Origin of the sequence: Bacteroides cellulosilyticus (genome assembly GCF_020091405.1) — a bacterium.
GTDB lineage: Bacteria > Bacteroidota > Bacteroidia > Bacteroidales > Bacteroidaceae > Bacteroides.
In genome coordinates, this window is the sequence record NZ_CP081903.1 from 4,673,367 (window position 1) to 4,788,709 (window position 115,343).

A 115,343-nucleotide genomic window follows, 5' to 3' on the forward strand; every position below is an offset into this window, starting at 1 on the left:
GATTATGCTATGGCTCAAAAGATAAGTCCTCTTTCTTTCAATGATCATACATTGTTGAGTATCGGCATTAAGAAAGCATTGCCTGAGACAGAAGAACAAGCATTGGTTTATCTCTACATGGCTTCTTCACAGCTTGCGCCGGAGAAATACGCCGGATTGCTGAATGATTTTATAGCTCAGTATCCCAACAGTGCTGACGGTTATCTTCGTCGTGCAAATAATCAAATCTTCCAGTCAAAGGAGGAAAGTTCAATGGATAAGGTAGCAGCTGATATGGATAAGGCACTTGAAGTGGCACAAAAGAAAGATGATGCATACTTCAATCGTGCCAAACTGATTTATGGTTATCAGTTGGATAAACCTGAAAAAACCTATAAAGATTGGACATATGACAGGGCTTTGGATGAGGTTCGTAAAGCGATTGCAATCGAAGCTCTTCCGGTTTATGTTCAGTTGGAAGGCGATATCCAGTTTGCTAAGAAGGACTATGCTGCTGCTTTTGCCAGTTATGAGAAGGTGAATGGTTCCAATATTGCCTCTCCGGCTACATTCTTTAGTGCCGCTAAGACGAAAGAATTGATGGAAGCAGCTCCGGAAGAAGTGTTGGCTTTGATGGATAGTTGTATGGCGCGTTTCGTGCAACCGTACAGTGAAGAAGCAGCTCCTTATCTGCTGGAACGTGCTCAGATGCGCCTGAATGCCGGACAAGGACGCGGTGCGATGCTTGATTATGATGAATACTATAAAGCGGTTCGTGGTAATGTGAATGATGTGTTCTATTATTATCGCGAACAGGCGGCCGTTCAGGCAAAGCAGTTTCAGCGTGCGTTGGATGATTTGGCAAAAGCTATTGAGCTTAATCCGAAAGAGCTGACTTATTTTTCGGAACTTGCGGTGGTGAACATTCGCGTGGGTAGAAATGAGGAAGCAATCAAGGTGCTGAAAGATGCTTTGGAAATTGATCCTAAATATGGTGAAGCCTATCGCCTGATAGGAGTGGCACAACTACAGTTAAAGCAAAACAAAGAGGCTTGTGCTAGCTTCGCGAAAGCCAAGGAACTGGGTGATCCGAATGTTGATGCTTTAATAGAAAAACACTGTAAGTGATAGTATTGCAGATGATATCTTTATAAAAAAGGCTCTGCTTTCACAAGCCGAGCCTTTATCGGGAAACTCCCGTGTCAAAAAAGAATTAGCTAAGTCTAGGTTTTTAAAACAGGTATAAGTGAATTTTTCTTTTGTGTATAATCCTATTAAGTAAATGCATGAAGTTGCAGAATACTGCATAAGATACCAATTTTTTTTCTTGAATGAATCATAAATTGTTGAATACTAAAATAATATTAGAATGAAAAAAGTAATTTGCAGTCAGAAAGCTCCGGGAGCTATTGGTCCTTACAGCCAGGCTATCGAAGCGAATGGAATGATATTTGTATCTGGTCAATTACCTATTGATGCGACTACCGGACAGATGGCAGAAGGTGCTGAAGCACAGGCACGTCAGTCATTGGAGAACATCAAGCATATCCTTGGAGAAGCAGGTTTGACGATGGCAAATATTGTCAAGACTACTGTTTTCCTACAGGATATGTCATTGTTTGCAGATATGAATAAAGTATATGCTACTTATTTTGATGGTGATTTCCCTGCCCGTTCGGCTGTTGCAGTGAAAGCCCTGCCGAAAGATGCTTTAGTGGAGATTGAGTGCATCGCGGTTCGCTAACAAATCGGCAACAATAAAGCTACTGCCTCCCACGAAGATAAAGTCTTCCGGGAGGCTTTTTTCTTGTGCAGCCCGCACGGCAGAGGGAACATCCGGATAGCAATTTCCTTGCAATCCGGCCTCAGAGGCAAGTTGGGCAAGTTCGCTTTCAGGTAATGCACGCCTTACGCTGGCTTTTGTGAAGTAATATTCGGCTTCTTGGGGTAATAATGCTAATACACCGCGTATGTCTTTGTCGTTTACCATACCTATAATCATATGTAGTTTCCGGTAAGATTGCTGTTTCAACTGCTCTGTGATATAGGTGATGCCACCTACATTGTGTCCGGTATCGCATATCAGGGTAGGGGCATCCTGCAATTTTTGCCAGCGTCCCATCAGTCCGGTCAGTTCACAAACATGGGAGAAGCCACTTCGGACAGCCTGCTCACTCAGGTTGTATCCGGCTTTTCGTAGTTCTGGGATGGCTGTGAGTAACGTGCGGGTGTTCTTAGTTTGATATAACCCTTTCAGTTCACATTCCAATCCGGGGTAATCATCCTTTTCATCTTCTTCTGCAAAGAGAATGGGAGCACCTACTTCGCGAGCTTTTTTTGTAAATACAGGTTTTGTTTCAGGAGTCGTTTCTCCGATTACGACAGGTATTCCACTTTTAATGATCCCGGCTTTTTCTCCCGCTATCTTTTCTAATGTATTACCCAGAAATTGGGTATGGTCAAAACTAATATTGGTGATGATACATAGGTCCGGGTGTACGATATTGGTGCAATCTAGTCTTCCGCCAAGTCCTACTTCGATAACCGCTACATCTACATGTTCGTCAGCGAAATAGCGGAATGCCATAGCGGTAGTCAATTCAAAGAAAGAAGGATGCAGAGGCTCAAAAAAATCACGTTCTTTTTCTACAAACCGGACTACATATTCTTCCGGGATAGGCTGTCCGTTTATTCGGATACGTTCGCGGAAATCTACGAGGTGCGGAGATGTGTAGAGGCCTACCCGGTACCCCGCTTCCTGCAAGATAGCAGCAAGAGTGTGCGAGCATGAACCTTTGCCATTCGTACCTCCTACATGGATACTGTGGAAGTTCTGGTGCGGGTGTCCGAAGTGTTCATCCAGTGCCAATGTATTCTCCAAACCTTCCTTGTATGCCGAACTTCCCACCTGTTGAAACATAGGGACACTGTTATATAAGTATAATAAAGTGTTCTGATAATCCATCTTTTAAAATATTTAACGAGAAAGCAAACTATTCTCTCTTTTTAATTCCTATCTTAGAAGCTGCAAATATATCAACAATTTAAATTTAAAAGAGTATGGGAGCAAAGAAAAATTTTGTGATTGATACGAACGTAATCCTTCACGACTATAACTGTCTTAAGAATTTCCAAGAGAACGACATTTATCTTCCCATCGTGGTTCTTGAAGAATTGGACAAATTCAAGAAAGGGAATGAACAGATAAACTTCAATGCCCGTGAATTTCTCCGCGAGCTCGATTTAGTTACCGATGACAATCTTTTTAATAAGGGCGCTTCTCTGGGCGAAGGCTTGGGAAGTTTGTTTGTAATAGCCGGTTCGGTGGATGCTCCGGATGTGTTCGACTCATTCCCCGAGCGTATTCCCGATCATAAGATTCTGGCTGTAGTGGACTGGTTGACGCGCCAAAAGAAGGATATGAAAACCATCCTGGTGACAAAAGACGTGAACCTCCGGATGAAAGCACGTTCCATAGGCTTACTTTGCGAAGATTATATCAACGACAAGGTGATAAATGTGGATATATTTGAAAAGTCAAATGAAGTGTTTGAGGGAATTGATCCTGCTTTGATAGACCGGATTTATTCTTCCAGAGAAGGACTGGATATCAGTGAGTTTGATTTCAAAGATATCATCCATCCGAATGAATGTTTTATCTTGAAAAGTGACAGGAACAGTGTACTTGCCCGTTACAATCCTTTTACACATTCCATTTGTCGGGTGAATAAAACAAAGAACTATGGCATTGAACCCCGGAATGCCGAACAAAGTTTTGCTTTTGAAGTGTTGACCGATCCAAACATCAAATTGGTTGCTTTGACAGGTAAAGCCGGTACAGGAAAAACATTGTTGGCTCTGGCAGCTGCCCTTAGTCAAATGAATGACTATAAGCAGATTTTGCTGGCGCGTCCGATTGTTGCTTTATCCAATAAAGACATCGGTTTCCTGCCGGGTGATGCCAAAGAAAAGGTAGCTCCTTACATGCAACCCTTGTTTGATAATCTGAATGTGATCAAACGTCAGTTTGCTTCTAACTCAACAGAGGTAAAACGTTTGGAAGATATGCAGAAAAGTGAGCAACTGGTTATTGAAGCATTAGCTTTCATCCGTGGACGTAGTTTGAGTGAAACTTATTGCATTATTGATGAAGCACAAAACTTGACTCCGCATGAGATAAAAACTATCATAACCCGTGCGGGCGAAGGTACGAAAATGGTGTTTACCGGCGATATCCAACAGATAGACCAACCTTATCTAGACAGTCAGTCCAATGGCTTGGTTTACATGATTGATCGTATGAAAGATCAGAACCTTTTTGCTCACGTAAATTTGTTAAAAGGAGAACGTAGCCAATTAAGCGAATTAGCCAGTAATTTGATGTAACAGAGCTTTATAGGTCGTAAATATGGTGGCAAAGTTATACCCGTAACTTTGCCACCATTTAATTTTATCACACATTTTTATCTTTTTCTTGTCCTATTTGATAAAAAATAATGTATCTTTGCCTCGCCTAAAACAAAACTGTCAAACGAAATGAAACATAAAATTTTTCATCGGTACCTTTCAGCAAAGGTATTGCCGATTTGGACTATTCTGTTGATCGATGTACTGATAATCGTCGTATCCAGCTTATTGGCTTATGCGCTTCGATATGATTTCCGGAGTATTTTCCTGGAATCCTCTACCATTGACAAAACGATTGTATGGACGGTCATTGTCAACTTAGTCTTCTTTAGGGTGTTCCGCACCTATTCCAACGTATTGCGCTTTTCTTCGTTTATAGACATTATGCGCATTTTTGTTTCATTGACGGTGTCTTATGCACTGTTAATGATTTCGAGTGTGCTTTTGGCAAGTTATCTGGATATTCGTCTGGCACCTGTGAGTGTGCTGTTTATGGCGTATATCATTAGCTTTGCCATTATGTCTTGCTCACGTATAGTTGTGAAGATGTTCTATGAACTTCTGAATTTTGATGGAAGTCATAGTGCCAACGTCTTTATATATGGTGCTAAGGAAGCGGGAGTGAACATTGCGAAAGCGTTGCGCGTCAACCTGCGTAACCACTATCGTCTGCGTGGTTTCATAGCGGATGAGCCGGAACTGATTAATAAGGTGATGATGGGCGTAAAGGTATTCCCGAATGACGAGTCTCTGATTGATGTATTGAATGACCGCGATGTGCATACAATTATTATTTCGCCGGCCAAAATGGAAGAACTGAAGAAGTCTGATATGGCCGACCGTCTTCTGGCACACAACATCAAGCTTATGACTGCACCTCCTTTGAGCGAGTGGAGCGGACAGACTTTGAACCGTACTCAGTTGAAAGAAATTCAGATTGAAGATCTTCTGCAACGCGATCCTATTGAAATAGATATTCATAAGGTAGCTTCCCATCTTGAAGGAAAGCGCGTAATGATTACCGGTGCTGCCGGTTCTATCGGTAGCGAAATAATGCGTCAGGTAGCTTCCTTCAATCCTTATAAGCTAATTCTGGTAGATCAGGCGGAGACTCCGTTGCATGATATTCGTCTGGAATTGCAGGATCGTTGGCGTGACATTGATGCAGAGACTATTATTGCGGATATTTCCAATGCTACGCGTATGGAAGATATCTTCAAGGAATACCAACCGCAATACATTTTCCATGCAGCGGCTTATAAGCATGTGCCGATGATGGAAGATAATGTTTCCGAGTCCATTCAGATCAATGTGTTCGGTACGCGTACACTGGCTGATCTGGCTGTAAAATACGGTGCTGAGAAGTTTGTAATGATCTCTACGGATAAGGCTGTAAATCCGACCAATGTAATGGGATGCTCCAAGCGTATCTGTGAGATTTATGTGCAGTCTTTAGCTAAGAAACTTCAGGAGAAAGGTGGGCATGTGACGCAATTCATTACAACACGTTTCGGTAATGTGTTAGGTTCTAATGGCTCGGTAATTCCACGTTTTCGCGATCAGATTCAACGTGGTGGTCCTGTAACTGTGACACATCCTGAAATTATCCGTTATTTTATGACTATTCCCGAAGCTTGCCGTCTGGTACTTGAAGCCGGTAGCATGGGTAATGGCGGTGAGATTTATATCTTTGATATGGGTAAACCGGTGAAGATTGTGGATCTTGCCAAGCGTATGATCAGTCTTTCCGGACGTACGGATGTGAAGATTGAGTTCACTGGATTGCGTCATGGTGAAAAACTGTATGAAGAGTTGCTGAATGTGAAAGAGCTGACAAAGCCGACTTATCATGAGAAGATTATGATTGCTACAGTTCGCGAATATGATTATGATGAGGTGAAGCAACGCATTCAGAAGTTGATAGAGGTTAGTTACACGTATGATCAGATGCAGATTGTAGCTGCTATGAAGGATATTGTTCCTGAGTTTATCAGCAAGAATTCATGCTTTGAAGCCTTGGATAAGAAACCCGAATAAAGAAAAAGTTCCTCTGTAAAGGAAACGCCAATATATGTAATGCCCCGTAACGATATATGTTAGATATGCTAACAATATATGTTACGGGGCATTACTTATAATGATATGTTGTGCGGTTCCTGTTTATTTTTTGCTGGAGAAATATTTCATGAACTGAGTACGTTCGAAGGTATTTACTCCATTCAAGTCGCTAACATTCAGCATTCCCTTGAATTGAGGAATGTTTTCCATGCCTTTGCGATCCATCCATAAGTTCAGGAAGTGGATATATTCTCCTACAAGGGCATAACTGTTCTGATAGAATGCACTACAAATCTCTACAGCTGAAGCTCCTGCCAAAATTGCTTTTACAATGCCTTCGGGAGAGTGAATACCGCCTGATGCTGCATAATCCAACTTATTCACAGCTGCGGAAGCGATACCGATCCAACGTAAGGCTTTAACCAGGTCAGCTCCTGTGCTGAATACATTTCCTGAGATTTGCTTCATCTTTTCGATATCAATATCCGGTTGATAGAAGCGGTTGAACAATACCACGGCAGCTGCTCCGTTGGCATATAACTGATCTATCAGAGCTATCGGATTAGTTAGGTTATCACCCAGCTTCATGATGATCGGAATACGTACCGTCTTTTTGATGTGGCTGAGAATATCAATATGGCGTTGTTCGAATGAACCGTAATTGTATAGCATATCTGTCTGGAGAGCCAGGATATTGATTTCTATAGCATCAGCTCCTGCCGCTTCCATTTGTTGCGCAAATCCTACCCATTCAGCATCCTGATAGCAGTTTATGCTGGCAATAACAGGAATGGGGCATACTTTTTTAGTATCCTTGATCAGTTCCAGATACTCTGACAGTTTATGTTGGCGGACGTATTCTACCAAGTAATCACTGCCTTCAGGATACATATTCGGATCTCCCAGCCAGTCAGCTTCCAACATGATCTGCTCTTCAAAAAGAGATTTCAGAACAATGGCACCGACACCGGCTTCATAGAATTTCTGATTTTTTTCAGCACTATCAGTTAAACCTGAGCTGCTGACGATAATCGGGTTTCTTAATTCTAACCCGGCAAAAGTAGTTTTTAATGTTGCCATGGTAATAATGTTTAATGAATAATGATTAATACGTTCTGTCTCCAAAGATTTTGCTTCCTACGCGTATCAGAGTACTTCCAGCAGCAATAGCTTGGTGATAATCGTGGGACATTCCCATGGACAACTCCCGAAAAGCCTCCGTGTCGGCAAACCATGAGTCTTTCACTTCTTTGAAGAAGCTACTTAATGAACAAAATTCCTTCTCTATTTGTTCATTGTCGTCTGTATTTGTTGCCATACCCATCAGACCGCATAATTGTATGTTACTGAGAGTTTTCCATTCACCGGCTGCTAACATTTCCCGACATTCGCCAAAACTAAAACCAAATTTAGTTTCTTCTTCTGCAATGTGCAGTTGCAACAGGCAGTTGACTACTTTTCCGGCTTTTGCAGCTTGCTTATTGACTTCTACAAGGAGTTTGTATGAGTCAATTCCGTGGATCAGAGCCACGTAGGGCACGATAAACTTGATTTTATTGGTTTGCAGATGCCCGATAAAGTGCCATTCAATGTCTTTGGGAAGACTTTCGTACTTGGCAGTCATTTCCTGTACTTTGCTTTCTCCGAATATTCGTTGTCCGGTGCGATAGGCTTCTTCTATCGCTTCATTGGGGTGAAATTTGGAGACAGCTACCAGTCGCACCTCATCAGGCAGTTCGCTTAGCACTTGTTGAAGATTCTCTGCAATATTCATGATTAGAAAATTGAAATATGAAATTCAAAAGTTGAAGATCAAAGCGTTCTGTGTTTACGCTAATCACTTCAACTTTCAATTCTCAAAAGATTAAACTTCCGGTTTGTCATTGGGTTCCGCGCTATACGGATATACATCCATAAGGGGTGTTTCGGATACTAAAGCAATCTGGTAATCCGCCATCGTACCCTTCATGCCTTCATCCAGTTTCTTAACAGCATCGCGCAGGTCGGCAGCTTGTACCAATACCTGAGTGGATGTTTTCTTTTCAGCTCCACTCTTTTCGTCCAGAGTAATAAAGATCAGTTTACACTTGAACCAGCGGTCGGCGGCCTCTTCTTCGCTGGGGAATAATTCACTATAGTTGGCACGTTTGATGTCTGATACTGTAAATTCGCCTGAAATAAACGGCGTCATTTCTTCAATGATGCGTGCTTCCGCTTCCGTAAAGCTGAGTGCGTCCACTAAATAAGGTTCTGTAACTTTCTTGTTCATACCGTTTTCCATCACTTTTTCGTAACGGATCTTGCACTCAAACCATGTATGCATTGCCATAATTCCTTTGTTTTTTTAATTATGAATTTATATTCTTGTTATAAAACTGACTACAAAGATAATGCAATTTGAGTGCATAACTTTCATGCTCGCATGAAAAAGTTATGCTGAAATGCAGCTTATCTTCTCTAAAGATAAACGAAAAAAGGAGAATTTGTTCGATAGAAAAGAAAGAAGTTTTTTTATTGTTTCTTTTTATGACTAGCTTTTCATCCTTGAAAATGTACTTCTACATAATTTGTCTCATAGTATCAGAAATATGTGTTGTCAAATAAAAGAGCCTAAATAGAGGCAATCGCCTGTATATCATTGATTGGAGGTAGTGTGATTTCTCGCTGTTATTGCTGTTCTTTGGCGCGTTAAACCTATAAAAACAACAAAATTATGGTAGTAGCTTATTTAAGAGTAAGTACAGAAAAACAATTTCTGGCTAATCAACGTGAAGAACTTCTGCGTTTTGCAGAGAAGAATGGATTGCAGATTGACAAGTGGTACACCGAAACGGTGAGTGGTAGTGTGAGAAGCAAAGACCGGAAGTTATCGGGGGTGTTGAACCGAATGCAAAGAGGTGACTCGCTGATTGTGACGGAAATTTCAAGATTAAGTCGTACAATGTTGGAAATCATGACGATTCTTAATTCTTGTATCAAGAAAGAAATTGTTCTGTACAGCACAAAAGAGGGGTATGTATTTCAAAATGACATGAACAGCAAGGTATTGGGGTTCGCATTCGGATTAATGGCAGAGATAGAACGTAATCTGATTTCCATGCGAACAAAAGAAGCATTGGCAAGGCGCAGGCAAGAGGGGGTAAAACTGGGACGAAAGAAAGGAACCTGTCCTGCTATGAGGGTACTTCGTGAGAACAAAAGGCGTTTGATAAAAGATGCTCAACGAGGTGTTTCCTGTTCGGAGTTGGCTCGCCAGATGGGAGTATCCCGAACTACTATGCATCGTTTCCTGAAGTGTAACTAATGAGAAAACGAGTTGACAAGTTCCTGTTTCCAGGCACTTTAGTCAACTCGTTTCTCCGGGCAGTGGAATTCTTAACTATCCTACGGGAATTTCTTTATCTTCGTTTTTCTCTTTCATGCTTTTTCCACGTTTATGCAAACTCTTCAGTTCAAATGACAACATGATGCGGAAGAATCCGATAATCAGGAATGCGAATGAAATCATGTAAACTGCATAGAGAGCGCCTATTGCCGGTTGCCATAAGATGATGAGCGAACAAATTACGGCTAATATGCCGAAAGCAATATACCAGCCCCAGTCTCTTGTACCATATCTTTTCAGATCCATGGCATAGCCGACGGATGAGAAGCCCCGGAACATCAGCCAGAATGCAATAATGAAAGGAATAACTTCCATACTTAGTAATGGATAAGCTATCAGGTAGAAACCGAATATCATGTCGATGATACCTCCGGCCAGATACCAGCCCCAACTGGATACATTTTTCCGGTTGCTTACAGCAAAAGAAATCTCCAGCAAACCGCTGAATAACATGGATATACTGAACAGGATACTCAAAACAGCGTAGCCGCTTAACGGTGCGAACATCAGGCTGACGGCAACTACTACGTAGAGTATGCCAAGCAAGAGAGAGATCCACCAGTTTTTTACTTCGCATTGAAGTTCGTCAAATAAAGTTTTCATGCAAATCGAATTTTAAATGGTTATTGTAATCATGTTTGTGAGAGTAACAATTTACAGTTGGAAAAGTTTTGAGCGAACTTTTCTAACAGTTCTTTTGTTATATAAACATATAAAAAAAGAAAACTATGGCTACAACAAAATTTAAGGGACAACCGGTTAAGATTATCGGTGAGTTTATAAAAACAGGAACAGTTGCTCCTGATTTCGAGTTAGTAAAGACTGACCTTTCTTCTTTTTCTTTGAAAGATATGAAAGGAAAGAATGTGATATTGAATATCTTCCCGAGTTTGGACACTAGTGTTTGTGCAACGTCTGTGCGCAAGTTCAATAAGTTGGCAGCAAGTCTGCCTGACAGCGTGGTATTGGCGATTTCCAAAGACTTACCTTTTGCTCACGCTCGTTTCTGTACGACGGAAGGTATTGAAAATGTAATTCCTTTGTCTGATTTCCGTTTTTCGGATTTCGATGAAAGCTATGGCGTGCGTATGGCAGATGGACCATTGGGCGGTTTGCTGGCACGTGCAGTAGTTATCATTGGTAAAGATGGAAAAGTGATGTATACTGAACTGGTACCCGAAATCACTCAGGAGCCGGATTATGACAAAGCAATAGAGGCTGTGAAGAAATAGTAAATTCAGATTTTTAAATAGCAATAAAAAAGATAAGGTGCACAAGGGTCGTGAGGCTATTGTGCACCTTATCTTTTTTATATAGTGAGTTGGCGTGTGAATTGATTGTGGATTATCTTTTGTGTATTTTATTTGCTTTATGGTGAGTAACTGACTTTTTTTGTTTTACTTTGTACCATGAAATCAAGTATTAATAGATAACAAAGAAAAATGGAACGAGGTTTAAAAGACTACGCCTTACTCATGCTGAAAGGTGTGGGAATGGGAGCAGCCGATGTGGTTCCCGGAGTATCGGGAGGAACAATTGCTTTTATTGTGGGAATTTATGATGAACTGATAGATTCGATAAAAAGCATCAACGGAAAAAGTTTAAAGTTGTTTTTTACAGGAAAATGGGGGGCGTTCTGGAAAGCCATTAATGGTAATTTTTTAATTTCCATTGTAGCTGGAATCGCTGTCAGTGTATTTTCGTTGGCTAAGATTATTACATGGTTGCTTACGGATCATCCGGTAATGGTTTGGGCTTTCTTTTTCGGACTGGTGCTGGCTTCCACCTGGTTTGTGGGGAAAGATATAAAGGAGTGGAATAAGAAAACAATTCCGGCTTTTATCATAGGAGTGGCAGTTGCTTATTACATTACAGTGGCAACTCCTGCTGAAACGCCATCCAATCTGTTTTTCATTTTCCTTTGTGGTGCGATTGCTATTTGTGCAATGATCTTGCCGGGGATATCGGGTAGTTTTATTTTGGTACTGTTAGGCAAATACTTCTATATAATGGAAGCGGTCAAGACGTTTGATATAGCGACTTTATTAGTATTCTTGGCAGGCGCCTGTATAGGTATAACTACTTTTTCACGAGTTCTTTCATATGCGCTAAAGAACTTTCGTAATATTACGTTGGCGGTATTGACCGGCTTTATGCTGGGTTCTCTTAATAAGGTATGGCCATGGAAAAAAACGATTGAAACGTTCACGGACAGTCATGGAGTAGTGAAGCCACTGGTTGAAGCGAATATCCTTCCTAATCAATATATTGTTGAAGCTGTAGTATTGATGATTGTTGGTTTCTTCCTGGTATATTTTTTGGAGAAGCTTTCTACACGTAGCGCTAAATAAGGATACCCCTTACAATATAAAAAAACAGAGAGTAAAGCGATCAGCTTTACTCTCTGTTTTTTTATTGCAATGCTTTTATGATATTTTGCATATAAACAGCCAGATCTTCCCGGTCTTCATTTTCCATCATAGCCTGCATCTTCTCCAGTTCTTTCAGATCAAAGGGGCGGGTGCACTTCTGATTGTACTTTATGAAGTTTTCCTTATCATGCAGCGTCATGTAGAGAACGGTCAACTTTTCATTGATACCTTCAAATTCCGGTTCTAACTCACAAACACGTTCAAAAGCTATTTTCGCATAATCCAGATACCCGATTTCCATGCTGTGCATACCTATTTCATTCCAGGTATCAGCGCTAGGAGCACAATTCAAGGCCTTTGCCCATTGCTTTATTCCCTTTTCGTAGTCACCTTCTTCGACGTACATGCGGCCTTCAATCAGGTAGGCTTCAGGATCTTTCGGTTCCAGCTTTTGGGCTTTCTTACAATACTGGTGCGCTTTGCGCTTCTTTTTCATTTTGGAAAGGCAAAGCCCTGCATTGGCATATAGGCTGGGTAGAGTAGGTGCGGGAGTTTCTTCCGCTTCGTTAGCCTGGATTGCTTTTTCCAGATTTTCGTATCCTTCTTCCCATTCGCCTTTGGACACCTTGCATAAACCGATATAGGTATAGACAAACTCAGGAGCCAGCCCATGCATCTGCTCAGCTTTCTGATAACATTCCAGCGCTGCATCCTCATTACCCAACTGGTAAAAACAATGCCCTTTCATTACATAGGCGTCTGTAAATTCGTCATCACCTACCAATGCATAGTCGCAGGCATCAATTGCCTGGTCGAAGTTCAGATCTTCAAAATGGCATCTTGCCAGCCCGAACCAGTAGGGAGCCGAATATGGATTCTGATCTATCAGCTGGTTATATAGAGGAATTGCTTCTTCTATCATACCTTTCCCATAGTAACAGTCTGCAACTGCGGCAATGTAAGCTTCTTCATCGGCATATTCTTCCTTTACCGGGTTGAGCCATGCCAGAGCCTTGTCCGGATAGCCCATATCGAGGTACATATAAGATACATCAACTACATTTGCCAGGTCCTCTTTATCTTCAATCGTATCGAGTAGCTGTTCGGCATCATCCAGCTTACCTTCACTCAGCAGCAAGTGGGCGCGTACCACTTTGGCTTCCGGCGAATAGGTATCGGGAAGGTTTTCGATGATTTCACGTGCCTTTGCTCTTTTTCCGCTATCCAGATGCAGGTAAGCATATTCTATCATTAATGCCGTACTGTCGGGATGTAGCTTTAGGCCATATTCTGCAATTTCTAAAGCCTTATCATAATTCTTTTTGGTGCCATACCAGTCGGCAAGGTCAGCCAAATCGTCTGCGTCCAGATAAAATGGTTGTTTCGCGGACATTGCCGATTCATATTGTTCGGCAAGTTCCTGAAGTTCTTTATCTCTGCCGGACAGCAGGTTTTTATTGCTCATTAATAGTTTACTCCTATAATCCTTACTTTATTTGTTAATCTTGCCCCAGGTATCTTTCAACCCTACAGTACGGTTGAATACCATCTTTTCCGGTGTGGAGTCCGGATCTACATTGAAGTAACCGATGCGCTGGAACTGCAAGTAAGTAAGCGGTTTCATGCCTGCGGCATATTTCTCAATGTAGCAATGGGGCAGTATATGCAATGAATCCGGGTTGATGATTTCTTTCATCGCTTCCAGGGCATCGCAGTTTTTAGCTTCGCGAATAGCGGCAAGCTCGTCGCGTGGGTTCTCCACTTTCCACAGGCGGTCGTAGAGGCGTACTTCGGCTTCGAGACAATGGTCGCAGCTAACCCAATGCAGGGTACCTTTCACCTTACGGTTTGCTTCGGGCATACCGCTCTTGGTGTTCGGGTCGTATTCGCAATATACTTCAACTACTTCTCCGGCTTCATTTTTCTTGCAACCGGTACATTTTACGATATAAGCACTCTTCAGGCGCACTTCCTGTCCCGGAGTCATACGGAAATATTTTTTTGGAGCATCCTCCATGAAGTCTTCACGTTCCATCCACAGTTCACGGCTGAATTCGATGAAGTGACTGCCTTCTTCCGGTTTTTCCGGATTATTGATAGCTTCCAGTTCTTCCACTTGTCCTTCGGGGTAGTTGGTAATTACCAGCTTCACCGGGTTCACAACGGCAGATACACGAATTGCGCGGGAATTAAGGTCTTCGCGCAGGGCGCTTTCCAGCAAGGCAAATTCATTGAGCGCATCATAAGTGGTATATCCGATTTTATCGATAAACTTGTGGATAGACTCAGGAGAATATCCGCGACGGCGGAAACCACAGATAGTCGGCATACGGGGATCATCCCATCCGTTCACCAGTTTCTCTTTTACCAGAGTCAACAGATTACGTTTGCTCATCAGCGTATAGCTGAGGTTCAGTTTATTGAACTCATACTGGTGAGGACGGTTATCATTCAAATCCTGTCCTTCTTTCACCCAGTCTACAAAAAGATCGTAGAGCGGACGGTGAGGAACGAATTCCAACGTACAGAGAGAATGGGTTACGCCTTCGAAGTAGTCGCTTTGTCCATGTGCGAAGTCATACATCGGATAAGCTTTCCAAGTGGTGCCCGTGCGATGGTGCGGATGGTTCACTACACGGTAAATGATGGGATCGCGGAAGTGCATGTTCGGATTCGCCATGTCAATCTTGGCACGGAGCACCATGGCACCTTCTGCTATTTCACCTGTATTCATCTTCTTGAACAAGGAGAGGCTTTCTTCTATCGGGCGGTTGCGGTAGGGACTTTCCACACCCGGTTGGGTAGGAGTACCTTTCTGTTGTGCTATTTGCTCGGATGTCTGTTCGTCAATATATGCTTTACCTTCTTCAATGAGGCGGATGGCAAAGTCCCACAATTGCTGGAAGTAATCGGACGCATAGTATTCATTACCCCATTGGTAACCCAACCATTGAATATCTTCCTTGATGGCTTCTACATATTCCACATCTTCCTTGGTAGGATTGGTATCATCGAAACGCAGATTGCAGATGCCATTGTGGTCGGCTGCAATACCAAAATCAAGGCAAATAGCCTTGGCGTGACCGATGTGGAGGTATCCGTTGGGCTCGGGCGGGAAACGCGTTTGCACCTTACCACCGTTTTTACCCTCTTTTAAATCTTTCTCAACAATTTGTTCAATGAAGTTGAGGCTCTTTTTTTCGCCTACTTCTTCGCTCTTAATATCTGCCATAATGGTATGTATATATTCTAAAAATCAAGCTACAAAAGTAAGACATTTTTTTCGTTTATCCTTATTTCACGGGAATATATCCACTCTTTTTAATGATTTCCTGACCGGCAGGTGACAGGATGAAACTGATGAGTGGGTTTACTTGTCCGGTGTTTTCCGTATTATAGTAATAATACAGAGGTCGTACGATGGGGTAACTCTTGTCTGTGGCACTTTCCATTGTGGGCGGCGCAAAGTGTTTGCCGTCATAAGATACGGAAAGTGACTTGACGCGAGGGGAGAGATAAGCCAGTCCTACGTACCCTATTGCTCCCTTCGTCTGACTGACGGATTGGATAATGGCTCCGGTGGCGGGCATGGAAAGGCTACTACTCATATAATTTTTATTTTTGAGAACGCTTTCCTTGAAAAACTCATAGGTGCCCGAAGATGTTTCACGGGAATATACTACGATTTTACGATCATCTCCGCCCACTTGTTTCCAATTCGTGATTTTTCCCCGGAAGATATCTTCCAGCTGTTGGCGTGTCAGCTGTTTCACGGGGTTGGAAGGATGTACCACGACGGCGAGGGCATCGTAGGCGACGATTACTTCTTCTACTTCCTTGCCTGCGGACTTTACTTTCATTTTCTCGCTGAACTTGATGGGGCGGGATGCCATGGCAATATCCGTCGTTCCGTCCATTAAAGCGGAAATGCCCACGCCGGTGCCGCCACCCGTGACGGTAACCCGGGCATCGGGATTGAGTGCCATAAACCTTTCAGCGGTCTGTTGTGCTACGGGGAGTACGGTGTCACTGCCTTTAATACGCTGTGCTTGCATGCTGCTTGCAGCTAATGTCAGGAGTAGGATAATACTTATTCTTTTCATAATAGGTATTGTTTATAATTACTTTAATGTAGTAAACTAACGATAGTATAACAACCTTCATACTACTCTTTTTGTTTATTGTCTGCAAATAAAGCAATCGTGTATTACGATGCTATTACAAAGCTTGTGTTTTTGCGGGTTGTAACGCTTTTGTAATATGTTTGAAACATTTCTTTCAAATGTTAGTCACACTCTCTTAACATCAGCCCCGTTTCTTTGCATGCAGGATATCAACAGGTATTTATGAAGAAACTTTTTGAAAAAATAGTAGAAGGTATATTGGCTTGCAGTGGTTTCGTAACAAGCATTACCATTGTGCTTATCATCCTGTTTCTCTTTTCCGAGGCGTTGGGGTTGTTCAACAGCCGGGTGATTGAAGAGGGATATGTATTGGCATTGAATAAAGATAATAAGGTTACTGAGCTGACACCGGCTCAGATAAAAGATGTTTTCGACGAGGAAATAACAAACTGGAATGAGGTCGGAGGGCAGGATATGCCTATCCGGCTTTTCCGTTTGGAGGATATCACCCAGTATTATACCGAAGAAGAACTGGGTCCTTCTTATGAACACGCCGGAGCAAGGATTACCGAGTTGGTGGAGCGTACACCGGGCATCATTGCTTTTGTGCCGCAACAGTTTATTGTCCGGCAAGACTCTGTACACTTGTTACGCGATAATACGATTTCAGTGAAAGACGTCTTTGCCGGTGCCGAATGGTTTCCTACGGCTACACCTGCCGCGCAATTTGGCTTTTTGCCACTGATAACGGGTACATTATGGGTGAGTCTTTTTGCCATTCTAATTGCTCTTCCGTTTGGCCTTTCGGTAGCTATCTATATGTCCGAAGTGGCAAATCCTAAGGTACGTAATTTGTTGAAGCCGATAATTGAGTTACTGAGTGGTATTCCGTCAGTGGTATATGGCTTCTTCGGATTGATAGTCATTGTGCCGCTCATACAGAAAGTGTTCGACTTGCCGGTTGGCGAAAGCGGTCTGGCGGGAAGTATCGTATTGGCAATAATGGCATTGCCCACGATTATCACTGTGACAGAAGATGCCATGCGCAACTGTCCCCGTGCCATGCGTGAAGCCAGTCTGGCATTGGGAGCTTCGCAATGGCAAACTATATATAAGGTGGTGATACCCTATTCTGTATCGGGCATCACTTCCGGAGTAGTGCTGGGCATCGGACGCGCCATCGGAGAAACGATGGCGGTATTGATGGTGACAGGCAATGCGGCCGTTATACCGCATACCATTCTGGAGCCGTTGCGCACCATTCCTGCTACGATTGCAGCGGAACTAGGAGAAGCACCTGCCGGAGGAGCTCATTATGAAGCTTTATTCCTTTTGGGAGTAGTATTGTTCTTTATCAGTTTGCTGATCAACTTCACGGTGGAAGCTGTATCGGCCCGGAAAAGATAGTGTTTTACAGAGAAAAGTAAAATGAGTATGATAGATAGGAAACATCTTTCGCAACGCATTGCATTCGGTACATTCCGTTTGCTGAGTCTGACGGTGGTAGGGATACTCTTTGCCATTCTCGGCTTTATTATATATAAAGGTATAGGAGTTATCAGTTGGGAGTTTCTGACTACCGCGCCGAAGGACGGCATGACGGCAGGTGGTATTTGGCCTGCCATCGTCGGAACATTCTATCTGATGATAGGCAGTGCCCTGTTTGCCTTTCCGGTGGGAGTAATGAGTGGTATTTATATGAATGAATACGCTCCGAAGGGCTGGATCGTTCGTCTTATCCGCATGATGACGAATAATCTGAGCGGGATACCTTCCATTGTCTTTGGTCTTTTCGGTATGGCTCTGTTCGTTAACTATATGGGGTTTGGCGACAGTATCCTTGCCGGCTCTCTTACATTGGGATTGCTCTGCGTGCCTTTGGTGATCCGTACTACCGAAGAAGCGCTGAAAGCTATTCCCGATACCCTGCGTGAAGGAAGCCGGGCTTTGGGAGCTACGAAATTGCAAACCATCTGGCATGTGATTCTGCCAATGGCCATGCCGAATGTGATAACAGGGCTTATTCTTGCTTTGGGACGTGTTTCCGGTGAGACCGCACCCATCCTGTTTACTTGTGCCGCTTATTTTCTTCCTCAGTTGCCCACAAGTATCCTCGATCAGTGCATGGCATTGCCTTATCATCTATATGTTATTTCTACCAGTGGTACGGATATGGAAGCTCAGCTTCCGCTGGCTTATGGCACTGCTTTGGTTTTAATAATAATCATTCTCTTTGTCAATCTTCTGGCAAATGCCTTACGGAAGTATTTTGAGAAAAAAGTAAAGATGAACTAACGGGAATAATAAACAGTAAATGAAATGATTGGTAAAATAGAAGCAAATAATGTAAACTTCTGGTATGGTGACTTTCATGCTCTGAAAGGTATCAGTATGTCGATAGAAGAACGTTCGGTGGTAGCCTTTATCGGTCCTTCGGGATGCGGCAAGTCCACTTTCCTGCGGTTATTCAACCGTATGAACGATCTGATTCCCAATACCCGCCTGACAGGTGAAATCCATATTGACGGAAAGGATATCTACGGAAAAGATGTCCAGGTGGATGAGCTCCGTAAAAAAGTAGGTATGGTGTTCCAGCGTCCTAATCCTTTTCCAAAAAGTATTTTCGAGAATGTGGCCTATGGTCTTCGGGTGAACGGGGTGACGGACAATAGTTTTATCCGTCAGCGTGTGGAAGAGTCCTTGAGGGGGGCCGCCTTGTGGGAAGAAGTAAAGGATAAGCTGAAGGTTTCCGCTTATGCACTTTCCGGCGGACAACAGCAACGCCTTTGCATAGCCCGCGCCATGGCTGTGTCTCCCTCCGTATTGCTGATGGACGAGCCGGCCTCTGCGCTCGATCCTATTTCTACGGCTAAAGTAGAAGAGCTTATTCACGAGTTGAAAGAACAGTATACAATTGTTATCGTTACACACAATATGCAGCAGGCTGCACGCGTTAGTGATAAAACAGCATTCTTCTATTTGGGGCAAATGGTGGAATTTGACGATACTAAGAAGATATTTACGAACCCCGAGAAAGTGGAGACTCAGAACTATATTACGGGACGTTTTGGGTAAGCATTTGTTTCATTGCTTTCCTCTAATTAATCATACAAGTAATCTTAAAATAGAAATTTATGGTAAAGTTTATCGAATCGGAACTCGTCTTACTTAAAAAGGAAATAGACGAAATGTGGACCTTAGTGTATAACCAGCTCGACCGGGCAGGGGAGGCAGTCCTGACCTTCGACCGCGAACTGGCGCAGCAAGTGTTGGTGCGCGAACGTCGCGTGAATGCCTTGGAATTGAAAATAGACAGTGACGTAGAAGATATTATTGCCCTGTACAATCCCGTAGCTATTGATCTGCGTTTTGTGCTTGCCATGCTGAAGATCAATACAAACCTGGAACGGTTGGGGGACTTTGCCGAAGGTATAGCCCGCTTCGTGCTGAACTGTAAAGAGCCTGTCCTCGATCCGGACCTTTTGAAACAATTACGTCTGGAAGAAATGCAGGCGCAAGTACTTGCCATGCTGGAACTTGCCAAAAAGGCTCTTCAGGAAGAGAGTCAGGATTTGGCAACTTCAGTCTTTGCTAAAGACAATTTGCTGGATGAAATAAACGCTGAAGCCACTACCATTCTGGCAGGTTATATTGCTAAACATCCGGACAGTGTTCTTCCTTGCCTGAACCTGGTAAGTGTCTTCCGTAAGTTGGAGCGTTCCGGCGACCATATTACCAACATTGCCGAAGAAATAGTCTTCTTTATCGATGCAAAAGTGTTAAAACATAGCGGAAAAACGGACGAACATTATCCTTTAAGCAAGAAATAAGCTCTTTTTTAGGTAAAATTTAGCGTTTGTTAGAAAAATGCTATATATTTGTCCATTGAAAACGATTGCGGATGTAGAAAGGCTGCATAATTGGTAATAAAACCAAAGAAATTTCAAAAAGATGTTATAAGACATGTTTTTTAATTTGGTAAGTAACCTGAAAAGCCGCTATATTTGCACCGTTATCCTGAAAACAATCTTTTTACCTTAAAAAAAAACTAATACCTATTGAAAACTGAAAGATGGGGCTTTGTGAAAAGCTCCATTTTTTTGTACCTATATTCCCCTTTATTTCGTATCTTTGGAGAAGATTAGCTGCATCCCGGCAGAACTTTTTCATGCAAGCATGAAAGTTGTGCGCTCAATTTGCATTATCTTTGTGTTCTCCAAATAAGGAATTATAAATCATTAAATCGTAAACTGAATTATGTTTTCCGGAATAGTAGAAGAATGTGCCATTCTCGTGGCATTGGTAAAAGAACAAGAGAACGTACACTTCACGTTCAAGTGCTCATTTGTAAATGAATTGAAGATAGACCAGAGTGTATCTCATAACGGCGTATGCCTTACGGTAGTCAGCATGACAGAGGATACCTATACGGTTACAGCCATGAAGGAAACATTGGAGCGCTCCAACCTCGGGCTGCTGAACGTAGGAGACAAGGTGAATGTAGAGCGCAGTATGATGATGAACGGTCGCCTCGACGGACATATTGTACAGGGACATGTAGATCAAACCGCCACCTGTATCAGTGTAGAAGATGCCGAAGGAAGTTATTACTTCACTTTCCGGTATGCTTTCGATAAGGAGATGGCAAAGCGGGGATACATTACTGTGGACAAAGGCTCTGTAACGGTGAATGGTGTTAGTCTGACGGTGTGTAATCCAACGGACGATACTTTCCAGGTAGCTATCATTCCTTATACTTTCGAATATACCAATTTTCACGATATCAAAGTTGATAGCGTAGTGAACATTGAATTTGACATTATCGGCAAATATATTAGCCGGATGCTCCAGTTTAAATAATAGTTCACCACAGATTACACAAATAGCACAGAAATATTATCCTTTTATAATCAGTGTTTATCCGTGCAATCTGTGGTGCAATAAAAACATATATCAAATGGACTTTTTACAATTAGTAGCCTCCCGTCAGAGTGACCGCGCTTATGATATGACACGTCCTGTAGAGCCCGAGAAACTGGAACGGATACTGGAAGCTGCCCGTCTGGCACCATCGGCTTGTAATGCGCAACCGTGGAAGTTTGTCGTAATCAATGATCCGGAACTTTCCGTTAAGGTAGGCAAAGCTACTGCCGGACTGGGGATGAATAAATTTGCTAAGGATGCCCCCGTTCATATCCTGGTTGTGGAAGAATCGATGAATGTCACTTCATTTCTGGGTGCAAAGATTAAGGATAAGTATTTTCCCTTGATAGATATAGGCATTGCCACAGCTCATATCACTTTAGCTGCCGAGAGTGAGGGATTAGGTTCTTGTATTCTTGGCTGGTTTGATGAGAAAGAGATTAAGAAGCTGGCCGGTATTCCATCTTCTAAGCGCTTGCTATTGGTTATCACCATCGGCTACTCTGTAAAAGAGAAGAGAAAGAAGGCGAGGAAACCGAAGGAAAAGGTGGTTTCTTACAATAAATACTGATTCATTGATAAAGGGTTAGTGATAAGTGATTAACAGACTGCGCTATGACACCGCATGGTACTAATCACTTATCACTAACCCTCTAAATTAAAGATCTTTCAGTAGCACATGGCTTGCACTCTTATAATATTCTTCCCGTGCATTCATTAATACTTCCCATTGTTCGCTGAACTCCTTGTCCTTATCTATTTTGAAATCCTCCGAACCATGCGTGTCCAGTCTGTCTAACAACAGTGCGACGTTCATCTTATTGATATCCATGGAGGGTTGATAGCCGATATCTTCATTGTTTTCGTCCACTACTTCATGCAATAGATTTATTTCTTGTAACTCATATAGAATCTGGTGTGTCAACCGGATCGGTATCTGACACTCTTCGGATATTTCTTCTGCTGTATATGGTTTTGCATTCTCCTCAAATCTTTTGGCAATGAGGGACATGATAAGGATAGCCACGAAATCCCGATATCTCCGGCTGATATTTTTGGTGTCTTTGTCAAAACTGAAGTTTCGTATGTTTTGTCCCGCATACGTCAGTTCTGCACCAAACAGGCAGATTGTCCACGATATTTGTAACCATAGCAGGAATAGGGGAAGGGCGGCGAAACTACCATAAATAGCATTGTAACGCGATACCCACAACTGACCACTGATGTATAGAAACTGGAATGCCTGGTGTGCCGTTCCTGCAAGAACCCCTGCAATGAGCGCATGCTTGAACTTCACTTTAGTGTTCGGCATATAGATGTACAGTCCTGTGAACATGAACCAGGTCAGGGCAAAAGGTATGAGGCGGATCAGGAATTTCAGGATAGGGGCAAGCAGTACAAAGTCTTCAATGTACTTCAGCGTTGTGCTCATGAAGATGGAGAGACCACCCGAAATTACAATCAGGATAGGCATCAGCAGGAACATGGAGAAGTAGTCCGTAATTTTACGGTACATACTTCGTGCCTTTTTTATTTGCCAGATGCGGTTGAAGGTGATTTCAATATTGGTAATCAGATTGATAACCGTCCATAGCAACATGATTAAACCTACTCCGATAAATATGCCGCTTTTAGTTTCGGAAAGATAAGAGTCTACGAATTGGAGGATGACTTCTGTGGTCTGGTTATGCCCTCCGAATCCCATTCGCACCTGATTCTCCATCAGATTGGAGAAGCCGAACCCACGTGCTATGGCAAATAAGATGGCAAGTATAGGGACAATGGCAAGCAAAGTGCTATAAGTCAGTGCAGAGGCATTGTTTACCAGTCTGTCCTTGGTGAAGCGGTTGATACATAGATAAATGGTTTTGATTATATTGTAGAGGGAAAAAGTCGTTTTGGTGACTTCATCCTCTGTAATACGCCAGATGTCGTATGTAAGGAATTTCCAAAGAGCAGTAATACGTTTATTCATAATCAATGAAGAATTAGGAATGAAGAATTATGAATATAGAACGGAGAACTCTATCAAATTGTTGTATCATGCAGAAATTCTTCATTCCTCATTCTCAGTTCTTAAATTAAAAAAAGCAGTCGGTCTGTAAGCCGGGTTCTGTTCTCTGTTTTCAGGAAGAATGCTTCATTATTCATTCAGCATTCTTCATTCAGCAAAGTGTCTGTCATTTATCTGAGCCGCATGTCACCATACAGGCTTTAGCGGTCTACCCTCCGACATGGAGCGAGCAGCTCTCATAGCGTCGGTTTACATGACCTTACAACTCCCAAGACGCACAGCCCTTGTGTCACCACAAGACTGGTAGGCTCTTACCCTACCTTCTCACCCTTACCCATGCCCAAGGACACCGGCGGTTATTTTCTTCTACGTTACTCTACCCTCGCGGACAGCTTTCTGTTAGGAAGTAGGATGCTCTATGTTGCCCGGACTTTCCTCATACGCCGAAGCGCAAGCGACAGACCGACCAACTGCTTTTGTCCGGCAAAGATACGATTTTTATGCCAGCGGACACAGAAACTTGTAGAGTTTTTGTGTAAGGGAGGGCTTTTTCCGTATCTTCTCCGTACGATCTCCGTATCCGGTCCGTATCTTCTCCGTAGTTTCTCCGTACCTTCTCCATAGTTATAGATACGGACTTGATACGGACCTGGTACGGACCTGATACGGACCTGATACGGGGTAGATAACCTTCGGGGAGCTTCCATTTTTAAGCACTTTCTTAATATTCCTGAAAATATATAACCAAAATAGAAATAATTTCTAACTTTGCTAACACTTAATAACCCCCAAATCATTTTAGCTAATGAAGAAACTTATTCCTATCGTATCCCTGTTCCTTTTTGCTTCGTTGTATTCGGTAGCTTCGGAAATCGGAGACAGGACTATTCCTGCGGATGTTGCACAGTTGTCCGACAGCTTGAAGCGTCAGTATGCTCCTGATAAACGGGTAGCACTCTTTGATGTAGATTATTCCTTTTCCGGTAAAAATGTGATGTTACGTGGTGTGACTACTTCGGCCGAGGCGAAAGCTGCATTACTGAACGGGCTGTCGAAAGCTGACTATCAAGTAATGGACTGCTTACAGGTATTGCCGGATGAGGCTGCACTGGAAGGAAAAACTTATGGTATCATAAATGTATCGGTGTCCAATCTTAGGGTTGATCCTGACTTCTCATCCGAAATGATGACTCAGGGATTGATGGGAATGCCTGTCCGCGTATTACAGCACGACGGTTGGTATCGCATTCAGACACCGGATAATTATATCGCTTGGGTACATCGTGTAGGTATCCATCCGGTAACGAAAGAAGAACTTCATGTCTGGAACACAGCGGAGAAGATTGTGGTGACTTCTCATTATGGGTTTGTGTATTCTGAGCCAAATCAGGCTTCGCAGACTGTTTCGGATGTAGTTGCAGGCAATCGCTTGAAGTGGGAGGGAACGAAAGGTGCATTCTATAAGGTTGCATATCCCGACGGGCGGACCGGTTATATTTCCAAATCTATCTCCATGCCGGAAAAGAAATGGCGTGCCGCTTTGAAACAGGATGCTGCCAGCATTATCCGCACAGCACATACGCTGATGGGAGTTCCGTATCTTTGGGCGGGCACTTCTTCCAAAGGGATAGATTGCAGTGGTTTTATGCGCACTATTCTTTTTATTCATGATATCATCATTCCCCGGGATGCTTCACAGCAAGCGTATGTAGGCGAGCATATTGATATCACTCCTGATTTCAGCAACCTGCAACCGGGCGACTTGATCTTCTTCGGACGTAAAGCTACAGCAGATCGTAAAGAACGTGTAGTGCATGTAGGAATGTATATTGGTAACAAACGTTTCATTCACTCGCAAGGTGATGTACATGTCAGCAGTTTTGATTCTGCCGATGAACTTTTTGATGAATATAATCTCGGACGCCTTCTGTTTGCTACGCGCGTGTTACCTTATATAAATAAGGAAGCATCCTTGAATACTACGGAAACGAATCCTTACTATAAATAATAAAGTTACGAACTACAAGCTACAAGCTACAAGTAGCAATGCTTTCATTCTGCAAAGCTCTTGTAGCCTGTAGCTCCGTAGCTCGTAGCTTCTAACTTAAAAACAAATATTATGCAAAACAGAAGAGATTTCCTGAAAACAGCTGCTTTTGCCGCATTGGGTTCCGGTGTGGTTATCCATGATGTGTTTGGAGGAGAAAGTGCTCCAAAACTGTTCAATATCAATAAAAGTGGTGTGAATGCCAGGATGAAATTGCGCTTCTTTCCATATGAGTTGAAGTTACGTCATGTTTTTACAGTGGCTACTTACTCACGCACTACCACTCCTGATGTGCAAGTAGAGATTGAATATGATGGTGTTATCGGTTATGGTGAAGCTTCCATGCCGCCTTATTTACAGAAAGAACTGGGTACGATGGAAAGTGTACTGGCTTTCCTGAAAAAAGTTCAGGATATCATCGGACAGTTTCCTGATCCTTTCCAATTGGAGGATATTCTCGCTTATGTAGATAAGCTTTCACCGGGAGATGCCGCCGCTAAAGCTGCTGTAGATATTGCTTTGCACGATCTTGTGGGCAAATTGCTGAGAGCTCCGTGGTATAAGATATGGGGATTGGATAAGGAAAAAGCTCCTTCGACCACTTTTACCATTGGTATCGATACACCGGATGTGGTACGAGAAAAAACAAGAGAATGTGCCGGGCAATTCAATATTCTCAAAGTAAAGCTGGGGCGTGAAAATGATAAAGAAATGATCGAAACAATCCGTTCGGCGACCGACCTGCCTATTGCTGTCGATGCTAATCAGGGTTGGACGGACAAGCATTATGCCATTGATATGATACATTGGCTGAAAGAAAAAGGGATTGTCATGATTGAGCAGCCGATGCCTAAAACCCAGTTGGATGATATTGCCTGGGTGACACAACAAAGTCCGTTGCCTATCTTTGCTGATGAATCTTTGCAACGTTTGAGTGATGTAGCCGGTCTGAAGGGTGCATTTCATGGCATCAATATCAAGTTGATGAAATGTACCGGTATGCGTGAAGGCTGGAAGATGGTGACATTAGCACGTGCTTTGGGTATGAAAGTGATGGTGGGCTGTATGACGGAAACATCCTGTGCTTGCTCTGCTGCTGCCCAGTTTTCTCCTGCGGTTGACTTTGCTGACCTGGATGGCAATCTGCTTATCGCCAACGACCGTTTCAAGGGAATGGAGGTCGTAAAGGGCAAGATCACGTTACCTGATTTGCCTGGTATCGGGGTTGTGAAACTGTAAGCATCCTGAATCGTAATTCAATTTCCGTTCTCAATTATCATCTATAAATTAGCTTATTATGAAAAAAGTATTGTATGCTGCTGCCTTGCTTTTCCTTGTAACTGCCTGTACCCCAAAAACGGAAAGCAAGCCCTATGTCTGGGAAGACGACCTGCACCAACGCCTCCTCACGGATTTCTCTCGTACGGAAGATGAAGTGAAAGATTACATTCGTAAGTATATCCCTGATGTTTCCGATGAGCAAATGCGCCAATGGGAAGCCTCCAAAGCCTTAGAGTGTATGACTCTGGATGGTGAGAAGCGTTATTTCCGTAATGCCGCACCTAATTTATTTCGTGTAGACTCTGCCTGTTACAAGATAAAGGCTGCCAAAGATGGCGTCTCCCTCAGTGGCAGTGAAAAAGTGAATATGGAGAATCTGCCCGAAGTCATTGCAAGTGTGAAAAAGAGTGGTAATCCTATCACTGCTCCCAAACGAATGCGAGTCATCTATATGCTCACGGTAGACAGTAATGCCGTTCCTGCCGGAGAGCTTATCCGCTGCTGGCTTCCTTACCCACGTACCGACCAGTCGCGTCAGCAAGATGTAAAATTCATCTCTGCTAGCGAATCCAAGTATACTTTTTCTCCACAGGATTGCCTTCATAGCACTCTCTATATGGAAAAGCGTGCAGTGCAAGATCAGCCAACCGTATTCTCTGAAAGTTTCGAGTATACAGCTAATGCTGAATGGCATAATCTGAAACCGGAAGATATTCAGCCTTATGATACAGCTTCTTCTATATATAAGGAATATACCGCTGAACGTGAGAAGCATATCATTTTCTCACCACGTATGCGTGAACTTGCTGCCAAATTGACAGCTGGGGAAACTAATCCTTTGTTGAAAGCTAAACGTATCTTCCGTTGGGTGAATGATAACTTCCCCTGGGCTTCTGCCCGGGAATACTCTACTATAGAGAATATTCCCGAATACGTATTAGATAACCATAAGGGTGATTGCGGTCAGGTTAGTCTGCTGTTTATTACACTTTGTCGTATCAGTGGTATTCCTGCCCATTTTCAGAGTGGTTTTATGATGCATCCTAAGGCATGGAACTTGCACGACTGGGCGGAAATCTATTTTGAAGGCATTGGCTGGGTTCCTGTAGACCAATCATTTGGCGTCCCTGCTTTTGCCCGTAATGCAGATGAAGAATATTTCTTCCTGGGTGGTATCGACTCTTGGCGTATGATAGTGAATAGTGATTACGGTATGCCGCTGGTGCCCGAGAAGAAATATCCTCGTAGTGAAACAGTGGATTTCCAGCGTGGTGAAGTGGAATGGGAGGGAGGTAACCTTTATTTTCCGAAGTGGGATTATCACATGGATATAGAATACCTTGATAATTAAGTAAATATCACCTCCTGAAAACAGATGATCTGTTTGCCTCTGACAGATCATCTGTTTTTATTGAATAGACGGTCTGTTTCTTATTAACACCTATCTGCCTTATTTTCACGTCAGTAAACGTGCATAAATGTAAAATTGTCAGGCTCTGCCGTTAACCGCTGTTAAGCCCTAAAAGTTCACTGTTAAAAGAGAACAAAAAAGAGTGACAAGCGGAATAAGTGAACGATTTTTGTCGTTATTTTAACGTCGAAATGTTAAACGAAACTTGAATATTAACAATTAAAAGAATAGAAAATTAGTATGAAACAGACAACAAAAAACATTCTCGGGGTTGCAGCTATCGTACTTCTCAGCGCAGGAGTAGCAGGTTTAACCACCTATAAGATGCTGCAAAAAAATATGCCTGCTGATAGTACCAGTGCATTCAATGAAATGTTCCAGCAAAATCCGAACGTACGTTTGGCTTCTTATAATGCCGTTGATGCGCAACCTGTAGATTTGACGCAAGCAGCAGAAAATTCAGTTCACGCTGTGGTGCATATTCGTTCTACTCAGACTTCCAAAGTTCAGGAAGTAGAAGTTAGAGATCCGTTCTCTGATTTCTTCGGTGAATTTTTCGGTGGTCGGGGCGGTACGCAAAGACGTCAGGTACAGACCCCTGAACGTACAGGTTTTGGTTCCGGCGTTATCATCTCTAAAGATGGATATATCGTAACGAACAATCACGTAATTGCAGGTGCAGATGAAATCAGTGTGACGCTGAATGACAATCGTCAGCTTAAAGGACGTATTATTGGTACGGATGAAGTCACAGACCTTGCCTTGATCAAAATAGAGGGAGATGATTTTCCAACTATTCCGGTAGGTGACTCTGATGCATTGAAAGTTGGTGAATGGGTGCTTGCTGTAGGTAATCCGTTTAATCTTACCTCTACGGTGACTGCGGGGATTGTCAGTGCTAAAGCGCGTTCTTTAGGAATGGGGCAGCAGACTGGTACGGAAAGCATTGAGTCGTACATTCAGACTGATGCCGCGATTAATCAAGGTAATAGTGGTGGTGCTTTAGTAAATGCGCGTGGTGAATTAATTGGTATCAATGCTGCTCTTTTCTCCCCGACGGGATCAAATACAGGTTATGGTTTTGCCATTCCTACCAGTATTATGAAGAAAGTTGTTGCTGATTTGAAGCAATTCGGTACAGTTCAACGTGTGAAACTGGGTGTTGCTGTTACTCCGCTTGTAGAAGAACCGGGTGATACTCAACGTGCGATAGATAAGAGTGGTAAGAAACTGAGTGAATTTAAAAAGGAAGCTCGTGAAAAATCAGGTGTTGTTGATGGCCTTTTAGTAGGAGAAATTGTTGAAGGTAGTTCTGCTGCAGGTGCTGATATCAAGGTTGATGATGTTCTTATTGGTATTGACGATAAACCTATTCATAAATTTGCCGATTTGCAGGAAGCTTTGGCTAAACATCGCCCTGGTGATAAGGTAAAAGTGAAATTGATACGTGATAAGAAGGAAAAGACCGTTGAAGTGACGCTGAAGAATGAGCAAGGTACTACGAAAGTTGTAAAAGATGCCGGAATGGATATTCTTGGCGCAGCCTTCCGTCCTATACCCGATGAATTGAAGAAGCAATTGAATCTTGGTTATGGCCTTGAAGTGACAGGTGTAAACAGCGGTAAAATGGGAGCCGCAGGTATTCGTAAAGGTTTCATTATCTTGAAAGCCAATGGCGTGCAGATGAGAACTGTAGAAGACTTGGAAAAAGTAATGAAGGAAGCTACGAAATCTCCGGATCAAGTACTCTTTATTACAGGTATGTTCCCGTCAGGTAAGCGTGCTAACTATGCGGTAGATTTGACTCAAGAATAATAAGGTATGATTTTTAGGTAAGAAGATTGTAATATTAGCTAACAAAGAAGAAAAAGGGTGTCGACAACTAACTTGTCGGCATTCTTTTTGTTTATATTGTATAGTGAATAAGATAAAAAAGTTAGGGCAAGTTTGCTTGTAACAAAATAATTTGTCGTAACTTTGCAACCCAAATCTGTTTTAGAAGAATGAGACAACTTAAGATTACAAAAAGTATCACTAACAGAGAGAGCGCTTCTCTTGACAAGTATTTGCAGGAAATCGGTCGCGAAGACCTCATAACTGTCGAAGAGGAGGTAGAGCTCGCTCAACGCATCCGCAAGGGTGACCGTATCGCACTGGAGAAGTTGACACGTGCCAATCTGCGTTTCGTTGTATCTGTGGCCAAGCAGTACCAGAACCAAGGTTTGAGTTTGCCCGACTTGATTAACGAGGGTAATTTAGGACTGATCAAGGCCGCCGAAAAGTTCGATGAAACACGTGGTTTCAAATTCATCAGTTATGCAGTATGGTGGATACGTCAGTCCATTTTGCAGGCTTTGGCAGAGCAGTCGCGTATCGTGCGTCTTCCGTTGAATCAGGTAGGCTCGCTGAATAAAATCAGCAAAGCATTCTCCAAGTTCGAACAGGAAAATGAACGTCGCCCGTCTCCCGAAGAGTTGGCAGATGAACTGGAAATCCCTGTTGATAAGATCTCTGATACGCTGAAGGTATCCGGACGCCACATTTCGGTGGACGCACCTTTTGTAGAAGGAGAAGACAACAGCTTGCTGGATGTGTTGGTAAACGACGACTCTCCTATGGCGGATCGCTCTTTGGTGAACGAGTCTCTTGCGAGGGAAATTGATAGAGCACTTTCTACGTTAACCGATAGGGAAAAAGAAATCATACAGATGTTTTTCGGTATCGGACAACAAGAAATGACATTAGAAGAAATCGGCGACAAATTCGGTTTGACCCGTGAGCGTGTACGCCAGATTAAGGAAAAAGCAATTAGAAGATTAAGACAAAGTAATCGTAGTAAATTGCTCAAGTCTTATTTAGGATAAGTAAGAAATATCAATTTCCGACAAATAGAAGGAATTAAAAACCGGTAGATCATGATCTGATCACCGGTTTTTTTGTTATCCTTATTATAAAAGTGAAGATAAGCTGTATCTCAGCATAAAAAAATGAATGAATTCTTTTTATTTTGCTCTCGGTTTGCATTATCTTTGTCGCCAACATATATAATAAAAAACAGATTATGAAATACGTTCGTATACTTTTTGCTGTAGCTTTAGTTTTTATGGTGTGCTCGGCGTTCTCATTCAAGAAGGGTAAAGGAGAAAAAGCTGTGTATGCATTTGGTGTTGCTGCCTCTTTCAATGACACAGTGGTGTATTTTACCGATATTCAGGTATTGGATAGTGTGAAGTTGGATAAGGGTGGATTCTTGCCTAAACGTGATCTTTATACGTATCAGTTGAAGAATTATTTGGAATATGATTTGAAATCTCTTGACTATACTTGCATGATCTATTTCTCTGAAAACAAGAAGAAGTTAGAAAAGGAGGCAGCAAAAGTGAAGAGCAAGTATAAGAAGAATAAAACGATAGTATTGATGCCTATTGCTCCTGAAGCTTTCCGTTTCAAGAAGCCGGAAGAGTAATTTGCTTTATTTCCTTAAGAGGTTAAGGAATTTACTTAAAATAATAGACTGTAGTCATGAAAACGAAACTTTACTTCTTTTTGTGGATTTGTCTTTCTGCATTGCTAATTGCATGTGTTGACGATGATATAGAGCCGGATGTTATTCCTGTAACAGGTGTGTCATTGAATAAGACTACCCTTGCGTTAGAAATAGGAGGAAGTGGGAGTTTGATAGCTACTGTTACTCCGGATAATGCTACAAATAAAAAGGTTACCTGGAAATCTAGCGATACTAGTGTGGCTACGGTGAATGCAAATGGTGAAGTAACAGCCTTGGCAACCGGAACTGTAGTTGTAGTGGTGATTACGGAAGATGGTGCGGAGGTTGCGACATGTACTGTGACTTGTGGTGATGGGGCTGTGGAACCTGAGATACCTGTAACCGATGTTGCATTGAATAAAAGTACTCTTTCGCTAACAGAAGGGCAAAGTGAAAGCTTGCAAGTCGTCATCACGCCAGATGATGCTACAAACAAAAAAGTCGCTTGGGTTTCGAATGATGAAAGTGTGGCAATGGTTGATGTAAATGGTAAGGTTACGGCTTTAAAGGCCGGAAGTACTACCATTGTGGCTGTAACGGAGGATGGTGCGATGATGGCTTCCTGTAAAGTGACTGTCTTCAAAGGAACTCGTACGGTTCTTGCATATATTGCGGCGGATAATACCCTTGCTTCATTTGCTTCTTTGGATTTAGCGGAGATGAAAGCGGGTATGGCGAAAGTTCAAGATTCTAATGTGCATTTTCTGGTTTATATAGATGATGGTAAATCTCCTCGTCTGCTTGAGCTGAAGAATGAAAAGGGGGCAGTAGTGGAAACGGTAGTGGAAACTTATGGAAGTCGTAATTCTGTAGGTGTATCTGAAACGCAGGAAGTTTTTGCAAAAGTCTTTTCGAATTCCAAATATCAGGCTGACAGTTATGGATTGGTTTATTGGTCACATGGTGATGGATGGTTGCCTTATCCGTTGCGTGCCGGTACTCGTTGGGTAGGCCAGGATAAAGGTAATGGTGATAATAGAATGAATATCTCTGAATTTGTTGAGATATTAAAGTATGCTCCTCATTTTGATTTTATATTGTTCGATGCTTGTTTCATGCAGGCAGTAGAGGTTGCCTATGAGTTACGTGATTATACGGATTATTGTATAGGTTCTCCGACTGAAATTCCGGGTCCTGGTGCCTCGTATGATGTAGTTGTTCCTGCTATGTTTTCTGCTGAGGATGCGGCAGTGAATATTGCTAAGGCCTATTATGAACCTTATGCGGCTAAATATAATGAAGGTAAAGGTTTGTCAAATAGTAATTGGACAGCAGGTGCCTCTGTGTGTGCGCTGAGAACGGATAAATTGGTTGATCTGGCAAGAATAACGAAACAGGTTTTGCCTGGAGTAGTTGATAATGTGCAATTGCGCAGTTTGATTTTTGATTATGATAAACGTCGAGGTTCTGATGGATTTCAGGATGGTCATGTAGGTTATTATGATATGGCAAATATGATGAAAAAAATTACTGATAATGGTGGTTATCTAACGTGGAGGCAGGCTTTTGACGCAGCTGTAGTATATTGGGCGACTACTTCTATGAACTATTCTGCTTATATTGGTATGTTTTCTATGGAAGGCACTAATGGAGTGTCCTGCTATATTCCTTCAGTTTCTAATACTGTTACTGATAAAGCATATCGCTCTACTGAGTGGTATACATTCGCCGGCTTTGCTGCATTAGGCTGGTAATATTTTCTTTTTAATATATAAGTGTGGTGTTTGAGCCTGTAAATTAGCCTCAAACCGGATATCTGTGTCTCTTCTTATGCGTCTAAATTAAGGGTATATGAACTTTCTCTCTTTGAACATGTAACATGCTTCTAATGGACTTAATGTGTGCTATTATGTTGTTATGTTGCGGTTTAACATTATTTTCCATCGGAAATTATTTTCTTTAGGAAAATATTCTTTTCTTTGCACTATCAAAATTAAAATAAAGAAGTATGAAGTATATAATTATTGGAGGTGTTGCCGGGGGAGCTACGGCGGCGGCACGTTTAAGAAGAGTTGATGAGAAATCTGATATTCTTTTATTTGAGAAAGGGAAATACATTTCGTATGCAAATTGCGGCTTGCCTTATTATATAGGTGGTGTCATCGCAGAGCGTGAGAAATTGCTGGTGCAAACGCCGGCTTCTTTCGGCCAACGCTTTCGTATAGATGTACGTGTGGAGAATGAGGTTATTGCTATTCATCCTAAAGATAAAACGATTACTGTTCGCACTGTAGACGGTCGCGAATATGAAGAAACCTATGATAAACTTTTGTTGTCTCCGGGTGCTACACCTGTTCGACCACCACTGGAAGGCATCGATTCTGAAGGAATTTTCACTCTCCGTAATGTTGAAGATACCGATCATATAAAGTCTTATCTTACGGAAAACTCCGTAAAGCGCGCGGTTGTAGTAGGTGCGGGCTTTATTGGACTGGAGATGGCAGAAAATTTGCATCATGCCGGAGTTGCCGTATCAGTTGTGGAAATGGGTAATCAAGTGATGGCGCCCATTGATTTTTCGATGGCTGCACCTGTTCATCAACATTTGATACAGAAAGGTGTGTCGCTCTATCTGGAAGAAGGAGTGACTCATTTCCAGCGTACAGAACAAGGTATTACCGTCTTTTTGAAAAGTGGAAAAACGATTCCGGCAGATATGGTATTGCTTTCTATCGGAGTACGCCCGGCAACGGCTTTGGCTAAACAAGCCGGACTGAAGATAGGTGAAGCAGGTGGTATCTGGGTAAATGAATATCTGGAAACTTCTGCAAAGGATATTTATGCTGTAGGGGATGCCATTGAATATCCGCATCCATTGACCGGGAAACCGTGGTTGAATTATCTGGCAAATCCGGCTAATCGTCAGGGACGTATTGTGGCTGATAATATGGTATTTGGTAATAAGGTTGCTTACGAAGGTGCTATCGGTACTTCCATCGCAAAAGTATTTGATATGACGGTTGCTTCTACGGGACTTGCTGCTAAGCGTCTGAGGCAATGGGAGATGGAATATCAAAGTTCTGTTACTCATTCGTCTTCTCATGCCGGGTATTATCCGGATGCATTGCCCTTGACTTTAAAATTGACATTTCATCCTGTCACAGGAAAATTATATGGTGCGCAGGGTATTGGCTATGAGGGCGTGGACAAACGCATTGACCAGATTGCCGGCTTGATCAAACGTGGTGGAACGGTATATGACTTGATGAAAACGGAACATACTTACGCTCCTCCGTTTTCTTCTGCAAAAGATCCTATTGCTATTGCCGGATATGTTGCTTCTAATATTATCAGTGGTGCAATGCCTGTCGTAACTTGGCGAGAACTGGTACAGCATAAGAATGAAGTAATGTTAATAGATACCCGTACGGCTGAAGAATTTTCTTTTGGAACTATTCCGGGAGCAATTAATATTCCGTTGGATGATTTAAGAGAGCGTATGCTCGAAGTTCCTACTGACAAGCCGGTTGTATTGTTTTGTGCTGTGGGTTTGCGTGGATATCTGGCACAACGTATCCTGATGGGAAATGGATATAAGAATGTGCGTAATCTTTCGGGAGGATATAAACTGTATTCTGCTGCGGTTGCTCCGGTACCGGTACCTTCTATAGTGGATGCTTCAGTTGATGCTCGCGTAACTTTTGGCTCTACTGAAACTTCGGGAACTGTTGTGCAATCCGATTCTATATTATCAGCTGGAGGTTCATCTAAAGAACCATTGAAAATCAATGCCTGTGGTTTACAATGTCCGGGACCTATCATGCAAGTGAAGAAGGCAATGGATACTCTTGAACCGGGAGAACAGGTGGAGATTGTGGCAACTGATGCCGGATTTGCACGTGATGCTTCTGCCTGGTGTGATACGACGGGTAATCGTTTGGTGGGAAGCCATGAGGATAAAGGACGCTATACAGTAGTTATAGAAAAAGGTAATTTGAATATGGTCTGCCCTTCTTCCACCGGAACTGTAGCAGCGGGTAGGGGAAAAACATTGATCCTTTTTAGTGATGATTTGGATAAAGCTTTAGCTACTTTTGTATTGGCAAACGGGGCTGCGGCAACCGGACAAAAAGTTACGGTATTCTTCACTTTCTGGGGATTAAATGTTTTGAAAAAAATGCAGAAACCGAAAGTAAAGAAAGATATTTTCGGCAGGATGTTCGGTATGATGCTTCCTTCCAGTTCTTTGAAACTGAAATTGTCTCAAATGAATATGTTAGGTATGGGAAGTCGCATGATGCGCTTTTTAATGAAACGTAAAGGGGTAGATTCTTTGGAATCACTTCGTTCGCAGGCGCTTGCCCAAGGAGTCGAATTTATAGCCTGCCAGATGTCTATGGACATGATGGGAATCAGTCGCGAAGAGTTATTAGATGAGGTAACTATCGGTGGTGTTGCAACTTACATGGAACGCGCAGATAAAGCCAATGTCAACCTTTTTATATAGTTATTTGTTATTTAACAAATAAAGGAGAAAAATATATGGAAGACTTGTGTAAAATACGTGATGTTTACCGGGCGATAGCCGAGTTTGAAACCCAATTTATGCAGCAATACAATCTTTCGCTGAATGAAGGAATGTTGCTCTGTACACTTCTGAATACTCCCCGGCTTACTTCCGGGGAAATAGCAGAAGCCTTGGGATTAACTTGTTCTAATACTTCCAAGTTGATACGTTCTGTCGAAGAAAAGAAGTTAATAGCCCGTATTATTGGTAAAGTGGATAAGCGCCAAATGCATTTTTCATTGACTGCAGAAGGAAAAGAACAAATCACTGCAATCAAAAGTACTACTCATGAGATGCCTGAGCTCTTACAGCAAATAGTGGGTTTGCTGGAAAAATAGAAGATGGAGATATTTTTATCTCCATCTTCAAAATTATTGAAATTTTTCGTGGATTTTGCTTAAGATTGCTTTAATTTGCAGCTAATATATTAAGCATTATAGCAATTGGATATGCAAAAATTATTATCCTTGCCGCCTAATCTTGTGTCGGCATTCTATGAATTAGAAAATGTAGACCGTACGGAATGGTTTTGTACATCTGACCCTATAGGGATGAAACTGGGGTCGGGTGGAGGAACCACTTGGCTTCTGCGGGAATGGTATAGAAACCAACAAACAGAACACTCAACAGAGAAACGTATTCTGCTGCATGCCGGTGGACAAAGCCGCCGCCTCCCTGGATACGCTCCCTCTGGGAAAATATTAACTCCGATACCTGTATTTCGTTGGGCACGTGGACAGAAGTTGGGACAGAATTTATTGTCTTTGCAAGTTCCACTTTATGAGAAAATCATGGAACGGGCACCGGAAAAACTGCGTACTTTGATTGCGAGTGGAGATGTGTATATTCGTGCTGAGAAACCTTTACAGGACATACCGGATGCAGATGTGGTATGTTACGGACTTTGGGTAGATCCGGCATTAGCGACACATCATGGAGTGTTTGTTTCGGATCGGAAACAACCGGAAGCATTGGATTTTATGTTGCAGAAACCGTCATTGCAGGAACTGGAGAATCTTTCAAAGACCCATCTCTTCCTGATGGATATAGGAATCTGGTTACTGAGTGATCGGGCTGTAGAGCTATTGATGAAGCGTTCGCAGAAAGATGGTCCGGGTTCTGATTTAAAGTACTATGACTTGTATTCAGATTTCGGCTTATCCCTTGGTAATCATCCACGCATTACTGATGATGAGTTGAATAGGCTGTCTGTAGCTATATTGCCATTACCCGGTGGAGAATTCTACCACTACGGCACAAGCCGTGAACTACTTTCCTCAACTGTTACTTTACAAAATAGGGTGTACGATCAGCGTCAGATCATGCACCGGAAAGTAAAGCCCAATCCTGCAATATTTGTACAGAATGCAGAAGTCGGTATCTCTCTTTCTTCCAATAATGATAACCTTTGGATTGAAAATAGCTTTGTCGGTGCATCATGGAAGATAGGTTCCCGGCAAATCATTACGGGAGTACCGGAAAATGACTGGACGTTAGAATTACCGGATGGAGTTTGTATAGATATTGTGCCTCTTGCAAAGAAGCATTGGGCAGTTCGTCCGTATGGTTTCGATGATGTATCTAAAGGAGATATCCGGGATGAAAAGACTTTGTATCTGGGGATTTCCTTCCCTAATTGGTTAGCGGAGCGTGGACTGACTCCGGATGATGTAACTGGAAGAAAAGATGACTTACAGGCTGCCGGAATCTTCCCTGTGGTAGAAGGTGTTGAGCAGATGGGCGAAGTACTTCGCTGGATGACTTCGGAGCCGGAATTGATAGAAGGTAAGGAAATCTGGCTGAACAGTCAACGTCTTTCTGCCGATGAAATCTCAGCGAAAGCTGATTTACGTCAATTATATGCCCAGCGCGAGAGTTTCCGGAAAGGTAATTGGGAGTTGCTGGCACGCAATTATGAGAAGAGTGTCTTCTATCAGTTAGATTTGGCTGATGTTGCCGAAGATTTTCATTGTTTGAAGATAGATAAACCGGATGTGTTACCGGCTGATGCACCTCAGATGCAGCGTATTCATAATCGGATGCTTCGGGCTCAGATAGATAAACTGAACGGAAAAGACTTTCAGAATGATGAAAAAGAGGCTTTTGGATTACTGCGCGAAGGATTACTTTCTGATTTGTATGAAAAGAAAAGCAGCCCATATCTGAATGTATACAGCGATCAGATTGTTTGGGGGCGCAGTCCCGTACGTATTGATGTTGCAGGTGGTTGGACGGATACTCCGCCATATTCTCTTTTTGCCGGTGGAAATGTAGTGAATCTGGCGATTGAACTGAATGGACAACCTCCTTTGCAGGTTTATGTGAAACCTTGCAAAGAATATCGCGTTGTGTTGCGTTCTATTGATATGGGAGCGATGGAAGTAGTGAATACTTTCGAGGAATTGCAGGATTACTGTAAGATAGGTTCTCCCTTCTCTATTCCGAAAGCAGCGTTGACATTGGCTGGTTTTGGTCCGGCGTTTTCAGAAGTGGTTTATCCTTCGTTGGAGAAACAGTTGCAGGCATTCGGCACAGGTATAGAGATTACTTTATTGTCTGCTATTCCTGCAGGCTCGGGCTTGGGAACCAGTTCTATATTAGCTTCTACGGTTTTAGGCTCTTTGAGCGATTTCTGCGGCTTGATGTGGGATAAGAATGAAATATGCCGTCGTACACTTGCTCTGGAACAGTTACTGACAACGGGTGGTGGTTGGCAAGATCAGTATGGCGGAGTGTTACAAGGCATCAAACTGTTGCAAACAGAAACCGGGTTTGTACAGAATCCGTTAATACACTGGTTGCCTGAACATCTCTTTACGCATCCTGAATATCGTGACTGCCACCTATTATATTATACGGGAATTACACGTACAGCTAAAGGTATCCTGGCAGAGATTGTGCGCTCCATGTTCCTAAACTCATCTGCGCATTTGGCTATATTGGAAAATATGAAAGCGCATGCATTGGATATGGCAGAAACCATTCAAAGGAACGACTTTGAAACCTATGGCGCATTGATTGGTAAAACGTGGATGCAGAACAAAGCTCTGGATTGTGGTACTAATCCTCCGGCGGTAGAAGAAATTATCAATAAGATTAAGGACTACACACTGGGATATAAACTGCCGGGTGCAGGTGGGGGAGGCTACTTGTATATGGTAGCGAAAGATCCGCAGGCTGCATTGCGCATCCGGGAGATACTGACGCAGGATGTACCGAACCCTCGTGCACGATTTGTAGAAATGGCGTTGTCGGGAACAGGATTCCAGGTGTCAAGATCTTAATTAAGACCGTTATTCGTGATGGTAAGGACCGCCATTGAGTATATTCATGGCCCGGTATAACTGCTCTACAAAAATCAGCCGCACCATCTGATGCGAGAAAGTCATTTTAGAAAGGGACATTTTCTCATGTGCTGCCTGATATACTTTGGGTGAGAAACCATACGGTCCGCCGATAACAAATACAAGCCGTTTATTTACGGTGTTCATCTTGCGCTTCATATAGTCTGCGAACTCTATGGAGCGCATTTCTTTTCCCCCTTCGTCCAGCAATACAATCACGTCGCCCGGCTGGAATGCCTTGCATATCAATTCCCCTTCTTTTTCTTTCTGCACTTCCATAGAAAGACTTTTCGTATTCTTCAATTCCGAGATAACTTCCATTTCGAAGGATAAGTAGCGTTTAGTACGCTGTACATAGTCATTAATGGCAGTTATAAAGTGCTGTTCTACAGTTCTTCCTACGACGAGTAATGTTGTTTTCATGCTGCTTACATTCTGATTTGTGCACAAAATTAGCGCTTTTTTATTGTATTTTACAATAAATGCTTACCTTTGCGTATCATTAATACTTGTGATTATGAAAAAACGAGTAGTTTTATTGTTGACCTGCCTCTTCTTATGGGTGTCCTCGATCTTTGCTCAGGACGTACCTGTGGGGGTGGTTGTGGCCTTCAAGAAGGGAAACTCTCAGGAACTAAACAGGTATCTGGGTGATAAGGTGGATCTGATTATCCATAATCGCACGACCAATGCTGACAAGCAAACGGCAGAAGGAACTATGGCTAATTTTTTTGCCGAGAACAAAGTCAGTAGCTTCAATGTGAATCACGAAGGAAAGAGGGATGAATCAAGTTTCATCATCGGCACTTTGGGAACCGCAAATGGAAACTTTCGAGTGAATTGTTTCTTCAGAAAAGTACAGAACAAATATGTTATACATCAAATAAGAATAGATAAAACGAATGAATAAGGAAGAAGAACTGATTGACAGGCTGATAGATCTCGCCTTTGCAGAAGATATAGGTGACGGAGATCATACCACCCTTTCGTGTATTCCCGCTACGGCAATGGGTAAATCCAAACTTTTGATTAAAGAGCCGGGCATTCTGGCTGGTATCGAAGTTGCCAAAGAAGTGTTCCGTCGTTTCGACCCTACTATGAAGGTAGAAGTCTTCATCAATGATGGAGCTGAGGTGAAGCCGGGCGATATAGCAATGGTAGTGGAAGGCAAGGTGCAGTCTCTGTTGCAGACAGAACGCCTGATGCTGAACATTATGCAACGCATGAGTGGCATTGCTACCATGACGCATAAATATGCCGAGAAACTGAAAGGTACGAATACGCGTGTGCTCGATACCCGTAAGACTACTCCCGGTATGCGTATCCTTGAGAAGATGGCTGTAAAGATTGGCGGTGGTGTAAATCATCGTATCGGACTGTTCGACATGATTTTGCTGAAAGACAATCATGTGGATTTTGCCGGAGGCATTGACAAGGCTATCAATCGTGCTAAAGAATATTGCAAGGAAAAAGGTAAAGACCTCAAGATAGAGATTGAAGTACGTAACTTCGATGAATTGCAACAAGTGCTTGATCTTGGTGGCATAGACCGTATCATGTTCGACAACTTCACACCCGAAATGACAAAGAAGGCTGTGGATATGGTAGCAGGTCGTTATGAAACCGAATCTTCGGGTGGCATTACGTTCGATACACTGCGCGACTATGCCGAATGTGGCGTGGACTTTATCTCTGTAGGTGCTCTGACCCATTCTGTAAAAGGATTGGATATGAGTTTTAAAGCATGTTGACAAGGGCGGAAGGCCGTATTTAGGAAATAGCAGGAAGCCTCTCATAAGTTTGCCATCATTTTGCAATCTTAATGAGAGGCTTTTTTCATAGATACTTGGAAAGTATGGAAAAGATAGATTGGAATAGAGTAAAAACTACTATCAGAAAATGGAAGCCTGGCGAGTATGTGCGGCAAACTTCCATTGTTGTAATTGGTGTGCTGATAACTTTCGTCGGTAGTGAACTAGTCACCAGATGTTCGGAACAGGCGGATATTAAATCTACTATGTTGCTGATTAAGGATGAACTGAAAAGTAATCGGAAGAACTTTGAAGGTATTGTGTCTGAATTCAGCACAGATGAGCGCCTTTCTGCTTTGTTGGTGGAACATGATATGAATGTTTGGCTGATACCGGAAGATTCGCTGAAGCAATTTCGTTATTCTATAGGGCAGATTCGCAGTTTCTATTATACCCGGAATGCGCTGGACATACTTAAGAACTCTATGCTGATGCAGAAAATATCCGATAAAGAGTTTTTGCTTTCATTGATTGATGTTTATGAAGCCTTAGAAGGATTCAAAATATCAATGAATGGGTATTATGATATGAAGGAAGATGCGGCTATTCCCTTTTATTTGACTTTGACTGATGAACAGACAAATACGGTTAATGAGGGAAAATGGGAAGCATGGGAAATATATCTTTCAGATAGGAAGTTGCGAAACTTTTTGAAAATTCCACAGGGATATTTTATTCCCGGCTATCAAGAACGTATAGAGCAAAAGATTGATAAGATGATTCAAACCATTGAACAGAAATATGGTTCAAAATAAATACTTATGGGAAATATAGATAAGATAAAGTCTACGATTAAAGGCTGGAGATTGGGAGACTATTTCCGTCAGTTCAGTATTGTGGCGGCAGGTATTATCGTTACCTTTTGGGGAAGCGATAAGGTTACGGAGTATAGTCGTCAAAAAGAGGTGCGGGCCGCGATGCAACTGGTGACGGAAGAATTGGAGTATAACAGAAAGGAACTGCGCAATATAAAGCACTTGTTGGATATAGACAGGAACATGAGTTCTTTGCTAATAGAGCATAAAATGGATATATCGCGAATACCGGCGGATACTTTAAGTAAGTATGACAAGCTTTTCAATAATATGAGTGAACTCTCTTATAAAACCGATGCATTGGATGTCTTGAAAGGTTCTTCGTTGATGCAGTATATTTCTGACAAGCGTTTGTTGCAGGATGTATTGCAAACCTATTTTGAGTTGGGAAGGCGGAAGAAAGATGTCAGTGATTACTATGCAGCAAAAACGGATGTAATTATGAAACTTGCCATGTCCAGGAATTTTAAGTTTGCTTTAAAAACTAACAATAACCTGCTGGATCAAATCTCATTTCTTATAAGTAATGATCAATTTGTCAATTTTGTCATAATGGTACCCGGCTTCTTATACTGGGAAGAATTTGATGAACTGGATGAGGTGCTTGACAAGCAAATACAGACATTGAAAGCAAAGTATAAATAATCTCCATTCTTTAACTTCTTTTTAGATATAACATTGCAGCATTCTACGGAAAGCTGCGTCTAACTAACAAACGACGCGAAGAGGCGTCCGTAAAAAATAGCACTGACATTGGAAAATGAAATAGAACTGATAGAGGGCTGCCGGGCAGGAAAGGATTCCGCACGTAAGGAATTGTATACCCTTTATTCCAAGCAGATGCTTGCGGTATGCTACCGCTATACGGGCGACGAAGATGCTGCGCATGACGTACTGCACGATGGGTTCATCAAAATTTTTACCCATTTCACTTTCCGGGGCGAATGTGCACTGGCAACGTGGGTGACAAGAGTAATGGTGACACAGGCAATAGATTATCTGCGAAAGCAGAAACGCATCACCCAGCTGGTGGTGAACGAAGAACAATTGCCCGACATACCCGACGAAGCAAGTATAGCCGACAGTGGTAGCCGCCTCTCTGAACAGCAGTTGATGGCATTTGTGGCAGAATTACCCGATGGATGCCGAACCGTTTTCAACTTGTATGTGTTTGAAGAGAAATCGCACAAGGAGATAGCGGAAATGCTTGGGATTAAAGTACATTCATCCACCTCGCAACTGCATCGCGCCAAGAATTTGTTAGCAAAAAGAATTAAAGAATATACAGAGTATGAAAGGAAATGATGAAATAACCGGTTTGTTCCGCAGTCGCCTCTCTGGTGCAGAGATGACGGTGCGGGATGGCTTTTGGGAGGAGCTGAAAGGCGACCTGTCAAGAGTTGAAACCGATGCAACCAATACTTCTGCAGCTACTAAACGTTCCGTCCTTACTCCACGCTTCTACCGGGTGGCTGCGGCTGCTTCTGTAGTATTAGTGCTTGGAGCTGCTTCCGCTGCATTCTGGTACTTCTCTCCGAAAGATGAGATTCAGGAAGCATTCACCAAGGTGGCTACCCTGACACCGGAAGGTAACCTGAACGGAGATGTGGTGCAGGAAAAGTTCCCCTCTATCCATGAGACTAAACCTACAGCGCAAAATCCTGGTCATAAGAATCCTGTACCAGTATCATCCGGAGGCATACTTGCTGCGAATGGTGATGATGAAGAGACTGTATCAGTCACTGTCTCCATTACAATTTCCCAACGCGTATATGGCAATCACCACCAAGGTAACGGAATGTATGGTCAAACAGCTTCATCAAGGAATGAAAATAATCATCGTGCCACAGCTACTGATCCCGCAGTTACAAATACAGAGCTTGGCTCAGATTCCGATAAGGCGCTCCCCATTACCAATGCGGGTGGTTCTGCTAAAAAATGGGCTTTCAAAGCAGGTATAGGTACAGCGTTGCCAAAGGGAGACTTCGGGATGCCGCTCACCGCAGGAGTTTCTGCTGAACGTCGTTTGAACAAACATTTTTCTCTGGAGGCAGGTTTGCAATACAACCGTCTTGACGGAGACCATACGATACACACACTGGCTGTTCCGGTAAAACTGAATGCGGTGCTGGCAAGCAATTCTAAAGTAGACTTTTACGCTACATTGGGTGGTGCTGCCGAGAAATGCATAGCCGGAGCCGGGGACAATGGTTTTGGAGCAGAGCCTATACAACTTTCCATTGCAGCAGGTCTGGGAGTCCGTTATAAGTTGAACGACCGGATTGCTCTGTTTGCAGAGCCTACGGTATCTCATCATTTTGATACGGATTCGCAAACAAAAACGCTGCGAACGGAACGTCCAACGAACCTTAATCTACTTTGCGGTGTTCGTATGACATATTAACCTTAATACAATGCAACAATGAAAGCAATTTCTAATATACGTGCCGTAATGGCCATTTTGATATTCTTCTTTTCTCTTTCTTTTGTATCATGTACGGAAGAGACGTTGGACTACAATAATCCTGACGTGGATTTATTCGTCAAGCAACTAAAAGCTGGAAAATACTCTGTCGAAAGTCCGGAAGGTCTGAACACTATTCCCCGGTTTACTGTTGATGACATAGGGGACTTGTTGAAGTATGCCGAAGATTTAACGGTAATCCCTTCTTTCCCGTTGGCTCCGGTTTCTTATTCCGCAGGTGGCAAGCTTCGTTTAGGCGAGTGTATTTTGTGGACAGTAGAAACAATCCGTTTGGGGCAGAATGCTTCGATGGGGTGCAAAATGGTACATGTGGATGCAGAGAATTACGAAGGCATTTACTTCTTATCGGATGATGAAGTTTTGGATGCTTCCGCCCGTTATCGCCGCTGGTGGGAAAACCGCAAATACCCCCGTACGATGTGGACCATAGACCCTTGTTATGATGAACCGCTTTGTGGAAGCGGATATATGTGGTGGTAAGAAAATAAATAAATGAGAAAATATTGCACTATAATCGGACTGCTTTTAGTAGTAGTCCTTCCCGTTTGCGCTCAGAACTGGACACCTCAGGACTCTCTGCGATTGCGCCGTCTGCTGGATGGAGAAGGGATTAAGCTGAATCCGGAAGTTCTGAAAGAGATGGGAGTACAGGAACCTCTGGGCAAACAGCAGATATCGATGGAGAAACAATGGCTGGATTTCAACACAACACTTCCCGAAATACCAAATACACCGAAGAAGAAAGTTGTTCTTACCTTGCGCCCGTATACTGCAACTACGAAGTACAATTGGGACCCGGTGTATCAGAAGAAGATTAAAATAGATAAGGACACGTGGCGAGGGGATCCTTTCTATGAACTTAAAATACTTCGCATTTATTCCGATTGGGCAAAGAGTCCTTTAGATAAAGGTCTCCGGAAAAGTATAGATGAAATAGAGGCAACCGGAATGCGCTACCGCGTAACGGAACGGGCCAATAATATGGCCGTAGGGAGCTGGCAGGGTGCCAGTGGCGGTTCTGGCTTCTCCGGTGATTTTATGGCACCTTTTACAAAAGAATTCTGGAACGTCAAGGGGCGTAAGCGCCGTGCCCGTACGCTGGAAGTGTTGCGTGCATACGGGGACTCGGTAACGGTGCGGGGTAAAGAACCTGTCAAGGCGATTAAGAATTAAGGAAAAGATTTGTGATAGGGATAATTGTCTAATTCTTCATTTGTATAATTTGTGCACCCGGTTCTGCGTATATTGTATATTCGTATTTCCGGGTGCAGTTTTTATGACATATCGCCTTTTCTTCCGAACCTTTCGCCCTTTTTTCTTGTTTCTTCCTTAATAATACCTAAATGTAGGAGACTATGAACAGAATTACTTCCCTTTTCGGAATTCGATATCCAATAATCCAAGGTGGTATGGTTTGGTGCAGTGGTTGGCGCTTGGCGTCGGCAGTAAGTAATGCGGGTGGACTGGGCTTGCTTGGAGCAGGTTCCATGCATCCTGAAACGTTACGTGAGCATATCCGTAAATGCCATGCTGCTACACATAATCCTTTTGGAGTCAATATTCCATTGATGTATCCGCAGATTGAAGAAATCATGCAGATAGTGGTAGAGGAAGGAGTCAATATAGTTTTCACTTCCGCCGGAAGCCCTGCCAAATGGACGGGATGGCTGAAAGAGCGGGGAGTGACAGTGGTGCATGTGGTCAGTTCTTCCCGCTTTGCGATGAAAGCCGAAGAGGCGGGTGTGGATGCTGTTGTTGCTGAAGGTTTTGAAGCCGGCGGGCATAACGGAAGGGAAGAGACTACCACTTTGTGCCTGATACCTGCCGTGCGTGCCGCTACTACCTTACCATTGATTGCTGCTGGAGGAATTGCTACGGGTGAGGCTATGCTTGCTGCACGGGTGTTGGGAGCAGAAGGAGTACAAATAGGTACGCGCTTTGCATTGACTCAGGAAAGTTCAGCTCATGAATATTTCAAGGAATATTGTTTGCGTTTGCAGGAGGGGGATACCCGGCTACTGTTGAAGAAGCTTGCTCCGGTACGTTTGGTGCGGAATAATTTCCGTGACGCTGTAGAGGCAGCCGAAGCCGTGGGGGCTACGCAAGATGAACTTCGTATTCTTCTGGCTCATGGACGTGCCAAGAAAGGGATTTTCTATGGAGACCTGGAAGAGGGAGAACTGGAGATTGGCCAGGCTTCTGCACTACTTTACGGTAAACAGATAGAGACGGTTGCTGAGGTGATGCAGGAACTGACGGAAGGATATAGAAGAGCGTGGAATGCGCTAAAGGAATAAGAATTTAGCTATATGGGACGAATTTTTTGAATAGAGGGAATGAAATGCGTCCCAAACAAACCACTTTCTTACCGTCCAAAATAAAAAATGGGGCTGTACGTCAATTTGTACAGTCCCATTTTTATGTTTTCCGATTACGCCCCTATGATTTAGGTGTACCGGAATTATTTGTTGTACTAGTTGGATTTACGGTAGGATTTGCAGTTGGTGTTGCCGTAGCTGTGCTTGTTGTGCCTGCTGTTGCAGTGGCTGTTGCTGCGTTTGCTGCAACTTTTGGCTGTTCTTCCCAATGGAAGGGCTCGAAGTTAGTATTCGGATCAACCCAAGTCGGTTTCTTGCAAGCGTAAATGATGAACGGAGCTGCCACTACAACGATGGCACCGATAATCAATACGGAGAACCAAACTGTATTGCTACCCGTTGAAATCTGACTGGGCGGGATAAAGCTCAGGATGAATGCCAACAGAGAACCACAGAAACCGAGTCCGCCGATGAACCACATCAAACCGTTACCACCCTTACCGATACGGAACGGACGGTTCAACTTCTTCATCTTGTAACGCAATACGATAGCTCCTGTAAACATCAACATATACATGATAAGGTAAAGAACTACTGTCAACTGTGACAGGATCTGATAGAAACTCTGTACGGAAGGCATTACTACGAACAAGAGGCTCAATACTGTTACAGCACCACCTTGTACGAACAGGATGTTCTTCTGTACACCCAGTTTGTTTGTCTTCTGGAAGAACGGGGGCATGTAACCTGCCTTACCTACGGCAAAAATACCTTTGGACGGACCGGCAACCCAAGTCAATACACCTGCCAGCACACCGAATGCAAGAGCAATAGCGATGATCGGTGATAACCAGGAAGCATGGATGTACTTGAAGTAATTGTCGAAACCAACCAGCAAGCTTTGTGTCAGACTGATGTCTTTGGCCGGAATGATAACACCCAGTGCGAAAGTACCCAGCACGAAAATGATAACTGTGATAGCTGCACCGATAAATACTGCTTTCGGATAATTCTTGGAGGGGTTTTCCATATCCTTAACGTGGATACCGCCCATTTCCATACCGGCATAAAAGAGGAAGATACTTGCGGCGAGTACGACGTTGTCGAAGTTCGTCAGATCGGGGAAGAAGCTGCTGTGGAAGTCCAAATTGGAGTGTCCGCCTGTAGCCAGATAAATGATACCCAGGATAATCAGCAAGGCTGCCGGGATAATGGTACCAACCATACCACCGACTTTGGCAACTTTACCTACCCATCCCATACCTTTCAATGAGATGAAAGTGGCGAGCCAATAGATGATGAGCACTACGGCGAGTGTGTAGTACTTGTTACTTGCCAACGACATATCGTGCGCGTCGTTCATTCCGATGAAGGCGATGGATACGGCGCCGAATGTCAATACGGTGGGGTACCAGATGGTACTTTCAATCCATTGCACCCAGATGGCAAGGAAACCGAGCCGCTTACCGTAGGCTTCTCCTACCCAGCGGAACACACCACCTTGTTTGTCCTGGAACATCGCAGCCAATTCCGCAGCGACAAGTGACGTCGGTATAAGGAATACGATAGCTGCAAATAAATAGTAAAAGGCCGAACTCATTCCGTACACGGCCTCGGCAGGTAGTCCACGTAGGGATACTACTGCCGTTACATTCATGATTGCGAGGGTGAACACACCCAGCTTCACTGTTTGTTTAATATTTGCCATAAGTTAAGGTTTTAGGTGAAAAATATGTTTTAAAATCAGTCTCTATAACAACAACCCGGTAGAGTTGTTTTCGGGGATAAAGTGAAAGTTGGTAAATTAACACTTAAACAAATGCCTTGTGCAAGACGTTTTAGGGCAATCAGGCAGAAATCAGTAATATATTAAATCAGAATAAATAATAGGTGTTATTATGAAAATGGCTCTTTCAGAATTTGCATTACGAGAGAAGGGAATTTATGGTGTCTTACACATTGTGATTCTGTTACTTTCGTTGTTTTTAGTGGTTAGTATTTCAGTAGATACATTCAAGGGTATTCCTTTCTATACTCAGACGGTATTTATGAAGGTTCAGTTTGCGGTGTGCGTATTGTTTTTGCTGGACTTCATTCTGGAGTGGTTTTTAGCAAAGCATAAAGGACGTTATTTTGCCACTCACTTCGTTTTTCTTCTGGTAGCCATCCCTTACCAGAGCATTATTTCCTGGGCCGGATGGACGTTTCCCGAAGAAATCACTTACTTATTACGTTTTATTCCTTTAGTGCGCGGTGGTTATGCATTGGCCATTGTGGTGGGGTGGTTGACGTATAATAAGGCATCCGGTCTGTTTGTTACCTACCTGACGACTTTGCTTGCTACGGTTTATTTCTCCAGTCTGGCTTTTTATGTTATGGAGCATGGGGTGAATACATTGGTTACAGGCTATGGGGATGCTTTGTGGTGGGCGTTTATGGATGTAACGACAGTTGGTTCCAATATTATTGCTGTGACGGTGACGGGGCGTGTACTGTCAGTTCTGCTGGCAGCATTGGGGATGATGATGTTTCCGATATTTACGGTGTATGTGACGAGTCTGGTGCAGAGGAGGAACCAGGAGAAACAAGAGTATTATAAGGAGTTGCAGGGAGGGGATATAAAGTAATGTTGTGTGTGTACTTTTTCTTTCGGCTTGTCCCGAAAGAAAAAGATACCAAAAAGAAAGGGACCCCGGCTACGTCTCCGGTGCTACTCCGACACTGCCATTCGCAGACGGGGCTCGAACTCGCTTCGCTCAAACAGATCGCCCCTTACCTGCGCCTGACAGTGCCTACGCTTACGCACCTGCGCCTATGCCGGAGGGCTGTGCGGTGGGGGATTAGTTTGTGTTTGTACAGAAATGGATGATAGATTACTGATGAGATTTTGTTAGTTTGTTGATAATCAATAGATAACATTTACCGACTGTTTACTGCCTAATGTAAAAGCATTTACTGCCGTATGTAACGACCTTTACCACTTATTGTAACGCTCTTTACCTCGGTATGTAACGACCTTTACCTCGGCATGTAAATGGAGTTACTGTGTGGGGTTAACAAAGTTACCATTTGGGGTAAACAGAATTTCCATAATAGGAAGTGACTTACTTTACGCCGCATGGTCTCCCGGCCTCACTGTAGGTGCGTAAGCGTAGGTGCTGTCAGACGCAGGTAAGGGGCGATCTGTTTGAGCGAAGCGAGTTCGAGCCCCGTCTGCGGATGGCAGTACCGGAGTAGCACTGGAAGTGCAGCCTTGAGTTTTTCTTTTGGTATCTTTTCTTTTGTCTCAAGACAAAAGAAAAGTACAAGCGCCGCCTATCCTCTCCGGACTGACGACGCCTTTTATTTATGAAAAAGAGAGATTGTTCTTTATTCTACAATGGTCACACGGTCACCATTGAACACGCCCAAACCCAATTTGTTCATGATATACTTGATGGCGAGTTGTGATTTAACAGAATTCCCTGCTTCGTCCAAAGGAGGTGCAAATGCAGCTGCGCCGAATACACCGGGCAGTACAGACATAACTCCACCACCTACACCGCTCTTGGCAGGTATACCGGCAGTGTACATCCAGTCACCTGAATGTTCGTAGAAACCTACGGTAGAAATCATGGAAGTAATCTTCGGAGCTAATGAAGCTTCAAACACTTCTTTCTTGGTGACAGGGTTTACACCACTGTTGGCGATGGTTCCGGCAGCAATCGCCAGTTGTCCGGCAGTGATACCTAATGAACATTGACGAGTGTACAGGTCGAGTGCCATATCCGGATTATCGTAGATACGGTTGTAGTTCTTCAGTAACCATGCAATAGAGCGGTTGTTGAAGTTCGTAGCCGTTTCCGACTTATACAGCTCATCAATCAATTGTGGAGCTGAACCGCACAAATCAGTAATATTCTGAACGATAGCTTCCCATTTCTTATCCGAATTACCCACAGGTTCAACCATGGAACATGCTGAGATGGCACCCGCATTTACCAATGGGGTAGAAGGGTGATCATTCTCCAGCAAAATGGCGATGATTGAGTTGAAAGGTAATCCTGTAGCATCTGCACCAATCATATCCAGCACCTTCTGTGCTCCGTATTGACGGAGGATAAGGATGGCTGTATGTACTTTGGAAACAGATTCTATACCGAAACGGTAGTCAGTGTCACCTATATTAATGGTTTGTCCGTTCATCAGACAGATGCTGATGCCGAACAGATTCTTGTCGATGTTGGCAAGGTAGGGGATGTAATCGGCATTTTTCCCCCCGGTGTTACCCTTTACCTGTTCATAGGCTTCCTGGGCAACCTCTTTTAGTTGAGAGATTGAAATCTTTTTATCCATAGTTAATAAAGTGTTAGAGTGTTAAGGCGATAAAGTGTTAGGGTGATATTGCTCAATCACCTTATCACTCTATCACCCTATCACTTCAATTATTTTACAGCTTTTTTATGGCGGCGTCCACCGTGGTTGAACATCTTAGCTTCTACCGGCAAGTTTTTTTCCTGAGCCATGCGGGTAGGAGTAGGATAATCCAATTTCTCCAGTTCAGTGATAGCATTCTTGATGTCGCCCAGCAACATGTCTGCCATGTCGCGGCTGAAGCCCTGGCGTACTACCACACGCATTACGACGTAGTCGTCCAGTTTAGAAGGCAGGGTATAAGCCGGTACCATCCAACCATGTTGCGACAGTTTATCCTGAAGGTCGTACAACGTCCATTTAGCATTCTTGGCGTACTCCGGTTTCATGTACCAGATGAACAACGGGTTCACCACTTCTTCTGAATAGTTGACGAACGGTTCCATCTTGGCGATTTCGTCATGGATATACTTCGCAATGGTCAGCGAATTATACTGCACTTCTTTGTATCCCTGGAATCCTAAGCGAATGAATTGGTAGTACTGGCCCAGGATTTGAGCAGCAGGACGGGAGAAGTTCAAGCCGACCTGAGTAATGTTAGCACCGAGGTAGTTTACGCTGAATGACATTTCTTCGGGCAGATATTCTTTGCCTTTCCAGCAAACCCAACCCAGACCCGGATAAACGAGACCGAATTTGTGTCCGCTGACACTGATGGAAAGAACCCATTTCAAACGGAAGTCCCATTTCGTTTCAGGATAGAGGAACGGCAGGATGAAACCACCACTGGCAGCATCTACATGGATAGGAATATCGTAACCGGTCTTGGCGTTGTAAGCATCGAGAGCTTTGTCCAGTGCTTCTACGTCATCGTTCAGTCCGGTCCATGTCACACCCTGAATAGGTACGATACAAATGGTGTTTTCATCACACATCTTCAAGGCTTCTTCCGGATCAAGAGTAGTCTTGTCAAGGGTCAAAGGCACTTCACGCATTTCAATCTGCCAGAGCTGGGCGAACTTTTCCCATACTACCTGGAAACCGGTTGAGATAACGAAATTAGGTTTATCGAACGGTTTGCCTTGAGCCTGGCGTTTCTTGCGCCAACGCAGCCAAGCTGCCACGCCACCCAACATACATGCTTCACTTGAACCAATGGCCAGCGCACCTGTTTTCCAAGTATCCTTTTCAGGAGAGTTCCACAAGTTTGCTACGATGTTGATACATTTTCCGTTCATCACGGCGATACGGGGATATTCCGTTTCGTCAATGTAGTTGATGTTGATCGCCTCGTTCATCAGCTTGGTGGCGTAGTCGTCCATATAAGTGGTAACGAAAGTGGCCAGATTCAGACGGGGTTGAGTTTGAGCGAAAGTTTCGTCTTTTACCATCTGATAAGCAATCTCGGGAGTAGTAGGTCCGTCAGGGATCTTCTCTACCGGAGAGGGTTGCAACATTCTGTTTGATCCAAACACTTCTGTTTTGGCATCACCTTTTCTGAAATTTACATCTTCCATTTTACTAATTGTTTTAGTTTAGGTTTAGGCGGCGAGGATTTTCCCCGTCGAATTTCCCAGAACAACGGCGTTTGCAGAGGAAAGTTCCGACGTTTTACATATTTTGGCGTTTATTAAACAGTTACGAGCTACAACAGTTACAAGCTACAGAGCTACAAGCTACGAGTAGCTGCGCACTATCACGCCGCATGGTACTTGTAGCTTGTAGCTCTGTAGCTCGTAACTATTGTAGCTCGTAACTATTTGAACTTTCTATAACCATAATTGTTTCTCTTGCACTATTTCAAACCCATAAATATATATGTGTATATGAAAATCAATACCGGCCGGGGAACCATTCCTCTTATTACATTGATCGGCATCTGGTCTATCTCTGCATTGACCTCTTTGCCGGGATTGGCTGTTTCTCCTATTTTGGGACAGCTTTCCACTACTTTTCCGGATGCTTCGGAACTGGATATTCAGATGCTTAGTTCTTTACCGTCGTTATTGATTATACCTTTTATTTTGTTGGCGGGCAAGTTGGCTGAGAAACGCGACTTTGTCCGTCTGTTACGCGCGGGGCTCTGGATGTTCGCCGCGAGCGGGGTGCTGTACCTGTTTTCCACAAAAATGTGGCAATTAATAGCTGTCAGCGCCCTGCTGGGAATTGGTGCGGGACTGATTATTCCGCTTTCTACCGGATTGATATCCCGTTATTTTACAGGAACCTATCGGGTAAAGCAGTTTGGATACAGTTCCGCCATTACAAATGTTACGCTGGTGGTGGCAACCGCTGTTACCGGCTATCTGGCAGAAGTGAATTGGCATCTGCCTTTCCTGGTCTATTTACTACCTTTGGTAGCCATCATACTCACTATCCATCTGAAAGACGAAAATATGGGTGGTGAAGCACAAGTCACGTCATCGGATAAATCTCCTGCCGATACTTCTTCATCGGTAGAAACGGCTGCTCCCGCTATCCCCGGTAAGTATGGTATTCATGTCCGTCATCTGCTGCAACTGATGCTTTTCTACGGGCTTACCACTTATATCGTATTGATCGTGACGTTCAACCTTCCGTTCCTGATGGAGGCACATCACTTTTCCAGTGGGAACTCGGGGATGATGATTTCCCTCTTCTTCCTTGCTATCATGGCACCCGGTTTCTTTCTGGGGCATGTTGTAAAGTATCTGAAGGAAAAAACGAAGTTTTACAGTCTGCTGTGTATTGCACTGGGGTTGGCACTGATATGGATTTCCCCCAAAGAATGGCTGATCATACCGGGCTGCATACTGGTGGGATTGGGCTATGGTGTTATCCAACCGTTGATTTATGATAAAACGGTGGATACGGCTGTTCCCCAGAAAACCACGCTGGCACTGGCTTTTGTGATGGCAATGAACTACCTGGCTGTGCTGCTTTGTCCGTTTATTGTAGATTTCTTCCAATCATTGTTTCATGTACGTTCGCAGGAGTTTCCGTTTATCTTTAACCTTTGCATTACGATACTTGCATTGATATGGGCATATAGGAGGAAGAAAGATTTTCTGTTTGGGGATAAGCTGTAAATCGCTAGTTTCACTTCAATGACTGATATCGACGGTTGAATAGCTAAAATAGCCGGTTCAGCATATAGTCACTCTGTGTATAATTCGGATAGTTTACTTTTGTGCAAAAACCAAAAGTATAAAACATGTTCGACGCTATCCTTCGATTCTCAGTAAAGAAGAAGCTTTTTGTGGGGCTTACCACTTTGTTTCTTTTGATTGGTGGAATTTATTCCATGTTGACACTTCCTATAGATGCTGTTCCGGATATTACAAATAATCAGGTACAGATTGTAACCGTGTCACCAACTTTGGCTCCACAAGAGGTGGAGCAACTTATCACAATGCCCGTGGAAATCGCCATGAGCAATATCATGAATGTCACTGAAATCCGTTCCGTCTCCCGTTTCGGGCTGTCGGTGGTGACGGTAGTCTTTAAAGAGAGTGTACCTACTCTGGATGCCCGCCAGCTGGTGAACGAGCAGATACAGAGTGTGGCTGGTGAGATTCCTTCCGAGTTGGGTATGCCCGAAATGATGCCTATCACCACCGGGCTGGGTGAGATATACCAATATGTATTGAAAGTGGAGCCGGATTATGAAGATAAATATGATGCTATGGAGCTTCGTACCATTCAGGATTGGATTGTGAAACGGCAATTGTCAGGTATTCCAGGAATTGTTGAGATAAACAGTTTCGGAGGCTATCTGAAACAATATGAAGTAGCGGTTGATCCGGATGTACTTTTCTCTCTCAATATCACCATCGGAGAGGTGTTCGAAGCTTTAAATAAGAATAATCAGAATACGGGTGGCAGCTATATAGAGAAAGTAAATCGTGCTTATTATATTCGTTCCGAAGGAATGATAAGCCGCATTAAAGATGTGGAACAGGTAGTAGTAGCTAATCGCAATGGTATTCCTATCCGTATCAGTGACATTGGTACAGTACGCTTCGGAGCACCCAAACGTTTCGGAGCCATGACAATGGACGGCAAGGGCGAATGTGTGGGTGGCATTGCCATGATGCTGAAAGGAGCCAATGCCAATGTCGTAACCGGAGAACTGGAGAAAAGGGTGGAAAAGATACAGAAGATATTGCCGGAAGGTGTTACTATCGAGCCTTATCTGAACCGCTCTGAATTAGTGAACCGCAACATTTCTACTGTTATCTACAATCTGATAGAAGGCGCGATCATCGTATTTCTGGTATTGATTGTTTTTCTGGGTAATGTACGTGCCGGACTGATTGTGGCTTCCGTCATTCCATTAGCAATGTTGTTTGCATTCATTCTGATGCGTATCTTTAATGTTTCTGCCAACCTTATGAGCTTGGGGGCGATAGATTTCGGTATTGTTGTCGATGGCTCCATTGTTATATTGGAAGGTATATTGGCGCATATTTACAGTAAGAAGTTTAAAGGACGTACTTTATCGGCAAAAGAAATGGATGCGGAAGTAGAGAAAGGTGCTTCGAGTGTGGTACGGTCTGCGACATTTGCTGTATTCATCATTCTGATCGTCTTTTTCCCTATACTGACGTTGACAGGAATAGAAGGGAAGTATTTCACGCCGATGGCTAAAACCCTGGTATTTTGCATTATCGGCGCTCTGTTCTTATCTTTGACTTACGTTCCGATGATGGCTTCCCTGTTCCTGAAACATCATATTGTGACAAAACCGACTTTTGCTGATAAATTCTTTGAAGCACTGAATAAACTCTATGCCCGTGCCTTGTCATTTTGCTTGCGCTTTAAGTGGCAAACTGTTGCAACTGCGTTTGTGGCTCTGGTTATTTCTCTCTTTCTTTTCACCCGTCTGGGAGCGGAGTTTATTCCTACGTTGGATGAAGGGGATTTTGCCATGCAGATGACGCTTCCGGCCGGCAGTTCGTTGAGCGAAAGCATCGAAGTATCCAATGAAGCGGAGAAACTTTTGATGGATAAACTCCCGGAAATAAAACATGTGGTAGCCAAAATAGGTACGGCGGAAGTTCCGACAGACCCGATGGCAGTGGAAGATGCCGACGTAATGATTGTCATGAAGCCTTTTAAGGAGTGGACCAGTGCTGCCAGTCGTGCCGAAATGGTAGAGAAGATGAAAGAGGCTCTTGAACCGTTAGCTAACCGTGCAGAGTTTAATTTCTCCCAACCTATTCAACTTCGTTTTAATGAGTTGATGACAGGAGCCAAAGCAGATATTGCAGTTAAACTTTATGGAGAAGATACACATGAACTCTATCAGAAGGCAAAAGAAGCTGCTGCTTTTGTAGAAAAGGTACCTGGGGCATCGGATGTGATTGTAGAACAGACAATGGGGTTACCTCAGTTGGTAGTAAAGTATAATCGTGGAAAGATTGCCCGCTATGGTATCAATATAGAAGAATTGAATACTATTATTCGTACAGCCTATGCCGGAGAGGCTAGTGGAGTAGTCTTTGAGAATGAGCGTCGCTTTGACTTAGTGGTTCGCCTGGATCAGGATAAAGTGGCTGATTTGAATCTGGATAAACTCTTTGTCCGTTCCAATGAAGGCATTCAGATACCGGTCAGTGAGGTAGCTACTATTGATTTGGTGAATGGTCCGTTACAGATTAACCGGGATGCAACCAAACGTCGTATTGTAATCGGGGTCAATGTGCGTGGAGCGGATATTCAGCAGGTGGTGCAGGATATACAGAAGACGCTGGACAAGAATATTCAATTAAAGCCTGGATATTATTTCGAATATGGCGGACAATTTGAGAATTTGCAGAATGCCATCAATACTTTGCTGGTTGTTGTACCGGTAGCTCTGATGCTGATTCTGTTACTATTGTTTTTCGCTTTCAAGAATGTTACTTATACATTGGTAGTGTTCTCTACCGTGCCTCTTTCATTGATTGGCGGTATTCTGGCACTATGGCTACGCGGTCTTCCATTCAGCATTTCGGCGGGAGTAGGCTTCATTGCCCTCTTCGGTGTAGCGGTTCTCAATGGTATTTTAATGATTAATCACTTTAATGATATAAGAAAAGAAACTATGTATGCTCTTTCTACCAGACGGGTGATTGCCCGTGGAACCGCTCATCTGTTGCGGCCTGTTTTCTTGACAGGACTGGTTGCTTCCTTGGGATTTGTTCCTATGGCCGTTGCCACCTCGGCCGGCGCCGAAGTGCAGCGTCCGTTGGCTACTGTAGTTATTGGCGGGTTGATTGTATCTACTGTATTGACACTGCTTATTATTCCTGTTTTCTATCAGATTGTAAGCTATACAGTGGTATGGAAACGTCGTTTCTCTGCGAAAAAGTTCTTGTTCTTCTTTCTGTTGTTGGCTGTTATGTTGCCCTTTACGGCGAAAGCTCAGGAGAAAGTGACGATGGAGCAGGCTATAGAACTGGCAAAGCAGAACCATCCCCGTTTGAAAATAGCTTCTGCGGCAATCCGCCAGGTAAAGGCGGGCAGGGGAGAAGTTTTGGAATTGTCTCCTACCGAGATGAACTATTCATGGGGACAACTGAATGGTGAACTTAGAAAAGACAAGCAGTGGGAAGTAACCCAAGGCTTAGGCTCTTTGTTGACTCCTTTTTATAAGAATGCTTTGGTGAACAGGCAGGTTGAAACGGGGACTTTCTACCGGCAGATCGCTGAAAAAGAAGTGGTGGCGGAAGTGAAGCGGGCATGGGCATATTATCTGTATGCTTGCAATCTTCGTGCCTTATACAGTGACCAGAACAAATTGGCCGGGCAATTACAGCGTATGGGTGAGTTGCGTTATCAGCAGGGAGAAATAACTTTGCTGGAGAAAAACATGACCACCAGTATGGCTGTGGATATGAAGAATCGCCTTTTTCAGGCACAAGAAGAGGAAAAACTGGCTTTGTCACGCCTGAATTGGGTCTGTTATGCAGACCGGCCATTGATTCCGGCAGATACGGCATTGGTACAATTTCCGGCAGATTATCAGGTGCCGTCTTTTTCGGAAGTCCATCTGAATTATTTTCAGAGTCAGGCTAATGAGGCTAAAGCACAATTGAATGTGGAGCGAAGCCGATTTTTCCCTGAACTTTCCTTCGGTTACGTACGTCAGGATATACTTCCACTGAAAGGATTGAATTCGTGGATGGTTGGAGTTTCCTTTCCGGTTTATTTCTTGCCGCGGCATAGCAAGATAAAGCAAGCGAAAGTGGCTGCCGTCATAGCAAGAACTGAAGCTGAGGCTAATACACAGAATCTATATAACAAAGTTTCGGAAGCTGTTGCCAGTTTGCGCCGCCAGTCTGAAAGTCTGCGCTATTATACAACATCGGCATTGAAAGAAGCGGATGAACTGTTGAAGGTGGCTAACCTGCAGTTGCAACATAGCGAAACTAATATAACTGAATTTATACAAGCCGTTAATGTGGCGCGTGACATTCGTCGCGGATACCTCGAAACGGTATATCAATACAATATAGCAGCCCTTGAATACGAACTTTTTAAATAGAATGATGACGATGAAAAAGATAACTTTCCCCTTAATTCTGCTGGTGCTGACAGCATGCGGCGAGAACAAAGAAGTACAACCGGCAGAAGAGGCTACTACTGTTGCCGTAGCAGAAAACGTGACAGATAGCATTCAGGTAGATGCTATCACTTCAGCTACTTCTAAACCCAATCAGGTATCATTTAACGGTACAATGGTTATTCCTCCACAACGGATGGCGACGGTTTCGCTTACGATGGGTGGGGTTATTAAAAGTACTTCTTTGTTGCCCGGTGAACCTGTACGGCAAGGGAGTGTATTGGCTACTCTGGAAAATCCCGACTTTATAACTTTACAACAGACATATCTGGACAGTCATGCACAGACTGAATTTCTGGAAGCGGAATACCTTCGCCAGCAAGCTCTTTCTGCCGAACAGGCAGCCTCCCAAAAGAAACTTCAGCAAAGCAAGGCAGATTACCTTTCAATGAAAAGCCGTGTGGAGGCGGCGGCTGCACAGTTGAAATTACTGGAAGTGGAACCTGAAGTCTTACTGAAGGAGGGTATTCAACCTTTTTTGCAGATTAAAGCTCCGATCAGTGGCTATGTGGCAGATGTGAAAATGAATGTTGGTAAATATATGAATGTAGGAGATGCCCTTTGTGAAATAGTAGATAAAAGTCGGACTTTACTCAGATTGACAACCTATGAAAAGGATCTGGCAGATATGAAAGTGGGAAATCCGGTACAATTTCGTGTAAACGGAATGGGAAAAACAGTATTTAAGGCTACTTTGATATCTATCGGGCAGAAAGTGGATGAAGATACACGCTCTGTTGAAGTCTATGCCAGGGTAGATACTGTGGACAATCAATTCCGTCCCGGTATGTACGTCACAGCAAGGATTATGAAAGAGCAGGCTTCGGCTGAACAATAAGGTTCCTTATCTTTGAAAAAATAAGGATGTGATGGAATAAAATGTATCTTTGTATGTAAAATACTGCAAGCATGAAAAACCGGTATACTCTGTTCATACTCATCGTTTCCATTTCCGTGGCAACATTGATTCATTTTCCGGAATTGGTTTCTCTCTTTGATGTCTTCGAGAGCCAGACACTGTTTCCGGGGATGAGGCCTGCTGATGTGGCAAGTGAAGTGTTTTTCACTTTCATCTCTCTTGTGATTCTGTTTGAGGTGAACATTTTGCTGTTCCACTTTAACCAGCCGGCTGTAAAAATTACCTGGCAGAAGATGATATTGTCATTGATACTGACTTGGATTTTAAGCAGTTTGTTAGGGAAATGTTTTGTATTCCTGCATCACACTTTCGATATTCCGGCCATTGATGCCATGGTACATCATTATCTGCATCCTTTGCGTGATTTTATAATAACCTGTACCGTATCAGGAAGTTGTTATATATCCTACCTTATCCGGCGTCAGCAGGAAGTCGTTATAGAAAACCAGCAGTTGCAGGCCGAGAACATTCTGAACCAGTATGAGGCTTTGAAGAATCAATTGAATCCGCACATGCTTTTTAACTCTCTGAATACTCTCCGGTCACTGGTACGCGAAGACCAGGATAAAGCACAGGAATACATTCAGGAACTTTCCCGTGTATTGCGCTACACCTTGCAGGGAAATGATTCGAAAAGTGTGTGTGTGAAGGATGAAATAGAATTTGTGTCAGCCTACATCTTTTTGTTGAAGATGCGCTTTGAAGATAATCTCTCTTTTGATATTTGTATTGATAATAAATATGCCAATTATTATTTGCCTCCTATGGCAGTCCAGATGCTGATAGAGAATGCAGTGAAACATAATGAAATAAGCGACAGGCATCCATTGAATATCCGTATTTATACCGAAGGGGAAGAATTAATCGTTACCAATCCGGTGCAGCCTAAACTGACTGCTACTACCGGAACTGGTATAGGACTGGCAAATCTTGCAAAACGCTATCATTTGCTTTACAAGCGGGAGATACAAATCAGCGAGAACGAGCAGTTTACCATACGTATTCCTTTAATACCGAGTGTTTCATGAAAGTAATTATTATAGAAGATGAGAAAGCGGCAGTCCGCAACCTGAAAGCTTTGTTACAGGAAGTGAAGCCGGAAGTGGAAGTAGAGGCTACTTTGGACAGTATTGCGGCTGTATTGGATTGGTTTGCCATATACTCTATGCCGGACATGATCTTTATGGATATTCATTTAGCTGACGGATCAGCCTTTGAAATCTTCGATCATGTAGATATTACCTGCCCTATTGTTTTCACTACGGCCTATGATGAATATGCTCTTCGTGCGTTCAAAGTGAACAGTGTGGATTATTTGTTGAAGCCTATTGGAAAGAATGATATTGAGAAGGCTTTCCATAAGTTGGAGCAGTTGCATGGTTCGGAACAAGGGAAATCCCCTGACAATGCTTTGTTGCAATTAATTCATTCGCTGAAAAAGCGGGAAAGTTATAAAACGCATTTTCTCATTCCGGTGAAGGGTGACAAGTTGCTACCGGTTTCGGTGGATATGATTCTGCTGTTTTATATTCAGGACTGTAAAGTGAAGGTTGTTCTTGCCGATGGTAAGGAGTATACATTTCCACAAACGCTGGATGAAATAACAGAGTGTATCGATCCATCCCTGTTCTTCCGTGTCAACCGGCAATTTCTGATTTCCCGTGAGGCTATCAAGGATATTGATTTATGGTTCAACAACCGTCTGTCTATTAATCTTCGTTGTAAGGTATCGGATGAGAAAGTGCTGGTAAGCAAGGCACGTGTGCAGGAGTTTAAGGATTGGTTTTCCAAGATACATTGAGCGTGTCGTGAAGAATTCATGGGCTACGAGCTACAAGTTACGAGCTACAAGCTACAAGTACTTTGCAGCGTGATAGCGCAGCCACTCGTAGCTTGTAGCTCGTAACTCGTAACTATTACAACTCTATCGGCTCATACTTCAGCCCGAACACATCAGCCACCGCTTTATACGTCACCTGTCCTTCTACCACATTCAGTCCCAGGGCCAGTGCGGGATCGTCTTTGCACGCTTTCCGCCAGCCTTTGTTTGCCAGTGCTACGGTGTAGGGCAGCGTGGCGTTTGTCAGTGCCATGGTGGAGGTGAAAGGTACGGCACCCGGAATATTGGCAACGGCATAATGAACGATGCCGTCCACTACATACGTCGGTTCGCTGTGCGTGGTAGGGTGGGAGGTTTCAAAACAGCCGCCCTGGTCGATGGCGACGTCTACGAGGACTGTTCCGGGTTTCATCATTTTCAGCATCTCTTTGGTGATGAGGTGCGGGGCTTTATCGCCCGGGATGAGGACGGAACCTATCACGAGGTCTATGTTGGGAAGCTCCATCCTGATGTTGTGCATGGAGGAATAGAGCGTTTTCACGTTCTTCGGCATCACTTCGCTGAGGTAGCGGAGGCGGGAGAGGTTGATGTCCGTAATCAGGACTTCGGCACCCATGCCGGCGGCTATCTGCGCGGCGTTGGTTCCTACGATGCCACCACCCAGAACAAGCACCCGTGCGGGGCGTACACCTGTCACGCCACCCATCAGCTTTCCTTTTCCGCCTTGGGGCTTTTCGAGGAAGCGGGCGCCTACCTGGGTAGCCATGCGTCCCGCCACTTCGCTCATAGGGGTGAGCAAGGGCAGAGAGCGGTCTTCCTTCTCCACGGTTTCGTAGGCGATGCAGATACCGCCGCTTTCTATCATGGCTTCGGTCAATATTTTATCGGCGGCGAAGTGGAAATAGGTAAATACCACCTGACCCTTTTTAATCAGTTTGTACTCGGGGGCGATAGGTTCTTTCACCTTCACAATCATTTCCGCCGCGGCATAGGTCGCTTCGATGGTTGGCAGCATTTTCGCACCCACTGCAGTGTACTCTTCATCCGCGAAACCGCTGTTTGCACCGGCAGATGCCTGTACATACACTGTATGACCTTGTTTCACCAACTCGGCTACTCCGGCAGGGGTCATTCCTACACGGTTTTCGTTGTTCTTGATTTCTTTAGGTACTCCGATAATCATAACCTTAACAGTTTTAATTTTGGGGGTTAAACATAGAGGGGCTGCCGGAAGTACTGCCTGTATGTAGGCGGATGGTTGTCGGCATACCCTCGAAAGACGTCGCAAGATAACGATTTCCCGGTTCCGATGTTCATGCGGGCGGAGTGTTTTACAACAGTATTTTTATGCAAGTCCTATACTTTCACTTCCTTTCTCTCAGATTTCCATCCCGGCGTCTCCTTCGCTGTCGCCTCCTGTCAGCCAGGGGTTGATGCTGACGGTGGCGGTGATTTCGGCATTGCTCACGGTGACGTTGAGGGTGTAGCTTTTGCCGGCTTCGAATGCGCCGTTGCGGGCGGTGGCGTCGAGGCGGTAGGTCTGTTCGCCGATGGTGAGGCGGAGTAGGGGTTGGCCGGCGGTTATGGTTTGCGGGAGAAGCAGGGCGTGGCGGCGGTTGCGGGTGCCGCTGAGGGTGACGTCGGCGCGGGTGATGCCTTTCAGTTCGTAGGCGGTGATGGCTTGGGGCACGGTTACGGTGGCGGTTTGCAGGGCTTCGGGGGTGATGCTGATACCTTCTTCGTATCGGTTCAGGCGGTCGAGGGTGGAAGACAATTGTGAGAGCAGACGCAGCCGGCGTGCAGGTACCAGTCGCACGGAGTCGCTTTGCAAGGCACGCCGCAGGCAACGTTCTTTAAGGACGTACATGGCCTGGCTTTCGTACACCATGCTGCGCAGGATGTCGATGTGGAACGCAGGCATGGAGGGGAGGCGGCGTTTTTCGGCCTCGTCGAGCAGGTGGAGGGCACTGTCGGGCGCAGATATGTATATGCTGCGGATGTATTTTTCTGTCAGCAGACTGTCCGGAACGGTGCTTGCTCCGGAAGCCAGGGCAGGTGTAAAAGCCGGTAAAATGCACGCCAATACGAGGATGGAGGTGCGGAAATAGTAGGTGATTTGCATATTATTTTGGTATTTGTCGCAGTAAAGGTAGGCATTTATCGGGTAATATTTGCTTGCATTCCTTTATAATCTACCCGGAATAATGTACATTTGCCCGACAAATTGTTTATTGACCTATATGAAACATTCTATATTATCCCTTATACTGTTTGCATGGGGAGTGCAGGCCTATCCGCAAGCGGGTGGGAATGTGCAATCTCAGGCAACGTTCACTCCTCCTTTCGATTTCCCTATTGTGTTCTCCGGTAATTTCGGTGAAATACGTGCCAATCATTTCCACGGCGGACTCGACTTCAAGACGGGCGGCGCCATTGGTAAACCCGTGCGGGCGCTGGCCGACGGATACATTTCGCGTATCCGTGTCACTCATGGTTCGGGCTATGTGCTCGATGTGGCATATAATAACGGATATAAAACAATCAACCGCCACCTCAGCGCTTTTGTGGGCGACATAGCCCGCCGGGTAGAAGACTTGCAGTACGAAAAGGAGACATGGGAAGTAGAGATTATCCCCGAACCGGGCGAATATATCGTCAAGGCCGGGCAGGTTATCGCTCTGAGCGGTAATACCGGATATTCCTTTGGCCCGCACCTGCATCTTGATGTGTTTGAGGCAGATACGGATGACTACGTGGACCCTTTGCCCTTCTTCAAGAAGAAAGTGAAGGACAACACCGCCCCGCGTGCCGAAGGCATCATGCTGTTTCCACAACCCGGCAAGGGAATGGTGGACGGAACCCAGAAGCGTCAGGCTTTTCCTCTCAGCCCTAAACAGCCGATCACTGCCTGGGGACTGATAGGAGCGGGCATCCGTGCATACGACTATATGGATGGCGTGCGCAACCGTTACGGTGTGCACACGGTTATCCTGGAAGTGGACAGCGTGGAAGTGTTCCGCAGTGTGGTGGATCGCTTCTCGGAGAACGAGAACCGCATGATTAACTCGTGGACATACGGGCAATATATGAAATCGTTCATCGAACCGGGAAATACATTGCGGATGTTGCATGCTTCAAATGATAACCGGGGACTGGTTGATATCAACGAAGAGCGTCCGTACCGCTTTGTCTACACCTTGAAGGATGCCCTGGGAAACACTTCGAAAGTACGTTTCACCGTGCATGGAAAGCGGGCGGAGATAGCTCCTGTGGAACATCGGGAGAAGTACATCTTCCGCTGGGACAAGGTGAACTATCTACAGGAACCCGGTCTGTCGCTGGTGATTCCTCGCGGGATGTTGTATGACGACGCGTACCTGAATTATGCCGTGCGTGCAGATAGCGGGGACGTTGCCTTTACTTATCAGTTGAATGACACGCGCATCCCTTTACATGGTCGTTGCGAGTTGAGCATCGGCTTGCGTCGCCACCCTCTGGAAGATAGGTCGAAATACTATGTGGCAGGCGTGAACTCCCGGGGCGGGAAGTATAGCATAGGTGGCAAGTACGAGGACGGTTTCATGAAGACGACCATCCGGGAGTTGGGTACGTATACCGTTGCCATCGATACCGTGCCTCCTGAAATCACTGCGCTGAACCCGCAACAGTGGGGACGCACGGGACGCATTACATTCAAGGCGAAGGATAAAGAAACCGGCATAAGCAGTTATCGCGGCACCATCGACGGGAAGTATGCCTTGTTTGGCAAACCTAATTCCATCAGTGGGAACCTGGTCTATGAGATTGACCCTAAACGGGTGGAAAGGGGTAAGCACGTGGTGGAAATCACCGTGACGGATGGTTGCGGCAACCGGACAACAGAACAGTTTACGTTCGTCTGGTAAACAGTTTCGTGTCATCTCCGTATCTGGTCCGTACCAAGTCCGTACCATCTCCGTATCTTATAGGTACGGAGATTATACGGAGATGGTACGGACTTGGTACGGATCAGATACGGAGATTATACGGACTTGCTACGGAGATATATAGATACGACACATGAATTAATAATTTAAATAGCTAAAGTATGAAAAGCAAAAGACTGACTCTTTCCGTCTTATTTGTGGCTGTTGCAGTAGTGAATGCACTGGCTTGTACCAACCTTATTGTTGGTAAGAATGCCTCCACAGACGGTTCTACAATCGTTTCTTATTCTGCCGACTCTTACGGGTTGTTCGGCGAGTTATATCATTATCCTGCGGGCATACATAAGAAAGGTACCCTGATGGATGTGCATGAGTGGGACACCGGCAAGTATCTGGGACAGATTGAGCAGGCACGCCAGACGTACAACGTCATCGGCAATATCAACGAATTCCAGCTTACCATTGCTGAAACCACTTTCGGAGGTCGTCCTGAACTGGTAGATACCACCGGTATCATCGACTACGGAAGCTTGATTTATCTCGGTCTGCAACGTGCCCGTACCGCCCGTGAAGCTATCAAGGTGATGACCGACCTTGTACAGGAATATGGCTATTACAGCAGTGGCGAGTCTTTCACTATCGCTGATCCGAACGAGATCTGGATTATGGAAATGATTGGCAAAGGCCCCGGTGTGCGTGGTGCCGTGTGGGTGGCTGTGCGCATCCCCGATGATTGCATCTCGGCACATGCCAACCAGTCGCGCATTCACCAGTTCGATATGAATGATAAGAACAACTGTATGTATTCTTCCGATGTCATCTCTTTTGCCCGCGAAAAAGGTTACTTCAACGGTGTGAACAAAGATTTCAGCTTTGCTGATGCATACGCTCCTCTGGATTTCGGTGCACGCCGTTATTGCGAAGCCCGCGTATGGAGTTACTTCAATATGTTTACCGACCGTGGTGAGGAATTCCTTCCTTATATAGAAGGTAAAACCAATCAACCCATGCCGCTTTATCTGAAAGCCAACCGCAAAATCTCCGTACAGGATGTGAAGAATGCCATGCGCGATCATTACGAAGGTACTCCGCTGGATATCAGCAAAGATTTTGGTGCCGGTCCTTATCACACCCCTTACCGTCTTTCTCCGCTGTCCTTCAAGGTGAACGACCAGGAATATTTCAACGAACGTCCCATCTCTACCCAGCAGTCAGGTTTCGTTTTCGTATCTCAGATGCGCTCTACCATGCCCGATGCTATCGGTGGCGTGCTGTGGTTCGGTACGGATGATGCCAACATGACTGTTTTCACCCCTGTATATTGCTGTACTGATAAAGTGCCTGTATGCTACTCTCGTGTAGATGGTGCCGACTATATCACCTTCTCCTGGAATTCTTCTTTCTGGATTTTCAACTGGGTGGCGAACATGGTTTATCCCCGCTACGACCTGATGATTGGCGATGTACGTGCAAGCCAGTCGGAGATGGAAACTACTTTCAATGATGCACAGGAAGGAATCGAATCGGCTGCATCCAAACTCTATTCCAAAGATCCTGCCCAGGCAAAAGCATTCCTGACTAACTATACGAATATGACCGCGCAGAGTACGCTCGATACCTGGAAACGTCTTGGCGAATTCCTTATCGTAAAATACAATGACGGTGTGGTAAAACGTATGAAAGACGGTAAGTTTGAACGTAATTCCATTGGTCAGCCGGCTGGTGTGATACGTCCCGGATATCCGAAAGAATTTCTGGAAGAATACGTGAAACAAACCGGTGATCGCTATAAGATGCCGGAGTAACACCCTGTTGCAGGCTTTGTAGGTTTCGCAGGAACAATAAGAAGCCTGTGAAATCTGTACAAAGCAGTGTAAATCTTTAATGGAAAAGTAGGATATTTGAACTTATTCGCCTACATTTGTGTCTTACAACTAATAGATATATTTTAACCTCTAAAATAACAATAATTGTATGGAAAATCAGGAACTTATCAAGCAGGTAACTGAGAAAGCCCAGATGTGGCTCACCCCGGCTTATGATGCCGAAACTCAGGCTGAAGTAAAACGCATGTTGGAAAACGAAGATAAAACTGAGTTGATAGATTGTTTCTATAAGGATTTGGAATTCGGTACGGGTGGCCTGCGCGGCATCATGGGTGCTGGAACCAATCGCATGAATATCTATACCGTAGGCGCTGCAACACAGGGTCTTTCCAACTATCTGAATAAGTGTTTCAAGGACAAAGAGCAGATTTCCGTTGTGGTAGGTTATGACTGCCGTAACAATAGCGACAAATTCGCTAAAATCTCTGCCGACATCTTCTCTGCAAACGGCATCAAAGTATATCTTTTCGATGATTTGCGTCCCACACCGGAAGTTTCTTTTGCTATCCGTCACTTCGGATGCCAGAGTGGTATCAATATCACTGCCAGCCACAATCCGAGAGAATATAACGGTTACAAGGCTTATTGGGATGATGGCGCTCAGGTACTTGCTCCGCACGATACCGCTATCATCGACGAAGTAAATAAGGTGACTGTTGCCGACATCAAATTTGAAGGTAACAAAGACCTGATTCAGATCATTGGTGCTGATGTAGATAAGATTTATCTGGACATGGTTCATTCTATTTCTATAGATCCGGAAGTTATCAAACGTCAGAAAGATCTCAGCATAGTTTATACTCCTCTGCATGGTGCAGGTCGTGTGCTCATTCCTTCTTCTCTGAAAGAATGGGGATTTGAGAATGTAAATTGCGTACCCGAACAGATGGTGAAGGACGGTAATTTCCCGACTGTGGTATCTCCGAACCCTGAAAATGCCGAAGCTCTCTCTATGGCTATCGCATTGGCGAAGAAACTCGATGCCGACATCGTAATGGCGAGCGATCCGGATGCTGACCGTGTAGGTATGGCTTGTAAAGATGATAAAGGTGAGTGGGTACTTATCAACGGTAACCAGACTTGTCTGATCTTCTTGTATTACATCATCAAGAACCGTATTGCAATGGGCAAGATGCAGCCCAACGACTTCATCGTGAAGACCATTGTAACTACTGAACTGATTAAGGCTGTCGCTGATAAGAATAAGATTGAAATGCGTGATTGCTACACCGGTTTCAAATGGATTGCACGTGAAATTCGTTTGAGCGAAGGCAAGCAGCAATATATTGGTGGTGGTGAAGAAAGCTACGGTTTCCTGGCAGAAGACTTTGTTCGTGATAAAGATGCCGTTTCTGCCTGTTCATTGTTGGCTGAGATCTGTGCCTGGGCTAAGGATCAGGGCAAGACGCTGTATGATGTGCTGATGGATATCTATGTAGAGTATGGTTTCTCTAAAGAAACGACTGTAAACGTAGTGAAACCCGGTAAGAGCGGTGCGGATGAAATCAAAGCCATGATGGATAACTTCCGTGCTAACCCGCCGAAAGAAATCGGAGGTTCACCTGTCAAATTGATCAAGGATTATAAGACATTGAAGATGATCGATGCTCAGGGAAATGCTGTTGATCTGGATATGCCGGAGACTTCAAATGTTCTTCAGTATTTCACGGAAGATGGTACAAAGATTTCTGTTCGTCCGTCGGGTACAGAACCGAAAATCAAGTTCTATATCGAAGTGAAGGGCGAAATGGGTTGCCCGAAATGCTACGCCAGTGCTGATGCTGAAGCAGAAGAGAAAGTGGTGGCAGTACGTAAGTCACTTGGTATCTGAGAAAGATAAACTGCTGTAAGGCAGAAGGAAAGGTGTAATCCTGCGAAGGGTTGCACCTTTTTTGTTTTTTATCCGTTAGCGTGGACATTCTTCCCGTTTTAAGGTTCTTTTGCTTTCTTTAAGTCAACTCTGAAATCATTCTCTGTTAAATGCCGTTTTATATGCAACGTATAAACCTAACCTAAACCTTAGTAATATCCATCAGGATGATAAAAGGGGATTTTGGCAATTAGTGGCGTAAGAGCGTTTTCAATAGTGAAAGCATCGGTTGAGATAAATTGCTACTATCCTCTTTTTTCTGATGGATATATTTTAGAATTACTTGATGAAGGTCGAATGACCGGGAGATGAGAAAATATACAGATTGCGGTTGCATGCTAATTGGTTGATGTGAATGAGAGTCGTTTCATTCGTAGTTGTTCGTTTGTTGAATGCATGTCCTCCGCAATCTGTTTTTATTTGAATGATTTCCGTCTTTTAATTATTGCTTAGCCACCAGTCTATCATCTTTCGTGCTATGCTCAGTTTTCGTGGAATTTCCGGCATATTTTCTTTTGAATAGAATGCTCCGGCACTGAGCTCGTCTTTCTGTAACTTGATTTCCCCACTTTCATAATCAGCAATGAAGCCTACCATCAGTCCGCTGGGATAGGGCCAGGGCTGGTTGCCGAAATAAGTGATATTCTTCACTCGCAATCCGGTTTCTTCCATCACTTCGCGTTGTACGCATTGTTCCAGAGTTTCTCCTGCTTCGAGGAAACCGGCTACCAAACCATAGAATGTTCCGCGGAAATTGCGGGCATGCACCAGCAAGATTTCTTCCCCGCGGCGTATTAGTACAATGATAGCTGTAGAAATAGGTGGATATATTTCGTAAGCACACGAAGGGCATTTTTTCATGATAGGGGTCTTATGTTCCGTAGGCATACCACACGCAGGACAAAAACGGCTATGCTGATCCCAATACAGTATCTGATATGCTTTTCCGGCAGCTTTATATTCGTCCAGAGTGATGTATTCGTAGGAACCCCGGAGGTTGACCATAACCCATTCTTCAGTTTCAGTAACGAGCTGTTCAATGGCGAATGCATGTACTATTTCATCCGTGGGCAGAAAGACTTCATGGATCGTACTACCTGAGCCGGGGGCCAACGGTGATTCTGTACCATAAGGTACACTGTATTTAATCTCTCCTTTTTCTGTTTTCTCTTTTTTCAGCAACAGTTGGTCTTTGAAAAAGACGAACCACTGTGTAGGGCTCTGGCTTTTACTATTCTTCATTCCTGATAAAATATCTGTTTAAAAGATTATATATTAGCTGTATTTTTTCAATACAGCCATTAATTTAGCCCGGTCTATGGGTTTAACAAGATACTCGTTGCATCCTGCATCCATAGCAGTTAGGCGGTCATTATCGTGATATTTTTTGGTATGCAATTCTGGGTGTCCCATTTGAGACATAAACCGTCCCACAACGGATAAATTCGTTTCGCACAAGGAGGTTTTGCATGATGATATTGTCTTTATGTGTGTCCGCACGTAAGCTTGGATATTGCTTGGCGCACCAATTTAAACAGATATCGCCAATGCCTTTGTAACTTCCGTCGGAAGCGATACGGTGAATCACATAATAGGGATCATCATTCAGCCAGGCTCCATCTTCGATAATGGCATAAAAGGGGTCGGGACTCGGAACAAAACAAAATGTTCCGATGATTTTTCCGTGCTCATTTTCACATGCATAGCAATGTCCGTCGGTGATTTCTTTGGCAATCAGTTCACGCTGCGGGTAGCCGTTGATCCACTGGTTTCCGTTTCCTACGGATGCCATAAACTTGCGGGCATGATCGAATATCTCCATCAGGCGGTCTAAGTCAGAAAGTTGGCTGGGACGAATTTGTATCATATCTGTAAACTTGTTAAGTTGCTTAATTCCAGAATACAAATGTACATCATTATTTTTTATATTATCCTTTTCTTTTTCCTTTCATTAGAAATTCTTCAAAGAATGTATCGCGGTAGCTGTTGCCTATGGCAATCTCATAATTGCCTATATAGATGTCATTGTTATCAAATGAATCGATGTGACGGGTATTGACGATATAGGACTTGTTTACACGGAGGAACAGATCCTGGGGCAGGAGCTCGGAGATGCCTTTCATATTCATACGGGTTATGATGCGCTGCTCCGGTAATTGAAGGATTACATAGTCTTTCAATCCTTCGATGAAGAGAATATCGGCATAGTTTACTTTGAAATATTTCCGTTCGGACTTGACAAAGAAATACTCGGAAGATACATTGGCTTCGATGGCCTCTTTTTCTTCTTTCATCAATAATGAATGATAGGAGAGAGCCTTCTGTACAGCTTTCTGGAAACGTTCTGTTTCTATCGGCTTGACCAGATAGTCGATGGCATCGACTTCATAGCTATCCAGTGCATATTCCGTATAGGCAGTGGTGAAGATGATAAGTGTTCGTTTGGAGACAGTATGTGCGAACTCTATGCCGGTGATACCGGGCATCTGGATATCCAGAAAGATTAGATCGACAGAATGTTCTTCCATAAACCGTGCAGCGGACACTGCATTGTTGAACATGCTCAGTAAGCAGAGCTCTTTATTTTCTTCTACCAGCATTTCCATAGCCTCGCGTGCCAGGGGTTCATCATCTATTATAATACAATTCATAAGTTCAGCTTTAAATTTACTACATATTTGTTTTCTGTCTCGGACACTTCCAGTAAATAGCGACCGACATATAAGAGTTCGAGCCGACGTCGGATGTTTGTTAGTCCGATTCCGCCTACACGGCTTTTGCCTGTTGCTACGGCAGGCTTGGAGTTTTCACACTGGAATTCCAATTGATTATCATCAACCTTGAAGAAAAGGTGAACGTATGACGGATGTTCACTATCGAAATTATGCTTCACTGCATTCTCTACAAAAGGAATGAATAGTAAGGCTGGCAATTGTATGCCATCGATATTACCTTCCTCTGTGATATTGTAGTCAAAGTGGTCACGCCGTACTTTTTCCAGATTCAGATAATCGTTCAGGAAATGGATATCGGAACGGAGAGGTACATGTTCGCGGAAATTATCATTCATCTGGTAACGCAATAAATCTTCAAGCTTGAATAATACTTTAGATGCTTCTGCGGGATTCTTTCGAATGAGTACATTGGCATTATTCAGCATATTGAATAAGAAGTGAGGATTTATCTGGTTTTTGAGAAACTTCAATTCAGAATGCAGAGTGGCAGATTGGATCTCATCTACACGCTGGTTATAGAGTATCCAGTGGCGGAGCAGGAGTATGGCGGACATTCCGGCTACGGTAAATCCCATGGCTAATACTCCTGATATGGCATTTACCACGATAGGCAACAGACCGTTATCGGATGAGGGAACAGAAATGTCGATGGTGAAAATTTGGAATATGGCTACAGCTATAATGACTATCAGACTAACTCCGGATACACCAAGGGCATATATCAACAGGCGATTTTTCAGCAGGAAGCGAGGGAATAGCCAATAAAGATTGATATAGAAAACTGCATCAATGGAAATAAAATAGATGGCCCATCCCAGCAACCTTTGAGGGAAGCTGAGTGGTCGCATGGGGACATTCCAAAGTATGTTTACTGTAATCATAAATACCACGAATTGCAGAAACAGATGCCTTGCCGTCCGATAACGTGGAGCAAGCAGGAAATTGGTAAAACGGTTATTGATCATTTTCCACCTCCTTTCAATTCAAGCTGAATGCTTTGGTCGGTTAATTCCAGCCGGTAGTTCTCTCCGTATTGCAAATCAAGACGTTGCCGGATTTTATTTAATTCCTGTTCCGGTTCCAAGCAAGGTATGGATACCTGGCAGTTGAACTGAATATTCTCATCTTCTGCGTGCAGATGGATGTCAATGGATGCAGGATGTTCTTCCTGTGTTTCGATTTGTTTTACGGTGTACTGTATAAAAGGGATGAAAAGCAATGGGAATACAAAAGTACGTCCTGTCTCTCCTGATGCGTTCATGTGGAAATCAAATTTGCCGGAGACAAGTTGTTCCAGTTCCAAATAATTGGTGAGGAATTTGATTTCTGTATTTAACAACACTTTTTCCCGGTTGCAGTCATACAACTGATACCGGAGTATCTGGCTCAGTTTCATTAACATTTTCGAAGCCTTTCCCGGATTTACCAATGCCTGCTCTCCTGAATAGTGGAGTACCCGGAATAACATGGAAGGACTAATTTGTTCTTTCAGATGTTCTATTTCAGACTGCAACCTGATTTTTTCCAATTGCATCACTCGTTGGTTTTCCAGTATCCAAAGCCGTAGCAAGACAGTCATGCCACCGCCCATGATACTGAGGAGCGTTAATGGGAAAGAGGAAAGATAATCCATCACAAATGCCACTTTAGAGTATCCGACATAAATGTTAGGAACTAAAAAGATATCGGATACAATATACTCCTGTGTAGCTTGAAAGATAAAAACTACGATTAGAGCGGTTGAGAGGGAAAGAATATATGTCAGATATCTTTGTTTGAGCAAGTAACGGGGTACCAGATAGAGCAAATTGAAATAGAAAATGGAACCATAGAGCAGAAACATATTGAAGATAAGAAGATAGGTCCACTTACCCAACATCTCTATATAGCCCTGACAATTGAATAATACCAGATTACAGGCTATGACAAGCAGTGCCACGATGACAGTGATATGTCTGGCTACCCGGAAGCGCGAACTGACGAGGAAGCGGTATAGAAAAGAATTATCATTGCCTATAATAGGTATTACTTTCATGGAAGTATCTTTCATTTGAGATGACGAAGATAGAATAAATTCATATAAAACACTGGATTATCCTAAATTAAAACTCTATTTTGTAGCTGATATTGGTCAGACCTGTTTTCTGTTCACTTGCCTCTATCTTTCCTGTTTTTATATTATAGAGGTGCTGGATGAACTCTTTGCTGCCCGTAAAGTTGAGGCCTTTCACAGAGAATTCATGAGATACACGTCGTTTATTGATGCGGTAGCTTACTGTATAATTACCAATCAACATCGGAGAACGTTGAATGGAATATGCCCGCGTTTCATCATACTGCACTTCTTTATCGGGATGATCCATCGTTGCTTCCACATCTATCGGAGCATAGCGTTCTCCGCCTTGCAAAGTGAGCTTCAGGTTGACACTGAGAATATTTTGTTTGTTGCGTCCCAGCATCCATTCTTTGCCGATTAGCCCGTTCAATACATATTTTCGGTTAAAGCGTGTGTTGTGCCAGACACCGTCGCCACCGCAATAACGGGAATCGAACAGGGAGGCAGTTATCATGTAGTAGAGGCCTTTGTTCAGTGCTCGTTCCCAAGTGAAGTCTACACCGAAGTTGCGCCCTCGTCCTTTGTTCACTAAAGCATTTTCCACGAAAAATTCATCTCGGTTAAGTACTGAAAAAGAACTATCGCGCATGACAGGCACATCGTATAGGAACTGAATGTAAGGTTCCACTTTCAGACTTGTATTTTCTGAAACCTTATAGGCGAATGAAAGCATCAGATGGTGTGCTTTGGTGAAATCGAGGTTCTTGTTTATTGACCGGTCACCGGTACTTTGTGTCTTTACAAAGTAAACGTCCATTTTTTCCATACGGCTATACATACCATAAGCCAAAGCAAAGGAAGTCCGAGTATTTGTTTGCCATTTCAGGCTGGCACGTGGCTCAAGGGTCCAACGATTATTCAGTGTGAGTAGTTGTCCGTGCAGGCCGAAGTTCAGGCTTAGTTTATCGTTTATTCCCCATGCAGAACTGTTGTAGGCTGAAATCAAACTGATGTTTCCGTCTCCTTTTGAGATTGTTTCCAACGGTTGATCAATGAATGGAGCGAGTTCTAAATTCATGTTGTAGAACATTTGTGTAAAGGTTAATCCGGTTTTATTGGTAAAACGGTTATTTACTTTCCGGTTCAGTGACGAAGTCAGTATCAGGTTTGTGCTTCTGCTGTTCTGATCGATGTTAGGTGAAGGATTAAATTCTCTGTCATAAGTGGTTTGTATGGCCTCTTGGTCGGAATAGGTTCCGGCAAGTGTGGTTTTCAGCAACGTGTTTTCATTAAAGAAGTAGCGATGGGTGACACCTCCGGCTGCCATGTACTGTGTAGAACGTCCCTGTCCGGCATCTTCCAGGTAATCCCATTTATCCGGATTCTTTTCGAGTGAGCTTTTATATTTGTCAAGTAATGCAGTACCCCATACGGCAAAGGTACCTGTGTGGCGGGTGGGGAAGTTTAGTTTGAAGTTCAGGTCTTGATAGTCCATCTTTCCACCTAAGTCAACGTTCAGTAATCCTGTAGTGGAGTAGCGGTAATTGAAGATATACGAAGCCTTATGTTTCTTGCTTAACGGACCTTCGGAGGCGAAATCTATTCCCATGATACCTACCTGGAATGTGTTTTCATTTCGCTGGTTGTTTCCGTTGCGTAGCTTCATGTCGAAGACACCGGAAACAGCATTGCCGTATTCTGCCGGAAAAGCACCTGTGAAGAAGTCGGAGTTTCCTAAAACCTGTGCACTGAGTGAGGATAGAATTCCACCTCCTAAAGTGGCGATATCTGCGAAATGGTTTGGATTGGGAATTTCCACATCTTCCAGTCGCCACTGCAATAAATGCGGGGCATTACCGTGGATAGATATACCATTATTGGAAACGCTTGGCGTTACTCCGGCAAATGAAGCAACCAGTCGGGCCGGATCATCAAATCCACCTGCATAGCGACTCGCTTCTTCCACGCTGAGCATACGTGCTCCTGCGACAGCCATTTTATTCATTGCTTCGTTCCGGTTGTGCGCACGGACCACTACTTCGCTCAGTTCGTTTACGCTTTCCTGCAAATCTATTTCCAGATAAACTTCCTTAGCGGAAGTCACCAGAATCTCCCGTACAGTCGCTGACTCATATCCCATGAAAGAGGCTTGTACAGAATGACGGCCTACCGGAACTTTTGGAAGTGCGAAACGTCCGAGACTATCGCACATCATCCCTAATCCCGGAATATCCGTCAACTGTATCGTAGCATACGGAATAGGATGTCCTGATGCCCGGTCATTGACTACTCCTCGCAGTGTTTGTACGGGGCGTCCACTACTTTGTGGGATATTCTCATTATCAACCGATGCTTGTCCGGGGATATTAGAAACTTCTTTTCCGAAAGAGTAAATTGAAATTAGCAATGCAATTATTACTAATACTTTAGTTTTATCCATCTTTATCGTTTTTGGTTTAATGCGACAAAGATAGGTCTCTGCAATACACTACTCTTTTATTTGAGACAAACCGGATGGCTTTGTAGACGAAACTCGGAAATAGCGGCTAAAGCTTGCTCTGCTTTTGCTTCAGGCACAAAAATGTGATCATGGTAGTACGCAGCAACCACATTGGCACTAATATTCTTTTCTGCCAATTTAGTTGAAAATGCGGCTGTTAATCCAACAGCGTCCAAGCTTGAATGTACATTTAGGGAAATGAGCTTATAAACAGATTCATAATCTATATTTTTATCAATAGCCTCTTGTTGGGTGATGATAAGCGTCAGTCCTTCTTTTTCATGGAAAAATCCGATGGGGTTCAATTGATGTACATCATCCCAATGGAATTCGGGAAAAGTACAAAAAACAAAACTGCGTTCATCCAGAACAGGATCGATACTGGATAATAATGTCTCTAAATCTTTGATGCCTGCCATAACGTATTGATTTATATTCTTTTTCTTCTCGTTGATGAAGTGATTCCTATTACAAAAGCCTTACCAGTTGTATAACTCATACGTGTTGAGTTGTATAACCCAGGCTGTATAAGTTGTACAACTGGTAAACCTTTCGTAGTAAGTAAGAGAAAAAAGTTAGTAAGCTATTTGCTTTCTAACTTAACCCATGATTTACAGTTTATTTCTTTCAGAAATTCCTTATCATGTGATATAGCGATTACCGTTCCTCTATAGTCCCGGATGGTTGCTGTAATGATCTCGATACTTTCAATATCCAGATTATTGGTCGGTTCGTCCAGTATGAAAACATCCGGGGTGTTATCTGCAATCATCAGGCAACAGAAGGAAAGGCGCATCTTTTCTCCACCACTAAGTAATCTGCAAGACTTGTTCCATGTAGCTGCCGGGAAGAGATAACGATTCAATATCGTTTTCAGCTCATGCTCCGGCAGATGGCGCCGATTGAAATATTCCGCCTGTTCCAGAATACTATATTCATTATGGATAAGAGAATATTCCTGATCCAGATAAACTGTGCTGAAATCAATACGGTCAAGTGTTCCGCTGACGGCAGAAAGATCTCCGCAAAGCAATTTCAACAATGTGGTTTTGCCGCTGCCGTTATTGCCTTCAATATAGAAGCGGTTGCCACTCCGTAGCTGAAAACTCAACGGGATTTTCCATATAGGCTGGGGAGCATCCGGATATTGAAAGTTCAGTTCCTTTGCAGTAGCCAATATCTTACCTTCATGCAGGGTGGAAGCATTGAAATTCGTTTTTAATTTCTCCGCAAGAGGTAAAGCACTCTTAATGTTCTGCATGTCCTGTTGCAACTTCTCCGCTTTTTCAGTATGCACACTTTTCAGTTTATTAGTGCTTGCTTCCGCTCTGTTCTTCATTGCACCCATCATAATACGGGGGATTCCCTTTTTGATGGCAGCTTTCTCACCCCGTACATTTTGTTTTGCCTTCTGTTCTGCCAATTCACGGGCTGTTTTCCGGGCAAGTCGCAGAGCTTTTTGCTTTTCTTCTAATTGTTCTTGCAAAGCATTCAACCGGACGCCCTTTTGTTCTTTAAAAAAATCATAATTACCACCATAGAAAGTCAGTCCGGTAGAAGATAACTCACAAATGGTAGGTAATAGGTTTAGTAAAGCCCGGTCATGGCTGATGACAAGTACAATGGCAGGAGTACGCTGTACAAGATCATATAGCCGTTGTCTTCCTGCTGTATCTAGATGATTTGTTGGTTCATCCAGTAAAATAGCGGTAGGTGAGTGTAGTTCCATACCGGCAAGGAAGATACGTGTTTTTTCTCCTCCACTTAATCCGTCCATCAGGCGGGAGAGGGGAATACTATCCATTCCCCAGGCAGACAAGGCAGCTTGGGTACGTTCTTCAATATTCCAGTCATCATTTAGTGCGGTGAAATGTTTTTCGGATACATCTCCATTCAGGATGGCATGTAAAGCTTCCAGTTTGCCATCTATCCTTAAAGCCTGTGCAATAGTCTGATCATCATATTGCCCGAAATGTTGCGGCACATAGTAAAGATGTTCCGGACGACTGACAGTTCCCCTTGTAGCGGATAAATCTCCTGCAATAATCTTCATTAAAGTGGACTTTCCACAACCGTTGTTTCCGGTCAGTGCCATTTTATCCCCCGGATTAACAATGAGGTTCAAATGTTGGAACAGGATTTCTTTGTCGGAATGGACATAACTAAGGTCTCTGATAATAATACTCATGGTAAATACTGTGTTTAAAGAAGTGAATACACTGTATCAAAAGGACTTCTGATACAATAAAATCTCGATTTTGGAGGGAATAGACAAACACAGTATTGGCTAAACATTCACGTTTGTGATGCTCAGCATTCTGAATTATAAAGCATGTGAAAAGTGATGTTTACCGAAATGTTTGTCTTTACTTAGAAATTCTCATCGTAGCAATTATTTAGTTAGTGGGCGCAAAGATAAACATTTCTTTTGGAAATAGCTTTTTATAGGAAAATTTTTATTTGTAAAATAAATCCATATATTTGCAGAATATGTGATATGGCTCGTTAGAGTTCAAGTAATCATTTTATTCAATTTACAGTTATCAATCAAATATGAAATCTACTGATTCCGAACAAGAAGAAGTCGGTATGGAACTGGAACAGTACCGTACCCGGCTCGAACAGATGGTCGAAGAGAAATCCAGAGACCTGATTGCCATTCAGGAGAATCTGGAAGCAACCAATCGGCGGCAGGCACTGTTTATTAAGGTACTGCAAATACTTCAATTGGAACCAGATATTCCCACAGCCATGAATATGGCACTTGCAGAAATCGGTCGTTATACCGGCGTTGATCGTTTGGCAACATGGGAAAACCACCTTGACGGAGTTACGTACGGATGCACCAATGAATGGTGTAACGATGGTATTGAACCGGCCATAGATTACTTGCGGAGTATGACTATTGAAGCGGGGAAGCCTTGGTTCGACATGCTCGAAGAAAACCAAATCATCTGTACGTCTGATATTTATTCACTCGATCCCTTTATTACTCAGATGCTTGAAATTCAGGGTGTAAAAGCTATTGCTGTTTTTCCTTTGTCACAGTTAGGGGTGCATTTCGGCTTCCTGTCATTCAACTTTTGCTGGAATAAGCAGTGGGACGAAAAAGATGTGGAACTAATGAGCCAAATATCGCAAATTGTATCTACCGCTACGAAACGCTGGCAAGTAGAAACTTCCCTGCAATTGTCTCAGCGAACCATGCAAAAGGTATTGGATAATATCAATGCCAATATCTTTGTTTGTGATTATGATACACAGAAGGTGCTTTTTGCAAATAAGCCTTTCAGGGAAGAAGCCGGACAGGTTTCGGAAAATGCAGAATGCTGGAAAATGCTGAATGCAGGGTTGAATGGATTGTGTGCGCATTGCCCGAAACCACAGTTGCTCGATGCTGATCGCAAATTTACAGGTGTTCATTTCTGGGAAGACTATAATCCAATTACCGAACGTTGGTATACCATCCAGAGTATGGCGATAAAATGGCTCGACGGACGATGGGCAATCATGGAATTGGCCACTGATATTACTACTCGTAAGCAGGTGGAACTGGAGCTGATTCAGGCTAAGGAAAAAGCGGAGGAGTCGGATAGACTGAAATCAGCATTCCTTGCGAACATGAGCCATGAAATACGCACTCCTTTGAATGCTATCGTGGGCTTTTCAAGTCTGCTTGCCGAAGCCGATGATGATGAGCGTGAATCGTACATGTCTCTGGTAGAGGAGAACAACGAACTGCTGCTTAATCTTATTTCTGATATTTTGGATATTTCTAAAATTGAGGCCGGTACGGTAGAGCTTATTATAACAAGAGTGGATGTGGCCCGACTTTGCCGCGAAGTCATTTCCACCTGCTCGCATAAAAAACATGATGAGGCGGTGGTGTTACGTTTTGACGAAAGTTCACCTCAGATAATGGTTGATGCCGATAAGAATCGAATTATGCAGGTACTTTCTAATTTCATAACCAACGCTTTGAAATTTACAGCCAAGGGATCGGTCACTCTTTCCTATAGGTTGGAAGATGACAGCCAGCTGCGTTTCTGTGTAACGGATACCGGTAAAGGTATTCCTGCTGAACAGCAGCATGAGATTTTCAGTCGTTTTGTAAAACTCGACTCTTTTTCACAGGGTGCCGGTCTTGGTTTGTCTATATGTCAGAGTTTGGTAGAGCGGATGGGAGGACAGATTGGAGTAAACTCACGTGAGGGAGAAGGTTCATGTTTCTGGTTTACACATCCATATACACTTGATGCCTCACTGGATCCGGATGCTGTAACAAAGGGTGGAGATCAAGTTATAAAGATCGTTTCAAGGAACTATAAACCTCTAATTCTGGTGGCTGAGGATATAGATAGTAACTACTTGTTGATCGAGGCGCTTCTCAGGAAGGATTACCGTCTGCTGAGAGCACATGACGGCAATGAAGCTATAGACCTTTTCAATACTCAAGCTCCTGATCTCATTTTTATGGATATGAAGATGCCGGGTATGAACGGGATAGATACAGTCGTTATGTTAAGGGAAGGCGGTGCTCAGGTGCCCATCATTGCACTTACGGCATTTGCTTATGACGATGATAGGGCATTGGCACTCAATGTGGGTTGCAATGACTTTTTGACCAAACCTGTTTCGCCACTCGAGTTACGCAGGATGGTCAGTAAATGGATAGAGAAATAAGTTTTGGAAGTATTATTCCATAGAAGACGCGTCAAATGACAAAGGCAGCAAAGCGCCTACACTCTTCATTTCGTAAATACCCTTTTTCCCGAAGAGTAAAATGCGCATCGGTTGTTTGAAGCGTTTTTCAGTTTCAAGCATCACTTGACGGCATGCACCACAGGGTGGAATCGGATCATCCAAAAAATTCCGTTCATTGCGTGCGGCAATGGCAAGTGTTTCTACTGCCTGATCGGGATATTGGGAGTTTGCATAAAACAGGGTAGTACGTTCGGCACAAAGTCCCGATGGATAAGCTGCGTTTTCTTGATTGGTACCTGTGACAACTGTACCATTTGCCAAACGTGCAGCGGCACCCACGGAGAAGTGTGAGTAGGGGGCATAACTGCGTTGGGTAGCTTCGCATGCGGCATCCATCAGTTGGCGGTCAGCATCACTTAATTCATTATAATCGTATATTTTAATGTCAATTTGTAAGGTCAAATCTTTCATAAGGCAGTGATGTATATTGTAATTAATGTTACAAAGTTAGAAAAGAGATTGGTAATTCCAATTCTTTTTAAGATTTTTGTACCTCAACTTTTACTGATATGAATAGAATTAACGCTATCAGACTCACTGCGATCCTGGCACTTCTGGTTTGTACCGTTGCCGCCCAGGCGCAGCGCCGGAATACCCGTTACGTGGAATATATAGAGAAGTATGCTCCGCTTGCCGTACAACAAATGAAGGAACACAAGATACCTGCTAGTATTACCCTGGCACAAGGGCTTCTTGAAAGCGGTGCCGGACAGAGCGCACTGGCACGCAAAAGTAATAATCATTTCGGCATTAAATGCGGTAGTAACTGGCATGGACGTACAGTGCGTCATGATGATGATGCCCGCAATGAATGTTTTCGTGCATACAGCAATCCCAGGGACTCTTATGAAGATCACTCCGCTTTTCTGAAACGGGGCGCGCGTTACGCTTTCCTGTTTGATCTGAAAGTTACAGATTATAAAGGTTGGGCACGTGGTCTGAAGAAAGCCGGATATGCAACTGATCCCTCTTATGCTAACCGACTGATAACAATCATAGAGGATTATGATCTTTATAAGTATGACAGTCGTGGCATGAGTAAGCGTGAAGCCCGTAAGTGGGCAAAGGAATTGAAGAAGAAACCCTGGCTGGCTAATCCGCATCAGGTATATATAGCTAATGACATAGCTTATGTTGTAGCTCGTGATGGCGATACTTTCCGTTTTCTGGGTAAGGAATTCGATATCAGTTGGAAGAAACTGGTGAAGTATAATGATTTGCATAAGGATTATACATTGGAAGCGGGTGATATTATCTATTTGAAAAGTAAGAAAAAGAAAGCCTCTAAGCCACATACAGTTTACATTGTGAAAGATGGTGATTCCATGCATACCATTTCACAAAAATATGGTATACGGTTGAAGAACCTGTATAAGATGAATCGGAAAGATGATGAATATATACCGGAAGTAGGTGACAGATTAAGATTAAGATAAAATAGATTGCATATACTAAAAATGACCGCTCATAAGCGGTCATTTTTAGTATATGGCAGAGACTTGTAACAGAAATATAATTTGCTTGTAACCGGAAAGTCCTTCTCTTGGGCATACTTTTGCATTTTCTTTTAAAATATTCCGATTATGGCGACAGGTGACTCTTTTTACGAGGACGAGTACTTGCTTTCCTTGCTCAGACAAGGCAGTCAAGATGCATTTACGCAGATATATAATAAGTACTATTCTATGCTATACTCCTTGTCTTGCAGGTATTTGCAAGACAGAGAACTTGCTGAAGACGTGGTTCAGCAGGTATATTTGCGCTTATGGGAATCCCGTTCTTCTGTTTGCATTACGGTGAGTCTGAAAAATTACCTTTATACAATGGCGAAGAATCATGTTCTGAATATGATTCGTGATAAAAATGAATGGATAGTCAGGCAATATGAAAACATCCAGCAAGAAAATGATATTGTAGACGATGGTTTGCAGGAAAAGCTGGAGGAAGAAAGAAAACTGAGTTGCTTCTACCGGGCTGTGAAGCAATTGCCGGGAGCTAAGCGGGAGATATGTTTGCTGAAGATATATGAAGGGTTGAATAATCAAGAGATAGCTCATAAACTGAATATACCTGTGGGAACAGTGAAGAACTATTATACACAATCCATACAGTTATTGAAATACTACCTCAAAGAATTATATTGATGAATGCAATAAAAGATGTAATGATGAATAAGGTACTTGCTGGTGAAGCCGGTAAGGAAAAGGCACGGGAGTGGGGACGTTGGCTGGCTACGAATGAAGGGCAGGCGTATCTTGCTGCGCAAATGGATGCCGATTTCTTTGAGGAAAGAGAAAATATGGATGATGGTGTCTGTGAAGAATTCCGTAAAAGGGTATTCTGCAATCTGCAAAAGAAAATTTCGAGAAGACGTTTTGCCGGACTAACTCTAAAAGTGGTAGCGGTGGTGGTACCCGTTGCAGCTGTTATAGCCATATTACTCTATCTTAATACGCAGGTTTCTCTTTTTGAACCTCCGTTTTACCAGGATATCCATGTGGCGAAGGGAGAACGGATGCAAATAGCTTTTCAGGATGGTACCCGTGTTTACTTGTATCCCGGTTCCCGTCTTTGTTATCCAGATAAATTCGGTCTGACGGAGCGTAGGGTGACTTTGGATGGGGAAGCTTATTTTGAGGTGAGCAAGAATTCTCACAGACCCTTCATTGTTGATTTGGATAAAGCTTCTATCCGAGTGACAGGAACTTCTTTTCATTTGCAGGCCTATGCTTGCGAACCGGACATCATAGTTGAACTGGATGAAGGGCAGGTAGATTTACTTTATGGTGACCGGCAAGAATACTCTTTGCGTCCGGGCGAATCACTTATATATAATAAGGTGAAAAACGCTTGTATGCTTCAATTACAGGAAGGAGTAAGCGGGCTTATTCGTTGGAAAGAACAGGAGATCGATTTCCGGAATACTCCGATGAAGGAAGTGCTGAAAGAATTGGATTTGCATTACGGTGTCCCTTTCTGTGTCGGAGATACGGTTGTCTATCAGTATTCTTATACTTTTTGCGTGAAGAAAGCCTCTTTGGAAGAAGTGATGGAGACACTTGAAATAATCTCTCCTGTCCGTTTTCAGAAGGGAGATACCATCCGGGTACGAATGAAATAGCATTGACATGTAAAAGACATGTTCCCGTTATACACTTTAGCTTACCCTTTGTGTCAATAGTACGTATAAAGATCATATTGAATTAATTTCATTAATCATTTAACGTATAAAAATGAAACGAGGTATTTTGATTGTTTTAATGGCTTTTCTGGGCTTGACTTCTGTTATGGCTGCTCAGAAAGTAACTCTGAAGTGTAGGGAAGTTGCCTTAAAGGAAATTTTCGCCAGAATTACGAAACAGACAGGGCTGACGGTAGCCTATAGTTCGCAGGTGCTTAATGTAGATACAAAAATCAGTATTGAGACAGAGAATGCGGAAATTGCAGAAGTCTTGGAGAAATTGCTACCCGCTACAATAGGGTATAAGATCGAAAACAATTCAATTCTGATATTCAAAAAAGAAGTTTCCAAGAAAGCTTCTACAATCAGGATGAAGGGAATTGTTTTTGATAAGAAGACGCGGGAACGGTTGGCAGGCGTAACACTGGTTTTGAATGATAATCCATCCGTAGGTACCATTACCGATATAGATGGAGTGTTTCAAATAACTGCTGCCCAGGGGAGCAAGTTGAAAGTGTCCTATATAGGATATGAAACGCAGCTGGTTGCTATAAGTCCGGTCGATGAATTGAAAGTGGAACTTGATCAGGATAACTTCAAATTGGATGAGGTTGTGGTAACAGGCCAGGGGGCTGAGGTGCAAAAACGCCGGTTATCATCGAATGTAACCACTGTCAGCAGTAAGGAACTGGAACGTATGAAACAGGGGCGTATAGACCAGGTGTTGCAAAATGCTCTCCCCAATGTGCAGATAACGATGTCCAGCGGTCAGGCAGGTGCAACTTCACTGGTAAAGTCAAGAGGTCTATCTTCTGCTTTCTCTAACTCTACTCCCGTGATTTATGTAGACGGAGTGCGTGTGGATAATATGAACACAGGTGCAACTTTGAATAACTCATTAAGCGGAAACAGTGCAGTGACCGGTTCTATCGGTGATATTCCGATGGAGAATATCGATCACATTGAGTATGTGACGGGTGGTGCGGCTACTACCCTCTATGGTTCAGATGCGGCCAATGGCGTTATTCAGATTTTTACAAAGAAAGGAGCAGAGCAGAAGACTACGTTCTTTGCCGAAACTCAATTGGAGGCGGATATTGCTTCTTCCCAGTTTTATCATTTTAAACGTACCAAAGAGCTGTTGCATCAGATAGGATTCACACAGAAGTACCGTATCGGCTTTGACGGTGGAACAGAGAAGTTCGGTTATAGTTTTGGCGGCAGCATGAGTAACGGTACGGGGACTCTGATAAAGAATGGTAACGAGGATCGTAAATATGACTTGCGTTTCGGTTCAAGAATGAAATTCAATGAACAGTTTGAATATCAGAATTCATTTGGTATGGTGATAGAAGACTTTGCGAGAAGCCGCAATGGTAACCAGGGAGGATATACCGGATTATGGTTTACGGAAGGCGCTGCGGCTACCAATTTCAGGTATACGGATGCAGCGGGCGAACTGGTGAATTATGGCGCTGATCTGGACGCTTTGGATGACTATACTTTTGCTCAGATGAAGGCTTTTGTTACGAAAGCAGAGGCATTGCAAAACAACCGTGAGTCCGTAAAGCGTTTTCAGACTTCCCAATCTCTGAGCTATGCTCCTCTGGCTAATCTGACTTTCAAAGGGGTATTAGGAGTAGATTATCGATTGAATACCAATAAGAACATCATAACTAATGAATATCTGATTCACACCCAACAGAAGCCGGAAGGAACTTCAGATGCAGGCAGTATCTCCAACTTCGACCGCAACTATTTCGGTCTGACTTTGGATTTGAACGGACAGCATAAATATCGTTATAAAGATGTTTTTAGTCTGATCTTTACGGCAGGCTTCCAGTTCTTTAGCACTTATGACCACCAGTCGGTATATAATGGAACAAACGTACGTGATGGTGCCCAGATAATAGAGGGTGCGGGAACGTTAACTTCTAATGAATGGCTAAGCTATCTGTATAATTACGGTTACTTTATTCAGGAAAATATCGGTTTCCTGGACCGCTATTATATTGATTTGGGATTGCGTTCGGACTATAATACTGCTTTTGGTGACAATGTAGGCTGGCAGTATTATCCCAAAGTAGGACTTTCTTATATTCTCTCTGAAGAACCTTTTATGCAGAGACTGAAAGAGAATAATCTTGTAAGCAGTTTCCGTATTCTGGCCAATTATGGTATTGCCGGTAGTTATCCTCCTGCTTTTGAATATCAACGTACTGTGGCATTCAATTCTTTCCAGGGAGGGCAAGCCGCTTCTTTTGGTAAATATGGAAATCCGAATCTGGCACCTGAAAAGAAACATTCGTATGAAGCCGGTTTTAATGCTGTGCTTTTCAATCGTGTATTGAATTTGGGATTTACTTATTATTATGCTCTGACCAAAGACGCTCTTTTCAGTATCCCGTCCCTCCCTTCATCCGGTCAGTCTGCCAACTATTTGTCTAATGTCGGTGAAATAGAGAATAAAGGTATTGAATTGAGCCTAGGGCTGCAATTAGTGGATACAAAAGATTGGAATGTTCGCCTGAATGCATCTTATAATACGAATCATAATAAAGTATTGAGTATTGGTAATGCAGTGCCTTTTGCTATTGGCGGTTTCTCTTCGCGAACGGTTCAAACGGTGGTAGCTGAAGGAGAACCGGTAGGTTTCATCCGTGGTTATAAGGCCGTACTGAATCCGGATAACTCACTGAAGGAAATTCTGCCTTTACAGAATCTGGGCTCTACACTTCCTACAGCTTATGGTAACTTCTCTTTGTCGGTAAGTTATAAGAATCTTTCGTTCATGCTCAGCGGTGATTATCAATATGGAGCTTATGTACATTCGTTCGACCGCCAGTTCCGTTTCTCAAAGGGTCTGAAAGACGATGCTATTCCAGAGAAAGCACTGGAAGGACTTGACCAGGGTGCTAACTGGCTTAATTTCACTAACTTTTTCGTAGAGAAATCAGATTTCCTGAAAATCAGGAATATCGGAATAGCTTATGATTATAAGCCGAAGAAGTATCTGAAATCAGTCAATCTGGCTTTCAATGTTTATAATCCGTTTGCCTTTACAGCCTCATCGGTAGACCCGGAAGCTGCCTTGGCAGGTGCCCGTTCGCAAGGTGCAGTAGCGGTGGGTGGATTGAACTACTCTTCTTATTCCACTCCCCGTCAGTACGTGGGAACGATACGTGTCTCTTTTTAATCATTGGTTTAACTCGTAAATAAATATAGATATGAACATTAAGAATTATATATTGATAGCTTCTCTGGCTTGTGCCTGTTCGTCTTGTGAACTTTTACAACCGAATGAGATCATTAATCCGAATGTAGATGAAGATACATTTCTGAAGACTCCTAATGCCATGAGTACTTGGGTGAACGGAGCCAACCGTTCGTTTGCCACGATTATCGGTTCGTATGTGGAATTGACTGAAATACTCTCCGATAATTATTTTAATAACTATAGCCAGAGTAGTAAGGTTTTCGATTTTCCCACTATCCTGTATACGGATATAGATGTAACCAATTTGCAGCGTCACGTAGGTACATTGCGGGAAACGGCGATCCAGGGATTAGAAGTAGTGGCTAAGGCCGATGCAACTACTACAGATGAACAACGCTATAATCTCTATTATATCAAGGGATATTCTTATCTCCTGGCAGGAGAATATTTCCGGGCGCTCCCTGTTGAAAACGGGGGAGAGATAAAGGGCTGGAAGGAGAACCTGAATCTGGCTATCTCTACATTTACGGAGGCTCTGAAATTTACAAGTGATACGGATGAAACAGCATTTATCAACACCTTGATAGCCCGTGCCTATTATCGGCTCGGAGATAAAGTAAATGCAGTGAAGTATGCCAGCAATGTCTTGACGTTGTCGACGGATTTCACAAAACAGGTGACATTTGATGGGGAGAATAATGTGATAAGTTCTATTCAAGGATATATTTATGGCACCAATTTCCAACCACTGCCTCGTTTGGATTTCCTTGATCCGAAATATTTTCAGACTAAGGCAAAAGAGGCACGTCCTATCTGTATTGCCAAAGCGGAAGAACCCTATTTGATTTTGGCTGAAGCAGCTTTAGCTGACAACGATGTAAACGGAGCAAAAGGTTTTCTGAAAACATTGTTGAGGCTTGTTAACAATCGTCCGGTAGCAACAGATATTAATGATCAGTTGGAAGGACGTTATAACGGAGGGTATAAAGAATATCCTAACAGTTCGGAATACCGGGTAGCCGCATCTTCCGAGGATGAATTCAGGAGCGGACTTGTGCTCGACCGTCAGTCACCTCATTTAATTTCTGTTCCTTATATTTCCGGTACTTCCGTTACAGAAGAAATGATTGATGCCCCAACCACAGTCGATGGGCTTTTAGAAGTTCTTTATCTGATGCGACAAGAAATCTTTATGGCAGAAGGCAGACGTGCAGCCGACTTGGGCATTCGTTTTCCGGTATGTGAAACGGAAGCTGCAAATACACCTTCGGCAGCAGAATATACCACTGCACAAATTCCTTCTTTCATTCCTTTGAATCAGGATATGGATGCTTTTGAGATGGATAAGGAAGCGAAAACGGTTGTGATTAAATATAATATGAATCGGATTATCGTACAAAATAAATCTTCGGAATATGTAGCACCTTTCTTCAATTAAATAATAATCCCCTATGTAGGCATTACTAATATATAATGCCGGCATAGGGGATAATTTGTATAATATCCGGAGTTATAACTGAAGAAGTTGGGATATTAGAATGATAGTCTCATTGTACAACGTATTCCCTTTGTCTGAATGTCCGGATGATTGCGATAGTTTAATCGCCAGACATAATCAACGCGAAGGAACTTAAAGATATTCTCAACGCCCACACTTGCTTCCATATAAGGAGCCTTTCCTAATGTATATGAACCCTTTGGAAAAAGATATAGCCCGTCCCCTCCATTCTTAGGATTATTCTTCTCCGTCAGATATCCCCATAAACCACGGAAACAGAATACCTCCCTTGCTTTCAATTTCTTGATGAGAGGCAGACGATTCAGAAGATTTCCATTCATATAGTATGTCAAATCCCAGGAAACATATTCGTCACTGATAAACTCCATGGCGTTCATATTCGTATAAGCTTCCGGCTGAATGGTATAAGAAAGGTTTGCATTCGGCAGAATTAACAGCGGATACGGAACTTTGCTCCATACCTTTCCGGCTTTGGTGATAATGTTGATATATCCAAAAGCTGAAAACCAGAAACGTTTCTGTATGCCGATATCCGTACGATGATAATCGTAGGATGAGCCAAGCAGGTTTTTCTTTGCCATGACATGACTGAAATTAAAGATTAAAGCATCAAATGTAATTGGAACACGACTATTGCGAGTCTGATAGAATTTTTCATTTTTGCCATAACGGAGTTTCAGTTCCAGTTCCGTCATATTATAGTGCTTGATATCGCTGATGGTTCCGTCTGCATTGATACGGTCGAAAACAGATCTGCACATAATGCGGAACGGAATCCGGCATCTTTGCGCTCCTGGCTGAAGATAATGCCGCTTTTTCCGGTATATAGCGAATCGCGTACATCTTCGAGTGTTTTTCCGAGGCATGACCATATCCCCATACCTGTGATTACTACTTTTCTTTCCATATCTCTTTTTATCGTTATTATAATTTCTTTTTATAGCATCGTCTCCTTTTTGTCAGGGTGGGATGCAGAGGTTTCCATTGGGTCAGTTCTTTTACATTGTCTTCCAGTTGCGGACCTGTCTCAGCCCATTTAAAGTGACGCTCATTATAAACCGGTATAAGGTCATCGAAGAATAATGCATTTACCCCCAGTCCCTGATAATCGGGGCGCACCGCTATCAGGAGCAGTTCGGCTTTTTCCTCTTTTTCCATTTCAGGGCACGAACCAGATGATACCACCCTAAGGGGAAGAGTTTGCCTTTGGCTTTTTGCAGGGCATGAGACAGACTTCCCATGGTTATTGCCACTCCTATAACTTCTTCATTCTCATTTTGTATGACGGGCAGCATTTGCTTGTCTATCAGCGGGAAGTATCGTTTGACATACATATCCACTTGTTTGTCTGATAATTCTGTATAGCCGAAGAGGGGGAGCATAGGCAGTGTTTGGGATAGTAGGGGTAGTTATATATTGTAATCATTGATCCCAGCTTATCGAAATCTTCAATAAGCATCCCTTCCTTGTCGAAATCGAAAATGCCCATTGGACCTTGTATATAATTCATACCGTGTTCCTTACCCCATTGCTCTACGGCTTTCAGCAGTGCGGCTGATACTTCCAGGTCATCAATAAAGTCTATGAATCCGAATCGGACGTTCTTCGTTTGCCATTTTTGGTTGGCTCGATAGTTGATGATACCCGCTATGCACCCAACCGGTTTTCCTGCTTCGTTATATGCAATAAAAGGTTGTAGGACGGAGTATTCCAGTCCTGCATTCTTACGCGGGTTAAATGTATTACGAATATCCATTTCCAAGTCAGGAACGTAGTATGGACAGTCTGCATACAACCAGTTTGTGAACTTCACAAAATCGTCCATTTCACGCTTCGTTTCTACTTTTTTATACTGATATTTTCCATAATAAGGGTAAAAATATAAAAGGATTTTTTTATCACAAAGAGGATGAAATAAGTTGCGCCTTATTAACCAATGTTTGAGGATTTCAGAATATCGTTGACCACTATGATGTGTTTATATGGGAAACTATGACAATATTATTGATGCACATATTGTCCTCTTTTTAGTTTGATTCTAAGCCATTCATTTGTTTTACATCAGGGATCATTTCGTGCAGGACTAATGAATAGTATGTTTATCCTTAGGAACAATTGGGTACCAACCTTGGTCAACAGGCTTGTTAACCAAGGTTGACGGATTCGTTAGCCAAGGTTGATAGGCCTGTTAACCAAGGTCAACACCCAATAAGACTTACTGTGGAGATGAAAAACAAGCAGGGCAAAAGTAAACGACTGCCTGTCTGTTGCTAAATAACTGCTGATGCTTTTACTGCGAATGGCATGGGATGAACTTCCTGAAGTATGATATACTTATCCGAAAATGTACAGAGTGTTCGATATCGGACACTCTGCTTTTTTCTCTATTGTCTTGTTTTCAGTTACTTACATCTTTGGCACGCATTTAGTATATATAAATAATGTGAATAATATGCCTGTTCGTTTTTAAAAGCGGAACAGGTTGAAAACTGATAAAATAATAAATAACTCAATATTCAACATGGACAGAGAAATTCCGAAAGAAGTGCGTAACAAAGAGCGCAACAAGAAAATGATCCGCTACGGCGGCATCGGCGTAGCAAGTATCATCGTTATCAGCGTACTCATTTCATTGATGCGTACGGGAGTGAAAACAAAAGATCTGGTACTCTCCACAGTAGATAAGGGCACGATTGAAGTCAGTGTAAGCGCATCCGGAAAGGTGGTGCCGGCTTTCGAAGAGATTATCAATTCTCCTATCAACACCCGTATCGTCGAGATATATAAGAAAGGTGGAGATAGTGTGGATGTAGGTACGCCGATTCTGAAACTCGACTTGCAGAGCGTGGAGACAGACTATAAGAAGCTATTGGATGAAGAGCAGATGCGCAGTTACAAATTGGATCAGTTGCGCGTGAACAACCAGACTAAGCTGAACGACCTGTCGATGAAGATTAAAGTTTCCGCCATGCAGCTGAACCGTAAGAAAGTGGAGTTGCGTAACGAGCAATATCTTGATAGCTTGGGCTCGGGAACTACGGATAAAGTGCGCCAGGCAGAACTTAGCTATAACGTAGCCCAGTTGGAGTACGAACAACTGAAACAGCAGTATGACAACGAGAAAGAAGTGCTCGCCGCCGAATATAAAGTGCAGGAACTGGATTTCAGTATCTTCCGCAAAGGGCTTGCCGAGATGAAGCGTACGCTGGATGATGCACAGGTTCGCTCCCCGCGCAAAGCCATCCTTACCTATATTAATAACCAGATCGGTGCACAGGTGTCCCAAGGAAACCAGCTTGCTGTAATCTCCGACCTTAGCCATTTCAAGGTGGAAGGTGAAATAGCAGATACGTACGGTGACCGTGTGGCTGCCGGTGGCAAAGCGATTGTAAAGATCGGTAGTGAGAAACTGGAAGGTACGGTCAGCAGTGTGACGCCGTTGTCGAAGAACGGAGTGATTTCTTTCACCGTACAATTGAATGAGGATAATAACCGTCGTTTGCGTTCGGGCTTGAAAACGGATGTCTATGTGATGAATGCAGTGAAAGAAGACGTGATGCGCATAGCCAATGCTTCTTATTATGTAGGACGTGGTGAGTATGACCTCTTTGTGCGTACTTCGGATAAGGAAATCGTGAAGCGCAAAGTGCAACTGGGTGACAGCAACTTTGAGTTTGTGGAAGTTATCAGTGGTTTGCAGTCGGGTGATCAGGTGGTAGTGAGTGACATGAGCCAGTATAAAAATAAGAATAGGCTGAAGCTGAATTAGTTACAAGCTACAAGCTACGGGCTACAAGTACCTTTCGGGGTGAGGGTTTCAGCAACTTGCAGCTCGTAACTAATTCATAACTGAAAATTTAAAAAGGGATGGTAAAAATCTATTTGAAGCAAGCCTGGGTTTTGTTGAAACAAAACCCGCTTTTTAGTACCCTTTACATAGTCGGTACAGGACTGGCTATTGCTATGACTATGATTGTGGCTGTGGTCTATTATGTAAAGATTGCTCCGGTGTATCCGGAGGTGAATCGTATGAATACGCTGTATCTTTCTAGTTCACGTTTTCAGACAGGGACGGAAGAGAATAAGCATACGTATCAGTGGGCGTTATCTTACAAGGCATTGCAAGACTGGTTCTATCCGTTGGAAAATGCTGTCGTAGTGTCCGGAACTTTGGGTAGTGATATGTCGGAAAACAGCTATATCCAGCCTGCCGACCGTAGCGGGGATTTTCAGGCGGATGTGAAGTTGACTGACCCGAATTTCTTCCGTATCTATTCTTTTCAGTTCCTGGAAGGGAAAGCCTTTACGCAGTCTGACCTCGAAAGTGGTATTTATACGGCAGTCATAACCGAAGATTTGGCCCGCCGTTTATTTGGTACTTCCGAGGGAGTGGTGGGACAAACATTCAGTCTGAATTATATCAGTTACCGTGTCTGTGGCGTGGTGCGTAGCGCTAGTTATCTGACTCATAAATCTTATGCCCAAATCTATGTGCCTTATAGTGTTTCACCGGGCTATCGTGAACCTAAATACGGTCTTCCTTATCTGGGCGCTTTTGTTATTACTTTTCTTGTAAAGGATGATGCGCAGGCGGATGCATTGCATGCCGAGATTCAGGAAATTGTCCGCAAAGAAAACCTGATGCATCCTGATGACTGGACTGTGGACTTTTGGGAACAGCCTACCTCGCATTTGGTTAAGGTTTTCCAGTCTTATGCCAGTGAAAAGTTTGATGTCTGGGCCACAGTACGCTATTTCCTGTTGATTCTGCTTGTGTTGTTGCTGGTGCCTGCTCTCAACCTGAGCGGTATGATAGCAAGCCGCATGGAGAACCGTTTGTCGGAAATGGGAGTACGTAAATCGTTTGGTGCAGGACGCAACGGATTGCTCTCTCAAGTGATGTGGGAAAATCTGCTGTTGACATTGTTTGGGGGGCTGCTTGGGCTATTGCTGGCCTGGCTGGCACTTTACGTTTTTCGTGAATGGGTATTTACCGTGTTCGACAGTTGGCCGGCTGCTGTACCCGAAGGAGTAGACATCCGTGTCTCCGGTGAAATGTTATTTGCTCCGGCGGTATTTGCTTCGGCTCTGGTATTATGCATTGCATTGAACTTACTGTCGGCATTGATACCGGCATGGTCTTCACTGCGGAAACCGATTATATATTCATTGAATGAAAAAAGATAAAGATTATGCTGAAACTTATATTGAAGAATCTTTGGGCGCGTCGTCGTCGCAATGGTTGGTTGTTGGCGGAATTAATTTTGGTGAGTATCGTTTCCTGGATAATCCTCGATCCGGTTGTAGTGGTGACGCACGACCGTAATATTCCTTTAGGATATGATGCGGACCGTCTCTGCTTTGTTTCGCTTAGTACCTTGCAGCCGCAAGCACCCGGTTATGATGAACAGGCGGAAGATTCAGCTGTCGTTATAAACTCTTATCTGAACCTTGTGCGTCTTGTTGAGAATTATACAGGGGTAGAATCTGCTACACCTGTATTAGGTTTCTGTTATCCCAATTCACAGGGTAATAGCAATAGCCAGCTTCGTGCTGAGGGTGATACTCTTGATTTGTCGGTAATGGCCATGCATTTTCTGCCTCACACCCGTTTTTTCGAAACTTATGGCTTTCGTCCCGGACGCGGTATGACACCGGAACAATTATCCGATTACAACTATACACAAAATGATATTGTGCTGACGGAAAATGCCGTTGAACGGCTATTTCATACCAAAGATGTGCATGGTAAGCGTTGTTGGTACCGGCAGGGAAGTGATACAACTTATTTAGCTGTCACCGGAGCAGTGGGAACTTTTAAAACATACAGCGAATGGCGTCCTGTTGCGGTACAGTTTATTCCCTTGCTCTCCATTGATATGGAAGATACCGCTGAAGATGCGCGCATACTTCTACGCTTGAAAGAAGGAGTCAGTATGCAACGTTTCTTACATGAATTCAAACCTTGGATGGTTAAGGAATTGCGGGCAGGTAATCTTTTTGCGCGTAGTGTGCAGTCGTATGATAAACTGATAGAAGATGGTGAGGCCGGTGGCGCTACGGCTATCTATCGCCGTAATCTGGCAATGGCCGCTTTCTTTTTAATAAATCTTTGTTTGGGAGTTATCGGTACTTTCTGGTTGCAGACACGCACGCGCCGCGAAGAAGTAGGGGTGATACTTTCCTTTGGCGGTACGCCGGGGTATATCGTACGCCTGTTGATGGGCGAAGGAGTAGTGCTGACATTCATAGCTGTACTTACGGGATGCTTGCTTTACTTGCAATATGCACTCAAAGAAGGCCTGGAGAAAGGAAGCGGCTGGATAGATAGCACGGAGACCTACTGGGTGACGGATTTTGCGCAACATTTCCTTATAGTGTCATTCATAGTCTTCTTTATCATGCTGGCAGTGGTGTTGATTGGTATTTATATTCCTGCCCGCAAGATAAGCCGCATACCGCCGACAGAGGCGCTACGTGATGAATAGCGCTCGTCCCGTGGTAGGTATCGCGGTCCTCACTACCAACTAAAAGCGGACAAAGTGTTCATTATCGGACACCTCTCCGTCGGCGTAAAGTGCTGAAAACGAATGCCTACCTTTTTTGGCATGCTGTTTGACCATAGGAAGGCGGAACATACACTAATAAAATTAATTAATAACAATTAAATACTTACCATTATGATTAAATTGACTGAGATAAACAAGATTTATCGTACGAACGAGATTGAAACCGTGGCATTGGAAAATGTAAACCTTGAAGTAGAGAAAGGTGAGTTCCTCAGTATTATGGGGCCTTCCGGTTGCGGAAAATCTACGTTGCTGAATATTGTAGGTCTTCTGGATGCTCCAACAAGCGGGATTATTGAGATCGACGGTACTCGTACGGATGGCATGAAGGATAAGGAACTGGCTGCTTTCCGTAACAAGAAATTGGGTTTTGTATTCCAGTCTTTCCACTTGATTAACTCATTGAATGTGCTCGATAATGTAGAACTTCCTTTATTATATAGAAAGGTGTCCGCCAGAGAACGCCGCCGTTTGGCAGAAGAAGTGCTGGCGAAGGTAGGCTTGAGTCACCGTATGCGTCACATGCCGACACAACTCTCTGGTGGTCAGTGCCAGCGTGTGGCTGTTGCCCGTGCCATTATTGGTAATCCGGAGATAATCCTTGCCGATGAGCCGACCGGTAACCTGGACTCTAAGATGGGTGCTGAGGTAATGGAACTGCTGCACCAGTTGAATAAGGAAGACGGACGCACCATCGTGATGGTAACTCACAATGAAGAACAGGCGAAACAGACAAGCCGCACGGTACGCTTCTTCGATGGCCGTCAGGTAGAATAAGGGGGCAGATGGAAGAATGAAAAAGTAAAAGAATAAAAGGAAGGATGTAATTATGCAGACTATTCGCCAAGCCTTTGGCCTCTTGCGACAAAATCCGTTGCTGAGTACGATATCCATTCTGGGTACGGCTTTCGCCATTACCATGATTATGGCTATTGTGATTACTTGGCAGACGAAATATGCCGATCTGGAACCGGAGGTGAACCGGAGCCGTTGCCTTTACTTCTCTGCTATGCACGTGCAGGGAAAGGAGAATAAGGGTTGGAATACCTATGGCAAACCTTCAGCCGCATTTATGAAAGAGTGCATACAGCCGCTTCCGGAAGTGGAAGCTTGTACAGCATTCACTACGGCAGAGGTAGCGTTAGTGTCTTTAACAGATGGAAGCAACCGGGTGAAAGTAGATGCTTTGAATACCGATCCTGACTTCTGGAAGATATTCAGCATGCAGTTTCTCGATGGAAGAGGCTTCACAGAAGCGGATCGGGGAGGAGACATGAGGGCCATCGTTATTTGTGCTTCTGTGGCCCGAAAACTCTTTGGAACTACGGAAGTAGCAGGACGGCAAATATTACTGAACAGGGAGTTGTCGAATGTTATTGGTGTAGTGAAGGATGTCTCCGTTACTGCTAAAGATGCTTATGCCCAGGTGTGGGGTATGTACCATGCCAATGAGTTGAAAGTGACCGGTTGGTGGAGTTATAGCGGTGGAAAAACAATTGCCGTTATGGTACGTACTCCGGATGATTTTCCTGCCATTAAGCAAGGGGTGGAGAAGCGTGTGAAGGACATTAATGCCGGTCTGGAAGAGAGGCAGCTTGATATAATGGAGCAGCCTGATAATATTGTGGCACACGTGAATCATGTTTGGTCCAATGTGGGACCTGATTTGCCGATGCTCTATCTGCAATACGCCATTGCTTTGTTCATTATCCTGCTGGTGCCCTCACTCAATCTGTGTGGACTGAGTAATAGCCGTATGCAGCAACGCATCAGCGAGTTAGGAGTGCGCAAGGCCTTCGGAGCAACGAGGAACACACTTATCCGACAGATATTGAACGAGAATCTGGTGCTGACATCATTGGGAGGAATTCTCGGTTTGATATTCAGCTATCTTGCGGTCTATGCTATGCGTACCTGGTTGTTTACCAACAGCCAAAATATTGGTACGGCGGGCGATTTCAGCCTGAGTATGGAAGCGTTATTCAGTCCGATGGTATTTGTCCTGGCCTTTGTTTTCTGTCTGGTTATTAATATATTGAGTGCGGGGCTGCCCGCCTGGATCGCTGCACGCCGCACGATTGTGGACTCATTGAACGATAAATAAAAGGAGAATAGCTTTATGAAATTCATACTACATAATTTACGCATGATTTGGTCGCGCTTGCGCAGCAACGGCTGGGTGTTGGCTGAACTATTCCTGGTATTCATCGTGATGTGGTTCCTTTGCGACTCGTTGGGTTGCCTTAAATATACTTTTTACCGCCCGCTTGGTTACAATATCGATCACGTTTATCAGCTTAACACGATTATAGGAGGTGCCACCAGTGACACCACCCTGACAAATGCCGACAGATACCTGCGCGCCTTGCAGAAACTGGAGCAGGAACCCAGCGTTGAGGCGGCTGCCCTGTGTTATTGGAGTTTGCCGATGAGTGGAAACAACAGCGACAATTCACTGGCTGCGCAGGACACTATCGGGGTGAATGCACGTATCATTAATGCAACCGGAGGATACGTTGACGTTTTCCGTATGCGTGATGATCCGCAGCGTCCCTTTGCCAAAACCCCTTCGGGCAGAAATAACGTAATGCTGAGCCAGGCTGCTGTCGACCGCTTCAAGAAGAGAATGCCGACGTTTTCGTTGGACACGCCGCTGAGTTATTATGGCGATACCACGTCGGTCGTCACACAAGGCGGAATGATAGAAGCTTTCCGTACCTATCGCTATGGAAGTGATGCCTCCTGGTTTTTCTTTCGTATAGACGAGAATCTGATAAAAACGGAATTTGCTGACAATTGGGCGCAAATCGTTTTTCGTGTGAAGTCTGCTGCCGATGGCCCGGACTACCGTGCGAAGTTTATCCGTGAGATTGCACCTCGACTGGATGTAGATGACTTGTTTGTGGCGGACGCTGTGCCTTATACCGAACAGCAGTTGCAGTTTGAAGTCATGAACGGAGATACGGACAAGGTGAACAGTCAGGCAATTGTAGTGCTTTTCCTGTTGGTAAATGTATTCCTGGGATTGATCGGAACGTTCTGGTTCCGTACCCGTCGCCGCCGTGGTGAAATAGCTTTGCGTCTGGCTATGGGGAGCACAAAGAGCCAGGTGTTCCGCCTGTTGACGGGTGAGGGATTATTGCTGCTTGCATTGGTGACGTTACCCGCTATGATTATTTGCTATAATATAGGTGTGGCGGAATTCACCATCGGACGGACGGAGCTGATTTCCACGTGGCCTGTCAAATGGACTTTTATGCGTTTTCTGCTCGGTTCCTTAGGAGCTTGGCTGCTGATAGCATTGATGGTAATGGTGGGCATTTGGTTCCCGGCACGGCAGGCGATGAAGATACAGCCGGCCGAAGCATTACATGAAGAATAAGAAATAAATTGGTATTAATCATTAATATGAGAAAGATTATGAGAGCTTTATTTATAACCCTGAGTTTATTATTTGCCGCAGTAGCCGGTACAGTTTATGCAGCTAACGAAAAAGACCCGCAGGTTAGCGAAATCCGTAAAGTAGAGGCTTTCTCCTCTGTGAAAGTTACGTCTGTGGCTACTGTGTATTTCACGCAGAGCAATAACTATTCTCTGAAGATAGAAGGTAGGGAAGAGTATGTGACCACCACTACTACCGAAGTGAAGAATGACTGCCTTGTCATTGGTTTCAAAAACAAAAAAGACGGTGACAACAGTCGTAACAAAGGTGTCACGATATGGCTCACCGCTCCTAATCTGAAGAATGTAGAGTTTACAGGTGTCGGCTCATTCAATTGCAATGAAGCATTGAAACTGGATGATGTGAAGTTCGAGATAGAAGGCGTCGGCAAGGTAAATGTGAAAGATTTGACTTGTAATTCCCTTGTAGTAGAGATGGAGGGCGTGGGCAAAGCTGATATCCATGTGAATTGTGACCGTCTGCGTGCCTCGATGGAAGGTGTGGGCAGTGTTACGTTGAGCGGACGTGCCGGACAGGCGGATATTTCAAAAGGCGGTATCGGTGGTGTGAATACACGTAATCTGAAAGTAGGAGATAAATAATAAATTGACCCAATGATTAAACAATATTTTACGCAAGCGTGGGCACAGCTACGGCAACAGCCGATAATCAGTGCTGTCAGCATAGCAGGTACGGCACTTGCCATCTTCCTCATTATGCTGGTGGTGATGATGCAGCAAGTGAAGGTAGCGCCTTTTGCTCCCGAAAGTAACCGTGACCGCTTTCTGCATGTGCACTACATGAGTATTACCAATAAAAACTGGGGCGACGGCAGCAGTAACGGGCCTATGAGTGCGAGGACAGCACGTGAGTGCTTCCAGACGTTGAAGACACCTGAGGCAGTGACTATTTATACTTGTATGGTAATCTCTACTCCGGTCAATCTTCCGGGGCAACCTGCCATAGGTATCGACCTGTTGCAGACGGATGATATTTTCTGGCGCGTGTTCGACTTCTCATTCACTGCCGGGAAGCCTTATGATAAGGCGACGTTCGATGCCGGGTTGCCGGTAGCGGTTGTCACGGAAAGTGTAGCCAGAAAACTGTTTCAAAGTACAGAAGTTGAAGGACGTGAGTTTTTGCTAAACCATGCACCCTATAAAGTAATAGGTGTAGTGAAAGATGTTTCTACGTTGGCTACATCTGCATACGGACAGGTATGGGTGCCTTATACCTCAACAGAGATAGCTATAAATATGTGGAGCGATGGACACATGGGTATGATGAGCTGCACCATCCTGGCACATGACCGCGATGACTTCGATGCCATCCGCGAGGAAGCAGAACGGCGCAGACAGGAGTATAATGTGTTGATTGGCGCCGATGGCTACGAGTTGATTTACCGTAACCGCCCGTACGATCAGGAGAAAAATGCAATAGCCTTTGCTGCCAATCTGGAACCGGACGTGGACCAGGCACGCAGGCAGAGACTGATAATCTTTGTTATCCTGCTGATAGTGCCCGCCATCAATCTGAGTAGTATGACACAGAGCCGTCTTCGTCAGCGTGTGGCCGAAATAGGTGTGCGACGTGCATTTGGCAGTACGCGGCTGGAACTGATGGGACAAATCATTGCCGAGAATCTTGTAGTGACCCTGATGGCTGGTGTACTGGGACTATTGCTCAGTGTGGCATTTGCTTATTTAGGTAATACATTATTGTTTGCGCAGGAGTTCAGCCAAACACTCAGTCCTCCGGCAGTGGATACCAGCATATTGCTGCATGCCTCCACCTTTGGCTGGGCATTGTTGTTCTGTTTTATACTGAACTTATTGAGTTCCGGTATTCCGGCATGGCGTGCATCGAGAGTAGGAATTGTAAATGCATTGGGCGGACGCCTGCATTAATCACTCATCACTAAACATTAATCACTGAAAGAAATGACTGAGAAACTTCTTACACAGATAAAGAATGAATGGCTCTCAAACCTATGGTTGGTGTTGGAGCTGCTGGTGGTGAGCGTAGTGATGTGGTATGTGGTGGACTACCTTTATACCCGCGCTGCCACTTACCTGGAACCGCGAGGCTTCAACATAGAGCACTGCTATCTCATTGAATTGGGAGAACTGACACCCAAGAGTCCTGATTATACGCCTAATAAGACCAGGGATGATACTCATGCGGATATCACCGAACTGCTGGAACGCTTGCGCCGCCGGCCGGAGGTGGAGGCTGTCAGCCTTTCGCAAAACTCCTATCCTTATAATGGAAGCAATAGTAGCGGGGAGGTGCGTTATGATACGCTCCAGTCACCCGGCTGGACCATCCGTAGAATGGTTACTCCGGACTTTGTGCGTGTCTTCCGCTATCAGGGCACACGGGGTGAAACACCCGAACAATTGGCGGAGATGCTGGAACGCGGTGAATTTCTGGCTTCTGATAATCTTTATAGAAAGTACGACCGTAAGTTGACGGAGTTTGTAGGCAAACGTTTCCAGCTTTTCGGTGATACGACCAAGACGTATCAACTGGGAGCCGCCTTGCAGAATGTACGCTATCATGACTACGACCAGGCTCGTTCTTCGTATTGCTTCCTGGCCAAACAGTCTTTCTATTATGTAGATTTGGAACTCTGTGTCCGCGTCCGCGAAGGACAGGATAACGATTTCATCACGAAATTGAAGGAGGACAGTGAAAGCCAGTTCCGTATAGGCAACCTCTTTATTTCGGAGATTCGCTCGTTCCACGATATACGCCGCAACTTCCAGCAAGCATGGACCAATGATATCCGTAACTATGTGATGGGTATGGGATTCCTGCTGCTGAATATCTTCCTCGGACTGCTTGGAACATTCTGGTTCCGTACGCAGCAACGCCGTTCGGAGATTGCATTGCATAAAGCACATGGTGCAACGGACCGTGCCATTTTCAGCCGACTGCTCAGTGAAGGCTTGTTGCTGCTGGCGGTTGTTACACCTATTGCACTGGTCATTGACTGGAACCTGGCGCATATGGAACTGAATTCATGGCGTAACGGTACGACGCTGGAATGGGACCGATTATTACTCTGTGCGGGTATTAGTTTTGTATTGATGGCGTTGATGATTGCCATCGGTATCGGTATTCCGGCACGTAAGGCAATGAAGGTGCAGCCGGCTGAAGCCTTGCATGACGAATAAGTTTTTAAGATAAAACGAAATATTATGATACGACTCTACTTTCTTCAGGCATTTTACCATTTGCGCGAGAACCCGATCATTACCTGGGTGTCCATATTAGGTACGGCAATGGCAATCTGCATGATTATGGTGCTTGTTATTACTTTCCAGGTGCGACTCGTGGATTGTGAACCTGAAGTGAATCGCTCGCGTACACTTTATGTCCCTTATATGTCTGTAAAGCAAAAAGGAAAATCAGACAATGAGTCCGCCAATGCTTCCATGTCCGTGCGCACTGGGAGAGAGTGTTTCCGTGCATTGAGTATGCCCGAAGCTGTAACTTTAGCCAGTGGTGTCTATAGAGTTCGTGCTTCTGTTCCTTCCGGATCGAAAGCGACAGCGGATATGGTGCAAACCGACGAAGCATTCTGGACAATTTTCAGTTTTCATTTTCTGAGTGGCGCGGCATTTACCAAGGCTGACTGTGATGCCGGATTAACGCGTGCGGTGCTGGATGCTACTACAGCCCGCAAGCTGTTTGGTACTACGGATGCTGTGGGACGTACAGTGCAACTGGATTATGTTGATTATACCGTTGCCGGAGTGGTTGCTGATGTCTCTATGCTTGCTACGGCTGCTTATGCACAGATATGGGTGCCTTATACTGCTGCGGGCGCAGATGCTATGTCTTGGCGAGATGATACGATGGGGCCTATGCATGCCATTATCCTTGCACGCTCGTCTGCGGACTTCGATGCCATTCGTGAGGAAACCGAGCTGCTGCGCAAAAAGTATAATGACGGGTTGCAGGATGTAGAAGTCTTTTATCGCGGTCAGCCTGATACGCAACTGGCTTATCTTTATCGCCGCTGGTATGCAGAACCTGATGTCCCGGGAGTGATGCTGCGCTATGCTATTGTTGTTATCATTCTGCTTCTTGTTCCGGCGGTTAACCTGTCCGGCATGACTCTTTCGCGTATGCGTCGTCGTATGGCTGAAATTGGGGTACGTAAGGCTTTCGGTGCTACGGGCGGTGAATTGATGCGGCAAGTATTTTTCGAGAATCTGGTGTTGACATTGCTGGCAGGTATCGTTGGTTTGGTATTGAGCTACGTTGCTACTTTTGCGCTGAACGGTTTCCTTTTCAGCAATTCGATGAATGCTTCTCTGAGTGGTGAGACTGCACTGACACCGGGGATGTTGCTGTCACCGTGGGCATTTATTGCAGCATTTGCATTCTGTCTCCTGATGAACATACTTTCCGCAGGTATTCCTGCATGGCGTGCTTCCCGGATGAATATTACTGATGCTATTAATCAAAGATAGATATGAAGAACCTGCTGACACAAATAAAGAATGAATGGCGGAGTAACCTTTTTCTGCTCGTGGAATTATTGTTGGTTTTCGCTGTGTTGTGGTATATCGTTGACTGGGTTACGGTTACTGCACGTGTTTATCATACTCCGATGGGGTTCGATACGGAGCACTGCTACAATCTGTCTTTTAATAGCCTGACTCCCAAATCTGCATTGTATAATCCGGATCTTACAGCCGAAGACGATGTGGATGCCCTGCTTGAGATTACTGAACGTTTACGCCACCGTCCCGGTGTGGAGGGTGTTACTGTTTCACAGAATTGTTACCCGTATAATGAAGGGAGTAATGGGGCATATTTCTATTTACAGGATTCTGTCTGCGTCACTGCTTACCAGGTTTGGTCCGATCCGGATTTCTATCGTGTTTTCCGTTACCAGGCTGCTGATGGTGGTGGTCCGGATAAACTAGTTGCTGCTATTTCCGACCAGACTCTGGTTGTCACTTCTAATGTCACCGACAGGTATCCCCAACTGAATATGTCCGATGCCCGTTCTTTGCTGAACAAGGAAGTCTCTTCGTCCTATCCCGACCGTGGTTATCATCGGCGTATTGCCGCCATTGCCGCCCCTGTACGTAGTTCTCATTTTGAAACATCGAGCGAGTGGGGTGGCGCATTTATCGGTCATAATCTGAATAGGGATGCTCTTATCAATGATTTGGGCAATGTACGTTATGTCCAGGTCAGCCTGCGCGTTTCACCCGATGCGGACCATGACTTTGTTGACGCGCTTATGGAGGATGTGGACCGTCTCTATCGGGTAGGTAATGTCTACTTGCTTGATGCGCTTCCTTTCAGTGATATTCGCTATGTCCGAGAGCTTGAGGATGTGAATGAGGTGAAGACGCAACTTTGCATCCTCTTCTTCTTGATGCTGAATATATTTCTGGGTGTCATCGGCACTTTCTGGTTCCGTACACAGCATCGGCGTCGTGAAGTGGCGCTGCGCATGGCGATGGGTTCCAGCCGTCGTGGTGTGTTCTTACGCCTGATGGGTGAGGGGCTGTTGCTATTATCGGCCGCTGCTATTCCTGCTCTGCTGATTGCCTTCAATGTGGGTATTGCCGAGTTGGTGGATATCAGTAAAATGCAGTTCACATTTGAGCGCTTCTTGATTGCTGCTGTGTTTACGTGGTTGTTGATGGCATTGATGATTGTCGTTGGCATCTGGTATCCGGCTTACAAGGCTATGCAGTTACAGCCTGCCGAAGCCTTGCACGATGAGTAGTCTTATATTATAAAACGATATACTTATGATAATCCGACAAGCATTTTCACTTCTACGGCAGAACCCATTTTTCAGTACTGTTTCCATCATTGGAACGGCGGTGAGTATTGCCTTTGTCATGGTGGTCTATATGGTTTACGACATCCAGACTGCCAACATCCGCCCTGAGTCGCACCGCGACCGTATGGTTTATTCCTCTTATGGGTACAGTTATCGCAAGGCTGACCATAGTAATGCAAACACAGGTATGTCTTATCAGGCAGCTTGTCGTATTTTTGCTGATTTGCCCGGTGCTGAACTGGTCACTTATATGAGCTATACTACGATGGAATATTGCGGCGTTTCGCCCGAGAAGGGGCAGCGTTGCCAGAACCGCCGTGTAGATTTGAATTTCTGGCGTTTGTATGATATCCGTTTTGTAGCAGGGCGTCCTTTCGACCAACAGGAGTTTGATGCCTGTGCCGATGTGGTCGTCATTGCCGAGCGTTTGGCTCGTGAAGCCTTCGGTTCGGCGGAAGAGGCATTGGGAAAGAATTATTTTGTGGATTTCTATCCCAAACGCGTAGTAGGTGTCACTGAAGATGTCAGTTCACTGTTTGCCTTTGCTTATGGTGAGGTTTGGTTGCCTTATTATACCCAAGACCCTGCCTGGGGTAGTGAGGGATTGCGCGGTGGATTTGAAGCTATGGTATTGTGTGAGCCCGGTGTTAGTCCTGCGGAGATGAAATTGCAGATAGAAAACTCACTCGACCGATTGAATGCTTCGCTTACTGAATATGAATTAACACTTCCCGACCTGAGTACTTACACCGAACGCCAGTTTTTCCGTGACGACTTCCTGAATCCTATGGTCACTTGCATTATGCTGGGGCTTATCCTGCTTATTGTACCTGCAATCAACGTCAGTGGACTTATTTCTTCACAGATGTCCCGTCGCTTGTCGGAGTTGGCAGTGCGTAAAGCTTATGGTGCCAGTCGCTCTACTCTGGTGTGGCAATTGCTTCTTGAGAATCTGTTGCTGGCATTCATTGGTGCATTGCTGGGCTTCCTGTTATCATGCCTGCTGTTATGGTTGGGGAAGGACTGGATGCTGGCAGGTGGATATACGGAAGGTAACTTTGAAGTCAGTATCTGGCTTTTCCTGCGTCCTGCAGTCTTCCTCACCGTGTTGGGCGTGTGCCTGCTTTTTAATCTGTTGTCCGTATTCATTCCGGCATGGAATGCTACGCATCGACCGATAGCGGAAGTCCTCAGTGGAGAATAAATAAATTGCAAACATGAACTAAAGAGAAATCATTATGATAAAGTCCATTCTGACACAAATTTGGAACCAGCGTCGTGCAAACGGTTGGCTTTTTGCCGAACTCTTAATCGTGTTCGTGTTGTTATGGTATTGCCTCGATATGCTCTATGGCTTTGCTTATGCCGAGCGTCAGCCCAAAGGTTACGATCTGGAACATGTATACAAGCTTCGTCTTTCCACTAATCCTAAGCAACTTGTGCTCTGTTCATCCGAGGATAGTCTGCAACGCTTTTGGTTTAAGCCTATGGAGGAAGCATTTCGACGCATCAAGGAACATCAGGACGTAGAGAGTGCCAGCATCTGGCTTGGTGCTGATGCCTATACCCGAAATACTGTAATTCAGGGATATACCATGGATAGCGTTCATGTGACAATAGCTAACATTCGTTATGTATCTCCTGAATATTTTGATGTAATGCGCATTCCGATACAAGAAGGTGCAGGAATGTTTTCTGCTGGCATGAATGCGTTTGAAAGCACTTCCGGTTCTTCGTTGTCATTTGCTTCAGCCGAGTGGAATCCTGCGATCACTCCATTGCCTGCCGTTATTACAGTAGAACTGGCAGATAGCCTTTTCCACACCGATAGCGGAGTAGTGGGACAAGAGTTTTTTGACTATTATACAGGTAGTAGTCTTCGTTACCGGGTAGCTGCTGTATGCAGTCATCAGAAAACGGATGATTATGCCCGTTATGAACCTTTCATTTTAACTCCGCTTCCAAATTGGTTCTATCGGGGGCAGGCTGTTCCCTCTATTTCTATTCGCGTGCGTCCCGAAGCTGATACGAATGATTTTGCGACCCGCTTTTCTCGTGAAATGACTTCTCGGTTGCAGGTTGCTCCGTTCTATCTGTTTGAAGTCCGCAGTTATGATGAACAGAAAGCGGAGCGTGATGCATCCGAGGGGATTACTCCGTATATCCGCAGTGCACGGCTTATAGCTATATTCTTTAGCTTCAATGTTTTTATCGGGTTGATGGGTACTTTCTGGTTTCGTACCCGTCACCGCCGTAGTGAAATTGCTTTGCGTATGGCGATGGGAAGCAGCCGCTCCCGGATACGTTCCCGATTAGTGGGAGAAGGGTTGCTGTTGCTGGTGTTGGCTGCTATTCCGGCTCTGATTATTTGCGGTAACCTGGTTATGGCGGAAGCTATAATGACAGAACAGGCTGATGCTACCGGACTTCGCTTTGTTGTAGTCTCATTATTCACTTTCTTTCTTATGACTTTGATGGTAATTGCCGGTATCTGGTTCCCTGCTGCACAGGCGATGCGAGTGAAACCGGCGGATGCCTTGCACGACGAATAGTCAGGTTTTCTTCTATATGTGCACCTTTTCTTTTGCATGGGGTAAAAGAAAAGGTGCATTCTGTTCTGTATTTCAATATAATCCGTATATTTGCGTGGAAAATTCATAGCACATTTATTCATAAACAGAAGAAAATCGAGATATGAAGAGACGCTTATTCCTCGTGATGCTGATAGGCCTGTTTCCTTGCATTGTTTTTGCCGGACACCTTTATGCTGCAGAACGTACATACAACGTGCTTTTCATCCAGTCATATAATCATCGTACTCCCTGGAATGGCCGTTTGACGGAAGGAGTGCGTGATGGTCTGTCACGTGGAGGTATAAAAGCGAAAGTTACAACAGAATATCTGGATGCTGATTACTGGACTTTCGCATCTGAGTGTGTCATTATGCGGCGTATTTGTGAACGGGCACGTCAAAAAAATACGGATATTATTATTACAAGCAGTGATGAGGCTTTTTATACATTGATGCATTGTGGAGATTCCCTGCCTTATAAACTGCCGGTTGTGATATCGGGTATCAAATATCCCAATGAAAAGCTGATCTCGAAGTTACCCAATGTTTGTGGGTATACATCCAAGATTGATTTCGTGCACCTACTCGAAAATGCACGTCGTGTATTTCCCAATCGTACAGAAGTTATTTGTGTTTCGGACAGTAGTCTTTTAGGACTTAAAGGTGTTGCTGAACTGGAGCGTATATGGCCCAATTTCCAGCAGCTTCATCCGGAATATAAGATGAAAGTAATGAATGTACAGTCACAGGCTCCTAATCCTGTCATTTCCTCTATTTGTTATGATTATAATGCCTATGACCGCATTGTCATTGCCCCCAAATGGACACCTTTCCTTTCTTTCATCGGAAAAAACTCTAAAGCTCCGGTTTTTGCCGGACAAAGTCTGGCATTGACAAACGGAGTATTCTGTGTGAACGATATGGAACCTTACGAAGGAGCTAATGCGGCTGGAAAGTGCGCTGCACAGGTGTTGCAAGGAGCTATCCCTTCGGTGATAGGGGTCGTTGACCTTCCCGGTAAGCTGCTTTATGACTTCAAACAGTTGGAATTTTTTAGAGTGAATGCGGATAAAGTGAGTGATAGTGGCATTATCATGAATGCACCGCTGATGGAGCGCTACCGTATCTGGTTTGTGCTGTTTTACTCTGTCGTGGTAGGTGCATTGGCCTTTCTTGTAATCTGGCTCTATCGCTTGAACCGTCATGAATCACGTCGCCGTATGCACGCTCAGACACGTTTGCTGATACAGAACCGCTTGGTGGAGCAGCGTGACGAATTTGATAATATCTTCTGTTCTATCCGTGACGGACTGATAACTTATGATACGGATTTCCGTATACATTTTGTTAACCGTGCTTTGATGTTGATGCTTGAACTGGATCCTGATACTCATACGGCACGTTCTTACGAAGGGCAGATGGCGGGTTCCATCTTCCACATTTATTCAAACGGAGAAGACATCCTGCAATCATTACTGAAACAGGTGAGGACAGAGCGTCGTGTAATCCCTATTCCGGAAAAGGCTTTCATGCAGGAAGTCCATAAAGGAACCTATTTTCCTGTTTCCGGTGAAATTGTGCCGATTTACTCCAAGAACAAGATGACAGGTATGGCTATTTGTTGCCGCAATATCTCGGAGGAAGAAATGCATAAGCGCTTCTTCAATCTGGCTGTGGATGCAAGTTCCGTATATCCCTGGCAATATGACATACGTACGCACAGTTTCCATTTCTCAGGTGCATTGCTCGATTACTTCGGGCTTCCCGGCAAGCAGACCATTTTGCGGAAAGAATTGGAGCTTTTTATTCATTCGGATGATTTGGAAGAAGCTCATCGACATTTCACAGCTATTTTCAAAGGCGAGGAAATGGATACCCGGATGAGTTTCCGTATGCGTAGCGGAGAAGGTAAATATGAATGGTGGGAATTCCGTAGTGCTTCTTACAACGGCTTGGATTCCGAGGCACCTTATATGGTATTGGGTGTTTGTCAAAGTATCCAGCGTTATAAGGCTACCGAAGAAGAGTTGATAGCAGCCCGTGACAAAGCTTTGCAGGCTGATACTCTGAAGTCGGCATTCCTTGCCAATATGAGTCATGAAATCCGTACTCCGTTGAATTCTATTGTCGGTTTCTCTGACTTGCTGAAAGACATCGAAGCATTCAGTCCTGAAGAAGTGAAACAGTTTGTGGATACGATCAATACGAACTGTACCTTATTACTGGCACTGATTAATGATATTCTCGATCTGTCCCGTATCGAGTCCGGTTCAATGGACTTCCGTTTTGCCGGATACAACCTCACTTTTGTGATGCAGCAGATCTATGACTCTCAGCGCCTGAGTATGCCTTGTGGTGTGGACTTGGTTATGAAGCTGCCCGAAGGTGAGAGTAAATCGATAGTAACGGATTCTGTCCGTCTGAAACAGGTGATTAATAACTTCATCAACAATGCCAAGAAGTTCACTACTCAGGGAGCTATCACTTTTGGCTATGAGACAGAAGATCCGGGCTACACCGTTTTCTTTGTGGAAGATACCGGAAGCGGCATTTCGGAAGAAAACCAGCGACGCATATTCGAGCGTTTCTATAAAGTGGATAGCTTTACGCAAGGTGCCGGTCTGGGACTAAGTATCTGCCAAACCATTGTAGAGCGTTTCAGAGGGGAGATAAACGTATCTTCTGAATTAGGGAAAGGTACACGCTTTACAGTACGTGTACCCGATTTTAATGAATAATGCGAATCAGTTTCAACCACTGATTCGCATGAATAGTATTATTCAACTCTTTTGCATCCGTTGGCTTGCAGGAATTCATCCAGCAGTATTTCGTAATTCCCCTGTATCAGGATATGGTGGTTTCCCAATGGATTTTTGAGGAAATACTCTGCGGGTGTATCCATTTTAATGCGTACCTGTGTGCGGCACATATTGATGTAGTTAGTATTTTCGGTCAGGGTGCCTGTGCTCAGGTAATACTCGTCCAGACATTCTCCACCGCATTTTACCAGAGTTACGTGTCCTGTAGGCAGGATTCCTTGAATGCCGATGCCCATTTCTGTTTCAAAGTGGCTGCGGATAATGTATTGTTCGGTTTGTGCAATACCCACGGTGCAGTGAGCAAGTACGATTTCGTTGGTGCGTGCATTGATCATGGAAGGATTTGCCATGAAAGAAGCCTTGCCGGTTAGCACTTTTACAGCAAGCTGGGTAAAGATAGATTGCAGATCCCCTTCGCATCCGGCAATGATCCCATCATCGTTCAATAGGGAGAGAGCGAGGCATCCGGTGGTTCCGGTTTGTTCTATCAGTTTGAAGCAGCTTAGAGTGAGTGCGCTCAGTTTTTCTTCTTCCACAATCCGCTTAATGGTACGATACAGGCGCATGGCTTTTATCAGATCCTCCGGTGTTGCTTCGCGGCAGGCAAGCGCTTTACCGGCAAAAGCGGCGCAGGCTTCGCCCACTTCATCATCTGTAATCTGACTGTAATACTCGTAAACGCGTTCCAGTGAAATGTCGGTGTATTCAATTCCCCAGCGACGTTTGGAGAGCAGGTAATCTACATTGCTGGCAACAAGCCAGGAAGAGGGGGAGCCTATTACACCGATACGCGATCCGGAGAGCGCCCGTTGAGCTTTGAAGTTACTATGAAGTACGAAGATGCGTTTGATGATTTCGGGTAGTTCTCCGTGGAGGATTTCACTTTTCATACCCCGGCCACGTAGCCAGGATGAGATTTCGAGAGCGGCAGCCAGTGAGTTTTGCATACCGTCCGCCAGTAAGATTGCAGGGCGGGGCAGAGACTCGAAGTGCTGGATAACCAACCGTTCTACACCGCCGGTAGCAATGAAAAGCAGGCTGAAATCGTCTTTAGTGAGTTTGTTTATGTTTTGATATTCTACAATATTTACAGTGAAATATTTCTCCAGTTCGTTTAATATAAGTTCGTGTGAGCCGAGAATGGATGCTTGTTTATGAAGCAACGATGCAAATGTTATCAGGTTTAATACCATGGCATTGTATATGATTTACGATTTGACACTCAAAGGTACAATTTCTTTTGAATTCATCACTATCTTTTAAGTCATAGCTAGTGTTTTTAAACTTTTTTGCCAATGCTTTCCCGTCATTTCAAATAAAGTGTTACTTTTGCACCTTCGATTGCATATATATGAAAGTGTATCGTCAATCGTTAATATTTATTTGTCAAATTGTAAAAACTTAGACATGCCAGCAATATCTATTCGCGGAACGGAGATGCCCGCGTCTCCTATCAGAAAACTGGCTCCTCTGGCTGACGCAGCCAAGCAAAGGGGAGTGCACGTATTCCACCTGAATATCGGACAACCCGACTTGCCCACACCGCAAGTCGCGATTGATGCAATACGCAATATCGACCGGAAAGTTCTGGAATATAGTCCCAGTGCAGGATATCGCAGTTACCGTGAAAAACTGGTGGGCTATTATGATAAGTTCAACATCAAGCTGACGGCAGATGATATCATCATTACGTCCGGTGGTTCGGAGGCGGTATTGTTCTCCTTCCTGGCGTGCCTTAATCCGGGTGACGAGATTATTGTTCCCGAACCGGCTTATGCTAACTATATGGCGTTTGCCATCTCTGCCGGTGCCAAGATACGCACCATTGCCACTACGATAGAAGAAGGTTTTTCGCTCCCTAAAGTGGAAAAGTTTGAAGAACTGATTAATGAACGCACCAGGGCTATCCTGATCTGTAATCCTAATAATCCTACAGGTTACCTTTATACCCGTCGCGAAATGAACCAGATACGTGACCTTGTGAAGAAGTACGATTTGTTCCTCTTCTCCGATGAGGTGTATCGTGAGTTTATTTATACGGGTTCTCCTTATATCTCTGCCTGTCATCTGGAAGGTATTGAAGACAATGTGGTGCTGATTGACTCCGTATCCAAGCGTTACTCGGAGTGTGGTATCCGTATCGGTGCTTTGATTACGAAGAATGCGGAAATCCGCAGCGCCGTAATGAAGTTCTGCCAGGCACGTCTCAGTCCTCCGCTGATTGGTCAGATTGCTGCCGAGGCTTCTCTGGATGCTGACGAAGATTACTTGCGTGATACGTATGATGAATATGTAGAACGCCGTAAATGCCTGATAGACGGACTGAACCGTATCCCAGGTGTGTATTCGCCTATTCCTATGGGGGCATTCTATACAGTGGCGAAACTTCCGGTGGATGACTCCGATAAGTTCTGTGCCTGGTGCCTTTCCGACTTCGAGTATGAGGGACAAACTGTATTCATGGCGCCAGCTTCCGGCTTCTATACCACTCCCGGTTCCGGTCGGAATGAAGTGCGTATAGCCTATGTGCTGAAGAAGGAAGACCTGACCCGTGCGCTTTTTGTGCTTTCAAAGGCTTTAGAGGAGTATCCGGGAAGAACGGAATAGGTGTTAAGTATTAGGTATTAAGTATTAAGTATTAGGGGGGGAGATGAAGGAGAACTTGTTAAAGGCTAAATCTATGTTGTTGGCTATTCGTATTGTAAACTTGTATAAGTATTTACGGGATGTAAAACAAGAATATGTTATATCCAAACAACTTCTGCGTAGTGGTACCTCTATAGGAGCCAATATTAGTGAAGCTATATATGCGGAATCTTATGCTGATTTTATACATAAATACTCTATATCCCAAAAAGAATGTTCCGAAACAGGCTTTTGGTTAGAATTACTATATAATACAAACTACATGAAGGAGGATGAATTCTGTTCTATTAATGAGGATTGTATAGAAATGCAGAAACTTCTGACCTCCACCCTTCTGTCCCTCAAAAACCACCCCCAAATACCAAATACTTAATACCTAATACTTAATACTTAAAAAATATGACCCTTTCCTTGTTTTTGGCCCGACGTATTTATCGCGACAGCGATGCCGGAAAGCAAGTTTCCCGTCCTGCCGTGCTCATTGCCCTGATAGGTGTTGCTATCGGTCTGGCGGTGATGATTATCACGGTGTCGGTGATTGTTGGGTTCAAGAACGAAGTGCGTGGTAAAGTAATAGGTTTTGGTGCGGACATTCAGATAACGAATTCGGATGCTGCACGTTCCTACGAGACGCGTCCTGTGGTGGTGAATGACAGTGTCATCTCCATTCTATCCGAATATCCTGAGGTGAAGCATGTGCAGCGCTATTCCACCAAACCGGGCATGGTAAAGACTGCCGAGGATTTTCAAGGCATGGTTCTGAAGGGGATAGGACCAGAGTTTGATCCTGCTTTTTTCCGTGAACATCTGGTGGAAGGAGAGTTACCGCAGTTCAGTGATACGGCTTCTTCCAATCGGGTAGTCATTTCTAAGGCACTGGCTACAAAGCTGAGGTTGAAACTTGGAGATAAGATAGATACCTATTATATCCAGGATGATATTCGTGCCCGCCGTTTGCAGATTGTAGGAATTTACCAGACTAACTTCTCGGAATACGATAACCTTTTCCTCCTTACCGATTTATATCTTGTAAACCGCCTCAACAACTGGGAACCGGGGCAAGTGAGCGGTGCAGAATTGCAGGTACGAGATTATGATCGTCTTGAAGAGATCACCTATCAGATTGCTGCCGACCTGGACGGAATGGAGGACCGGTACGGTGAAGACTATTGCGTGCGCAACGTAGAGCAGCTGAATCCCCAGATATTTGCCTGGCTCAGTATTCTGGATGTGAATATCTGGGTAATATTGATACTGATGGCAGGCGTAGCAGGTTTTACCATGGTGTCCGGCTTATTGATTATCATCATCGAACGTACTTCCATGATCGGCATACTGAAGTCTCTTGGCGCCAATAACACCACCATACGCAAGGTATTCCTTTGGCTCTCAGTCTTTCTTATCGGAAAAGGTATGCTATGGGGTAATGCCATCGGACTGGCGTTCTATTTCCTGCAAAAGTGGTTTGGTATCTTCAAACTTGATCCGGAGACGTATTACATGGATACCGTTCCCGTATCCTTCAATATTCTGCTGTTCTTATTGCTGAATATAGGTACTCTGCTGGCATCTGTCTTGATGCTGTTAGGCCCCTCTTTCCTGATTACACGCATCCATCCCGCTAACTCAATGAGATACGAATAGAAATGCCACACCTCAACAAGTGAAATGCCACACTTCGTGGGTGATAAAGTGTGGCATTTGTTCTGTTGAGATGTGGCATTTGGGACGATGAGGTGTGGCATTTGAAATGCTAACTTGCGGTATTGGAAAATAGTCATCTTCTTAGGAAATCACTTCTCTTTCTGAACAAGCAATGAAACTTCCAGCGGAGTGATTGCATGGGCTGTAGAATGTCAAATACCGGAAGCGTAAAGATGTAACGTCGTTTCTCTCCGAGATCCTTTGCCGTCTTATTGATAATCAGCGCTTGCAAGGTGTATCGCAAGGCGAACAACAGAAATGCAATGCCGGCTGCCAACCAGTGAAAATTCAGTATCCCGATCACCAGAACGGCTATCCACGCTACATGAAACAGTAACCGTGTAGTAGTTTCAAAGCCCGATAAATAGCGTTGGATACCCCGGTAGAAATGTGCTGTACCCATATAGCTGATTTTCTCTTCCCGCCAGTCCTTGGCACGGTAAACGGGTTGTACACGTACCACTGCATTGGCATCGGTCTCTATTCTCGTGTTCTCGGCCGTAGCTGTCTTATTGATGAATAAGTCATCATCTCCGCGTTGCAGGTTCAGGTGTGCTGAAAAACCTTTCTGGGCATAGAATAACTCTT

General features: G+C 44.0%; 90 protein-coding genes, 1 other RNA gene and 3 pseudogenes (2 of these 94 cut by a window edge). 64 read left to right on the plus strand and 30 right to left on the minus strand.

The genetic code is table 11. The annotated features are described in order from the left end of the window. Together K6V21_RS17565 and K6V21_RS17570 are read left to right on the plus strand one after the other, a co-directional pair. A protein-coding gene (locus K6V21_RS17565; protein ID WP_224319390.1) for a serine protease crosses the window boundary here: on the plus strand, positions 1–1,107 show its 3' portion. The gene continues 597 nt to the left of window position 1, outside the view; only the last 1,107 of its 1,704 coding nucleotides appear in the window; its start codon lies beyond the left edge, outside the window; it ends in the stop codon at positions 1,105–1,107. Between the two features lie 241 nt (positions 1,108–1,348). After that, entirely contained in the window at positions 1,349–1,723 is a 375-nt protein-coding gene (locus tag K6V21_RS17570; RefSeq protein ID WP_007209727.1) for a RidA family protein, read from the plus strand. Here the strand turns inward: K6V21_RS17570 and K6V21_RS17575 are convergent. Next, positions 1,691–2,944 carry a bifunctional folylpolyglutamate synthase/dihydrofolate synthase gene (locus K6V21_RS17575; protein WP_217714547.1) on the minus strand — a complete coding sequence of 418 codons (1,254 nt, stop codon included), beginning with the start codon at positions 2,942–2,944 and terminating at the stop codon, positions 1,691–1,693. The two genes, K6V21_RS17570 and K6V21_RS17575, sit on opposite strands and share 33 nt — an antisense overlap. A 95-nt stretch (positions 2,945–3,039) precedes the next feature. Here K6V21_RS17575 and K6V21_RS17580 point away from each other — a divergent pair, with 95 nt between their 5' ends. Both K6V21_RS17580 and K6V21_RS17585 read left to right on the plus strand, forming a co-directional pair. Further along, positions 3,040–4,365 (plus strand): PhoH family protein, encoded by a 1,326-nt coding sequence (locus K6V21_RS17580; RefSeq protein ID WP_007209725.1) that lies wholly within the window; start codon positions 3,040–3,042, stop codon positions 4,363–4,365. 150 nt (positions 4,366–4,515) lie between these two features. Next, positions 4,516–6,423 (plus strand): polysaccharide biosynthesis protein, encoded by a 1,908-nt coding sequence (locus K6V21_RS17585; RefSeq protein ID WP_007209724.1) that lies wholly within the window; start codon positions 4,516–4,518, stop codon positions 6,421–6,423. A gap of 123 nt (positions 6,424–6,546) precedes the next feature. On the opposite strand, the gene K6V21_RS17590 is transcribed toward K6V21_RS17585, so the two are convergent. The 3 genes from K6V21_RS17590 to K6V21_RS17600 form a co-directional block, all read right to left on the minus strand. Further along, the gene (locus K6V21_RS17590) at positions 6,547–7,524 is read right to left on the minus strand and encodes a dihydroorotate dehydrogenase-like protein (RefSeq protein ID WP_224319391.1); all 978 of its coding nucleotides are present in this window, start codon (positions 7,522–7,524) and stop codon (positions 6,547–6,549) included. Positions 7,525–7,549: 25 nt separating this feature from the next. Then, a complete protein-coding gene (locus tag K6V21_RS17595; protein WP_060407751.1) occupies positions 7,550–8,218 on the minus strand; it encodes a YggS family pyridoxal phosphate-dependent enzyme in 669 nt (222 codons plus the stop codon). Positions 8,219–8,308: 90 nt separating this feature from the next. Then, on the minus strand, positions 8,309–8,773 hold the full coding sequence (locus K6V21_RS17600; protein ID WP_007216327.1) for a DUF4494 domain-containing protein: 465 nt from the start codon (positions 8,771–8,773) through the stop codon (positions 8,309–8,311). A gap of 384 nt (positions 8,774–9,157) precedes the next feature. On the opposite strand from K6V21_RS17600, the gene K6V21_RS17605 reads away from it, so the two are divergent. Further along, positions 9,158–9,748: a master DNA invertase Mpi family serine-type recombinase gene (locus K6V21_RS17605; RefSeq protein ID WP_007209719.1), complete on the plus strand. Its 591-nt coding sequence runs from the start codon at positions 9,158–9,160 to the stop codon at positions 9,746–9,748. Positions 9,749–9,823: 75 nt separating this feature from the next. On the opposite strand, the gene K6V21_RS17610 is transcribed toward K6V21_RS17605, so the two are convergent. After that, complete coding sequence (locus K6V21_RS17610; protein ID WP_044270684.1) at positions 9,824–10,432, minus strand: HdeD family acid-resistance protein; 609 nt, start codon at positions 10,430–10,432, stop codon at positions 9,824–9,826. Positions 10,433–10,557: 125 nt separating this feature from the next. Here K6V21_RS17610 and tpx point away from each other — a divergent pair, with 125 nt between their 5' ends. Next, positions 10,558–11,061 carry a thiol peroxidase gene (tpx, locus tag K6V21_RS17615; protein ID WP_224319392.1) on the plus strand — a complete coding sequence of 168 codons (504 nt, stop codon included), beginning with the start codon at positions 10,558–10,560 and terminating at the stop codon, positions 11,059–11,061. A gap of 210 nt (positions 11,062–11,271) precedes the next feature. Further along, positions 11,272–12,180 carry a DUF368 domain-containing protein gene (locus K6V21_RS17620; protein WP_217714546.1) on the plus strand — a complete coding sequence of 303 codons (909 nt, stop codon included), beginning with the start codon at positions 11,272–11,274 and terminating at the stop codon, positions 12,178–12,180. 61 nt (positions 12,181–12,241) lie between these two features. Here K6V21_RS17620 and K6V21_RS17625 read toward each other — a convergent pair whose 3' ends face one another. The 3 genes from K6V21_RS17625 to K6V21_RS17635 form a co-directional block, all read right to left on the minus strand. Further along, the gene (locus K6V21_RS17625; protein WP_224319393.1) at positions 12,242–13,666 is read right to left on the minus strand and encodes a tetratricopeptide repeat protein; all 1,425 of its coding nucleotides are present in this window, start codon (positions 13,664–13,666) and stop codon (positions 12,242–12,244) included. Between the two features lie 27 nt (positions 13,667–13,693). Further along, positions 13,694–15,433 (minus strand): glutamine--tRNA ligase/YqeY domain fusion protein, encoded by a 1,740-nt coding sequence (locus K6V21_RS17630; RefSeq protein WP_224319394.1) that lies wholly within the window; start codon positions 15,431–15,433, stop codon positions 13,694–13,696. Between the two features lie 61 nt (positions 15,434–15,494). Beyond that, positions 15,495–16,304, minus strand: coding sequence for a PstS family phosphate ABC transporter substrate-binding protein (locus K6V21_RS17635; protein ID WP_224319395.1), 810 nt, complete (start codon positions 16,302–16,304; stop codon positions 15,495–15,497). Positions 16,305–16,547: 243 nt separating this feature from the next. Between K6V21_RS17635 and pstC the strand changes: the two genes are divergently transcribed. The 6 genes from pstC to K6V21_RS17665 all read left to right on the plus strand — a co-directional run bounded on the left by pstC (position 16,548) and on the right by K6V21_RS17665 (position 21,819). Further along, positions 16,548–17,732: a phosphate ABC transporter permease subunit PstC gene (gene pstC / locus K6V21_RS17640; protein WP_007209711.1), complete on the plus strand. Its 1,185-nt coding sequence runs from the start codon at positions 16,548–16,550 to the stop codon at positions 17,730–17,732. A 27-nt stretch (positions 17,733–17,759) separates the two neighbouring features. Next, on the plus strand, positions 17,760–18,620 hold the full coding sequence (gene pstA / locus K6V21_RS17645; protein WP_410490256.1) for a phosphate ABC transporter permease PstA: 861 nt from the start codon (positions 17,760–17,762) through the stop codon (positions 18,618–18,620). A 24-nt stretch (positions 18,621–18,644) separates the two neighbouring features. Beyond that, entirely contained in the window at positions 18,645–19,400 is a 756-nt protein-coding gene (pstB, locus tag K6V21_RS17650; RefSeq protein WP_022210907.1) for a phosphate ABC transporter ATP-binding protein PstB, read from the plus strand. A gap of 59 nt (positions 19,401–19,459) precedes the next feature. After that, entirely contained in the window at positions 19,460–20,155 is a 696-nt protein-coding gene (phoU, locus tag K6V21_RS17655) for a phosphate signaling complex protein PhoU (RefSeq protein WP_007209708.1), read from the plus strand. A gap of 427 nt (positions 20,156–20,582) precedes the next feature. Continuing rightward, positions 20,583–21,185, plus strand: coding sequence for a riboflavin synthase (locus K6V21_RS17660; protein ID WP_224319397.1), 603 nt, complete (start codon positions 20,583–20,585; stop codon positions 21,183–21,185). 97 nt (positions 21,186–21,282) lie between these two features. After that, the gene (locus K6V21_RS17665) at positions 21,283–21,819 is read left to right on the plus strand and encodes a nitroreductase family protein (protein ID WP_217714540.1); all 537 of its coding nucleotides are present in this window, start codon (positions 21,283–21,285) and stop codon (positions 21,817–21,819) included. An 87-nt stretch (positions 21,820–21,906) separates the two neighbouring features. Here the strand turns inward: K6V21_RS17665 and K6V21_RS17670 are convergent, their stop codons facing one another. Further along, a complete protein-coding gene (locus K6V21_RS17670) occupies positions 21,907–23,223 on the minus strand; it encodes a YihY/virulence factor BrkB family protein (RefSeq protein WP_007209704.1) in 1,317 nt (438 codons plus the stop codon). A 111-nt stretch (positions 23,224–23,334) separates the two neighbouring features. Beyond that, an RNA gene (gene rnpB / locus K6V21_RS17675) (RNase P RNA component class A) lies at positions 23,335–23,736 on the minus strand. 331 nt (positions 23,737–24,067) lie between these two features. On the opposite strand from rnpB, the gene K6V21_RS17680 reads away from it, so the two are divergent. The 10 genes from K6V21_RS17680 to K6V21_RS17730 all read left to right on the plus strand — a co-directional run bounded on the left by K6V21_RS17680 (position 24,068) and on the right by K6V21_RS17730 (position 39,339). Then, positions 24,068–25,270, plus strand: a complete 1,203-nt coding sequence (locus K6V21_RS17680) for an NlpC/P60 family protein (RefSeq protein ID WP_060408388.1) — start codon at positions 24,068–24,070, stop codon at positions 25,268–25,270. A 111-nt stretch (positions 25,271–25,381) separates the two neighbouring features. Beyond that, positions 25,382–26,548, plus strand: coding sequence for a dipeptide epimerase (locus K6V21_RS17685; protein WP_224319398.1), 1,167 nt, complete (start codon positions 25,382–25,384; stop codon positions 26,546–26,548). Between the two features lie 58 nt (positions 26,549–26,606). Further along, positions 26,607–27,941, plus strand: a complete 1,335-nt coding sequence (locus tag K6V21_RS17690; protein ID WP_224319399.1) for a transglutaminase-like domain-containing protein — start codon at positions 26,607–26,609, stop codon at positions 27,939–27,941. A 300-nt stretch (positions 27,942–28,241) separates the two neighbouring features. Then, on the plus strand, positions 28,242–29,816 hold the full coding sequence (locus K6V21_RS17695) for a trypsin-like peptidase domain-containing protein (protein ID WP_217714537.1): 1,575 nt from the start codon (positions 28,242–28,244) through the stop codon (positions 29,814–29,816). 188 nt (positions 29,817–30,004) lie between these two features. Next, on the plus strand, positions 30,005–30,865 hold the full coding sequence (locus tag K6V21_RS17705; RefSeq protein WP_007209697.1) for an RNA polymerase sigma factor RpoD/SigA: 861 nt from the start codon (positions 30,005–30,007) through the stop codon (positions 30,863–30,865). 197 nt (positions 30,866–31,062) lie between these two features. After that, the gene (locus K6V21_RS17710) at positions 31,063–31,467 is read left to right on the plus strand and encodes a hypothetical protein (protein ID WP_022210741.1); all 405 of its coding nucleotides are present in this window, start codon (positions 31,063–31,065) and stop codon (positions 31,465–31,467) included. A gap of 56 nt (positions 31,468–31,523) precedes the next feature. Then, complete coding sequence (locus K6V21_RS17715) at positions 31,524–33,242, plus strand: clostripain-related cysteine peptidase (RefSeq protein WP_224319400.1); 1,719 nt, start codon at positions 31,524–31,526, stop codon at positions 33,240–33,242. 254 nt (positions 33,243–33,496) lie between these two features. After that, positions 33,497–35,995 (plus strand): FAD-dependent oxidoreductase, encoded by a 2,499-nt coding sequence (locus tag K6V21_RS17720; RefSeq protein WP_224319401.1) that lies wholly within the window; start codon positions 33,497–33,499, stop codon positions 35,993–35,995. A gap of 35 nt (positions 35,996–36,030) precedes the next feature. After that, entirely contained in the window at positions 36,031–36,393 is a 363-nt protein-coding gene (locus K6V21_RS17725; RefSeq protein ID WP_007209692.1) for a MarR family winged helix-turn-helix transcriptional regulator, read from the plus strand. A 111-nt stretch (positions 36,394–36,504) separates the two neighbouring features. Beyond that, the gene (locus K6V21_RS17730; protein ID WP_224319402.1) at positions 36,505–39,339 is read left to right on the plus strand and encodes a bifunctional fucokinase/fucose-1-phosphate guanylyltransferase; all 2,835 of its coding nucleotides are present in this window, start codon (positions 36,505–36,507) and stop codon (positions 39,337–39,339) included. A 9-nt stretch (positions 39,340–39,348) separates the two neighbouring features. Here K6V21_RS17730 and rlmH read toward each other — a convergent pair whose 3' ends face one another. Continuing rightward, complete coding sequence (rlmH, locus tag K6V21_RS17735; RefSeq protein ID WP_224319403.1) at positions 39,349–39,822, minus strand: 23S rRNA (pseudouridine(1915)-N(3))-methyltransferase RlmH; 474 nt, start codon at positions 39,820–39,822, stop codon at positions 39,349–39,351. Positions 39,823–39,916: 94 nt separating this feature from the next. Between rlmH and K6V21_RS17740 the strand changes: the two genes are divergently transcribed. The 9 genes from K6V21_RS17740 (at position 39,917) to K6V21_RS17780 (ending at position 46,807) form a co-directional block, all read left to right on the plus strand. Then, positions 39,917–40,309, plus strand: coding sequence for a DUF4783 domain-containing protein (locus tag K6V21_RS17740; RefSeq protein WP_007209689.1), 393 nt, complete (start codon positions 39,917–39,919; stop codon positions 40,307–40,309). Then, positions 40,302–41,150, plus strand: a complete 849-nt coding sequence (gene nadC / locus K6V21_RS17745; RefSeq protein WP_007216353.1) for a carboxylating nicotinate-nucleotide diphosphorylase — start codon at positions 40,302–40,304, stop codon at positions 41,148–41,150. The genes K6V21_RS17740 and nadC overlap by 8 nt, the downstream gene beginning before the upstream one ends. A 104-nt stretch (positions 41,151–41,254) precedes the next feature. Next, complete coding sequence (locus tag K6V21_RS17750; RefSeq protein WP_224319404.1) at positions 41,255–41,965, plus strand: hypothetical protein; 711 nt, start codon at positions 41,255–41,257, stop codon at positions 41,963–41,965. Positions 41,966–41,971: 6 nt separating this feature from the next. Next, complete coding sequence (locus K6V21_RS17755; RefSeq protein WP_224319405.1) at positions 41,972–42,670, plus strand: hypothetical protein; 699 nt, start codon at positions 41,972–41,974, stop codon at positions 42,668–42,670. 108 nt (positions 42,671–42,778) lie between these two features. Continuing rightward, positions 42,779–43,330, plus strand: a complete 552-nt coding sequence (locus tag K6V21_RS17760; RefSeq protein ID WP_007209685.1) for an RNA polymerase sigma factor — start codon at positions 42,779–42,781, stop codon at positions 43,328–43,330. Next, positions 43,317–44,429, plus strand: coding sequence for an outer membrane beta-barrel protein (locus K6V21_RS17765; RefSeq protein ID WP_224319406.1), 1,113 nt, complete (start codon positions 43,317–43,319; stop codon positions 44,427–44,429). The genes K6V21_RS17760 and K6V21_RS17765 overlap by 14 nt, the downstream gene beginning before the upstream one ends. An 18-nt stretch (positions 44,430–44,447) precedes the next feature. After that, entirely contained in the window at positions 44,448–44,990 is a 543-nt protein-coding gene (locus K6V21_RS17770) for a DUF4943 family protein (protein WP_007209683.1), read from the plus strand. Between the two features lie 12 nt (positions 44,991–45,002). Continuing rightward, positions 45,003–45,683, plus strand: a complete 681-nt coding sequence (locus tag K6V21_RS17775) for a DUF4858 domain-containing protein (RefSeq protein ID WP_224319407.1) — start codon at positions 45,003–45,005, stop codon at positions 45,681–45,683. Positions 45,684–45,865: 182 nt separating this feature from the next. Beyond that, complete coding sequence (locus tag K6V21_RS17780) at positions 45,866–46,807, plus strand: NAD(P)H-dependent flavin oxidoreductase (protein WP_044270189.1); 942 nt, start codon at positions 45,866–45,868, stop codon at positions 46,805–46,807. A 142-nt stretch (positions 46,808–46,949) separates the two neighbouring features. Here the strand turns inward: K6V21_RS17780 and gadC are convergent, their stop codons facing one another. Next, positions 46,950–48,536 carry a putative glutamine/gamma-aminobutyrate antiporter GadC gene (gene gadC, locus K6V21_RS17785; RefSeq protein WP_217714530.1) on the minus strand — a complete coding sequence of 529 codons (1,587 nt, stop codon included), beginning with the start codon at positions 48,534–48,536 and terminating at the stop codon, positions 46,950–46,952. Positions 48,537–48,726: 190 nt separating this feature from the next. Between gadC and K6V21_RS17790 the strand changes: the two genes are divergently transcribed. After that, positions 48,727–49,455 carry a potassium channel family protein gene (locus K6V21_RS17790; RefSeq protein WP_224319408.1) on the plus strand — a complete coding sequence of 243 codons (729 nt, stop codon included), beginning with the start codon at positions 48,727–48,729 and terminating at the stop codon, positions 49,453–49,455. 742 nt (positions 49,456–50,197) lie between these two features. Here the strand turns inward: K6V21_RS17790 and glsA are convergent. Both glsA and K6V21_RS17800 read right to left on the minus strand, forming a co-directional pair. Then, positions 50,198–51,163: a glutaminase A gene (glsA, locus tag K6V21_RS17795; protein WP_007216361.1), complete on the minus strand. Its 966-nt coding sequence runs from the start codon at positions 51,161–51,163 to the stop codon at positions 50,198–50,200. 89 nt (positions 51,164–51,252) lie between these two features. Then, complete coding sequence (locus K6V21_RS17800) at positions 51,253–52,698, minus strand: glutamate decarboxylase (RefSeq protein WP_007216362.1); 1,446 nt, start codon at positions 52,696–52,698, stop codon at positions 51,253–51,255. Positions 52,699–53,007: 309 nt separating this feature from the next. On the opposite strand from K6V21_RS17800, the gene K6V21_RS17805 reads away from it, so the two are divergent. From K6V21_RS17805 to K6V21_RS17825, 5 genes are all read left to right on the plus strand, one after another. Next, positions 53,008–54,249 carry an MFS transporter gene (locus K6V21_RS17805; protein ID WP_007216363.1) on the plus strand — a complete coding sequence of 414 codons (1,242 nt, stop codon included), beginning with the start codon at positions 53,008–53,010 and terminating at the stop codon, positions 54,247–54,249. 125 nt (positions 54,250–54,374) lie between these two features. After that, positions 54,375–58,691: a CusA/CzcA family heavy metal efflux RND transporter gene (locus tag K6V21_RS17810; protein WP_224319409.1), complete on the plus strand. Its 4,317-nt coding sequence runs from the start codon at positions 54,375–54,377 to the stop codon at positions 58,689–58,691. 10 nt (positions 58,692–58,701) lie between these two features. Further along, positions 58,702–59,607, plus strand: coding sequence for an efflux RND transporter periplasmic adaptor subunit (locus K6V21_RS17815; protein WP_044270231.1), 906 nt, complete (start codon positions 58,702–58,704; stop codon positions 59,605–59,607). 71 nt (positions 59,608–59,678) lie between these two features. Next, positions 59,679–60,716, plus strand: coding sequence for a sensor histidine kinase (locus K6V21_RS17820; RefSeq protein ID WP_025835767.1), 1,038 nt, complete (start codon positions 59,679–59,681; stop codon positions 60,714–60,716). Next, on the plus strand, positions 60,713–61,489 hold the full coding sequence (locus K6V21_RS17825) for a LytR/AlgR family response regulator transcription factor (RefSeq protein WP_224319410.1): 777 nt from the start codon (positions 60,713–60,715) through the stop codon (positions 61,487–61,489). The genes K6V21_RS17820 and K6V21_RS17825 overlap by 4 nt, the downstream gene beginning before the upstream one ends. 115 nt (positions 61,490–61,604) lie before the next feature. On the opposite strand, the gene ald is transcribed toward K6V21_RS17825, so the two are convergent. Together ald and K6V21_RS17835 are read right to left on the minus strand one after the other, a co-directional pair. After that, positions 61,605–62,711, minus strand: coding sequence for an alanine dehydrogenase (ald, locus tag K6V21_RS17830; RefSeq protein WP_138292471.1), 1,107 nt, complete (start codon positions 62,709–62,711; stop codon positions 61,605–61,607). 195 nt (positions 62,712–62,906) lie between these two features. Beyond that, the gene (locus K6V21_RS17835; protein ID WP_224319411.1) at positions 62,907–63,650 is read right to left on the minus strand and encodes a fimbrillin family protein; all 744 of its coding nucleotides are present in this window, start codon (positions 63,648–63,650) and stop codon (positions 62,907–62,909) included. A gap of 118 nt (positions 63,651–63,768) precedes the next feature. Here K6V21_RS17835 and K6V21_RS17840 point away from each other — a divergent pair, with 118 nt between their 5' ends. From K6V21_RS17840 to K6V21_RS17850, 3 genes are all read left to right on the plus strand, one after another. After that, complete coding sequence (locus tag K6V21_RS17840) at positions 63,769–65,433, plus strand: M23 family metallopeptidase (RefSeq protein ID WP_224319412.1); 1,665 nt, start codon at positions 63,769–63,771, stop codon at positions 65,431–65,433. A 182-nt stretch (positions 65,434–65,615) separates the two neighbouring features. Continuing rightward, a complete protein-coding gene (locus tag K6V21_RS17845; RefSeq protein WP_224319413.1) occupies positions 65,616–67,259 on the plus strand; it encodes a C69 family dipeptidase in 1,644 nt (547 codons plus the stop codon). Between the two features lie 169 nt (positions 67,260–67,428). Beyond that, on the plus strand, positions 67,429–69,171 hold the full coding sequence (locus tag K6V21_RS17850) for a phospho-sugar mutase (RefSeq protein WP_044270175.1): 1,743 nt from the start codon (positions 67,429–67,431) through the stop codon (positions 69,169–69,171). Positions 69,172–69,648: 477 nt separating this feature from the next. Here K6V21_RS17850 and nudC read toward each other — a convergent pair whose 3' ends face one another. The 8 genes from nudC to K6V21_RS17890 form a co-directional block, all read right to left on the minus strand. Further along, on the minus strand, positions 69,649–70,452 hold the full coding sequence (gene nudC / locus K6V21_RS17855) for an NAD(+) diphosphatase (protein ID WP_224319414.1): 804 nt from the start codon (positions 70,450–70,452) through the stop codon (positions 69,649–69,651). A 130-nt stretch (positions 70,453–70,582) separates the two neighbouring features. Continuing rightward, positions 70,583–71,077: a GNAT family N-acetyltransferase gene (locus K6V21_RS17860; protein ID WP_224319415.1), complete on the minus strand. Its 495-nt coding sequence runs from the start codon at positions 71,075–71,077 to the stop codon at positions 70,583–70,585. Positions 71,078–71,138: 61 nt separating this feature from the next. Further along, positions 71,139–71,861, minus strand: a complete 723-nt coding sequence (locus K6V21_RS17865; RefSeq protein WP_007216376.1) for a LytR/AlgR family response regulator transcription factor — start codon at positions 71,859–71,861, stop codon at positions 71,139–71,141. Beyond that, on the minus strand, positions 71,858–72,910 hold the full coding sequence (locus K6V21_RS17870; RefSeq protein ID WP_224319416.1) for a sensor histidine kinase: 1,053 nt from the start codon (positions 72,908–72,910) through the stop codon (positions 71,858–71,860). Before K6V21_RS17870 ends, K6V21_RS17865 begins: the two co-directional genes overlap by 4 nt. Next, a complete protein-coding gene (locus tag K6V21_RS17875; RefSeq protein ID WP_224319417.1) occupies positions 72,907–73,980 on the minus strand; it encodes a sensor histidine kinase in 1,074 nt (357 codons plus the stop codon). The genes K6V21_RS17870 and K6V21_RS17875 overlap by 4 nt, the downstream gene beginning before the upstream one ends. 67 nt (positions 73,981–74,047) lie before the next feature. Then, entirely contained in the window at positions 74,048–76,441 is a 2,394-nt protein-coding gene (locus K6V21_RS17880; RefSeq protein ID WP_224319418.1) for a TonB-dependent receptor, read from the minus strand. Positions 76,442–76,497: 56 nt separating this feature from the next. Next, positions 76,498–76,920, minus strand: coding sequence for an ACT domain-containing protein (locus K6V21_RS17885; protein ID WP_217714515.1), 423 nt, complete (start codon positions 76,918–76,920; stop codon positions 76,498–76,500). 164 nt (positions 76,921–77,084) lie between these two features. Further along, positions 77,085–78,689, minus strand: a complete 1,605-nt coding sequence (locus K6V21_RS17890; RefSeq protein ID WP_217714514.1) for an ABC-F family ATP-binding cassette domain-containing protein — start codon at positions 78,687–78,689, stop codon at positions 77,085–77,087. A 365-nt stretch (positions 78,690–79,054) separates the two neighbouring features. Here K6V21_RS17890 and K6V21_RS17895 point away from each other — a divergent pair, with 365 nt between their 5' ends. After that, positions 79,055–81,184, plus strand: coding sequence for a GAF domain-containing hybrid sensor histidine kinase/response regulator (locus tag K6V21_RS17895; RefSeq protein WP_224319419.1), 2,130 nt, complete (start codon positions 79,055–79,057; stop codon positions 81,182–81,184). A 12-nt stretch (positions 81,185–81,196) separates the two neighbouring features. Here the strand turns inward: K6V21_RS17895 and cdd are convergent, their stop codons facing one another. Further along, a complete protein-coding gene (gene cdd, locus K6V21_RS17900) occupies positions 81,197–81,676 on the minus strand; it encodes a cytidine deaminase (RefSeq protein WP_224319420.1) in 480 nt (159 codons plus the stop codon). Positions 81,677–81,774: 98 nt separating this feature from the next. Here cdd and K6V21_RS17905 point away from each other — a divergent pair, with 98 nt between their 5' ends. The 5 genes from K6V21_RS17905 to K6V21_RS17925 all read left to right on the plus strand — a co-directional run bounded on the left by K6V21_RS17905 (position 81,775) and on the right by K6V21_RS17925 (position 89,101). Next, complete coding sequence (locus K6V21_RS17905) at positions 81,775–82,701, plus strand: glucosaminidase domain-containing protein (protein WP_217714511.1); 927 nt, start codon at positions 81,775–81,777, stop codon at positions 82,699–82,701. A 147-nt stretch (positions 82,702–82,848) separates the two neighbouring features. Continuing rightward, positions 82,849–83,409, plus strand: coding sequence for an RNA polymerase sigma factor (locus K6V21_RS17910; RefSeq protein WP_044270156.1), 561 nt, complete (start codon positions 82,849–82,851; stop codon positions 83,407–83,409). Next, complete coding sequence (locus K6V21_RS17915) at positions 83,409–84,386, plus strand: FecR family protein (RefSeq protein ID WP_224319421.1); 978 nt, start codon at positions 83,409–83,411, stop codon at positions 84,384–84,386. The genes K6V21_RS17910 and K6V21_RS17915 overlap by 1 nt, the downstream gene beginning before the upstream one ends. A gap of 112 nt (positions 84,387–84,498) precedes the next feature. Next, entirely contained in the window at positions 84,499–87,642 is a 3,144-nt protein-coding gene (locus K6V21_RS17920; RefSeq protein ID WP_224319422.1) for a SusC/RagA family TonB-linked outer membrane protein, read from the plus strand. 31 nt (positions 87,643–87,673) lie between these two features. Next, positions 87,674–89,101, plus strand: coding sequence for a hypothetical protein (locus tag K6V21_RS17925; protein ID WP_217714508.1), 1,428 nt, complete (start codon positions 87,674–87,676; stop codon positions 89,099–89,101). A gap of 95 nt (positions 89,102–89,196) precedes the next feature. On the opposite strand, the pseudogene K6V21_RS17930 reads toward K6V21_RS17925, so the two are convergent. The 3 pseudogenes from K6V21_RS17930 to K6V21_RS17940 form a co-directional block, all read right to left on the minus strand. Then, positions 89,197–89,934 (minus strand): annotated as a pseudogene (locus K6V21_RS17930) (DUF5686 family protein); the annotation flags it as partial. Continuing rightward, positions 89,931–90,089: pseudogene (locus K6V21_RS17935) on the minus strand (beta-ketoacyl synthase N-terminal-like domain-containing protein); the annotation flags it as partial. The pseudogenes K6V21_RS17930 and K6V21_RS17935, both read right to left, overlap by 4 nt. 17 nt (positions 90,090–90,106) lie before the next feature. Then, a pseudogene (locus tag K6V21_RS17940) lies at positions 90,107–91,007 on the minus strand (N-acetyltransferase). Between the two features lie 696 nt (positions 91,008–91,703). On the opposite strand from K6V21_RS17940, the gene K6V21_RS17945 reads away from it, so the two are divergent. The 14 genes from K6V21_RS17945 (at position 91,704) to K6V21_RS18010 (ending at position 110,324) form a co-directional block, all read left to right on the plus strand. After that, positions 91,704–92,951, plus strand: a complete 1,248-nt coding sequence (locus K6V21_RS17945; protein WP_224319423.1) for an efflux RND transporter periplasmic adaptor subunit — start codon at positions 91,704–91,706, stop codon at positions 92,949–92,951. Positions 92,952–93,049: 98 nt separating this feature from the next. Continuing rightward, complete coding sequence (locus K6V21_RS17950) at positions 93,050–94,369, plus strand: ABC transporter permease (protein ID WP_224319424.1); 1,320 nt, start codon at positions 93,050–93,052, stop codon at positions 94,367–94,369. A gap of 5 nt (positions 94,370–94,374) precedes the next feature. Continuing rightward, positions 94,375–95,670, plus strand: a complete 1,296-nt coding sequence (locus K6V21_RS17955; protein ID WP_224319425.1) for an ABC transporter permease — start codon at positions 94,375–94,377, stop codon at positions 95,668–95,670. Between the two features lie 192 nt (positions 95,671–95,862). Beyond that, a complete protein-coding gene (locus tag K6V21_RS17960; RefSeq protein WP_224319426.1) occupies positions 95,863–96,528 on the plus strand; it encodes an ABC transporter ATP-binding protein in 666 nt (221 codons plus the stop codon). A 52-nt stretch (positions 96,529–96,580) separates the two neighbouring features. Next, the gene (locus K6V21_RS17965; RefSeq protein WP_224319427.1) at positions 96,581–97,855 is read left to right on the plus strand and encodes an ABC transporter permease; all 1,275 of its coding nucleotides are present in this window, start codon (positions 96,581–96,583) and stop codon (positions 97,853–97,855) included. A gap of 15 nt (positions 97,856–97,870) precedes the next feature. After that, positions 97,871–99,133: an FtsX-like permease family protein gene (locus K6V21_RS17970; protein ID WP_217714504.1), complete on the plus strand. Its 1,263-nt coding sequence runs from the start codon at positions 97,871–97,873 to the stop codon at positions 99,131–99,133. Between the two features lie 26 nt (positions 99,134–99,159). Then, a complete protein-coding gene (locus K6V21_RS17975) occupies positions 99,160–99,795 on the plus strand; it encodes a GIN domain-containing protein (RefSeq protein WP_217714503.1) in 636 nt (211 codons plus the stop codon). 12 nt (positions 99,796–99,807) lie between these two features. After that, on the plus strand, positions 99,808–101,100 hold the full coding sequence (locus tag K6V21_RS17980; protein WP_224319428.1) for an ABC transporter permease: 1,293 nt from the start codon (positions 99,808–99,810) through the stop codon (positions 101,098–101,100). Positions 101,101–101,133: 33 nt separating this feature from the next. After that, positions 101,134–102,372, plus strand: coding sequence for an ABC transporter permease (locus K6V21_RS17985; RefSeq protein WP_224319429.1), 1,239 nt, complete (start codon positions 101,134–101,136; stop codon positions 102,370–102,372). A 24-nt stretch (positions 102,373–102,396) separates the two neighbouring features. Continuing rightward, positions 102,397–103,677 carry an ABC transporter permease gene (locus K6V21_RS17990; protein WP_217714500.1) on the plus strand — a complete coding sequence of 427 codons (1,281 nt, stop codon included), beginning with the start codon at positions 102,397–102,399 and terminating at the stop codon, positions 103,675–103,677. A gap of 2 nt (positions 103,678–103,679) precedes the next feature. Further along, positions 103,680–104,954, plus strand: a complete 1,275-nt coding sequence (locus K6V21_RS17995) for an ABC transporter permease (RefSeq protein ID WP_224319430.1) — start codon at positions 103,680–103,682, stop codon at positions 104,952–104,954. Positions 104,955–104,979: 25 nt separating this feature from the next. Next, entirely contained in the window at positions 104,980–106,218 is a 1,239-nt protein-coding gene (locus tag K6V21_RS18000) for an ABC transporter permease (protein ID WP_217714498.1), read from the plus strand. Between the two features lie 34 nt (positions 106,219–106,252). Next, positions 106,253–107,566 (plus strand): FtsX-like permease family protein, encoded by a 1,314-nt coding sequence (locus K6V21_RS18005; RefSeq protein ID WP_224319431.1) that lies wholly within the window; start codon positions 106,253–106,255, stop codon positions 107,564–107,566. Between the two features lie 142 nt (positions 107,567–107,708). Beyond that, on the plus strand, positions 107,709–110,324 hold the full coding sequence (locus K6V21_RS18010; protein ID WP_224319432.1) for a PAS domain-containing sensor histidine kinase: 2,616 nt from the start codon (positions 107,709–107,711) through the stop codon (positions 110,322–110,324). Between the two features lie 38 nt (positions 110,325–110,362). Here K6V21_RS18010 and K6V21_RS18015 read toward each other — a convergent pair whose 3' ends face one another. Then, complete coding sequence (locus K6V21_RS18015; protein ID WP_217714495.1) at positions 110,363–111,598, minus strand: fucose isomerase; 1,236 nt, start codon at positions 111,596–111,598, stop codon at positions 110,363–110,365. Positions 111,599–111,812: 214 nt separating this feature from the next. On the opposite strand from K6V21_RS18015, the gene K6V21_RS18020 reads away from it, so the two are divergent. From K6V21_RS18020 to K6V21_RS18030, 3 genes are all read left to right on the plus strand, one after another. Next, positions 111,813–113,012, plus strand: coding sequence for a pyridoxal phosphate-dependent aminotransferase (locus K6V21_RS18020; protein WP_217714494.1), 1,200 nt, complete (start codon positions 111,813–111,815; stop codon positions 113,010–113,012). A gap of 73 nt (positions 113,013–113,085) precedes the next feature. After that, positions 113,086–113,424 carry a four helix bundle protein gene (locus tag K6V21_RS18025; RefSeq protein ID WP_309493907.1) on the plus strand — a complete coding sequence of 113 codons (339 nt, stop codon included), beginning with the start codon at positions 113,086–113,088 and terminating at the stop codon, positions 113,422–113,424. Positions 113,425–113,450: 26 nt separating this feature from the next. Then, a complete protein-coding gene (locus K6V21_RS18030) occupies positions 113,451–114,695 on the plus strand; it encodes an ABC transporter permease (protein ID WP_224319433.1) in 1,245 nt (414 codons plus the stop codon). 133 nt (positions 114,696–114,828) lie between these two features. Here the strand turns inward: K6V21_RS18030 and K6V21_RS18035 are convergent, their stop codons facing one another. Further along, positions 114,829–115,343, minus strand: the final stretch of a protein-coding gene (locus K6V21_RS18035; protein WP_217714491.1) for a glycosyltransferase. It continues 658 nt past the right edge of the window; only the last 515 of its 1,173 coding nucleotides appear in the window; its start codon lies beyond the right edge, outside the window; it ends in the stop codon at positions 114,829–114,831.

Excerpts from the sequence above, each read along its gene's own strand:
- K6V21_RS17960 (WP_224319426.1), top strand. The coding sequence starts at position 95,863 with ATGATTAAATTGACTGAGATAAACAAGATTTATCGTACGAACGAGATT.
- K6V21_RS17660 (WP_224319397.1), top strand. The coding sequence starts at position 20,583 with ATGTTTTCCGGAATAGTAGAAGAATGTGCCATTCTCGTGGCATTGGTA.
- ald (WP_138292471.1), bottom strand. The coding sequence starts at position 62,711 with ATGATTATCGGAGTACCTAAAGAAATCAAGAACAACGAAAACCGTGTA.
- K6V21_RS17880 (WP_224319418.1), bottom strand. The coding sequence starts at position 76,441 with ATGGATAAAACTAAAGTATTAGTAATAATTGCATTGCTAATTTCAATT.
- K6V21_RS17690 (WP_224319399.1), top strand. The coding sequence starts at position 26,607 with ATGAAAAAAGTATTGTATGCTGCTGCCTTGCTTTTCCTTGTAACTGCC.
- gadC (WP_217714530.1), bottom strand. The coding sequence starts at position 48,536 with ATGGCAAATATTAAACAAACAGTGAAGCTGGGTGTGTTCACCCTCGCA.
- K6V21_RS17845 (WP_224319413.1), top strand. The coding sequence starts at position 65,616 with ATGAAAAGCAAAAGACTGACTCTTTCCGTCTTATTTGTGGCTGTTGCA.
- K6V21_RS17820 (WP_025835767.1), top strand. The coding sequence starts at position 59,679 with ATGAAAAACCGGTATACTCTGTTCATACTCATCGTTTCCATTTCCGTG.
- nadC (WP_007216353.1), top strand. The coding sequence starts at position 40,302 with ATGAATAAGGAAGAAGAACTGATTGACAGGCTGATAGATCTCGCCTTT.
- K6V21_RS18015 (WP_217714495.1), bottom strand. The coding sequence starts at position 111,598 with ATGGTATTAAACCTGATAACATTTGCATCGTTGCTTCATAAACAAGCA.
- glsA (WP_007216361.1), bottom strand. The coding sequence starts at position 51,163 with ATGGATAAAAAGATTTCAATCTCTCAACTAAAAGAGGTTGCCCAGGAA.
- K6V21_RS17595 (WP_060407751.1), bottom strand. The coding sequence starts at position 8,218 with ATGAATATTGCAGAGAATCTTCAACAAGTGCTAAGCGAACTGCCTGAT.
- K6V21_RS17725 (WP_007209692.1), top strand. The coding sequence starts at position 36,031 with ATGGAAGACTTGTGTAAAATACGTGATGTTTACCGGGCGATAGCCGAG.
- K6V21_RS17755 (WP_224319405.1), top strand. The coding sequence starts at position 41,972 with ATGGGAAATATAGATAAGATAAAGTCTACGATTAAAGGCTGGAGATTG.
- K6V21_RS17910 (WP_044270156.1), top strand. The coding sequence starts at position 82,849 with ATGGCGACAGGTGACTCTTTTTACGAGGACGAGTACTTGCTTTCCTTG.
- K6V21_RS17590 (WP_224319391.1), bottom strand. The coding sequence starts at position 7,524 with ATGGCAACATTAAAAACTACTTTTGCCGGGTTAGAATTAAGAAACCCG.
- K6V21_RS17805 (WP_007216363.1), top strand. The coding sequence starts at position 53,008 with ATGAAAATCAATACCGGCCGGGGAACCATTCCTCTTATTACATTGATC.
- K6V21_RS17925 (WP_217714508.1), top strand. The coding sequence starts at position 87,674 with ATGAACATTAAGAATTATATATTGATAGCTTCTCTGGCTTGTGCCTGT.
- K6V21_RS17605 (WP_007209719.1), top strand. The coding sequence starts at position 9,158 with ATGGTAGTAGCTTATTTAAGAGTAAGTACAGAAAAACAATTTCTGGCT.
- K6V21_RS17730 (WP_224319402.1), top strand. The coding sequence starts at position 36,505 with ATGCAAAAATTATTATCCTTGCCGCCTAATCTTGTGTCGGCATTCTAT.
- K6V21_RS17905 (WP_217714511.1), top strand. The coding sequence starts at position 81,775 with ATGAATAGAATTAACGCTATCAGACTCACTGCGATCCTGGCACTTCTG.
- K6V21_RS17955 (WP_224319425.1), top strand. The coding sequence starts at position 94,375 with ATGCTGAAACTTATATTGAAGAATCTTTGGGCGCGTCGTCGTCGCAAT.
- K6V21_RS17625 (WP_224319393.1), bottom strand. The coding sequence starts at position 13,666 with ATGAGCAATAAAAACCTGCTGTCCGGCAGAGATAAAGAACTTCAGGAA.
- K6V21_RS17865 (WP_007216376.1), bottom strand. The coding sequence starts at position 71,861 with ATGAATTGTATTATAATAGATGATGAACCCCTGGCACGCGAGGCTATG.
- K6V21_RS18020 (WP_217714494.1), top strand. The coding sequence starts at position 111,813 with ATGCCAGCAATATCTATTCGCGGAACGGAGATGCCCGCGTCTCCTATC.
- K6V21_RS17965 (WP_224319427.1), top strand. The coding sequence starts at position 96,581 with ATGCAGACTATTCGCCAAGCCTTTGGCCTCTTGCGACAAAATCCGTTG.
- K6V21_RS17860 (WP_224319415.1), bottom strand. The coding sequence starts at position 71,077 with ATGATACAAATTCGTCCCAGCCAACTTTCTGACTTAGACCGCCTGATG.
- K6V21_RS17875 (WP_224319417.1), bottom strand. The coding sequence starts at position 73,980 with ATGAAAGTAATACCTATTATAGGCAATGATAATTCTTTTCTATACCGC.
- rlmH (WP_224319403.1), bottom strand. The coding sequence starts at position 39,822 with ATGAAAACAACATTACTCGTCGTAGGAAGAACTGTAGAACAGCACTTT.
- K6V21_RS17950 (WP_224319424.1), top strand. The coding sequence starts at position 93,050 with ATGGTAAAAATCTATTTGAAGCAAGCCTGGGTTTTGTTGAAACAAAAC.
- K6V21_RS17895 (WP_224319419.1), top strand. The coding sequence starts at position 79,055 with ATGAAATCTACTGATTCCGAACAAGAAGAAGTCGGTATGGAACTGGAA.
- nudC (WP_224319414.1), bottom strand. The coding sequence starts at position 70,452 with ATGAAGAATAGTAAAAGCCAGAGCCCTACACAGTGGTTCGTCTTTTTC.
- K6V21_RS17665 (WP_217714540.1), top strand. The coding sequence starts at position 21,283 with ATGGACTTTTTACAATTAGTAGCCTCCCGTCAGAGTGACCGCGCTTAT.
- K6V21_RS17575 (WP_217714547.1), bottom strand. The coding sequence starts at position 2,944 with ATGGATTATCAGAACACTTTATTATACTTATATAACAGTGTCCCTATG.
- K6V21_RS17620 (WP_217714546.1), top strand. The coding sequence starts at position 11,272 with ATGGAACGAGGTTTAAAAGACTACGCCTTACTCATGCTGAAAGGTGTG.
- K6V21_RS17600 (WP_007216327.1), bottom strand. The coding sequence starts at position 8,773 with ATGGCAATGCATACATGGTTTGAGTGCAAGATCCGTTACGAAAAAGTG.
- tpx (WP_224319392.1), top strand. The coding sequence starts at position 10,558 with ATGGCTACAACAAAATTTAAGGGACAACCGGTTAAGATTATCGGTGAG.
- phoU (WP_007209708.1), top strand. The coding sequence starts at position 19,460 with ATGGTAAAGTTTATCGAATCGGAACTCGTCTTACTTAAAAAGGAAATA.
- K6V21_RS17570 (WP_007209727.1), top strand. The coding sequence starts at position 1,349 with ATGAAAAAAGTAATTTGCAGTCAGAAAGCTCCGGGAGCTATTGGTCCT.
- K6V21_RS17840 (WP_224319412.1), top strand. The coding sequence starts at position 63,769 with ATGAAACATTCTATATTATCCCTTATACTGTTTGCATGGGGAGTGCAG.
- pstB (WP_022210907.1), top strand. The coding sequence starts at position 18,645 with ATGATTGGTAAAATAGAAGCAAATAATGTAAACTTCTGGTATGGTGAC.
- K6V21_RS17810 (WP_224319409.1), top strand. The coding sequence starts at position 54,375 with ATGTTCGACGCTATCCTTCGATTCTCAGTAAAGAAGAAGCTTTTTGTG.
- K6V21_RS17705 (WP_007209697.1), top strand. The coding sequence starts at position 30,005 with ATGAGACAACTTAAGATTACAAAAAGTATCACTAACAGAGAGAGCGCT.
- K6V21_RS18000 (WP_217714498.1), top strand. The coding sequence starts at position 104,980 with ATGATAATCCGACAAGCATTTTCACTTCTACGGCAGAACCCATTTTTC.
- K6V21_RS17685 (WP_224319398.1), top strand. The coding sequence starts at position 25,382 with ATGCAAAACAGAAGAGATTTCCTGAAAACAGCTGCTTTTGCCGCATTG.
- K6V21_RS17850 (WP_044270175.1), top strand. The coding sequence starts at position 67,429 with ATGGAAAATCAGGAACTTATCAAGCAGGTAACTGAGAAAGCCCAGATG.
- K6V21_RS17695 (WP_217714537.1), top strand. The coding sequence starts at position 28,242 with ATGAAACAGACAACAAAAAACATTCTCGGGGTTGCAGCTATCGTACTT.
- K6V21_RS17970 (WP_217714504.1), top strand. The coding sequence starts at position 97,871 with ATGAAATTCATACTACATAATTTACGCATGATTTGGTCGCGCTTGCGC.
- pstC (WP_007209711.1), top strand. The coding sequence starts at position 16,548 with ATGAAGAAACTTTTTGAAAAAATAGTAGAAGGTATATTGGCTTGCAGT.
- K6V21_RS17630 (WP_224319394.1), bottom strand. The coding sequence starts at position 15,433 with ATGGCAGATATTAAGAGCGAAGAAGTAGGCGAAAAAAAGAGCCTCAAC.
- K6V21_RS17975 (WP_217714503.1), top strand. The coding sequence starts at position 99,160 with ATGAGAAAGATTATGAGAGCTTTATTTATAACCCTGAGTTTATTATTT.
- K6V21_RS17920 (WP_224319422.1), top strand. The coding sequence starts at position 84,499 with ATGAAACGAGGTATTTTGATTGTTTTAATGGCTTTTCTGGGCTTGACT.
- K6V21_RS17995 (WP_224319430.1), top strand. The coding sequence starts at position 103,680 with ATGAAGAACCTGCTGACACAAATAAAGAATGAATGGCGGAGTAACCTT.
- pstA (WP_410490256.1), top strand. The coding sequence starts at position 17,760 with ATGATAGATAGGAAACATCTTTCGCAACGCATTGCATTCGGTACATTC.
- K6V21_RS18010 (WP_224319432.1), top strand. The coding sequence starts at position 107,709 with ATGAAGAGACGCTTATTCCTCGTGATGCTGATAGGCCTGTTTCCTTGC.
- K6V21_RS17715 (WP_224319400.1), top strand. The coding sequence starts at position 31,524 with ATGAAAACGAAACTTTACTTCTTTTTGTGGATTTGTCTTTCTGCATTG.
- K6V21_RS17945 (WP_224319423.1), top strand. The coding sequence starts at position 91,704 with ATGGACAGAGAAATTCCGAAAGAAGTGCGTAACAAAGAGCGCAACAAG.
- K6V21_RS17585 (WP_007209724.1), top strand. The coding sequence starts at position 4,516 with ATGAAACATAAAATTTTTCATCGGTACCTTTCAGCAAAGGTATTGCCG.
- K6V21_RS17980 (WP_224319428.1), top strand. The coding sequence starts at position 99,808 with ATGATTAAACAATATTTTACGCAAGCGTGGGCACAGCTACGGCAACAG.
- K6V21_RS17770 (WP_007209683.1), top strand. The coding sequence starts at position 44,448 with ATGAAAGCAATTTCTAATATACGTGCCGTAATGGCCATTTTGATATTC.
- K6V21_RS17750 (WP_224319404.1), top strand. The coding sequence starts at position 41,255 with ATGGAAAAGATAGATTGGAATAGAGTAAAAACTACTATCAGAAAATGG.
- K6V21_RS17825 (WP_224319410.1), top strand. The coding sequence starts at position 60,713 with ATGAAAGTAATTATTATAGAAGATGAGAAAGCGGCAGTCCGCAACCTG.
- K6V21_RS17815 (WP_044270231.1), top strand. The coding sequence starts at position 58,702 with ATGAAAAAGATAACTTTCCCCTTAATTCTGCTGGTGCTGACAGCATGC.
- K6V21_RS17765 (WP_224319406.1), top strand. The coding sequence starts at position 43,317 with ATGAAAGGAAATGATGAAATAACCGGTTTGTTCCGCAGTCGCCTCTCT.
- K6V21_RS17890 (WP_217714514.1), bottom strand. The coding sequence starts at position 78,689 with ATGAGTATTATTATCAGAGACCTTAGTTATGTCCATTCCGACAAAGAA.
- K6V21_RS17835 (WP_224319411.1), bottom strand. The coding sequence starts at position 63,650 with ATGCAAATCACCTACTATTTCCGCACCTCCATCCTCGTATTGGCGTGC.
- K6V21_RS18025 (WP_309493907.1), top strand. The coding sequence starts at position 113,086 with ATGTTGTTGGCTATTCGTATTGTAAACTTGTATAAGTATTTACGGGAT.
- K6V21_RS17670 (WP_007209704.1), bottom strand. The coding sequence starts at position 23,223 with ATGAATAAACGTATTACTGCTCTTTGGAAATTCCTTACATACGACATC.
- K6V21_RS17985 (WP_224319429.1), top strand. The coding sequence starts at position 101,134 with ATGACTGAGAAACTTCTTACACAGATAAAGAATGAATGGCTCTCAAAC.
- K6V21_RS17635 (WP_224319395.1), bottom strand. The coding sequence starts at position 16,304 with ATGAAAAGAATAAGTATTATCCTACTCCTGACATTAGCTGCAAGCAGC.
- K6V21_RS17870 (WP_224319416.1), bottom strand. The coding sequence starts at position 72,910 with ATGATCAATAACCGTTTTACCAATTTCCTGCTTGCTCCACGTTATCGG.
- K6V21_RS17780 (WP_044270189.1), top strand. The coding sequence starts at position 45,866 with ATGAACAGAATTACTTCCCTTTTCGGAATTCGATATCCAATAATCCAA.
- K6V21_RS18030 (WP_224319433.1), top strand. The coding sequence starts at position 113,451 with ATGACCCTTTCCTTGTTTTTGGCCCGACGTATTTATCGCGACAGCGAT.
- K6V21_RS17580 (WP_007209725.1), top strand. The coding sequence starts at position 3,040 with ATGGGAGCAAAGAAAAATTTTGTGATTGATACGAACGTAATCCTTCAC.
- K6V21_RS17790 (WP_224319408.1), top strand. The coding sequence starts at position 48,727 with ATGAAAATGGCTCTTTCAGAATTTGCATTACGAGAGAAGGGAATTTAT.
- K6V21_RS17610 (WP_044270684.1), bottom strand. The coding sequence starts at position 10,432 with ATGAAAACTTTATTTGACGAACTTCAATGCGAAGTAAAAAACTGGTGG.
- K6V21_RS17990 (WP_217714500.1), top strand. The coding sequence starts at position 102,397 with ATGATACGACTCTACTTTCTTCAGGCATTTTACCATTTGCGCGAGAAC.
- K6V21_RS17680 (WP_060408388.1), top strand. The coding sequence starts at position 24,068 with ATGAAGAAACTTATTCCTATCGTATCCCTGTTCCTTTTTGCTTCGTTG.
- K6V21_RS17915 (WP_224319421.1), top strand. The coding sequence starts at position 83,409 with ATGAATGCAATAAAAGATGTAATGATGAATAAGGTACTTGCTGGTGAA.
- K6V21_RS17740 (WP_007209689.1), top strand. The coding sequence starts at position 39,917 with ATGAAAAAACGAGTAGTTTTATTGTTGACCTGCCTCTTCTTATGGGTG.
- K6V21_RS17800 (WP_007216362.1), bottom strand. The coding sequence starts at position 52,698 with ATGGAAGATGTAAATTTCAGAAAAGGTGATGCCAAAACAGAAGTGTTT.
- K6V21_RS17710 (WP_022210741.1), top strand. The coding sequence starts at position 31,063 with ATGAAATACGTTCGTATACTTTTTGCTGTAGCTTTAGTTTTTATGGTG.
- K6V21_RS18005 (WP_224319431.1), top strand. The coding sequence starts at position 106,253 with ATGATAAAGTCCATTCTGACACAAATTTGGAACCAGCGTCGTGCAAAC.
- K6V21_RS17720 (WP_224319401.1), top strand. The coding sequence starts at position 33,497 with ATGAAGTATATAATTATTGGAGGTGTTGCCGGGGGAGCTACGGCGGCG.
- K6V21_RS17775 (WP_224319407.1), top strand. The coding sequence starts at position 45,003 with ATGAGAAAATATTGCACTATAATCGGACTGCTTTTAGTAGTAGTCCTT.
- K6V21_RS17885 (WP_217714515.1), bottom strand. The coding sequence starts at position 76,920 with ATGGCAGGCATCAAAGATTTAGAGACATTATTATCCAGTATCGATCCT.
- cdd (WP_224319420.1), bottom strand. The coding sequence starts at position 81,676 with ATGAAAGATTTGACCTTACAAATTGACATTAAAATATACGATTATAAT.